Here is a 114963-nt window from a genome sequence, read left to right on the forward strand (position 1 = left end):
CGCAGCAATGGCCTGTACATCCTGCCCGCCTGAAATTAACCTCTACCCCAAGGAGTTCTCCATGCGCTATTTGATTCTGACCGCTGCCCTGCTGTTGCCTCTCGCCTCTGCCCAGATGTCTGTGTCCGATATTCCCGCCCTGCCGCCGGGGACGGTGGCCCAGGCCACACCTGCCGCTCCCGCACAGGCTGGCCCCGTCGCCAAAGTGGAGATTCAGGATGTGGAGATCACGGCCCCGGTCAGTACCAGTGCCACCCCCACCGTGGCCAGCGACGACGTAGGAGAGGTCATGATTCCCGTTCTCGCCACCGACAAGGACGGCAACCCGGTGACGGGCGTGGCCGTGACCTGGGAGGTCAAGAACACCGGCAAGAATCCGGTCTATGTGATTTCCGTGGCCGTGGACGGCAAGGCGACAGACATTGCCGCGACGGTTGCCCCGGATGAGACGGTCAAGTACGAAACTATGACCGGGGCAGACGGCACAGTTACGCTGCTGCTGAACGCCACCGCCAGCACCGCCGCCGCGTTGAAGCTGACTGCATCTACTGGAGAGGTCAAAAACCTGCGTGACGCGGCACAGACGATTGACTGGATCGGTCAGTAAACGCGGGTAGAGAGGACTGCCAGTTGCTTTCCAGAATCTAGAAAAAGAAGCCCCAGCAAACGCCGGGGCTTTCTTATTCCTGTTCCAACTCTGTTCAATCCGTCGCCTGTGCGTTCCCCTGGCCTGCGCTCTTCACGCTATTGACCTCAACTGTGTGCGTTTGCCGTCCCAGCAGTGGGCGTTCGGGCAGTAGCAGGGCGGCCACGAAGGCCAGTGCTACCAGAATGGCCGACACCAGGAACACCTCGTCAATCGCGCCCACCATGACGTTTCTCAGGGCCGCCGTGATCTGGGCCAGCAGTTCGGGCTGTCCGAGTTTCGCCAAAGCTCCGCCCAGTTGTGCACTGGCTTCCGGGCTGGTCAGCAGGTTGGGGCTGGCGATGGCGTCCTGCAAGGGGGCGGGCAGGGTTCTGGCGGCGGCGGGGAGCTGTGCGCCCAGCTTGTCGGCCAGTTGCGCGTTGACCAGCGCCCCGAACAGACTGACCGCCAGCGTGCCGCCGATCTGCCGGAAAAACTGGTTGCCGCTGGTGGCGCTGCCCAGTTTCTCGCGCGGCGAGGCGTTCTGCACGGCCAGGGTAAGCTGGCTGTTGACCGGCCCCAGGCCGATGCCCAGCAGGATCATGGTGCCCACCGCCAGCCACATTGGGGTGGTCAGGCTCAGGGTGGAGGCCAGCACGAGGGCGGCGGCGGCCACAAACGCTCCAGCGACGATCAGTTTCTTGTAGCGCCCGGTGCGGCTCACGAGCTGGCCTGACAGCGTGCTGGTCAGGATCATGCCGCCCATCAGCGGGGCCAGGGCCAGACCGCTGCCCGAGGCCGAGCTACCGCGCACGCCCTGCATGTACAGCGGCAGGTACAGAATCGCGGCGTACATGCCCGCGCTCACCAGAAATCCGGCCAACGAGGCGATGGCGATGCCCCGGTCTTTCAGGAGATGCAGGTCCAGGATGGGCCGCGCCTGACGGTTGCTGTGGAAGGCGTAGCCCATGCCCAGTGCCAGCGCTCCGGCCAGCAGGCCCAGAATGGGGGCGCTGATCCAGGGGTAGGTGCCGCCGCCCCAGGACATCGCCAGCGTCAGCGTGGTGACCGAACCGGCCAGCAGCGTTGCGCCCAGTGCGTCAAAGCTGCCGCCCGTGCCGGGGGCGATCACGGGCTTGGGCAGACGGAAAAAGCGCCAGATAAAGTACGCCGCCAGCAGTGCGAAGGGCAAGTTGACGAAGAACACGCTGCGCCAGCCCAGATGATCGGTCAGGAAGCCGCCCACCAGTGGCCCCACCACGCTTGAAACGCCCCAGACCGCCCCGGTGTACCCCTGGTAGCGCCCGCGTTCAATCGGGGTGAACAGATCGGCAATCGCGGTGAAGCTCATCGCCATCAGTGCGCCGCCGCCGATGCCCTGCACCGCGCGCAGGATGATCAGTTGCTCCATGTTCTGCGCGAAGCCCAGGCCCACGCTGCCCAGCGCGAACACTGCGATGCCCAGCAGGATCAGCGGGCGGCGGCCCACCCGGTCACTGATCGTGCCCACTACCGGAATGGTGATGGTGGTGGCCAGCGAATACGCCGTGAACGCCCAGGCGTACAGGTGAAAACCGCCCAGGTCGCTGATCACGCGCGGCATGGCGCTGCCCACCACCGTCAGGTTCAGGCTGGACAGAAACAGCACGGTCAGGATGCCGACAAAGGCCATGATCTTGTCGCGTTCGCCCAGGCTGGAATGGGCCTGGACGGCTGGACTGACTGGGATACTCATACGTGGACCTCTTCGGGAGTGGGCATGGGGGCGCTCAGGGCGTCGTGGAGGGCCTGCATGGCATTGAGCGCCGCCTGGACACGCTGCGGTGGCAGGTGGCCGAAGTGCGAGACGACGATGGTCTGCCCGGTCTCGCGGGTGCGGGCGCGGGTGGCCTCGCCCTGTGGGGTCAGGTGCAGGTGAAAGCAGCGCAGGTCGGCGGGGTTACTGATCCGCGCTACCAGACCCGCCGCCACCAGCTTGGACACGATGCGCGTCACCGTGGGGGCGGGCAGACTCTGCTTGCTGGCAATGCGTCCTGGTGTTTGCGCGCCGTCCATGATGGCGGCCAGCACCAGCAGTTCCTTGGTGTTCAGGCCCAGTGCGGTTTCCAATGGCTCATCCAGCGCCTGCCGGAAGCGGCGCGACAGCCGCAGCGTCAGCCGCATCAGGTCATACAGCTCATCGGTCTGCGTTGCGGGTGGGGGAGAGGAAGGTAAACTCATTTCATCTGGAAGTATTTCAGATGAAAGTGAATGAGGCAAGTCTGGGCTGTGCCTGACTGGGGAACATGATGGAAGGCCCAAGGCTGGAGTTCAGGAGGAAAGAATCTGCACTCCAGCCACGCTGTCCAGTTGCTCGGTCAGCCATGCACCGCGCTTCAGGTGGGCGTCCAGCACGCTGGTCAGCCAGGGCAGGCAGTCGTCCGGCAGGGCGTCAGGGGCAAACCAGCCGACTTCAGCGGTCTTGTCCAGTGGCGTTGGTTCCCCATCCCACTGGCGGGTCAGGAACAGGAAATCGGTCCCCTGCATGCCGTCAATATCAAAGCGTGACACGCCCAGGGCTTTCAGCGAGGCCAGTTCAACTTTCAACCCCACTTCTTCCTCGGCCTCGCGCACTGCAGCGGCCATCAGCGCCTCGCCGAGTTCCACCCGTCCGCCCGGCAGTCCCCACAGGCCATTCATATAGCTCGTGCCGTCGCGGCGGCCCAGCAGCACACGCCCGGAAACGTCTTGCACGACAAGCCAGGCGATCAGATAGAAGGGGGAGGTCATGGGGCAGTTTAGCCGCGTGGCAAGGCGGCAAAGTCCCCTGGTGGCTCGCCACCTTCGTCCTTGAGTGCAATGCCGCTGAGTTCCCGGTGTAAGGCTTGCCGGATCAGGTGCGCCAGCCGCCACGCCGCCGCCCGCACCTTTAGCCCCGCCGGGCGGATGTTGGACACGCAGTTGCGGGCCGAATCGCGGGTCAGCGGCTGTGGGGCGTAAGTCAGGTACGCTCCCAGGCTGTCCGGGCTGCTCAGGCCGGGGCGTTCGCCGATCAGGACGAGGACGAGTTTTGCGCCTACGGCCAGGGCCACGCCGTCGCCCAGCGCCACCCGCGCCTGCCGTGCCAGGACGATGGGGCCAACGCCCAGACCCGCCCCGCGCAATTCGGGCAGCAGCACCGCCAGCAACGGTTCCACATGCGCCAGCGCCCCCGCTGAGAGGCCATCTGCCACGACGATCACGACATCGGACGGGGGCTGGCCCTCCAATTCCGCCAAGGATTCAGGTGCCAGCGTGCGTCCCAGGTCTGGGCGACGCAGATATTCAGCACGGTCTGCGGCGTGGCTGTGGACGTGCAGGACCACCTCTCCAGTCCCTTCCAGCGTCTCGGCCAGCGCTTCAAAATTGGCAGCAACATGCACGGCGTCCCGTGCCACCGCGTGCGCCGCGTTGAACTTCAGTAGCTCCCGCGTCGGCAGCGAGGTTCCCGCCCGTCCCAGCGCGATCCGGGCGTCGGTAAATTCTTTCAGGGAGGCCCAGGGGGTCAGATCGTTGGTCATCCGCCTGCCGCTCCCATCAACTCCCGAAGTTGCGCCCGGCCCGGCAGCGTCAAGCCTCCATCCCGGCTCAGCCCTACTTTTTCCAGCCACGCGGCAAATTCTGGCGCGGGGGGGCGGTCAAACATGCGGCGCACGTACCACGTGTCATGAAAACTGGTGCTTTGATAATTCAGCATGATGTCGTCCGCCCCTGGCACACCCATGATGAAGGTCACCCCTGCCGCGCCCAGCAGGGTCAACAGGGTGTCGGTGTCGTCTCCATCGGCCTCCGCGTGGTTGGTGTAGCAGATGTCGCAGCCCATCGGCAGGCCCAGCAACTTGCCGCAAAAGTGATCCTCCAGCCCCGCGCGGATGATCTGCTTGCCGTCATACAGGTACTCCGGGCCGATAAACCCCACCACGGTATTGACCAGCAGCGGGCGGTAGCGTCGCGCCACCGCATAGGCGCGGGCCTCCAGCGTTCCCTGATCCACGCCGTGGTGGGCGTTGGCCGACAGGGCGCTGCCCTGCCCGGTTTCAAAGTACATCACGTTGTCGCCGTAGCCCCCGACTAAATCTGCCCCGCGCCGCAGCTCCAGCCCCGCCGCATGCGCCTCGTCCAGCAGGGCCAGATCAATACCAAAGCCGCTGTTGGCGTCCTGCGTTCCCGCCACGCTCTGAAACACCAGATCCACCGGAGCGCCGCGCGCCATTGCTTCCAGCGTGTTGGTGACGTGCGTCAGCACGCAGCTCTGCGTCGGCATTCCGGTCTGCTGGCGGAAATCGTCCAGCAGCCGCAGTAAACCCACGCAACTTTCAACACTGTCCAGCGCAGGATTGATCCCGATCACTGCGTCGCCGCAGCCGAACATCAACCCGTCCAGCGTGCTGGCCAGGATGCCGCGCGGATCGTCGGTGGGGTGGTTGGGCTGCAAGCGCGTGCTGAAGCGCCCCCGCAACCCCAGCGTGGTGCGAAAGCGTGTGATCACCTCCACCTTGGAGGCCACCAGAATTAAATCCTGCACGCGCATGAGCTTGCTTACGGCGGCCACCATTTCGGGGGTCAGGCCGGGGGCCAGGGCCGCCAGCGCTTCCGGTGTGGCCTCATCGCCCAGCAGCCAGTCGCGGAATTCGCCCACGCTCAGGCCAGACACGGGCGCAAAGGCCGCCGCGTCGTGGCTGTCCACGATCAGGCGCGTGACTTCGTCGGTCTCATAGGGAACCAGCAGGTCTTCTAAAAACAGGCTCAGGGGCAAGTCGGCCAGAATCTGCCGCGCGGCCTCGCGTTCCTGGGAACTGCCCGCCGCGATTCCCGCCAGCTCGTCGCCGGACTTGAGCGGGCTGGCGCAGGCCATCACCCGCCGCAAATCGGGGAAGGTGAAATGGCGGTGGCCCAGGGTCAGGTGGTACGTGGGCGGCTCCGGCAAACATCAAGGGGCATGGATCAGTGTAATACCAATCACCGAAAATTCGGCTCTTTAAAGCCGGATTTTCCGAGCGGAGCGAGTAGTGAAAATACCAGTCACCAAAGATGGAAAAGGCGCTCTTGGCGCTTTCCCAAGAGTGCATCTGTAATTTTTGGTGACTGGTATAAGTGAGCAGGGGACAGGAGAGAAGAGTCGGGTTCAGGAAGCCAATTCCCGCTGCCCCCGTCCTGCCGCCACCCCCGTCACCAGCACCAGACCCGTCATCGCCAGCAAGAAGATCAGTGGCACCTCCCAGTCGCCCGTGAGATCGTGCAGTGCCCCGAAGATGAAGGGACCAGTCGCCGCCAGCGCGTAGCCGAAGCCCTGCGCCATCGCCGAGAGCTGCGGCACCTGTGCCAGATTGGCGGCCCGCACGGCAATAAACATCAGCGCCAGCGGAAAGGTGCTGCCCGCGCCGATGCCCATCAGCAGCAGCCAGGGCAAGGGCGTCAGCGGAGCGAGGAGCAGACCCGTGATGCCCGCCGTACTGACCAGTGCCGTCGCCACCGCCAGCGGGACCAAAAGTTTGGGCCGTGCCGCCAGCACCGGAACCGCCAGAGTGAAGGGCAGTTGCACCACGTTGGCAAATGCCAGCAGCAGCCCCGCCTGCGCCGCCGTGAAGCCGTTGTCCTGCAAGACCCTGGGTACCCAGGTCAGCCACGTAAAAAAGACCAGAGACTGAAAGCCCATATACAGCGTCACCGATAGCGCGTAGGGGTTCTGCCACACCGACGGCCCCCCCTTGACTGGTGCGCGGGCATGAGTCTGCCGTCCGAAGACGGTGGGCAGCCACGCCACCACGCCGATCACGGCCAGCCCGATCCACACGCCCATAGACGAGCGCCACGCGCCGCCCAGCACGGTCATCAGCGGTACGGCCACCCCGGAGGCCAGCGCCGCGCCGCCCACCACCGCCAGCGTGTACAGCCCGGTCATCGGCCCCACCCGCGTGGGATAGTCGCGCCGGATCAGGCTGGGCAGCAGCACGTTGTTCAGGGCGATGCCCGCCCCCACCAGTACCGTGCCGATGAGGATAACGGGCAGCGTCGCGCCGATCCGCAGCACACTTCCTACGCCAATCACGGCGGTGGCAAACAGGATGATGGTCTCGTTGCTGTAGCGGCGGCTGAGCAGCGGCGCAAGCGGAGCCAGCACGCCCCAGCACAGCAGCGGCAGCGTGGTCAGCAGGCTCAGGGTGGCCGCGCTGACCCCCAACTCGGCCTGCACCTGTGACAGCAGCGGCCCGAACCCGGCGATGGGCGGGCGCAGGTTCAGCGCCACCAGAATCAGCCCCAGGATGAGCAGGGGGGCGGCGGTGGGCTTGCGGCGTTGCTGGACTGACTCCGCTGCCGCAGGCGATTCAGGGGCGGCGAGGTCAGAACGGCTCATTCGCGCAGGTTAGCGCCTCCAATCCTCTGTTCGCCCTGATACATGGAATGGGGCTGCCGATTCGCATTCGCCACCCAATTGCTTTTCTTGCTGCAATTCAACGGTACAGATTAACGCACATCTCACGCACACACGGGCTTACGCTGACCGCGTCAGGGAACTGATGAATTGCGGCTCTGGTATGCGTCCGCCCCATTTTCCGTGCCTCTCTGGCGCGGCTTTTACAACAGGAGTTGTTATGAGACAACGTTTGACCCCGTTCACCTGGATCATCGCCACCCTGGCCGTGCTGCTAAGCACCGCACTAGCACAGTCGCAAAACGCTCCAGTGGAGGCGGCCAAGCTCTCGCTGAGCTACGGGCAGTTCGGTCTGGTCTACCAGATCTTCTCGATTACCATTGCCTCGATGGGTGCAGGCTTTATCTTTTTCGTGCTGGCCCAGCAAAACCTGTCGCCCAAGTACCGCCCGGCCATGGTGGTCTCGGCGCTGGTGGTGGCGATTGCCTGCTACCACTACTTCCGCATCTTTAACTCCTGGAACGAGTCCTATGCCCTGACCGCTGGAGCTTACGTCGCCACGGCTGTCCCCTTCAACGACGCCTACCGTTATGCCGACTGGATACTGACGGTGCCGCTGCTGCTCGTGGAGGCTGTCGCAGTTCTGGCGCTTGCCACCAACGTCGCCTCGGGCATGATCTGGCGCTTGGCCCTGGCCGCCTTCGTGATGATCGCCACGGGATATCCCGGTGAAATCTCCGGCGACACCACCACCCGCCTGATCTGGGGCACCATCAGCACCATTCCGTTTATCTACATCGTGTACACGCTGTTTGTCGAACTGGGCAAGTCGATAGACCGTCAGCCGCCACGGGTGCAGGTGCTGACCCGCAATCTGCGGCTGCTGTTGTTCGCGTCATGGGGCTTCTACCCCATTGCGTACCTGCTCCCTATCTTCCTGGGGGGCGGCGGCCTGAGCGCCAGCGGCGTGGTTGGCTTGCAGGTGGGCTACAGCATCGCCGATATTCTGGCAAAAGTTGGTTTCGGCACCCTGATTTACTTTATTGCGCTGGAAAAAACCGCACATGACCGCAGTATGGGCGTCACCGAAGACAGCACCACTCCGCCAGCCACTGAACTGCCTACCCGGCCCGTTTAACCCGCCCGACGCTGCCCGTCACTGGAGACCCCATGACCAGGACCGAGATCAGAACCGAGACCACCCCGGAAGCCCGTCCTCTGTTTATCCTTGTGCGCCGCCATCAGGGTCTTGTGGCGCTGGGACTGATGTTGATTGCTGCCTCGGCGATGGCGCTCGACTTCTTCCGCAGTGACCTGCTGGGGCCGCACCTGATCGGCTTGCGCCTGATCTACGCGGGGATTGCGCTGCTGACCATCACCTATATCTGGATCGTGAGTACCCAGGACGCCGAGCGCGCCGCCTAGCTGCGCTGGTCAGTGCCGCTCCATCTACAACGCCGCTTGGAGACCCAGCAAGCGGCGTTGTCGTTAGTTGGCGCTGTGGTGTAGGTGGCGCTGTCGTCACTTCGGGCCGTGTAGAGGAATTGCAGGTTGCACGGGCCACTGGCGAGTCCTGATGGACAGAGCAAAAAACAGGAGTTTCAGCATTTCCTCAATCCTGTGCTCCTCCTGATCTGGCCGCCGGGCGAAACCTCAATACCCTTTCTGATCACCGGAACACCAGTCCTGACCAGACTCCCTGCGTCCCGTCCCATGTTCCAGCGCTCTTCCCCTCCCCTGGCCTGTCATCAGAGGTACGCCGTGACCCACTTCCAGCCCTCCAAACCCCTTCTGACCCCGGCCACACCGCAGATTGCTCGCCAGCGGCCTGCGTTCCTGCTCCTGTTCGCCGTTCCCTGGGCGGCCATGCTCGGCCTGCTGGGGCTGCACGGCCTGTTTCCGGCGGTGCTGGAGCGTTACGCCCTCGTGCCGCTGCTGCTGAGCGCCGTGTTGTTCGGTCTGCCGCACGGGGCGCTGGACCATCTGGTGCCGCTGCGACAGGGCTGGCGGCTGACGAGAAGCTGGACCGGACTGGGACTGTTTCTGCTGGCTTATCTGGGCGTGGTGCTGCTGTATCTGGGCGTCTGGACCGTGTGGCCGATGGTGGCGTACTGGGGGTTTCTGCTCACTTCGGCGCTGCACTGGGGGCACGGCGATCTGGACTTTCTGGAGCGGCGGCTGGGCCGTGCCCGGGCCTGGCACAGCGGCGCAACATTGCTGCTGCGTGGCAGCTTGCCCATCGTCGTTCCGTTTCTGGCCTTCCCCGACGCCTACGAACGGCTGGCGCGCGGCGCTGCACAGGCATTCCACGCGTCCCTTCCCGCCGGGCCGCTGTGGAGTGCCAGCTTTTCCCAGGGGCTGACCGTGATTTTCGTGGCCGTGCTGCTGCTGTCGGTGGCCGACACCCTGCGCTGTGCCGCCAGTGACCGGGCCGCCGTGACCGAACTGGCCGAGGTTGCGCTGCTGCTGCTGGTGTTCACTCAGGTCCCCGCCGAGCTGTCCATCGGCCTGTATTTCACGCTGTGGCACGCCTGGCGGCATCTAGGCCGACTTCTGGAACTCAACTCCAGGCCACTCAAGCTACGGCCTGTCAGCCTGCGCGGGTTGCGACGGCTGGCGCTGGACCTGACGCCGATCACCCTGATTGCGCTGGGGATGCTCGGTGGCCTGTTCCTGTGGAGTGCGCCGCGCCTGCACAGCGCCGAGGACTTGACGGCGCTGTACCTGGCCCTGATCGCCGCCCTGACCCTGCCCCACGCCCTGCTCGTCGGCGTGATGGACCCCGCCTTTGCCCGTATGGTGGGGCGGTCCCGCCGGGACGCAAATTCCTGAGCCTGGGGGAGAGGCTGCGCCGGACCAGCAGTGCGGGTGGGTAAAACAGCACGCAGATGTGCCCCCGGATTCAAGACCCGGTCTCTGGCGCTGGCCTGACTGAGGCATGCGGGCCTTCAGGGGTCAATCTGACAAGGACTCTTACGGATTCCGTCTGTAACGCGGTAGAGATCGGGAAAGCGTAGGTCTCCACACTCCACACTCCACGCCCAGGACCCGTTTTTCTCCTGCTCACTGTCCTGTCCAGAGCAGCGCCCATGACTGGTACGGCTCGCAGGGGGACGCTTGAACGCCGGATCGGATTTCCAGGTATTTTCAGCACCTTCCAATCGGGGTCTGTCTTATTTCGCCCGCGTTCCTGTACCAATCACAGCGGTTCAACAGAAGAGGCCAGATGCCCCCAGGCGGCGTTGGATGTGGGTGCCAGTTGGGACCGCTTTTTTCCCGTGTCCCCACTCACCACTGCAACTGCACAGATTGACCAACTTTAAAGACGAAAAATGCCTGTCGGGCACGCTTCTTACCCATTCCTTCTGCTAACTTGGCCGTGCGTCACCGGGGGTGCCTGTCCTTTTAGAACGGGCTGAGAAACACCCCAACGAACCTGATCCGGGTCATACCGGCGGAGGGAGCGTGACCGGCCAGCCCCGAAGACTTCGGCGGTTGGCCCCGCTTCCCCTCGTGACGCGAGGGGGCTTTTTTATGTTTGGAAACAGTATGCGTATACAAGGTATTTTGACGGCGGCTTTACTTCTGGCGGGTGCGGCCAGCGCCCAGACCACCTTGACGGTGATCACCCACGATTCCTTTGACGTGGATAAGAAACTGGTGGCGTCCTTTGAAAACGCGAACAACGCGAAGGTGCGTTTCGTGAAGGGCGGCGACGCCGGGGAACTTCTCAACCGCCTGATCCTAACCCGCCGCGCCCCGCTGGCCGACGTGGTCTACGGCCTGGACAACAGCCTGATCAGCCGCGCAAAGCAGTTTGACCTGCTCGAGCCTTACAAGTCGCCTGAACTGGCGAAGGTTCCCGCTGCCTACCGTCTGGACGACGCGGGTCTGCTGAACACAGTGGATTACGGCTACGTGGCCCTCAACTATGACCGCGAGTACTTCCAGAAGGCGGGTCTGGCCCTGCCCAAGTCGCTGGATGACCTGAAAACCCCGCAGTACGCCAAATTGACCGTGGTGGCAAGTCCGGCCACCAGCAGCCCCGGTCTGGCTTTCATGCTTGCCACCGTCAACCATTACGGCGAGGCGGGCGCATGGGCGTGGTGGCGCGACGCCCGCCTCAACGGCCTCAAGGTCACGCGCGGCTGGAGCGACGCCTACAACAAGGAATTTAGCCGCAACGGGGGCCGCTACCCTATCGTGCTGTCGTATGCCAGCAGCCCAGCCGCCGAGGTCTTCTATGCCGACAACTATGACGCGAAGAAGCTGCCCGCGCAGGCCCCCACTGCCAATCTGTTCCTCCCTGGCAGCACCTGGCTGCAACTGGAAGGCGTGGGCATCCTGAAGGGCGCGAAGCAGCCCGCGCTGGCCCGCAAATTCGTGGACTTCATGCTGGGCAAGGGCGTGCAGGCCGACATCCCCACCCGCATGTGGATTTACCCGGCGGTGGGCGGCACACCGCTTGATCCGGTTTTCAAGTTCGCCACCGAGCCGGAACTCTCAGCCGTTAAACCCGGTCTGACGGCCAATCCGCAGCGGTTGGTGGACACCTGGGTCACTCAGGTTCTGCGGGCGCGGTAGGGGAGACCTCTCTTCAAGACCCTCTGCGTGGAGTACCTCATTGAGCAGCCACGCAGAGGGCTTTTCATTTCGACTTTCAGCCGGGGAGAAAATGCCGTCCTATGCTGTAAGGCAGCCCTGCACTACCGCCGTCCGCGCGCCCGCACCTTCTGCCCCGGCACCGTCGCCTGCTTGAACTCCTTGCCCTGCAACTTGGCCTCAATGGCCCGGATCTGATCGCGCAAGGACGCGGCCTTCTCGAAGTCCAGATCCTCGGACGCCTGCCACATGTCCAGTTCCAGATCGGTGAGCTGGGCGGTCAGGGCATCGCGGTCACCCCCGACATTCGCGCTGCCGATCTCTTCGGGCTGTTCCTCACCGCGAATGACGTTCCGTACGCCCTTGATAATCGTGGTGGGCGTGATGCCGTGTTCCACGTTGTAGGCGGTCTGCTTCTCGCGGCGGCGGGCGGTTTCGTCGATGGCACTTCGCATGGCGGGCGTGACCGAATCGCCGTACAGGATCACCTCACCGTTCAGATTGCGCGCCGCGCGGCCAATGGTCTGGATCAGCGCACGTTCCGAACGCAGAAAGCCGGGCTTGTCGGCGTCCAGAATGGCCACCAGCGAAACTTCGGGCAAATCCAGCCCCTCGCGCAGCAGATTGATGCCCACCAGCACGTCGTAATGGCCCAGCCGCAAGTCGCGGATGATGACCTGACGCTCCACGCTGTCGATGTCGCTGTGCATATAGCGCGCCTTGACGCCCTTTTCCAGCATGTACTCGGTTAGGTCCTCGGACATGCGTTTGGTCAGGGTGGTGACCAGGGTGCGCTCGCCCGCTGCCGTCTTCGCGCGAATGCGCCCCAGCAGATCGTCGATCTGGCCGGTAATGGGCTGCACGCTCACGGGCGGGTCCACCAGTCCGGTGGGGCGGATGATCTGGTCGGCAATGCTGTCGCTGACCTCGCGCTCGAAGGGGCCGGGCGTGGCCGACACGTAGATGGTCTGTCCGGTCTTGGACATGAATTCCTCGGCGTTCAGTGGGCGATTGTCCATCGCGCTGGGTAGGCGGAAACCGTAGTCCACCAGCGTTTGCTTCCTGGCCCGGTCCCCATTAGCCATCCCGCCGATCTGTGGCACGGTCACATGCGACTCGTCAATGAAGGTGATGAAGTCGTCCGGGAAGTAGTCCAGCATGGTGTACGGCGTCATACCGGGTACGCGCCCGTCGATGTGGCGCGAGTAATTCTCGATGCCGGAGCAGTAGCCCAGCACCTTGAGCATCTCCAGATCGTAGAGGGTGCGCTCCTTGATGCGCTGCGCCTCCAGCAGCTTGCCGGTGGACTTGAAGTATTCCAGCCTTTGCTCCAGCTCCTCCTGAATGGTCACGATGGCCCGCTCGATATTCCCCGCGCTGGACACGTAATGCTTGGCTGGGTAGACCACTGTGGCGTCCAGTTCGGCCAGCCGGTCCCCGGTCAGCGGATGTACCACCGCAATGCGCTCCACATCGTCGCCCCACAGCTCAATGCGGAGGGGCTGCTCGTCGTACGCGGGCCAGACCTCGATCATCTCACCCTTGACCCGAAAACGGCCCGGCATCATCTCGATGTCGTTGCGCTCGTACTGCATGCCGATCAAGCGGCCCAGAATCTCGTCGCGGCTCACCGAGTCGCCCTTCTTGAGAATCAGATTGAGGGCGGTGTACTCCTTGGGATCGCCCAACCCGTAGATACACGAGACGGAGGCGACGACGATGGTGTCGCGCCGCGTCAACAGACTGCGGGTGGTGGAGTGGCGCAACCGCTCGATTTCCTGGTTGATCGCCGCGTCCTTCTCGATAAACAGGTCCTTGCCCGGCACGTAGGCTTCGGGCTGGTAGTAATCGTAGTAGCTGATGAAGAACTCGACGGCGGCGGTGGGGAAAAACTCGCGGAACTCGGAGGCAAGTTGCGCGGTCAGAATCTTGTTGGGGGCCATGATCAGGGCGGGGCGGCCCGTTTCCTCAATCACTTTCGCCACGGAGTACGTTTTTCCTGTGCCCGTCGCCCCCAGGAGCGTCTGGTATCGCAGTCCTGATTCCAGCCCGTCCACCAGGGAGCGAATGGCGGTGGGCTGATCGCCGGACGGCGTGAACTCGGATGTAATGTTGAGCATCGGGGAAACCTCCAGAAGCAAAGAAAGTGAGAGCAGTGGCAAACGCCGAACGTATCCCCACAGTTTACGCCCCCAGCGTAAGCGGATGGTAGGCCAGATGGCGGATTGGGGAGGTGGTTTAAGCGCTAGCTGAAGGTGTCCATTTCGAGCGCGAAGATGGCCGCCTGCTGCACTTCTTGAAGTCGAAACGAGGAGAGAGAAGAGATCAACTCGCCCAAATCTTCCTTGGGAATCGTTTGAAGATTGTCCAGGCTGACCGCGCAATGTTCCGGCACGCCATCGAACGGCTCCAGAATCACTTGCGAAGGAATGCCGCGCACCCGTGTCGTCAGCGGCGCAACCGTAACGCTGTTCAGATGTCCTATCAAAGCGTCTCGCGTCAGGATCACCACGGGACGCCGTTTGTCCAGCTCACACCAGCAGATGTCGCCGCGCCGCCAGGCACGCGCCATCACTCGCCCCAGGCGCGGCGGGCAGGCTGCCAGGCATCGTCATCGGGCTGCGCCTGAAAGCTCTGACGGTGAGCTTCTTCCATCGCGGCGTTCTGGCGGCGTTTGAGTTCGGCCTGCAAGGCAACTCGGATAAACGCACTCCGGGTCTCCTGGCTCTGGCCTGCCGCATGATCAACCGCAGAGAGCAGGGCGTCGTCTATGGTCATCTGCACGGTTTTCATGTGTGTAAGTTACCACATGATAATGTGGATAAAAGGCAGGTGGCGGAGATGCTTAATCCTCTCTCCGCCACCTGCTTAGATTTATACCTCGGTATTCAGACAGTCAGTGCATGCGTCCAGCGCGGTAGACCGTTGTTGACCAGGAAGCCCACAAGATCGGTACTGCCGTAAAACTTCAGTCGGCCATGTTCGGTGAATGCCAGAGCAGATTTGTCTACCCGAAGATTCTTGGCGCGGGCTGCGGCGACGAGTTGAGCAAGCAGGACGCTGCGGGCGTTGTCGTTGTGGTTTGGGGATTCAGCGTCGCAGATGAGGCAGCTCTGTCCCTGAATGTTGATGTGAGCGATGTTGATTTGCATATTTTCTCCTTGATTGAATGATGGATGTAATCTGACCGCAATAACCGTTTACGACGTGCCAGACATGTCTTGATTGAATTAAGTTGGATGGGCCGAGCATCGGACTTCAGCCCATCCTGACAGTGTGTTTAGTCGGCGGCTGACTCGTCCAGCCCCATGCAGCGGCGGTAGTGATCGCACCAATTACAGTGCGTCCCGGTGTGCTTGGGCCACTCGGTTTCCACAAAATGATGCTGGCCGAGTGTCACCAGCTTGCCCAGATCGGCGTCCACATTGTCGGTGTCGTATTCCAGCAGCAAATCGCCCGCCGGATACAATTCGTAGGCGCGAACGGTCTGGCCGGGATACTTGTCACGCACGGCGGTCACGTACAGCGCCAGCGCCAGCGGACTGGTCACGTCGTAGCTTTCTGGGGCTTTGCCTGTTTTGATGTCCACCACGCAGATTTCACCGTCTACGCGAACCACCAAGTCAATCCGGCCCGTGGCCCGCACCTTGCCCAACGGGTGATCCAGGTCAAGGCGCACCCACTCCTCGGCGCTGATGAGGCCACCGGATTCCACCTTGCCCTCGGCGAACAGCAGAAATCCGCCCAGGCAGAGCAGCAGTTCATCTTGCCAGCGGTTGACGCGCTGCTCCAGCGTTTCGCTGTGGCCTTGCTGGACTTCACCAGCGGGCAGCTTGAGCAGGTGTTCGCGGAGCATCGGCACCAGCTCGTCCATGTCGGGCCAGTTGCTGCCCACCTGAAACTTACGGGTCGCGTCGCGCACAGTGCTGTGGAATGCCTGGCCCTTGTGCAGATTTTCGTTGAACTCGCTTTCCACGTAGAAGTGGTTCAGCATTTCTTTGTGGGGGCAAAGCTGATACGTCTCGGCCACCGAAGGACTCATGGGCGCAAACGGCGCGGCCACCAGCATGGGCAGGGCGCTCACAGTGAACGGCCTTCCAGCGCAGTCACGTTGGCGTAAATCGCGTTGCGGTAGGCACGGTGAGAGATGGTGGCACGCACGCGGCGGCCTCGCAGACCCATCAGGCGTTCGGGGGTCAGGTCACGCAGGTTCAGCACAAATTCTTCCAGGGCGGTCAGTGCGCCCACGATGCCTCCCTTGAACTCCGGCGTCATGCTGCTGGCGGTCAGGCCGTTGTCGGCGGCGTAGGTCAGGTGCAGCGCCGCGTACTTGTCGCCAAAGCGGTTGCGCTGAAGTTTGAGATCGGCGCGAACAATAGTCAATTCATGAATGCCTTCGGGAAGGCGAGTGGTGCGGTCATCCGGTGCGGGGCTGATTGTGATGATGGAAATAGTAGGGCTGCTACTCATATGAAACTCCTGTAGGATGAGCGCAGACAATTGTGCCTGCGCCCTTGAAGTTCCATCTGCACATCCGTTAGACTTGATACCGCCAAGTAGTCATGTCTTTCAGATATGCAGATGAAGTCCGGGGGTAAATGCCGTCGGGCTTTTTCATTGTTACCGGGAACGCCGAGTTTATTGGCCCTGCTGGACGCTCCCCACCTCTCTTCTGAGCATTTGATCCTCCTGCCTCCGGGGCTTCCGAAGACCCCTATAGCTTATCTTTACAGTGTGAAGCGAATATGTGGATTTGATTAAGATTCATTCATGGATAGGATACCTGAATAGATACGTTACTTCAGATGCAATACGATCTCTACTCATGATAGGATTCTGCCATGTCCAATCCGCGTAAGAGTCTAGCACAGTGCCGGGGCTGCGGATGAACACCGTCCTACTCGGCGAACTGGGGCAATTGATGCAGGGGTTGCCGCACCGATTTGTGCCATCAAAAAAGACAGTTGACGGGGAAGAGCGCAAAAAAACCAAACCCGATGGCCCGGTGTTTTATCTGCTGAACATCGGCGACATTGCGGGGCTGGCGCTCAGGCCACCGGAAAGTCAGCCTGTGCCTTTGCCCTACGGCACGCCGTTTGACAAATACAGGCTGCAAGAGGGCGACGTGCTGATGACCATTCGCACCCGGCCTCTTAGGGCGGCGGTGGTGCTGGACGCTGAAACGCCAATGATGCCCACGCAGAATCTGGCGGTGTTGCGGCCCCGTTCGGGCAAGGTGCTGGGCGCGTATCTGGCGGCGTACCTGAACACACCCGAAGCGCAGGTGGTACTGAACGAGGAATATACCCAGAGCGCCGCCACGCCGCTGCTCAAGCTGTCGGCGCTGAGTGGGATTGATATACCTTTGCCGCCGCTGGAGTTGCAAAGACAAATTGCTGATCTGGCGCTGAGCTTTGAAAACGAGGAACGTGCCGCCCGGTCTGCGCTAGACGAGCGGCGTGTGCTGGTGCAGCAAAGCATCTCGCAGGCCATTCACCAATCCACATCTAAAGCCCTAGAACCCCAAACCCCACTACCCCAGAGGCTTCCATGACCAAATCCAGCGCCATCAATAAAACCAATACGGATACCCCACGCCAGCTTGACCGCGAGACATTGGAGCGGGAGCTATGGAAAGCCGCCGACATTCTGCGCGGCAGCATTGACAGCAGCGATTACAAGAATTACATCTTCGCGCTGCTGTTTCTCAAGCGGCTGAGTGACCGTTTTGAGGAAGAGGCGCAAAGTATTCTGAAGAAAACTGGCGATCTCGTTCTCGCTTATGATGATGAGGACGAACACCGTTTTTACGTACCGAAAGTTGCCCGCTGGGACTATCTCATGAGTATCAGCGAGGATATAGGTCAAGCGTTAAACATAGCCAATCGCACGCTTGCCAATACAAATAAATCACTGCTCGGCGTGCTGGACATTATTGATTTCAACGATGAAAGGCGTTTGGGCGGCAAAGCTAATCTTCAAAACATTCTACAAAAGCTGGTACAGCACTTTGACCGAATTCCGTTAGGCAATGACAGTTTCCCAAAAACCGAACCCGATTTGCTGGGCCGCGCCTACGAATTCCTGATTGAAAAGTTTGCCGACGACGCGGGCAAAAAAGGCGGTGAGTTCTACACGCCCAAAACAGTCGTGGAACTGCTGGTCACGCTGCTGGAGCCGCAGCAGGGCATGCGCGTTAGTGATCCAGCGTGTGGCAGCGGCGGAATATTGATTGAAGCGGCGCAGTACGTGGAGAGCGAAGTGTATGGCGAGGAAGGACGCCCCCGTGACCAGCCCCTGAATCTGGCGCTGTACGGCCAGGAAAAGAACGTGAACACCTGGGCCATTGCCAAGATGAACATGCTGCTGCACGATTACCCCGACGCCGAGATTCGCCACGGCGACACCTTTGCTGACCCGATGCCCGACGCCGACGGCAAAAAAGCCCTGATGCTGTTTGACATCGTGGCGGCCAATCCGCCGTTTAGCCTCAAGCAGTGGACGCCGGATGGCTGGGGCGGGGGCGATCCGTTTCGGCGGTTCACGCACGGCACGCCGCCCGCCAGCAAGGGCGATTACGCTTTTATTCAGCACATGCTGGCAACCTTGCAACAGGGTGGCCGCGCCGGGATTATCACCGCGCATGGCGTACTCTTTCGCGGCGGCGAGGAAGAACGCATTCGGCGCAGCATTCTGGAAGATGACCAGTTAGAGGCCGTGATTGGCCTGCCCGCCAACCTGTTTTACGGCACGGGCATTCCCGCCGCCATTTTGCTGTTTAACCGCGCCAAGCCCGCCGAGCGCCAGCGCCGCGTGCTGTTTATGGACGCCAGCAAGGACTTTTTGCCGGGCAAGAAGCAGAACAAATTGCAGGCCGAGCATATTGCCCGCACGGTGGCCGCCTTCAAAGCCTATGAAGATGTGGAGGGCTACAGCCGCGTGGTGACGCTGGACGAGATTGAACAGAACGACTGGAACCTGAACCTGAGCCGTTACGTGTCTGCCGCCGCCGTGACCGAGGCCATAGATTTGCACGCCACCCTGAAGCGCTTGCAGGAGCTAGAGGAACAACGCGACGAGGCGCGGGCAAAAGTGAATGGGTATCTGAAAGCGTTGGGGATTGAGGTATGAGCAAAAAGCCGACTCAACCGTTGCCGCAAGGTTGGGAGTGGCGGCTATTTTCAGATGTTGTTCTGAGCATTTCTGGCGGTGGCACACCTAGCAAAGCAAATCCTGATTTTTACACGGGTGATATTCCGTGGGTCACGGTCAAAGACCTTACAGCAAGGATTATCACCGACTCAAAAGAAAAAATCACAGCAGAAGCGATTGAGCAGAGTGCAAGCCGACTCATCAAAAAGGGCAGCATTCTGCTTGCTACTCGGATGGCTGTTGGACGTGCCGCGATTGCGGGCGTAGATGTGGCAATCAATCAAGACCTGAAGGCAATAACACCAAATGAAGATATTGATTCTATTTATCTCTACTACTGTTTGCTGAGCATTCAATCTGATTTAGATCACCTAGCCAGCGGCTCAACTGTAAAAGGTATATCACTAGAGACTTTGCGAGATCAACTTATCCCCCTCCCGCCTTTGCCTGTGCAACGCTGGATTGCCGACGCCTTAGCGAGTGTGGACGAGTGGTTGGAGGTGAGCGCGGAGGCGTTGAAAGTCTCAGACGCTTTGACTTCCAAAATCGCAGACAATCTCATGGAAGGCAGTGAAAACGCCGAAACCTGCGTGCTTAATGAATGTTGTACCCGTATCAAAGTCGGAATCGCTACTTCCACGACTAAGCATTATGCTTCAGAATCTGACGGCATAGCAATGATCTTAAATCGCAGCATTAAGTCAAATTCAATTGATCGCAATTCGGTGGAATACATCTCCAAAGCATTTGATCTAGAAAATCACCGTAAACGTCTGATGGCGGGAGACGTAGTAGTGACACGGACAGGACAACCTGGCCTAGCTGCGGTTGTGCCGCCTGAAATGGAAGGCTGGCAAGCATTCACGACGCTCATTTTGACTCCTAAGCCCAAAATGATTCATTCGGAGTACCTGTCAGAATGGATCAATTCAGTACATGGGCGGATTTTCGTTGAGCAGGGGCAAGCGGGCGGCGCTCAGAAAAATCTTAACGCAGGAGAGATTGAGAAAATGCCTGTTCGTCTTCCTGACTTAGAGCAGCAGGATTCAATCATCAATGCAGTCTCTGAATCTCGTGTTTATAAGAAGATTCTTGGCAGCGAGATACAGCAGTCCATACGATTAAAAAATGCCCTCCTCCATCAACTGCTCTCCGGTTCTCTTCAACCTCAAGGCGGGTGGGCGTCCGTCATTCCGGCGGCGGCTCCATGACCTTTCCCGACGCGCCGGGGCGGGGCAAGCCGGAGAAGCAGTATGTGGAAGACCCGGCCATTGCCACGCTGGAAACGCTGGGCTGGCGGCTCACGCCCGTCTCAGAGGTGCAGCGGGTGGGGCCGCGCAGCGCTATCCTGCGCGACAGGTTGCACGCGGCATTGTTGCGCCTGAATCCGGGGCTGTCGGCAGAAGCGCTGGAACTGGCGGTGCGGCGGGTGTCGGCCCGCGAACGGCTGGGGCTGGTGGAGGGCAACCGCGAGGTACACGGCGTCCTCACACACGGCTTCAGCGTGCGCCTGGACGATGACCCCGGCGGCCTGCCCAGCCGGACGGTGCAACTGGCCGATTTTGTGGACGTGTCGCGCAACGAATACACCCTGATCCGGCAATTTCCGGTGGTGGGCGAGGGCGGACGGCGCATTGAGTTTGACCTGAGCCTGTTCGTGAATGGCGTGCTGTGGGCCGTGCTGGAGTGCAAATATGCGCGGGGCGATCTGGGCGCGGCGCTGGCCGAGGGACACGCACAACTCTCGCGCTATCAGGCTTTGGGCGATTACGTGGGGCGGGGTGCGCCGTCGGTGTTCGCGTCGGTGCAGGTGCTGGGCGTGCTGTGCGGCTCGGAAGCGGTGTCGCTGGGCGTGTATGGGGCGGTGGGGGCGTCTGAGCGGGCCTTTGCGCCGTTTCCCGAAGCCTATCCGCAGGGCGCGGCGTGGCTGGCCGACGCGCTGGGATTGCCGCCGGGTGGACAGCCCAACCCGCAGCAGATTTTGCTGTATAGCGTGTTTGCCCCCGAAAACCTGCTGGAATTTGCCCGCAGTTTTACCGTGTATGAGGTCAAAGAAGGGCGGCTGATTCGCAAGCTGGCCCGGCATCAGCAGCGCGTGGCGGTAGACCGGGTGGCGCGGCGGGTGCTGGGGCTGCTGCCGGTGGGGCCGGAGGATGACCCTGCTATGCCTGCCGAGGACATTGGCAAGGGCGGCGTGATCTGGCACACCCAGGGCAGCGGCAAGAGCTTAACGATGGTCTGGCTGGCGCAAAAGCTGCGGCAAACTGAGTTGCGCCAGGAAAACCCCAATATCGTGGTGGTCACAGATCGCGTGAGCCTGGACTCGCAGATCACGGGCGTCTTCGGCGAGGCGGGCTTGACCCTGCCGGAACGCGCCCGCACGACGGCGGAACTCCGCAAGCTGCTGGGCGCAACCGGGGGCGTGACGGTCATGACCACCGTGCAAAAATTCGCCGACTTCATGAGCAAACCGGGCCGCACGTCGGGCCGCAAGGTCTTTGTGCTGGTGGACGAGGCGCACCGTACCCAGTACGGCGACATGGCGCAGGAAATGCGGAAGGCGCTGCCGGGCGCAACCTTTATTGCCTTCACGGGTACGCCGATAGAAAAGCGCAGCCGCAGCACCATGCGGGTGTTCGGGCCGTACATTCACCGCTACACCATGCTGGAAGCGGTGCGCGACAAGGCCACCGTGCCGATCTATTACGAGAGCCGCGACGTGGGCGGCATGTTCCTTGCCAACCGCGACATTGACGAGGCGATGGAACGTTTTTTCCCCGAACCCGATGAGCGCGAGGCGGCCAAGCGCAAGCACGCGACGCTGGAGGCGGTGGCCGGGGCCTCGTCGCGGGTGTCGGCCATTGCCGAGGACATCATCAAGCACTTCACGCGCTTTATTGAGCCAAACGGCTTTAAGGGGCAGGTGGTGGCAGCCTCGCGGGAAAACGCGGTGCGCTACTGGAAGGCCATCCGCGATTTGCAGGGGCCGGAATGCACCGTGGTCATCACGACAAAGGCCAACGACGAGGACAGCTTCGCGCAGTTCTCGCGCACGGCCAAGGAGCTAGAAAAACTTACCGACGACTTCGCCAACAATCCCGCCGATTCCCTCAAATTGCTGATCGTGGTGGACATGCTGCTAACGGGCTTTGACGCGCCGCTGGAACAGGTGATGTATTTGGATCGCCCGCTGTCGCAGCACACCTTGCTTCAGGCGATTGCCCGCGTCAACCGCACGTATGAGGGCAAGGAAGCCGGATTCATCATGGATTACTGGGGCATCACCCAAGACCTCAAGGAAGCCCTGAAAGTTTTTGACGAGGCCGACGTGCAGGGGGTCATGAAGCCGCGTGAAGACCTGCGCCGCGAGCTGGAGTTGCGCCACCGCCGCGTCATGCGCCTGTTTGGCACAACCCGCCCCCCGCTGGACGACGCGCTGCTGATGCTGGACGACGCCCCCACCCGCCAGGAATTTGAGGTGGCGTACAGGCAACTGGCCCAGACCTACAACGCGCTGCTGCCGGAGGTGGAGAATGAGGGCATAGAGGCGGATTTCAGGTGGCTAAGTATGCTGCGTCACCGCGCCGCCCAGCGCATTGACCGCGCCGAGGCGGCGGATTACCGCGACATGGGCCAGAAAGTGCGCCGCCTGATTGACGATGTGGTGGTGGCCGACAGCGTGGAGCAGGTCTTGCCGCCCGTAGACATCCTGGCCCCTGACTTTATCCAGCAGGCCAACCGGGAAGCCGAGGACGCTGACTCAGAAGAGAAGTTGCAGGCGCTTGCCAGCGAAATCGCCCACCAGGCCCGCCACGAGATCATGCTGAAGTTTCCGCAGAATCCGGCAGCTTACAAAACGTTGCGCGAACGGCTGGAAGAAATTCTGGAACAGCAGCGGCTACGGCGCATAGATGCCCGGCAGGCGGTGGGCCAGCTTAAAGACGTGATTTCATCGTTGCAACAAGTCACTTTTGGCCGCGCCCACTCCCGCCTGAGTGCCGACGCCGAGGCGGTGTATGGGCAACTTAGCCTTCAAGGCGTGGCAGACGAAGCGCTTGCCACTACGCTTGAGCAGACCATCAAGAAACTGACAGTGGTGGACTGGTCACATAAGGAAGATGTACAGCGAGAAATGCGGCGGCAGATCAAGCGTGAACTGCGGGCCGCCAAAGTCAGCGCCGAGGTGCTGGAAGCCCTGACCGCCGCAATCGTGGACGTGGCCCGTGCCAGATTCGGTTAAAGCCTTTGAGACGCTGGAACTGCTCCACGGGGGCGAGGTCATCACCTTTGCCGTTGTACGGAGTGCCCGCCGCAAGTCGTGCAGCGTCGTGATAGATGCGCGGGGCGTGCATATTGCCGCGCCAGCAAGCCTGAATCTGGAGAGCATCCGCGAGGCCCTGATTCCCAAACTGCCCCTGCTGCTGGAGCGCAATGCGCTGTATCAGGAGATGCTGGGGCCACCCCGGCGCAAACGGCAGTTCGTCAGCGGCGAGAGCCTGCGACTGGTGGGGCGGCCTTACCTCTTGCGGGTAGTAGCTGGGCAGGACCACCCGGTAGAAATGCACGGCATCCATATTTTTGTGAGCGCTGCCGACGCTGTGGGCGTGCGAGAAACTTTGGAGGCGTGGTACAGCCAGGAAGCCGCGTCCGTGTTCGCTGAGCGCGTCCCACTCTGGGCCAGGCGGCTGGGCGTGACACCGGGGCGCATTCTGATCCGCCCGCAAAAGCAGCGCTGGGGCAGTTGCGACGCCTGGGGCAACCTGCGTCTCAACTGGCGGCTGGTGATGGCCCCGATGTCCCTGATTGATTACGTGATTGCCCACGAGCTGACTCACCTGCGAAGTGCCGATCACAGCCCACAGTTCTGGACGCACCTGCGGGCGGTGATGCCAGATTACCTGGAACGCAAAGCGCAACTGGCGCAGGTTGGCTCTATGTATGACTGGTAGAACTCTCCTGACTGTCCTTCCCCGCCCCCAGCATCTCCTCGGCCACGCTTAAAAACGCCCGAACCACCGGATTCTTGCCCTCATCGCGCCGCCAGACGGCCACGATGTCCACCAGCGGGGCGTCCTCGACGGGTCGGTAAACCACGCCTGGCAACTGCAAGCGGTTAAAGAACTCGATGGGGAGAAAGACGCCCACGCCCGCCGCCACCAGCGACAGCAGCGTGGGAATCTCGATGGCCTCCTGCACGACGTTGGGGGTGAAGTCGGCCCCGGCACACCAGCGCATCACCTGATCGAAATAGGTGGCGCGTAACTGGCGCGGAAAGAACACGAAGGGTTCGGGGGCCAGATCAGAGATTTTGAGCTTGCGCTTGCGGGCCAGCGGGTGTCCGGCAGGCAGGGCCGCCACCAGCGGTTGCCGCCACAGCGCCCGCGAATCCAGGGTGGCGGCGCGCACCGGCAGCAGCATCAGGCCCACGTCCAGCACCCCGCCACGCAGCCCGGCCTCTTGCTCGTGCGCGGTCAGCTCACGCAGATTGACGCTGACATTCGGATACAACTCGCGGAAGCGGCGCACGATTTCGGGCAAGCCGCCGAAGGCCAGCCCACTGACGAAACCTATGGTCAGGCGGCCCACCTCACCCCGTGCAGCGCGGCGGGCGCGTTCCACGGTCTGCCCGGCCAGTGCCAGCGTCTCGCGTGCGCCCACCAGGAATTCCTGCCCGGCGGGCGTGAGCTGCACGCGGCGGGTGGTTCGCAGCACCAGTGGCACGCCCACCTCTTCCTCCAGATTGCGGACGCTGTTGCTCAGGGCCTGCTGCACCACGAAGACACGCTCGGCGGCCCGCCCGAAGTGTTCTTCCTCGGCCAGCGCGACGAAATGGCGCAGGTGACGCAGTTCCATGTCTACTCAGCTTGCCACATCGGGCGGGCGGAATGTCAAAGGCCCTGTCTCTGGCCTGCCCTCAGACCTCTAGCGCCAGCTTGTCCACATCGTTCAGCAACGGCGTTCCTGCCGGATACTCGCCGTTGAAGCACGCCAGACACAGGCCGGGGCCGCCCACTGCCTCGCGGATGCCCCGTTCGCTGATGAAGGCCAGGGTGTCCGCGCCGATCAGTTGCCGGATTTCCTCCTGCGTGTGCGTGCTGGCCACCAGTTCCTTGCGGGCGGCGGTGTCGATGCCGTAAAAGCACGGGTGCGTGATCGGTGGGCTGGAGACCCGGAAATGCACCTCGGTGGCCCCCGCGTCGCGCAGCAGGTTGACGATCTGGCGCGAGGTGGTGCCGCGCACGATGGAGTCGTCTACCAGAATTACCCGGCGGCCCGCGACGGCGCTGGTGGGCGAGAGTTTCATCTTGACCTTCAGCTCGCGCGCCTCCTGCGTTGGGGCAATAAAGGTGCGGCCTGCATACGGATTCTTGTACAGCCCGTAATCGAAGGGAATCCCGCTCTGGCGCGCGTACCCGATGGCCGCGCCGATGCCGCTGTCGGGAACCGGGACCACGATGTCGGCCTCCACCGGAAATTCGCGGGCCAGTTGCTCGCCCATGCGGATGCGGCTGGCGTGGGTGTCGATGCCGTCGAGCTGACTATCGCTGCGGGCGAAGTAAATCCACTCGAAGGCGCAGGGCGTGGGCGCACGCGGCTCCACCATCAGGCTGTGGAGACCGTCTCTGTCCACCCAGACCAGTTCGCCGGGCTGCACGTCGCGCAGCAGCTTTGCGCCCACCGCGTACAGGGCGCAGGGTTCGCTGGCCATCGCGTATGCGCCGTCGTCCCGCTGCCCGATCACCAGAGGCCGGACGCCGTGCGGGTCACGGAAACCGATCAGGGCGTGGCGGTTCATCAGCACGCAGGCGTAGCCGCCCTTCAATCGTTTCATAGCGGCGGCGGTGGCCTCCACCAGATCCATGTGGCTCTCGCGGGCGATCAGGTTCAGCATCACTTCACTGTCGTTGGTGGTCTGGAAGAGTGCGCCCTCCAGCAGCATTTCCTGACGAACCTCCAGCGCGTTCACAAAGTTGCCGTTGTGCGCCATGCCCAGAATGCCCTTGTTGGTGCGGGTGGTCAGCGGCTGGGCGTTGAAGCGCAGGTTGCTGCCGGTGGTGCTGTAGCGCACATGCCCGATGCTGACGCGGGCGTTGGCCAGCCGTACACTGTCCAGGCGGCGCTCGTCAAAGACCTGCGTGACCAGTCCCAGATCCTTTTCCACATGGAATTTCTCGCCGTCGCTGACGCACATGCCCGCCGCTTCCTGGCCCCGGTGTTGCAGGGCGAACATGCCCAGGTAGGTCAGCCACGCCAGATCGTTGGGCACGGGCGAGTACAGGCCAAAGACGCCGCACTCCTCGCGGGGTTTGTCGTTGCCGAAGTCGTTCTCGGAGAGGGTTTGCAGGAAGGAATCGGGGAGGGGGAAATCAGGGTGCATGGGTGGCTCCGGCAGAAGGATTGGGCGGGGGCAATTGGTGGGTGGCCCCCCCTCCCAGCCTCCCCCACGAGGGGGGAGGGGCTAAAAGATAGATTGGGGCATGTCGTATCGTCCGCCACCCACGCATGTGAGTACAGAGCTGGCTCGTACCCTGCGGCGCAACATGACGCCGGAAGAACGGCTGCTCTGGAGGCAACTGCGGAGCGCACAGCTCGGCGTTAGCTTTCGGCGTCAGGAAGTGATTGGGCGCTACGTGGTGGATTTTGTCTGCTATCCAGCCCGCCTGATTGTGGAGCTTGATGGCAGCCAACATTTGAACAGTGAGACAGACCGAGTGAGGGACACGGCCTTGCAAGCGGACGGTTTCCATATCTTGCGCTTCTGGAATAACGAGGTTAAAAGCAATCTGAACGGCGTTCTGGAAAGGATTCAGGCTAAATTGAAATAGCGCGCCTGTCTCCCTCCCTCCTTGTGGGGGAGGGTTGGGAAGGGGGGGCCACGGAGTGACCGTCCCCGCCCCACTCATCCCAGAATCCCAATCAGCGGGGATTCGTAAGCCAGGGTCAGCGCCGCGAGGTTCACGCTCAAGTGTAGGCCACGAGCCGGAGCGGCAATGGTGAGCGCATCGCCCCCGCTTTCACCGAGGCGCACAAACGGTACGCCCAGTTCACGCAGATGGTTTTCGGTGGCCTCGGTATCCTGCACGGCCACGATCACGCGGCTGTGGGCTTCCCCGAACAGCAGGGCGTCGGTGCGAACATCTGTGGGCGCGTTCAACGTCACGCTGAGACCGATGCTTCCGGCCATTGCCATTTCAGCCAGAGCCACAGCCAGGCCACCCTCGGCGCAGTCGTGGGCAGTGTCAGTCAGACCAGAGCGGATCAGGGCCAGCGTGCCGTCAATGACTTTCTGCTCCAGACCCAGATCCAGCGGCGGCACGCGCCCGGCCTCTAAACCATGCAGGCTCTCCAGATACTGCGAGGCCCCGATGCTGTCCGCATGTTCGCCCAGCAGATACAGCGTCTGGCCTGCCGCCTTCAGCCCCAGCGTCGCCCGCTTGGCAATGTCGGGCAGCACGCCCACCATGCCAATCGTCGGGGTGGGATGGATTGCCACGCGCTCGTCGCCCTGGGTGTACTGGTTGTACAGGCTGACGTTGCCGCCCGTGACCGGCGTGTTCAACGCGCGGCAGGCGTCCGCGATGCCCTGCACCGACTGCTGAAGCTGGTAATAGACCTCCGGACGGTGCGGGTTGCCGAAGTTGAGGTTATCCGTGATCGCCAGCGGCGTGGCCCCCACGCAGGCCAGATTTCGCGCGGCCTCGGCGACGGCGGCGGCGGCTCCGGTGTACGGGTCAAGCTGTACGAAGCGCGGGTTGCAATCCGAAGTCGCGGCCACGCCCATGCCGCTGCCCTTGACGCGCATCACGGCGGCGTCAGCGGCTCCCGGCACCACAACGGTATTCGTCATCACCTGATGGTCAAAGCGCTGGAAGATCGGGCGCTTGCTGGCAATGGTGGGGTGAGACAGCAGTTCCAGCAGCACCGCGCCACAGTCGCCCGGCTGGGGCACGCCGCTCAGGTCACGCTCGCGGGCCGCTTTAATGTCTGAGGATTCCACGCCCTCGCGGGTGTATTTGGGAGCCTCGTTCAGCAGAGCGACGGGCAGGTCACAGACCACCTCACCCTTCCAGGTCAGGCGGTAGTTGTTGTGTTCCTCCACCTGTCCGATGTTCACCACGTCCAGTTCCCACTTGTCCAGCAGGTCATACAGTTCCTGCTCGCGCCCCGGAATCGGTACCAGGATCATGCGCTCCTGCGATTCGGACAGGCACAGTTCCATCGGCACCATGCCCGATTCGCGGGTCGGCACCCTATCCAGATCCATCGTGATGCCCAGACCCGCGCGGTAGGCCATCTCGCAGGTTGAACTGACCAGACCCGCCGCGCCCATATCCTGCACGCCCGCCACCACGCCGGATTCAATGGCCTCCAGCGTGGCTTCCAGCAGCAGTTTTTCCATAAAGGGATCGCCCACCTGCACGGCGGGGCGGTCTGCCTGACTGGCATTGCTCAGATCAGCGGAAGCAAACACCGCGCCGCCCAGCCCATCGCGTCCGGTCTTGGAACCGACGTAGATGATCTGGTTGCCCACCTCGCCCATCGTGCCTGTCGCCAGATCCTCGTGGCGCAGCAGGCCTAGCGCCATCACGTTGACCAGCGGGTTTTCCTGGTAGCTGGGATGAAATGTCACCTCGCCGCCCACAGTTGGAACACCAATCGCGTTGCCGTAGTGGGCGATCCCCTCCACCACGCCGTTCACCAGAAAGCGGGTGCGGGGGCTGTCGGGGTTGCCGAAGCGCAGGCTGTCCAGCAGGGCGAAAGGCCGCGCGCCCATCGCAAAGATATCGCGCAGGATGCCGCCCACGCCCGTCGCCGCGCCCTGCACGGGTTCCACCGCCGACGGGTGGTTGTGCGATTCCATCTTGAAGGCCACGCCCCAGCCCTCGCCAATGTCCACCACGCCCGCGTTTTCGCCGGGGCCTTGCAGCACCTGTGGCCCGGTGGTGGGAAAGGCGCTGAACAGCGGGCGCGAGTTCTTATAGCCGCAGTGTTCAGACCACATCGCACCCACGATGGCGGCTTCCAGCGCGTTGGGTTCGCGGTTGATACTGGAGACGAGCAGATCGTATTCGCCTTCTGAGAGGCCGAAGGTGGCGGCTTGAGAGCGGAGGGATTGGGTTTGGGGGGTGGGTTGGGTCATGGGTTCACCTTGGGAGGGCATTAGTTTCTGGCTGGATATTTGAGCTTGAGAAGTGTTGGGCTGACGATCTCAATTTCAACCACATCCATAACTCGGTAGTGCTTCTGGAACCAAGCCTTCAAACCTTTGGCCCTGATACGAGCTGTGCCATTAGTGTTGTTGCTTCTATTTACGTTGCCGATAAATGTCGTGTCTTCGGTGTCAAGGATAAGTTTGATCTCTCCTTCATCAGCACGGATGAGATAGTCATATTCGCGGATGACATTGAAAAACCCCTTTTCATAGTAAGTTTCTTGCAGCTTCAATCTGAAGATCATGCTTGCCCCTTTCCATCCAGAGCTTCTAGCATCAGCTCTCCCGCCACATCCTGAAGCCGCCGATCAAAGCTGAGAAATTTTATCGGCGCGGACTGGCGCAATGCCAATGCCGAGGCGAGGTGAAAGGCGTCCATGCCACGCATACCAGAACGGGCCTTAACTAAGCCTTCTGCCCCAGTACCACTTGGCCCCGGTGGTAGGCCACATGCCGCAGATGCAGCCCCACGGCGGCCAGACGCGGGCGTTCGCCATTCGGGGCGCTGGGCGAGAAAGTCATGCCGTCCATATCGGCGTCGCTGGCATTTTTCAGGTAAGCCACGGCCTGCTCGCTCACCATGTCCAGCCGCGCCAGAATGTCCGCTTTGGCGGCATCCTCGTCTAAAGGAGCAGACGCGGTTCCCAGTCCAGCCACCCAAGACGCATCCTCCCAGCCCAGGTAGTGGTAATTGGGGGTTTTGTCGCCCAGTACGGTTAACCGCAACCAGTCGGCAATGTGTAGCGCGTGCCACGCAGGGCTGTGGCCCAGGCGTGCGGTGGCGAACGAGTCTGCTGGAATTCCTTCCAAAACAGTATGGAAAGCAGAAAGCTCAATGTGGTAGTTGTCGGCCAGAAACTCCTGAAGACCCATCATTTGACCAGCGCTCCTTGCAGGCTCTCAAACACGCCGCGTCCGTCCTCGCCGCCCAGCACTGCTTCCACCGCACGTTCCGGGTGAGGCATCATGCCCAACACGTTGCCGCCCGTGTTGACGATTCCGGCGATGTCGTTGAGGCTGCCGTTGGGATTGTCCAGATAGCGGAAGACCACGCGGCCCTCGCCCTCCAGCCGCGCCACAGTTTCGGCGTCGGCGTAGTAGTTGCCTTCACCGTGCGCGATGGGGATTTCAATAGTCTGGCCCTGCTGATAGGCGGAGGTAAACGCCGTCCGGTTGTTTTCCACGCGCAGATGCACGGGTTTACAGGTGAAGTGCAGGTCACGGTTGCGGCCCAGTGCGCCGGGCAGCAGGCCGGATTCGGTCAGCACCTGAAAGCCGTTGCATACGCCCAGCACGAAGCCGCCGCGCTCGGCGTGTGCCTTGATGGCCCCCATGATCGGACTACGGGCGGCAATCGCGCCGCTGCGGAGGTGATCGCCGTAGGAAAAGCCGCCGGGGACGAACACCAATTCGGTGCCACTGGGCAGTCCCGCCTCGGTGTGCCACACGAACTGCGCGTCCGGGTCCAGGGTCAGGCGGGCGGCGTGCAGGGCGTCGCCGTCGCAGTTGGAGCCGGGGAATTGGATGACTACGGTTTTCATACGTGTTCCAACTGAGTCACGGTGCGCTCATTCGTGACATTGCCCGTGTTCAGGGTGCTGGCAGGCTCAAACATCATGATCCAGGTTTCGTCTGTTTCGGCAATGGGCAGATGTTCCACACCGCGCGGCACGACGATCAACTCGCCCTCGTTGACTACGGACTCACCATCCCGAAATTTCAGGCGCAGCTTGCCCCGAATCACCATGAACAGTTCGTCTTCCTGCTCGTGGGCGTGCCATTCAAACTCACCAGCAATGCGGGCGATTTTGACCTGCTGACCGTTCAACTCGCCCACCACTTTCGGGGACCATTGATCGGTAAACAGGCCGAACTTCTCCTGCAAATTCACCGTCTGCGGGACGCTCACGCTAGCTCCAACTCCACTTCTTCCAGTTCCCAGCGGGCATCTTCCATCACAGGGTTGCTCAGCACGTTCCCGGCGATGTCGCGCAACTGGGCTTCCACGTCGGCACGTTCGCCGCTCAGACGCAATTCTATAAATTTGCCCACGCGCACGCCGCTGACATTGGCGTGTTCCAGATGCGACAGGGCGCGTTCCACGGTGCGCCCCTGCGGGTCAAGAATGCTGGGCTTGAGGGTCACGTAAACGCGGGCATGGTAGTGGGGCATGTGGCTCCTTCGGAGGTCCAAGAGTCAAGAGTCTGAGGGTCTAAAAAGAGAGATCAGAGAAGCGGTCAGGAGGCTGGGAATGTTTTGCCCCCAGACCCTCTGACCCTCAGACCTCGCGTTCCACTCGCGAAAGCATCTCCGCATAAGCGTCCTCAACGCCACCCAGATCGCGCCTGAAGCGGTCCTTGTCCATCTTCTCTCCCGTCTCGGCGTCCCAGAAGCGGCAGGTGTCGGGGCTGATCTCGTCGGCCAGGATCACGGTTCCATCCGGGAGTTTGCCGAATTCCAGCTTGAAATCAATGAGTTTCACGCCGCGTTCCAGAAAAAACGGGGTCAGAAAGTCATTCACCTTTAAGGCCAGCTCACGCACGCGCGTCAGCTCGGTTTCGGTGGCCCAGTCCAGGGCGATGGCCGTGTCGGTGTTGATCAGGGGATCGCCCAGTGCATCGGATTTGTAGCAGTACTCCACGACGGGACGGGACAGGGCCGTACCTTCCTCCAGCCCCAGCTTCTTGGCAAAACTACCTGCCGCCACATTCCGCACGATCACTTCTACCGGGATGATGGTCACGGCCTTCACGCGCTGCTCGGTGTCAGACAGCTTTTCTATGAAGTGGGTGGGGATGCCCGCCGCCTCCAATCTGGGGTACAGGTGGGCGGTGATGGCGTTGTTGGTGGCCCCCTTGCCCGCCCACTCGCCGCGTTTCTGGGCGTTGAAAGCGGTGGCCTCATCCTTGTATTCCACGATGTACTCGGCAGGGTTAGAGGAAGCGTACACGCGCTTGGCCTTGCCCTCGTACTTCAGTTCGCCTCTGGTCATGTGTTCGCCTCTAAACAGAAAAGTAGAAAGAGCGTCCCCCGCAGTAATTCGGAAGGGCGCTCGGCAGTCGCGGCACTTGGCATGTCTTTGCTCCATCTCCGCCTCTCTGGACGGACTTCAGCGGCGCTGTTGGGGGCCGGGGCGTCTCACGGGACGCGCTTAGAGGGTAGGTGTGCCGCCGAAAACTGGAGGCCAACGCACAGCGTAACACCCCCGGCTGTGATGGGCGCGGGGATGTTCAGGCGAATCGGACGGAGGAAAGTTGTCCCCCGGATCAGTGGCTGTGGCTTGCCCCGCCGCCGCGCTTGCCCGCCACTTCCTCACGGACCTCGGCCACCAGGAAGGTGCAGGCTTCGGCACAGGGAATTGCGCCCGGCACACCATCAAAGAAGGTCTGGGGTAACTTTTCCCCGGCCCATAGACGGGTCCGCAGGCAACCGCCGCATACGTCTGTCGCCACTTCATCCAATTGTTCTGGGGTGGCCTTCTGCACGCGGGCGTAGATGCCGGTCTGACGGCGGGCGGTGGTGGCCCAGGGGGTGGGGCGCAGGGTGTGGCAGCTCTGGGCGTAGGTTTCTTCAATCACGGCGGGGTACAGGTACTGCACGGCGCGCACCAGATCGGCCTGGCCCATCACGGCCCGCCAGCCACGCGGCATGTTGCGAAGGGTATGTACTGGGCGGTGGTGGCCGCCCTCGTCGCGGCGGGTGAAATCGCGCACGCCCTCGGGCGTGACCAGGGTCTGCAACTCGTGACCCGGCTTGCCCTCATCCAGCGCGTGGCGCAGTTCAAACATGCCGCTCTCGGGCTGCACCAGCACCTCGCCGAAGCGCAGGCCTTGGCGCGCGCGGTCCATGAAGGTATTCCAGGCCGCGTCGTGGACACGTTCGGTGTCGCCGTCGCTGGTGCTGGACCCCGCCGCTTCCTCGGCCAGATGCAGGATCACGTCGGCCACGGCGCTGTGGGTGCCCACTGGTTTGGCGTAATAGACGGTCTGCTGGCCGTGGGGATTGTCGGTAAATGTCGTGACGGCTCCCTCCAGACCCATGTCCTCGGGAATGGTTTCCAGCGTGTGCCAGCCTTCAGAGGCGAAGAATGGCACCACCACCACGCGCGGAGCCTTGACCACTTCTGGCCATGTCCCCACCTTGGGGTCTTCATCCAGGAACAGGGCGTTGACGGACGCGAATTGCCCGGACTGTCGCAACACCTCGGCGTTCTGGTACACGATCTTGTTGCTGTTCTCGTTGCGGGTGGTGCCGTGGCCCAGCACGATCAAGGCGGTGTCTTCCGGGCTGGAATCCGGTAACGCTTCGTGGGCGCGGGCCAGGATCACGTCAGACATGCTGGGATGCACGCCGTAGGGCAGGGTGTAACGCACAGTGCGTCCGCCCAGCACGCGCGCCACGCCTTCGGGCGGCACCGGTCCCTGGTGGCCCAGGCCCATTTCACGCGGAATGACCGTCTCGGTGAAGTACCCCTCGGAGATGAACATGGGAATCACCGTGACATCCGTGCTGGCCGTGGTTTTCAGCACCTGCCGTAGCGAGGGTTCTTCCTTCCAGTAGCCCTCCACCACCTCGTCATAGATGCCGCGTGCGCGAATCATCTCGGCGTAGCGGTAGACCGCCGCCGCCGATTCGCCGTTGAGGTGGGAGCCGTGACCGATCAGAACCAGAGAACGCATAGCATGCACTGTAGTACCGCGTCCGGCACGGAAATGTCCCGTTTGTTGCTGGCTGACCCCGCTGGAGATAAGTGAACCTGAATTCAGCCCTCATGCCCGCCTGATCCCAAACGCCTAGCGTAAGAGGCGACACAAATCCAGTTCAACTCAGGAGGTTCAACTATGTTTTTTGACCAGAAAGAGCGTCACGAGCAGATGGCCAAACTCGATCCCCGCGACACCAACGGCGACGGCGTGGTCAGCCCGCAGGAAGCCGCCGCGTACATTCAGGATTACATGAAGAACGCTTCCCCAGAGGAGCGGCAGCAGATCCTGAAGGACTACATCGGCGGCATGTCGCCTGACCAGCGCCAGCAGATGGGCGACGCCATCGTACAAAGCCCGGCCAACCCGGTGCAGCGCGTCAACCACGAGGACCCCAACGATCTGGCCGACGCCTATGCCCGCACCGCGCAGGCCCCGGCGCAGGACGGCAAAAGCCCGCTGGAAGCTGCTTTCGGCGCGGGTGGCATGCTGAGTAATCCGATGGTCAAGGCCGGTCTGGTGGGTCTGGCCGGGATGATCGGCAGCAAGCTCCTGCGTGGCCGAAACTAACTTCCAGCTTGTTGAAGACCCCACCATTGCGTGGGGTTTTTGCTGTTTATTCCAGCACCACGCCAAGCTCTGCCCGCAGCCGCTCGATGATGGCGCGGCGCACCTCAGCAGGCACAGCGACTTTGTGCCATTCAAACGGTTCCCCAAAGGTTGGATCGTCAAAGATCATGCCGCCGAAGTGGACGGGCTGGGCGTAACGCGGCGTGATGTGCCAGTGGACGTGTGGGTTGGGTTGACCGTCCCTGAAGGGCGGGTCCGGCTCGGCTTCCCGGTAGGCCCAGTTGCGCCCATAGGCCATGTTGATTAGGGCCGCCCCAAACGCCCGCTCCAGCGCAGGTTCCAGTGCGCTGATGACTGCCTGAAAATCCTGCCATTCGGTTGGGGTCAGGTCTGCCATGCGGGGAACATGGCGGCGGGTCGCCAGCAGCACGTTGCCCAATCCGCACTGCGAGGGGTGCAGGACCACCTTCCAACCGTCCGTGAAGAACACGGTCTCCGGGTCATGCTGGGGCGGCGTACAGGTGATGCACTCGGGGTTGAGGGCGGCAGCAGGCGCAACAGCCAGCGTCCGAAACACCGCCTTACCTTCCCCCATAGTTCGGCGATTCCTTGGTGATGGTGACGCCGTGCGGGTGGCTTTCAATCAGGCTGGCCCCGGTGATTCGCACGAACTGGGCGGTGTCGCGCAGGGTCTGGAGGTCCGGTGCGCCGCAGTAGCCCATGCTGCTCTTGAGGCCGCCGACGAACTGGTAAATGACCTCGCCCGCCGTTCCCCGGTAGGCGATGATGCCCTCAATGCCCTCGGGGACGAACTTGCGGCTGCCGCTCTGGAAGTAGCGGTCACTGCTGCCCTGGTCCATTGCGCCCAGGGAACCCATGCCCCGGTAGCTCTTATAGCGCCGCCCGTCGCGCAGGATGGACTCGCCGGGGGCCTCGTCGGTCCCGGCCAGCATGCTGCCCATCATGACCACGCTCGCGCCCGCCGCTATGGCCTTGGGCACGTCCCCGGTCTGCTTGATGCCGCCATCAGCGATCACGGGAATTCCGGCTTCCATCGCGGCGGCGCTGGCTTCAAAGATGGCGGTGATCTGGGGAACGCCGACGCCGGTGACGATGCGGGTGGTGCAGATCGACCCGGGTCCAATGCCAATTTTTATTGCGTCTGCACCGGCTAAAATCAAATCTCGCGCACCAGAACGTGTGGCAACGTTCCCCGCGATCACGTCCACATCAAACTGCTCTTTCACCCGCGACAGCGCGTTCAGGATGCCCTGGCTGTGGCCGTGGGCACTGTCCAGCACCAGCACGTCCACCCCGGCCGCCACCAGCGCCGCGCTTCGGTCCATCAGGTCCGCGCTGACGCCGATGGCCGCCGCGACGCGCAACCGGCCCAGATCGTCCTTGGCGGCGTTGGGATACTTGACGCGCTTGGTCAGGTCTTTAATGGTGATCAGGCCGCGCAGCATGTTGTCGCCGTCCACCACCAACAACTTTTCTATGCGGTGGCGTTTGAAGATCTCCTGCGCCTGCTCCAGTGTGGTGCCCACCGGGACGGTAATCAGGCCCTCGCGGGTCATCACGTCCTGAATGGGGGTGGACAGGTCATCGATAAAGCGCATGTCGCGGTTGGTGATGATGCCCAGCAGCCGCCCCGCCGGATCGGTGATCGGCACGCCGCTGATGCGGTACTCGCCCATCATGCGGTCTGCCTCGCCCACGGTGGCGTGCGGCGGCAGCGTGATGGGATCGACGATCATGCCGCTCTCTGACCGCTTGACCTTGCGGACCATTTCCGCCTGCGCGTCAATCTCCATATTCTTGTGGATCACGCCGATGCCCCCCTCGCGGGCCATCGCCACGGCCATGCCCATTTCGGTCACGGTGTCCATTGCTGCGCTGACAAAGGGGATGTTCAGGCGCACGCGGCGAGTGAGCTGGGCCGAGACATCAACCTCGTGCGGCAACACGGTGGAATGGCGCGGCTGGAGCAGCACGTCATCGAAGGTGATGCCCTCCTGTCCGAATTTGTAGGCGAAACGGTCCTCTTGTTCGTTGTTGGCGAAATCGGGGATCGCCGGGGCAGAAGTGGGCGCACTCATGCTTTAGAAGTGTAAGCACTTGGCGGGCCGCGTGCAGCGGCGGGGTCTACACGGATGGGACAGGCCGCGCCTCTGCCATCATGTCTCCATGAGTGATCTGGACGGACGCATGGGCGGCCTCACGGCGGGCTACGACATCAAGGCCAAATGGGACGGCGAACGCCTGCGCGGACGCGTCGGCGGACGCTTTAACGGCAAGGACATTGACCTGACCCTTAAGGGTGGCGAGGTGGACGGGCGAATTGGCGGCGTGTTCGGTGGTTTCGACGCGAATGGCAAGGTCAGCGGCGAGCAGGTGGAGGTCCGTCTGGGCGGGCATATCAATGGCGACAATGTAGAGTTGAAGGTCAGCGCCGACACCATCACAGGCCGTTTCTCGGGGCGGATTGACGGCAAGGATGTGGACCTGCGGCGGGACGGCCCCACCCTGCGCGGACGCATCGGCGGCCATCTGGACGGCAAGGATGTGGAGCTGGAATTTGGTTTGATTCCCCCGGCCCTGGCTGCCCTGGCCGCCGTCTGCGCGTTCAAGGCGCTGGAGGACGAGCAGAACGACGCGGCGGCCAGTTCCAGTTCGTCCTGAAGCCCCGCCTTCCCCAAGACCTCATTCTTCAGCAAGCCGCACATTCCGAATTTAGACCGCGTGCTACGTTTTTTTGGATATGACCGCTGCAAAGATGACCGCGAATAAGGCCAGAACGCTGGGTGAGCTGCTGGACACGCCCGGTTACGCTGGACGCACCCCCTTTGATGGAAAGATCCGGCTGGTGCAGGACGAGGTCCGTGAGAACCTGACCCGCAAACTGCGCAGCGGCGAGGAACTGTTTCCCGGCGTGGTGGGCTATGACGATACCGTGATTCCGCAACTGGTCAACGCCTTGCTGGCGCGGCAGAACTTTATCCTGCTGGGGCTGCGTGGCCAGGCCAAGAGCCGTATCCTGCGTGCCATCACCGAACTGCTGGATGACGTGGTGCCCGTGATTGAGGGCGTGGACATGCCCGACGATCCCATCAACCCCATTGGTGCGGAAGGCAAGCACCTACTGGAAGTCCACGGCATGGATCTGCCGATCCGCTGGCTGCCCCGCGCAGACCGTTATGTGGAAAAGCTGGCGACGCCCGACGTGACCGTGGCGGATTTGATCGGTGACGTGGACCCTATTAAGGCCGCCCGTCTGGGCACCTCGCTGGGCGACACCCGCAGCATGCACTTCGGGCTGCTACCACGCGCCAACCGGGGGATCTTCGCCATCAACGAACTGGCCGATCTTGCGCCCAAGGTGCAGGTGGCGATGTTCAACATCCTTCAGGAAGGCGACGTGCAGATCAAGGGTTACCCGATCCGTCTGGAACTGGACGTGATGCTGGTCTTCAGCGCCAACCCCGAGGACTACACTGCACGTGGCAAGATCGTCACGCCGCTCAAGGACCGCATCGGCTCCGAGATTCGCACGCATTACCCCACCGATGTGAAGCTGGGCATGGGCATCACCGCGCAGGAAGCCGTCAAGGACGACGCTGTGACCGTGCCCGCCTTCATGGCCGAGCTGATTGAAGAAATCGCCTTCCAGGCCCGCGAGGATGGCCGCGTGGACAAGATGTCAGGCGTCTCACAGCGCCTGCCGATTTCCCTGCTGGAAGTCGCCGCCGCCAACGCCGAGCGCCGCAGCCTGATCGGTGGCGACGAGGCCGTGGTGCGCGTCAGCGACGTGTACGCGGGCCTGCCCGCCATTACCGGCAAGATGGAACTGGAGTACGAGGGCGAGCTGAAGGGCGCGGACAACGTGGCCAAGGAAGTGATTCGCAAGGCGGCGGGCGCGGTCTACGGACGCCTGTGCGGCAGCATGGACACCCAGGCACTGGAAAAGTGGTTTGAGGACGGCAACGTCTTCCGCTTCCCGCAGTCCGGCGATTCCGGCGCGGCCATGAAGGCAACGAAGGAAGTGCCCGGCCTGAGCGATATTGCCAAGGAAGTCGCGGACAGCAACAGCGACGCCGTGCGCGTCAGCGCCGCCGAGTTCGTGCTGGAAGGGTTGTACGGGCGCAAGAAGCTCTCGCGTGCCGAGGAGCTGTACGCCGCCCCCGAAGCCGAAACCCGTCAGCAGCGCGGCGGACGCTGGAACTGAATTCAGCAAGCAGGACAGAAAGTGGAGCCACTGGATTTTCCCCGGTGGCTCCACTTTCTGTCCCGGCTAGAATCGCCCCCATGCCCTACATCAATGTTCGCCTGACCCGCAAGGACATCACCACCGAGCAGAAGGCCCAGATCGTCCGGGAAATCACCGCCACCATGCAGAGCGTGCTGGGCAAGAAGCCGGAGAGCGTGCATGTCGTCATTGACGAGATTGACCCGGAGAACTGGGGCTACGCGGGCGAGTTGACTTCCGTTCACCGTGACAGGCAGGGCTAGGCTTTCAGCGCTGTGCTGCCCCCAGTCCTCTCCGAACTGACCGACTATTTCGGGCCTCTCTCCACCTTTCAGCGGGAGGAGGGCGGCGCACTCACGTTACTGACCCCCGGCGTGAACGTGCTGGGTCTGAACGCGACATATCTGCCAGAAGTTGTGCCGGACCTGCGCTCTGCCCTGGCGTGGCATACGGCGCACGAGCTTCCGCCGCTGCTGGCCTCGCTCTCGCCCATTGCGGGGGTGCGTGAGGTGGCGGCGCTGGAGGTGGGAACCTTCACGCCCACCGAAGTGCAGGACTCCGGCATCGTGGTGGAGCAGATCAGCCGCCTGCACATGCAGAAGTGGGCTGATGTCCTGACTGCCGCACACAGCACGCCGGAATGGGCCACGCCACTGGCCCGACATCTGGCGGCGCGGCTGGATGGGCAGCGCGAGTATCTGCCGTTTCTGGCCTACGACAGCGCGGGCGCAGAGATAGGGGCGTTGCTGTGGCATGGCGTCGATGGAAAAGGTGCAGCGCATTTGTGGGGTGTAACCGACGAAATGGCCCGCCTGCCGCTGCTGAATGCCGCCTGGGCACTGGCGGAGGGTCTGCGCGTATCGGTCCTTCCCGGCGACATACCCATCACGGAGGTCACGGGGGTGGCCTTCGGGGTGATGGCTGAGGAATAAATTCCAATCGCCCGCGCCCATTCCCGCTTTAATGGGGGCGAGATGCGCTTTCTTCCCTTCATCGTCCTGAGTTTGAGCGCCCTGACCCTCTCAGCCTGCGCCCCCCGCACGGCCCGATCCACCGTGATTCCTGGGCCAGTCCAGGCCGAGGTGCGGCCCATGCGTCTGGGTGTGGGCCAGAACATCCAGCTTGAGGTGACGCTGAATGGACGCAACGTGCCGCCGAACGAGCTGAACTGGACCAGCAGCGATCCGCGCGTCGTGTCGGTCTCGGCAGGTGGGCTGGCACGGGCGGGCCATGAGGGTCAGGCGTCGGTGCGGGCCATCCAGACTGGATCAGGCCGGACCCTGGCCGAGTTCCGTGTGCAGGTCGCGGCCCCGTCGCCCACCACCCCACAGCGCCTGGACACGATGACCGGGCAGGTGCTGACATTGTCCAACGCCGCGCGGGCCAGGGGCCAGACATGTGGCACGCAGCACTTTCCGCCCGCACCCCCGCTGAACTCCGAGGCCCGGCTGGGTGCAGCGGCCCAGGCCCACGCCGCCGATATGGCCGCCCTGAATTATTTCAGCCACACCAGCCAAAATGGGCGCACGCTGAAAGACCGTATCGACGCTGCCGGGTATGGCTGGCGCGCGATTGCCGAGAACATCGCCGCCGGGCAGACCAGCGCGCAGGAAGTGGTGACCGGCTGGCTGAACAGCGAGGGCCACTGCCGCAACCTGATGAATGCCGAGTACCGTGAGCTGGGCCTCGGTCTGGCCCGGAACGCGGGCGGCAAGCTCTACTGGGTGCAGGATTTCGGCACCCGCTGAATGGGCAAAAAACAGAAATAAGAAAGGCGAGCCACCGTGGACTCGCCCCATCTTTGTCGCTGCCCCAGCTCTAGCTGAACATCTGCTTGTATTCGCCGTACCCTTCAGCCTCCAGTTTCTCAGCTGGAACGAAACGCAGTGACGCCGAGTTGATGCAGTAGCGCAGGCCACCCTGCTCCTGCGGGCCATCGGGGAAGACGTGACCCAGGTGCGAATCCACACTGCCGGAGCGGACCTCGGTGCGGGCGTAGCCGATCTTGTAGTCGGTGTTCTCGGTCAACTGGGTGTTCTGGATCGGGCGGGTAAAGCTGGGCCAGCCGCAGCCCGCGTCGTACTTGTCAGCGCTGGAAAACAGCGGTTCGCCGGAGACCACATCCACGTAAATGCCGTCGCCATCCGTATCCCAGTACTCGCCGGAAAAGGCCCGTTCGGTGCCCTCGTGCTGGGTCACGCGGTACTGCTCGGGGGTCAGGCGCTCGCGCAGTTCGGCGTCGCTGGGCTTGCTGTACTGGGGGGCTTTTATCGTGTCGGTCATCTTCAGAGTCTAGAAGCAGGAGGCGTGTGCAACCGTGGTGGGCCAAACGCTGGGGGCTTCAGGCATTCTTGGGACTTCCTGCCCGGACCTCTTGAACGCTTCTTGGCCTGCACTTCAGCTAGCCTTCAGAGGAAGTGCTGTATCACACGCGCTAGAGGCGATGCCGCCTACGATGCCGGATGAACATTCGCTTCTTTCCCCGGAGGTTTTCCATGACCCAGAACGCCAGCTCCGCCATTTCCCGCATGTTGCAGACCCACCCCCAGATCAGCAAGTCTCCCTTTGAGATGGAAGCCCTGACGGAATGCATCGACGCCTGTTTCGAGTGCGCGCAGATCTGCATGTCCTGCGCCGACGCCTGCCTGGGCGAGACCGAACACGCCGGGCACCTGACGCACTGCATTCGCCTGAACTCTGACTGCGCCGATATCTGCACCACCACTGGGCGCGTACTGGTGCGCCAGACCCAGCCCGAAATGGCCGTGATCCGTGCCCAGCTTCAGGCCTGCTTGGCGGCCTGCAAAGCCTGCGGCGACGAATGCCAGCAGCACGCCGAGAAGATGGACATGGAGCACTGCGCCGTGTGTGCCGAGTCCTGCCGCCGCTGTGAGCAGGCGTGCCAGAAAATGCTGGACAGCCTGAGCGCCTGAGCTTTTGCAAGCAGTTTCCGTCGCCTGCCCGCACCCGTCTTGCGGCAGGCGATGTTTTATTGGGAGCATTGCATGAACGAATCTACAGAGCGTCCACCCACCTCCCCAGGCCAGAGCGGGAAACCGATGGGCAAGATGGGCGGCAGCTAGAGCCGATTTGAGGCCATAATCGCCACCTCCACCACCGTCATGTTCGGCCTGATGCACCTGAACACCTCCGAGCTGGACCACATCTATTTCAGTCAGACGCGCATGTGGATGGCGCTGTACATGGGCGCGACGATGGCCGTGATCATGCTGGGCTTCACGCTGAAGATGTACAGGAGCCGCCGCGTGAATATGGGCAGCATCGCCGTGTTCGCCGCATCGCTGTGGCTATTGCGCTCACAGGCCACCGTGGGCGATGTGGCGTGGATGAAGGCCATCATCCTGCACCATTCCATTGCCATCCTGACCAGTGAACGGGCGCAGATCAAAGCCCCCCGCGTACGCGAGCTGGCCGACGGGATCATCAAAACCCAGAGCCGCGAGATCGGGGAGATGAAGGCGTCGATTGCGGACCTCGAGAACAAACGCCAGCTCAACCCAGCGTTCCGAAGTTGTCCAGTAACGCGCCGCCCAGCGTCGTCCAGGCGTTCCGTAGCTCGTCTGGCCCGCATGCGTCCAGATGCAGCGTATCGCCCAAGACCGGATGACTCAGGACACCCTGTATATCCGCTAACAGGGCAGCCGTGTCACATCATCGGGGAGCGCCCCAGGCGTGTTTTTCATGTTGCCCTCCCTTTCGCTTTGAGCGCCCTGAACGGATATTCGAGCAGTCGGTATGGCCTCTTGACAGTTCAGCCCAGTACGTTATATATTCACCTGCGGCCAACCAGGATGGGTTAGGCAGGAGTGAATTGGTAATTTCCAGTTTTCAAAATTAACGCCCAATGACAGGAACGCAGCCGAGGAGGTTGCGAGTCCTGACTGCGCCGTTTCTGACGTTCGCCAACTCCACTTTCCCAAGCTTGATTACAGTTCGATTCTACAGTACCAAGGGTTACAAAGGTCTTTTTCTGCCCCGAGAAGGCCGTGAGCAACAAACAGCAGGGTGCGTGCGAGGTGTGCATGAGTTTTATCGGTAAAGATTCCCGCATTGAACGGTTCGGCGAGATCACTGAGGTCATCCCGCTTCCCAACCTGACCGAGATTCAGGTCAACTCCTTCCGCGCGTTTTTGCAGGCCGACCGCGCGCCGGACAAGCGCGACAACGTGGGCCTCCAGAGCGCCTTCAAGGAAGTCTTCCCCATCGACGAAACTGAGAAGGGCCGCAGCACGGGCCTGGTGCTGGATTACCTGGAATACCGTCTGGGTGACCCGCCCTACACCCCCGAAGAGTGCCGCGAGAAGGACCTGACCTATCAGGCCCCGATGTACGCCAAGCTGCAACTGATCCACAAGGACAGCGGCCTGATCAAGGAAGACCAGGTGTTCCTGGGCGATCTGCCCCTGATGACCGGCGACGGCTCGTTCGTCATCAACGGCGCAGACCGCGTGGTGATCTCACAGATCCACCGCAGCCCCGGCGTGTACTTCACGTCCAGCTACAAGGGCATCAAGAAGCTGTACACCGGCGCGATCATCCCCATGCCCAAGCGCGGTCCCTGGATTGAGCTGGAAGTCGTGGGCGGCGTGATGGAAATGAAGGTCAACAAGCGCAAGTTCCCCGTGGCGATGCTGCTGCGCGTGCTGGGCTATGACGACGCCTCTCTGAAGGCGCTGTTCAGCGAATTCGACACCAACCCCGAACCCGCCGAGGACAAGAGCGCGGGCATGGGCGCGGATGAGGCGCTGCTGCGTCTGTTTACCGTGCTGCGTCCGGGCGATCCGCCCAAGCGCGACAAGGCCACCCAGTACCTGTACGGACTGCTGGCCGATCCGCGCCGCTACGATCTGGGCAAGCCGGGCCGTTTCAAGATGAACCGCAAACTGGGCCTGGACCGCCAGGAATACACCTTGCTGACCTTCGCGGACGGCAAGTTCAGCGACGCCGGGCTGGTGGACACCATTCGCTACCTGATGGCGCTGCACCACGGCCACGCCACCGTCTCCATGATGGGGCCGGAAGGCAAGATGCACGACGTTCCCGTGGGCGAGGACGACATCGATCACCTGGGCAACCGCCGCGTGCGGACCGTGGGCGAACTGCTGGCCGATCAGCTCCGCGTGGGCATGGGCCGCATGGCGCGTGGTGTGCGTGAGCGCATGCTGCTGGGCAACCCGGACGCCGCGACCCCCACCAAGCTGGTCAACAACCGCCCCATCGTGGCGGCCATGCGCGAGTTCTTTGGGCGCAGCCAACTGTCACAGTTCAAGGACCAGACCAACCCACTGTCGGATTTGCGCCACAAGCGCCGCATCTCCGCACTGGGGCCAGGCGGGTTGACGCGTGAACGCGCGGGCTTCGACGTGCGAGACGTCCACCGCACGCACTACGGGCGCATCTGCCCCATCGAAACACCAGAAGGCGCGAACATCGGCCTGATTTCCTCGCTGGCCTCCTATGCCAAGGTCAACCCGCTGGGCTTTATCGAGGCTCCGTACCGCCGCGTGAAAGACGGCAACGTCAGCGAGACGGTGGAGTACATGACCGCCGACATCGAAGACAGGTACACGGTGGCGCAGGCCAACAGCCCTCTGAATGCCGACAACACCTTTGCCGACGAGCGCGTGCTGGCCCGCCGCAAGGGCGATCCCCTCTGGTACACCCCCGACGAAGTCGACTACATGGACGTCAGTCCCAAGCAGATCGTCTCCATCAATACCAGCCTTATTCCCTTCCTGGAACACGATGACGCCAACCGCGCGCTGATGGGTTCCAACATGCAGTCGCAGGCGGTGCCCCTCGTTCGCGCCGACAGCCCCGCCGTGGGCACGGGTGTGGAACGCCGCGTGGTCACCGATTCCGGCACCAGCGTCGTCAGCGACGTGACGGGCCGCGTGACCTACGTGGACGCCCGCGCCATCCAGATCACCCTGGCCGAGGATTCCGCCGCCGCTGGCATGGTCACGGGCAACGTCCGCACCTTCGAGCTGGTGCGTTTCACCCGCAGCAACCAGGGCACCAACCTCGATCAGCACCCCATTGTCAGCCTGGGTGACGAGATCAAGGCGGGCCAGGTCATCGCCGACGGCCCGGCCAGTGACCGGGGCCGCCTGGCGCTGGGGCAGAACATCACCATCGCCATCATGCCCTTCGACGGCTACAACTTCGAGGATGCCATCTGCATCAACGAGGGTCTGATCCGCAAGGACTTCTACACCTCCGTCCATATCGAGAAGGACGAGGTCGACGCCCGCGACACCAAGCTGGGGCCAGAGAAGATCACCCGCGACATCCCCGGTCTGTCCGAGGCTGCTCTGCGCGATCTGGACGAGGACGGCATCGTGCGCGTGGGCGCGGAAGTCAAGCCCGGCGACATTCTGGTGGGCAAAACCTCGTTCAAAGGTGAAAGCGAACCCACCCCCGAAGAACGCCTGCTGCGCTCGATCTTCGGTGAAAAGGCCCGCGAAGTGAAGGACACCTCCCTGCGTGTGCAGTCCGGTCAGGGCGGCATCGTCGTCAAGACCGTGCGCTTCCGCCGGGGCGACGAGGGCGTGGACCTCAAGCCCGGCGTGCGCGAGATGGTACGCGTGTACGTGGCGCAGAAGCGTCAGTTGCAGGTGGGCGATAAGGTGGCGAACCGCCACGGGAACAAGGGCGTCGTGTCCAAGATCATGGCCCCCGAAGACATGCCCTACCTGGAAGACGGTACCCCCGTCGATCTGGTGTTCAACCCACTGGGCGTGCCCTCGCGCATGAACCTGGGCCAGATTCTGGAAACGCACCTGGGTGAAGTCGCGCGCCTGACGGGTCAGAAGTTCGAGACCCCGGTGTTCGACTCGGTCACCGAAGCCACCATCAAGGAAATGCTGGAAGTCGCTGCCGCCGAGAGGTTGCAGGCCCGCAAGGACGACGGCTTCGAGCTGGACAAGCGCGAGCAGGAAGTGCTGGACCGCGCCGGGAAACTGGGCGTCATCAACAAGGCCAGCGTCGATTACGAGGCCGCGCAGATGAGTCTGGCCCGCACTGGCAAGAGCATTCTGTTCGACGGACGCAGCGGCGAGCCGATCAGCGGCCCCGTCGTGGTGGGCACCATGTACGTCATGAAGCTCTACCACATGGTGGAAGACAAGCTGCACGCCCGCTCCACCGGCCCCTACAGCCTGATCACCCAGCAGCCGCTGGGCGGCAAGGCGCAGTTCGGCGGCCAGCGCTTCGGCGAGATGGAAGTGTGGGCGCTCGAAGCCTACGGCGCGGCGCATACCCTCCAGGAAATGCTGACCATCAAGTCCGACGACATCGACGGACGCGACGCCGCGTACCAGAGCATCGTCAAGGGCGAGGAAGTCTCGGGCAGCACCATCCCCGAATCCTTCAAGGTGCTGGTCAAGGAACTCCACTCGCTGGGCCTGAACGTGGAAGTGCTGGACGCCGGAGATAGGCCCGTGGACATCTTCGAAGGGATGATGCCCAAGCGCTGAGCACTGCTCAAAATGTTTAAGGGTCTAACTGTCAAAAAGCATAACCATTCAAGCCTTTTGCGGTTAGACCGTCCGGCAGTCCAACGGTCTAACAAAACTCCAAAGGAGTTTCAATGAAAGATTTCAGCAAAGTCCGTATCGCCATTGCCAGCCCGGAAAAAGTCCGTGAGTGGAGCTTTGGCGAGGTTGAAAAGCCCGAAACCATCAATTACCGCACGCTAAAGCCTGAGCGCGAAGGCTTGTTCGACGAGCGTATCTTCGGGCCACAGAAGGACTACGAGTGCGCCTGTGGCAAGTACAAGCGCCAGCGCTACGAAGGTAAAGTCTGCGAGCGTTGCGGCGTGGAAGTCACGTCCAGCAAGGTGCGCCGCTACCGTATGGGCCACATCGATCTGGCGACGCCTGCCGCGCACATCTGGTATGTCAAGGACAGTCCCAGCAAGATCGGCACGCTGCTGGACCTGAGTGCCGGGCAACTGGAAAAGGTGCTGTACTTCAGCTCTTTCCTGGTCACCGATCCGCGCAACGCCCAGAAAGACGGGCGGCCCCTTAAGCGCGGCGAGCTGCTGACCGACGACGAGTACCGCGAACTGCGCTTCGGGCGGCAGGAAACCTACACCATCCCCAACGGTCAGGAAACCGTCGTGGGTGACGGCGAGTACGTCACGCGCGGCCAGACCCTGGGCGGCAACGTGGTGGCCAAGATGGACGGCCTGGCCCAGTACCGTTTCCCCCGCCGCGCCGAGATCGCCTACCGCGAGGAAGTGGAGGCCACCCTGCCCCTGCCGAGCGACGTGCTGGTGGATCAGGAAACCTTCCGCGCCGGGGAAATCCTGGCCGAGTTGGAAGCCGACGTGAGCATCACCGCCCCCGTCGCCGGGACCGCCTTCCTGAGCGAGATGGGCGAGGACTCCGTGATGGTGGTTATCCGCGAAAGCGTGGACGCCGCCCCTGCCGAGCAGGACGAGAACGGCGAGGACATTGAAGTCGAAACTCCGCTGGGCGAAGTCCTGGCCCGCATCTACGTGCCGCAGGGCATGGAAGTCGCGGTGGCGCACGGCGAGATCATCGACGCCGGAGCAGAACTGGCCTCGGCCAAGTCCGGCCAGCGCCTGCGCGTCAGCCGCGACAGCCGCCTGAGCGCTGTCAAGCTGCCCAAGAAGGGTGACCCCACTGTCACCGCCCACTGGACCCGCCGCGCCGAGTACCCGATCAACCCCACCATGCACGTTCTGGTCGGCGACGGCAGCGAGGTCGAGGCCGGTCAGCGCGTTGTGGGAGCCATCGACACCGCCGAGGAAATTACCGCCGAGGCCAACGGCACCATCACGCTGCACGCTCCTGCCAGCGTCATCGTGTCCAAGGCCAAGGTCTACCCCTACGAGGACGAACCTCTCGTCGTGATCGGTGACCGCGTGGAACCCGGCGACGAGCTGGCCGATGGCGGCAACCTGCGCTCGGAAATCTCGGGCCGCATCGAGATCGATCTGGTCCGCAAGCAGGTCCGCGTCATCGAGTCCTACGATTTCGAGGCCAAGATGGGCGCGGAAGCCGTCAAGGAACTCCTCGACGATATCGATCTGGACGTGCTGGAAGCCGAGCTGAACGAGGCGATGAAGGATTCCTCGCGCCACAAGCGCGCCAAGTCTCGCAAGCGGCTGGAAGTCACGCGCGCCTTCAAGCGCAGCGGCAACCACCCCTCGTGGATGATCCTCAACACCGTTCCGGTCATGCCGCCCGACTTACGCCCGATGGTGCAGGTGGACGGCGGACGCTTCGCCACGTCGGACCTCAACGATCTGTACCGCCGCCTGATCAACCGCAACAACCGCCTCAAGAAGCTGATCGGCCAGGGTGCGCCCGACATGATCATCCGCAACGAGAAGCGCATGTTGCAGGAAGCCGTGGACGCCCTGATCGACAACGGACGGCGCGGCAGCCCCGTGACCAATCCCGGCTCTGACCGCAGCCTGCGCTCATTGACCGATCTGCTGGGCGGCAAGCAGGGGCGTTTCCGTCAGAACCTGCTGGGCAAGCGCGTAGATTACTCTGGGCGCTCGGTGATCGTCGTCGGCCCGCAGCTCAAGCTGCACCAGTGCGGTGTGCCCAAGCGCATGGCCCTGGAACTGTTCAAGCCTTTCCTGTTCAAAGTGCTGGAGGAAAAGGGCGAAGTCACCAACATCAAGCAGGCCCGCAAGATGCTCGAGCGCTACCGCGATACCCGCGACAGCGTGTGGGACGCCCTGGAAGAGGTGATCGAGGACAAGGTCGTGCTGCTCAACCGCGCCCCCACCCTGCACCGCCTCGGCATCCAGGCCTTTGAGCCGGTCCTCGTGGAAGGCCAGTCCATCCAGTTGCACCCCCTCGTCTGTGAAGCCTTCAACGCCGACTTCGACGGCGATCAGATGGCTATCCACGTCCCCCTCAGCGCGCAGGCGCAGGCCGAAGCCCGCATTCAGATGCTGGCTTCACACAACCTGCTGTCCCCGGCCAACGGCGAGCCGAACGTCAAGCCCAGCCGCGACATCATTCTGGGCATCTTCACGCTGACCCAACTGCGCCACGACAACCTGGGCGCAGGCACGGACTTTGCCGACGAGAACGCCGCCTTGCAGGCGCTGGAAGCCGAGACGGTCAGTCTCAACAGCCCGATCACGGTGCGTGGCGTGGCCACCAGCCCTGGCCGTCTGAAGTACAACTTCTCCAGCCCCGACGAGGCCATCATGGCTGTCGAGCGCGGTGGCCTGGATTACCAGGATCACGTCCGTATCCGCCTGAACGGCACCATCTACGAGACCAGCGCCGGGCGCGTGATGTTCCGCCGTCTGGTGCAGGAAGCCCTGGGCACGCAGGCCGCCCTGGTGGATACCCTGGTCAACCTGGACACCGCCTACGAGAAGGATCACCTGAAAGACATGGTGATGGCCTGCTTCAAGCACCTCGGGATCGAGGCCACCGCCGGACTGCTGGATGCCCTTAAGGACAGCGGGTTCAAACTGTCCACCTCTTCCGGCATCACCATCGGCATCGACGACGTCGTGATTCCGCCCAGCAAGGGCGAGATCCTGGCCCGCGCCGAGGAGCAGGTCGCGGAGATTGAGCAGAACTACGAGTTCGGCTTTATGACCAACGAGGAGCGCTACAAGCAGGTGGTGCAGCTCTGGAACGAAACCAAGGATGAGGTCAAGAACGCCATGTTCGACAACTTCAGCCAGAACTACCCGTTCAACCCGCTGTGGATCATGAGTCAGTCCGGCGCGCGTGGTAACGCCCAGCAGATCACACAGCTCGCCGGGATGCGCGGCCTGATGGCCCGCCCCGACGGATCGACGATTGAGGTGCCGATCAAGGCCAGCTTCCGCGAGGGCCTGACCGTGCTGGAATACTTCATCAGCACGCACGGCGCGCGTAAGGGCGGGGCCGATACCGCGCTGCGCACCGCCGACTCCGGCTACCTGACCCGCAAGCTGGTGGACGTGGCCCATGAAGTCGTTGTGCGCGACGTGGACTGTGGTACCACCGACTACAGCACCATCAGCCTGGGTGCCACCGACGAGCGCAGCGGCGAGTGGCGTGCCCGTAAGGCCAGCGAGATCGAAACCAGCATCTATGGCCGCACCCTGACCGCAGACATCGAACTGTCCGATGGCAGCACCATCCGTGAGGGCGAGATGCTGTCTCTGGAGCATGTCAAGGCGATTACCAAGGATGCCAAGATCCTGCTTGACATCTTCGTCCGCACCCCGCTGAACTGCCGGGTCAAGAGCGGCGTGTGCCAGAAGTGCTACGGCTACGATCTGTCGCAGGCCAAGCCGGTCAGCATGGGCGAGGCCGTGGGCGTGGTGGCCGCAGAAAGCATCGGTGAACCCGGCACGCAGCTCACCATGCGCACCTTCCACACCGGCGGCGTGGCCGGCAGCGGCGGCGGCGACATCACCATGGGTCTGCCCCGCGTGATCGAGCTGTTCGAGGCCCGCAAGCCCAAGGTTCCGGCCCTGATCGCCGACACCACCGGCGTCATCCACATCACTGAGGAAGACGAGCGCTACCTGATCAAGGTGGAGGCCGACGACGCCCAGTTCAGCGGCAAACTGCACAAGGTCTCGCGCGCCACCCGCCTGCTGCCCGAAATCAAGGACGGCTCGCACGTCGAGGCCGGTCAGCAACTGACGCGCGGGGCTGTCAATCCTCACGATCTGCTGGAGTACAAGGACAACGAGTCCGCCCAGAAGTATCTGGTGGACGAAGTGCAGCGCGTGTACCGCAGTCAGGGCGTGAAGGTCCATGACAAGCACATCGAAGTGATCATTCGCCAGATGCTGCGCTACGTGGAAATCGTGGACGGTGGCAGCACCGATCTGCTGGAAGGCCAGACCGTCGAGCGCTGGGAAGTGGACGGGGCCAACAACGCCCTGCCCGAGGACGCCACGCCGTCGAGCTGGAAGCCCGTTCTGTTGGGCATTACCAAGAGCAGCCTGACCACCAAGAGCTGGCTGAGCGCGGCGTCGTTCCAGCACACCACCCACGTCCTGACCGAGGCCAGCATGAAGGGCCAGGTCGACGATCTGATCGGCCTGAAGGAAAACGTCATCCTGGGCAAGCTGATTCCCGCTGGCACCGGCCTGCTGACCGTCCGCGACATGCAGGTGGCCGATGACCGCACGCTGGAGAAGTACGGCGAGAGCAATAACAGCAGCGACTCCGTGACTGGAGATCGCAGCTACGACGACACCCGCCCCGGCGTGGTCAACGAGAACGTGACCTACACCAACTGAACTGAGCGCGGAAGCTTCAAGCTGAATCGCTGAGAGGTTAAACGAAAGCCCCCACCTGGGAACGGGTGGGGGCTTTCCTGTCGTGTGTCCATCTCATTTCCATTCTGCCTAGCCACATATTCTGCACGGCGTTGAGCTGGAGCATATTCTGCTTTCCTAGTCCAGTGACGAACGAGATCGCATTTTGGGGCTACAGAACTTTAGGGATACAGACCAAAAAAATCAACTCCTGCTGTGCGGAAGTTGTTGGCGATGGAATGAATTGGGAGGAGAAGAGTTGTGCTCTCCAGGAGAACCTCAGCCCAGGGGAAAGGTGGGTTGCTGGTGAAACGGTAAAACGCGGTACGCGAAAATCTGAATCAGGCGCGGATCGAAAGCCATGCCCGAATGTTGCAGCAGATACGTGGCGGCCTCGTCGGCAGTCCAGGCGGCACGGTACGGGCGGTCTGAGACCAGCGCGTCGTAGACATCGGTGATCTTGAGGAGGCGGGCCAGCAGCGGGATGGATTCGCCGATCAGGCCCATCGGGTAGCCCTCACCGTCCCAGCGTTCGTGGTGGTGGAGGATGCCCCCCAATGTTTCGCTGTCAATCTGTGGGGCGGTGCGCGCCAAGCGGTACCCCAGGCTGGGATGCTGCTGAACGGCCTCGAACTCTGTGGGAGTCAAGGGGCCGGGTTTGTTCAGGATGCGTGGGTCGATGGCCACCTTGCCGATGTCGTGAAGCAGTCCAGCCCACACGATCTGCCGGACATCTCGTTCACTGTGGATCAGGTCTGCGGCGGTGGCGAGGTGCAGGGTCAGCTCTGCCACTCGGCGCTCATGCCCTTCGCAGGGGCGGTCCGCAAGTGCCGTCACCCAGGCGCTAGCCTCCCGGAAATTGATTTCAACCGTCAGATCATGGGTATTCGCATCGGCTTTCCAGGCTCCGCTGTCGGGGTTGTTCCAGGGAAGCCGTCTGGGACTCATTCCAGACCAGCACAGGACAGGCGACCCATCCGGAAAGACAGGCTGTCTATGCGGTTGGTCAGCAGTGAGGCGCTGGCCGGGCGCACGTTGGAGGTCTCCGTGGCCTGCTGACGCACCTGTTTGGCAGCAGTGGTGTCAAAGGCTTCACGGACCTGCTGCGTTTTTCGGGGGTAGGATACCGTCATGTCAGTCGCCCTATTTCCCGTTGGTGCTGGACTGCGTAATGGGAGCGGCGCTTTCGGTACCAACCAAAGTCTTTACCGCTGCGTTCGCAGTGCCAATGCACATGCTGAACGTTAGAACGATTCCGAGTAGGGAGCGCAAGGTCTTTTTCATGAAGGTATCATAGGTGGCAGAGTGTGAAAAAGCGTTTTGTGCCTTCTACACAGCTTCAAAGCGAGTTTGATGCTGGTAACTACGATGCTATTTTAACAACCCTGACGGCGCGAAGTGACTTGGAGTCGAGAGAATTGGCTTGGCTCGGTATCTCACTCCTCCGCACGAACCAATTTGCTGCCGCTGAGGAGCCGTTGGAGCTGGCGATGGCACTGGGTGATGTTGAAGCCAAAGTGGAATACGGGAATCTTTTGCGCGTTCTCGGTCATGAGAGAAAAGCGGACGCACATTTTGAGGAGATCACCTCCAGCTTGTCTGGCGAGTTGCTTTTCAGGACGCTGCGCTGGCACGGCGTAGTTCTACAGAGCTTGGGGCGTGCTGATGCTGTTAAAAAAATAGAGGAATCCCGACGAGGCTACCTCTCTTTAGGAGATAAAAAGATAGCGGCTCGCATATCGCACACGCTTGCATTCGCCCATATGATTCGTGGAGAAGTTCCTGCTGCACTCAGATACATCAATAGCGCGCTTCCCGCGTTAGAGAAAGATATAAACAAGAGACCCTTGCTCTCTGCAATGTATACCCTGCTTGATATTCAATCTGAAGCTGGATATGTTGACGAGGCCTTTAATACAATAGATCGACTTCAGAATTTAGTCAATTCGATGGAAGACGAACATTATTCGCTTCAGCTAGATGCTCGAAGAACAGAACTAATGCTGATAACAGGAGATTATGCAGGTTTTTGTGAAAGTCTGCTAAGTCTAGCGAACCGAGCAGAAAAGATGCAAGAAGTCCAGATCACCGATTACGCCCTTTCCCATCTTGCCAACCATTACAGCCGGATTGGGGAGCATACCGAGGCTGTTCGCACGATTGCCCGGTTGCGTGCCCTAAATCCTGATCTGTCGCTGTACGCGCGGGTGGTGCTGGCGATGATGGCCCTGCGGCGCGGCGACAGTGCCTCGGCGCTGCGGATGCATCTGGAAGTGCGCGAGGAAGCCCTGCGACGCGGCGCACAGATCGATGCCACGCGCGCGCTGCTGCTGGCAGCGTTCAGCGCTTACCGCATGAACGATCTGCTGCGCTGCACTGGGCTGCTCTCGGAGGCGCTGCTGGAACTGGCAGGGCAGCCGCACTCGCAGTCGCAGGCGGCCATCGCGCCGGATCTGCGGGAAATTGAGGAAATGCTGGCCTACGCCCGCCTGCAACCCAATCTGGCCCCCTTGCTGGAGGCCGCGCTGGAAGACGCCTCCTTGCTGGGCGGGACCATGCGCGATGACCTGTTCACCAGCGGTATGCGCCTGGAGATCATGACGCTGGGGCAGGAACTGGTGTTGCGCGACGGGATTCCCTGTGCCATGCGGGTGCGCGGCAGCGTGGCAGTGCTGGCTTATCTGGCACTGCACCCGCGCAGCACCCGCCAGGACGTGGTGACGCAACTGTGGCCGGACCGCGATCCAAAAAAGGCTGCCACGTATTTCCGGCAGTGTGTCACCGATATCCGTGAGGCGATGGGTGCGGACGTGATCTTGGTGGAGGGCGCGCATCAGGCCCCTGAATACCGCCTGAGCAGCAAGGCCAGCATCACGCTTGACAGCCAGCGGGTACTGCAACTGGTCGCAGGTGGCCAGCTTCCTGCCGCCGTGGCCGCCTACAAGGGTGAATTCCTGCCCAGTCTTCAGGAAAGCGAGTGGGCCGGGGAACAGCGCATGACCATTCAGCGGGCACTGGTGGGATCGCTGCGGGCAGAGCTGCGGGCCTCGCAGATCGAGCGGGGGCAGGAGCGGCGGGTGGTGCTGCTGGCCACCGCCATCCTGGGCATCGATCCCAACGACACCGAGACCGAGGACCTGCGCCTGTCGGTGGCGCGGCAGGTCTCCAGTCCCTCGGAAGTCGCCCGCTTCGAGGCCGAGCGACACAGAAAGATGAACTGAGCGCCAGAGAGAAGCTCAGGCGTCTGGTCATCACCGGATATTCGTGGGATGAGGTCCAGATGACCGCCCAGTGGCACCTCCCTTCTGATTCTGGTCCGCTTGGGCGGTCCTTTGGGCCTTGCTACCCCTCGTTTCAACCTGCGTATGGCCGGTGCCGACGCGGCCCACTGGCTATCTGTCTGGGCTTTCAGCCCTCGGTGGACGCGCCGGGGCGGGTGGTCCACTGGGGGTCTGGCTCGATGGCCTCGGCGGGGGCCTTGCCGGGTTCCAGGCTGGTGCTGGCCGCCGTTTGCAGCGCGGTCAGGCGCATGCCCGGCGCGCACTCGATCTGGCAGGACAGCCGGGCCTGCCCCAGCAACTCCTTTTCCGTCAGTTTGTCGTACTCGGCCAGCGTCATGGCGTCGGGTTCGCCCTCCTGAAAGCTGACACGGCAGGTGGTGCAGCGGGCCACGCCGCCGCAGCGGTGCAGGATGTCTACGCCGCCGCGCTCCAGCGCCAGCACCAGCCGCTCGCCTGAACGCGCCGTGATGTCTGGGAAGCCTTCTACCTGCACCGTGATGACCTGCGCTGTAACGCTCTGGGGGATGTTCTGTGTCATGCGAAACAGCATGGCATGGCCTGGGGGATGTGGGGCCTCAAGAGGAAGATTGCGCCTTCTGCTGGGAGTCGGGAAGGCCTCTAGGGAACGACGTGCGGCACTCCTTAGACACCTGCATAGCGGCCATAGCAATGGGGTGCTGCCTGGTCAGTCGCCCGCGAATCTGACGAAAAGATGACAAACAGATCAACGTCCGCCCCACAAAAACGTGAACTAAAATCAGGGCTACGGAGAGTGTTTTCACTGTTGCAGTCGAACTTTGCAGCGTTAACGCCATTTGCGAAGGTTTAACGTTCTGCGGACTAATCTCACCTGTCTCAACGTTGCCGTGGGGTGCCAGTTCACTTCAGTACAGCCCCCGCCAGAGCGTCAAATCTGTCGCGAACATCCCCGAATACCCGAATATCCCCGATGAAAGGAACCTGCCTGTGATGTCTAAAACTTCTGCCCGTTCGCTGCTGTCCCCGTCCCGCCTGCCTGTGCTGGGGCTTGTTCTGACTGGCCTGCTGGCCGCCTGTAACCCTGATCCCGCGCCCAAGCCTATGCCAGACACCGCCGTGACTGGCGTGAGCGTTACGCCTGTCAGCGTTGCCCTGAAAGTGGGCAGCCAGCAACAACTGACGGCCACCGTGACCGGCACCGGCACCTTCAGTAAGGACGTGACCTGGACCTCCACCAAGAAAGAGGTGGCGACGGTGGACGCCAGCGGTCTGGTCAGGGCCGTGACCGCCGGGCAGGCCAGCATCATCGCCACGTCCAAGGCCAACACTGGCAAGACCGGGACCTCGGTGGTCACGGTCACGACAACGACCATCCCAACCAATCCGCCGACACCCTTTCCTGCCGACGGTCTGAAGATCAACTTCCAGCCTGCTGCGTCGGCTGTGCCGGCGGGCTACACCGCCGACACGGGCGCGAAGTATGACGACGCGCGCGGGTACGGCTGGGTTACGCAGGCCGCCGCGCACACGCCGTTGGATGTGAGTGCCAACGCCCGTGAACGTAACCTGAGTGGTGTGGAAGCTCGGCTGAACACCTTTATTCACATGCAGTACGACACCAACACTAATGCCGACCCTGCTGCTGAACGGACCCCTGCCGCCTGGGAGTACAAGGTTGCCGACGGTATTTACACCGTGACCGTTAGTACCGGCGACGCCGCCAACAACTTTGACAGTACCCATGCCCTGAACATTGAGGGCCAGCAGGCCATCCTGCCCTACCTGCCTGCCGACACCAACAAGTTCAGAACTGTGACCAAACGTGTGCAGGTCAGCGACGGCAAGTTGACCATCGACGCCATCCGCGGCACCAACACCAAGATCGATTACGTGATCATCGCGCCCGGCACTGTGCCCAGCGCGCTCGACATCAGCCCCGAAGATGGGCAGACGATGGTTAATCTCAACGCGGCGGTGACGGTAGACATGAACCTGCCTGGCGGGTCGATCAAGCTGGCCTCGGTGTCGGCTGCCGCCGCCTACCTGACCGAGCGGGGCAGCTCGGCCAAGATCCCGGCCACCGTGACCGCATCGGGCGGCGGAGATACGCTGAGTATCAAGCCGCTCACGGCGCTTAAGCCGCTCACGGCCTATACCTTCCAGCTTACCAGCGCCCTTAAGGATGAAGCGGGCAACAGCTTCCTGCCCGCGCATGCTGGCTTCGTGACTGGTTCTGCCTCCACGGGCGGCGGTACAGTGGCCTTTACCCAGGTGCCGCAGAGCAACGTGCCCAGCTACCCGTATACCTCCGTAGAAATCGGCCCGGACAACATGCTGTACGCCGCCACCCTGACCGGTGAAATCCTGCGTTTTGGCATGCAGGCCGACGGTACGCTGAACAAGCCGCAGATCATTAAATCCGTGCAGACTGCCAACAATGGCCCGCGTACCATCATCGGCCTGAAGTTTGATCCGGCCAGCACGGCGGAAAATCTGATTCTGTGGATCAGCAACAATTACTTCTGGCCTGGAAGTGGTGAGGCCCCGGAGTGGAGCGGCAAGATCACGCGTCTGAGCGGCCCGGACCTGGCTACGGTGCAGGACTACGTGACGGGCCTGCCCCGCTCGATCCGCGACCACGAGACCAACTCGATTTCCTTCAAGCCTAACCCGGATGGCACATTACAAACTGGCGCGCTGTATGTGTTGCAGGGCAGCGACAGCTCGACAGGCGAGAAAGACAGCGTGTGGGGCAACCGCCCAGAAAAAATGCTGAACGCGGCGATGTTGCGGATCGATTATTCCAGGATTGCTGCACAGTCGCCGTCACCTGCCAGCATCACGCCCGTGGATGTCAGGACGGCGGGAACGGGGGGCGGGACCTACGACCCCTACGCGCTCGGTGCGCCTGTCACGCTGTACGCCACCGGTATTCGCAACGCCTACGACATGGTCTGGGCCAAGAACGGCTTCCTGTATGCGCCCACCAACGGCGCGGCAGCTACGGGCAATACGCCCAGCACGCCCGCCATCCTGCCCGCCAGTTGTACAAACCGGCCCGACGGCCCCTACACCGGCCCAGCAGTGGTCGGTAAAACCGGCCCAGGCGGTGATGGCAGTGGCGTCGGCACGCAAAATGATTACCTGTTCCGCGTTCAGGAGGGCAAGTATTACGGCCACCCCAACCCAGAACGCTGCGAATGGGTGCTAAATGGCGGCAACCCCACGGCAGGGGCGGACCCCGCCGAGGTGCCCGAATACGCCGTGGGCACCCAGCCAGACCGCAACTGGGGCGGGTTCGCTTACGACTTCGGCCAGCATGCCTCGCCCAACGGCGTGATTGAGGAATACAGGACGGCGGGCAACTCTTTGCTCAAGAACCGCCTGCTGGTGGTGCGCTACGCCGCAGGCAGTACGGGGGGCAAGGACATCGTCGTGCTGACGCCGGGCGCGGACGGCAACATTGTGAACGCACAGATAGGTATCTCCGGCCTGACCAACTTCAATCCCAGCCCGCTGGACCTGACCGAAGACCGTAGCAACGGCAACCTGTACGTGGCCCAGCTCGACGAGAACACCGGTAAGGGAACCATCCTGCTGGTCAGCCCCAAGTAAGCCGCTTCAGACACAGTTCGTTGTAGATCTCCCTTCCCACCCAGTCCTGATTAAAGGCGGCGCGTGGAGGTCCGGTTCAGTCCGGCCTCTCGCGCCTTTTTTCTATTCCCGTCTTCCCAGACTCTGTCCTTTTCAGAACCCGCCCCTTTCCAGAATTTGCCCCGGAGGTCCACATGAACCGTCCTGCCCTGTTGACCCTGGCCCTCCTGTGTGGTCCCAGCCTGTTCCCCACGTCTGCCACTGCCATCCAGACTCAAACGTTGGCGAGGCAGACTGTCCAGCCCCAGGCTGCCCAGACTCAGGCCACCCAGACTCAGGCCCCCGAACTGCGCCCCAGCCGCAGCCTCCCCGTCAGCGCCGTGTACGCTGGGGCGCTGGCCTTCAGCCCGGATGGCAGGTGGCTGGTCACGGGCGGCGGCGAGGGCCTGATCCAGTGGTGGCCTGTGGGCGGCCAATCTGTGGAAGGTCAGTCGGGGCGTGGCCCCAGCCTGCGCCAGCCGGGGGCAGTCACGGCGCTGGCCTTCAGCCCGGATGGAAGCAGGCTGGCGGCGATCAGCGGCGACGGAAGCGTGCGGGTGTGGGCTGTGCAGGACCGCGCCCTGCTGCTCACGCTGGACCCGGAAACCTATTACGTCACGGCGCTGGCCTTCAGCCCCGACGGGTTGATGCTGGCGACGGCGGGCGGCGACAACAGCGCCCAGGCGAGCGCGGCCAACAGCGTCAAACTGTGGAACCTCGCCAGCGGACGGGTGCAGGGCAGCCTGCGCGGGCACGGCGACGTGGTCACCTCGCTGGCCTTTTCGCCGGACGGCAAAACATTGGCCAGCGGCAGCCGGGACCGCACGGTGCGGCTGTGGGACGTGGCCGGGCGTCTGCCCCTGCGGACGCTGGGTGGGACACTGGGCGGCCACGCGGATTACGTCAGCGCGGTGGCCTTCAGCCCGGACGGTGCGGCCCTGGCCAGTGGAAGCTGGGATGGCACGGCGCGGCTGTGGAATGTTCAGGATGGAAGGTTGCAACGCGAACTGCGTGCCCCCGGCGGTCCGGTGGAAGCCGTGGCCTTCTCGCCGGATGGTCAGCGTCTGCTGACAGGCGCACAGGACGGGCGGGCACGGCTGTGGAACGCCCAGAGCGGCGCACCCATCGCCGTCCTGGGGGGCCACAGCGACGGCGTGAAGGCGCTGGCCTTTAGCCCGGACGGAAGAACCGCCGCCGCCGCTGGGGGCCGGGACCGCCGCGCGCTGCTGTGGTCTTTGCCCGCTAGCCTGCGCTGAGTGCCTCTTGCTGATCCGTGAAGGTTGCGGGGGTGGCCCTCAGACCCCGCATCTTCTTGCGTTAACGTTGCTGTATCGCCCCCCGCGTCACCATCTGATGACAAGGCCCGATCTTAAGGGCGGGGCTTAAAGGCGGGGCGTGAGAAGGCCAGCGTGCGCCAGAAAGCCAAACCGACGAGGTTGACACCAGTGAAGAAACGACAGACCGCCGCAAAATTGACCCTGATTTCCGCCCTGCTGGCCCTGTGCGGTTGCTCGTCGCTGCCGCCCGGCGGGGCGCAGGCCGTCAAGCCTGACCAGACCCAGCAGGCCCCGACTCAGCAGGCTCCACGGGCGCAGCAGCCTATTCGCCCTGCCTTCGCGGCGCGTGATACGGCGGCGCAGGCCGATGGGCGCATCGTGGTTCTTGGCGTTAGCGGCGCGAACTATGTCTTTGCGCGCTACGGCGCAGGCGGCCAGCCCGATCCCAGTTTCGGCGTGGCGGGCGAGGTCCGGCTGCCCCGCACGGCTCAGACCGGTGCGGACGTTCTGCGGCTGACCGTGCAGGCTGACGGCAAGCTGCTGGCGCTGGGTGGAAGCGAGGTGCTGCGACTGCTGCCGGACGGTCAGATCGACTCTGCCTTCGGGCAAAATGGACGGGTTGCCGCAGGGTTGCCTGCTGCTCCGCAGGCGCTGGCCACCCTGCCCGATGGACGCGTGCTGGTGGCGGGCGGCAGTCACGAACTGTCGGCGGACCCGGCGGCCCCAGCCTCGACGCTGGTGCTGACGCGACTGCTGCCGAACGGCCAGCCGGATTCCAGTTTCGGAACTGGCGGACAGGTGGTCACGGCTATCGATGACTCGGCCTCGGCCTACAGCCTGTGGCCGCTGGCAGGTGGCGGCGCGCTGGTGGGCGGCACGGCGCTGTCGTTTGAAGGCGGCACTTCCAGCCGCTGGGTGGTGGCGCGGCTAACCGCTGGCGGCATGCTGGATTCCGCTTTCGGGGATCAGGGTGTGGCGACGGTGCGGCAGGACCGCTTCGCAGCCACCCGGCCCAGCGATCTGGCCGTGGACGCCTCGGGTCGGGTGCTGGCTGCCGGATATCTGGGCAGCGGGGTCTGTACGGCGGCGCGGCTGCTTCCCACGGGCGTGATTGATCCTGCCTGGGCCTACGAGAACCCCACCGCCCTGCGCGTTCTGCCAGACGGCAATGCCTCTGGCAGCGGCGGCACGAAAACTGGAATTTCCGGGGTCTCGCTGGCGCTTCTGCCCGGCAATGGGGCGGCACTGGGCGGCTGCGCGCAGTTCGCCCCCGATGCCTCGGGGCAAAACCAGATCAAACCGGTCCTGGCCCGTCTGGGGATGAACGGCGGCCCGGACCGCGCTTATGGCGACGAGGGTTTCCAGCCCGTCTCCGACAGCGCCCAGGTCAGGACTACCCCGCAGGGACAACTGCTGGTGGGCCTAGACCCGATCACCGAAATCGAGCCGTGAGGACCAGTCAGGGTTCTGGACCTGTCTCCTGGTATCAAGCAATACACCAGTGACCAGATCAGAGTTTGGAAAGCCAGCGAGGACACCTCTCCAGAGAGGGCCAGCTCAATGTGGCGGAATCGACTCAGGAGTGAACAATGAATGAACCGACGAATTTTTCTGTGCTGCGGGGCAAGCGCCGCTGGCATCCGGGCCGTTGGACCCTGGCTGCCCTGCTGGCACTGACCACGGGTTGCGCGCAGCCTCAGACAGAGGTCAAGCCTCCCAGCGAGGTCAAGCCGCCCGTGGAGCAGCCGATTGCCCCGCCCATGCTGCCCGCTGACGTCCTGCTCAGTGCCGATCCGGGTCTGCTGGTCTTCAGCGGCACCAGGGACGGCACCGGGGCCGGGGCCAGTGCCGTGCAGACCGTCACCTTCGAGAACAGCAGCGGCGCGGCGGTGAAGCTCACGGGCCTGACTTTCCTGGGAAACGCAGGGACCTTTGAGCTGGTGTCGCCGCCCGCCTTTCCGCAGACGCTGGCATCCGGGGCCAGCCTGAACCTGAAGGTAAAGCTGCTGCCGGGGGCCGCGACAGGCGTGCTGCGCTCCACCCTACGTGCCGTGGGAGACAGCGCGCCCATCGGGGAAGTGAACCTTTCCGGCCTGCGTGCCGCCGGTCTGGAAGGCAGCAACGAGCCACCGCTGGCCCAGATCGTGGACGCCCTGAATTACGGGACGAACGTGGGCGGCAGCGCCCTCATTCTGGGCACCAGCGCTGCACCCATCGGCGACGAGGTGGCGGCCCCGATGTTTGAACGCGCCTCGGCAGGTCCGGTCACCCTGCGCCCGGTGGCCCGTTACTCTCCGGATGGCCCCTCGGCCTACGGCAGCTTCGTGCTGGACGGCGGCGCGGTTCGCACCCAGGAACGTGGGGCAATGGCTCCCAGCGGGCACAACCAGACCCTCAATCCACCGCCTGGCCAGACCACGTTTGATCCGGGCAGCGCCCCGTTCGGCATCTATCTGGCCGCCAACAGCTACGCCAAACAGGGCACCTTCACCCTGGACCGCCTGAACACTGGCCCCACCCGCCATGCCGTGCGCGTCTATCCCCTCAAGGACCGCGCCGGAAAGGCCATGCCGAACAGTTATCTGCTGGCCTTCGAGCCGTCTGAGAATGGCGATTACCAGGATGTGGTGTTCGTGCTGGAAAATGTCCGCCCGGTGGCCGCGCAGTAGCCGAACAGTAAAGGAGAGAGGGGCCAGCAGCGGCGAACGCTCTGGCCCCTCTCTTTAGCTCCGGCTCACCAGGCCGCGATGTGCCCGTCCGTGCGGCTTTCGGTGCCGCCTTCCAGCACGCCCGTGTCGGGATTGCGCCAGATGATCTGGCCGCGCCCGAAGGCACTGCCCTCCAGTTGCACGCTGACGCGGTGGCCGCGCGCCGCCAGCTTGCGGGCCAGATCCGCGCCCAGGCCAGCTTCCACCTCTACCCCCAGCCCGGCCAGCCACTGCCAGCGCGGGGCGTCCAGCGCCTGCTGGGGGTTCATGCCGTAGCGCAGGGTGTTCAGGACCACTTGCAGGTGCCCCTGCGGCTGCATAAAGCCGCCCATCACGCCGAAGGGGCCGACGGGCGTGCCGTCGTTGCGGGTCAGGAAGCCGGGGATGATGGTGTGGTAGGGGCGTTTGCCGGGGGCCAGGACGTTGGGGTGGCCGGGTTCCAGGTTGAAGTTGTGGCCCCGGTTGTGCAGCCCGATGCCCGTGCCCGGCACCACCACGCCGCTGCCGAAGCCCATGTAGTTGCTCTGGATCAGGCTGACCATGTTGCCCTCGTTGTCCGCTGTCGCCAGATACACCGTGCCGCCGCTGCTGGGGGCATGGGTGGCGGGATCATGGGCGGTCTCCGAGAGAAAGCCGCGGTGCGCGTGCGTGTTCGCCTCCGAGAGCAGATGTTCAACGTCTACTTTGCTGTGGCGCATATCGGCCACGAACTGGTGCGCGTCGTGGAAACCGCGTTTCATGGCCTCAATCTGGAGGTGCAGCCCGTCCGGGTCGTCGCGGCGGTCCGGCAGAGGCTGGCCCTCCAGAATGTTCAGCGCGATCAGCGCGGCGATGCCCTGGCCGCTGGGCGGAATCTCGTGGACGCGGTGGCCGCCGTACTGTGCGGAGATGGGCGTGACCCATTCACTCTGGTGGGCGGCAAGGTCCTCGGCGCGCAGCAGACCGCCCGTGGCCCGCGCGTGGGCGTCGATCTGCGCGGCCAGATCACCCGTGTAAAAGGACTCGCCGTAGCTGGCAGCGATCTGTTCCAGCGTGCGGGCCTGATTCTCGCTGCGCCACAGCGCGCCGGGCGCGGGCGCAAAGCCGTCCGGGGCAAAGGTGCGGAACCATTCGTCCATGATTGGCAGCTTCAGCCCCCGGTAAATCTGGATGGCCCGCGCCCAGCCTGCCGACGCCATGGGCGACAGCGGATAGCCCTCCCGCGCGTAACGGATCGCGGGGGCCAGCACCTGCGCGAAGTCCAGCCGTCCGTGCGCCTTATGCAGATCGGCCCAGCCGCGCACGCCGCCGGGCACGGTGACGGGGGTCCAGCCGTGGCGGGGCATCTCGCCGCCGTGCCGTTCCTGCAAGGCGTCCAGCGTCAGCGCGGCAGGCGCTGCGCCGCTGGCGTTCAGGCCGTGCAGCTTGCCCCCGGCCCACACCAGCGCGAACAGATCGCCGCCGATGCCGTTGGCGGTGGGTTCCAGCACAGTCAGCGCGGCAGCGGTAGCCAGCGCAGCGTCCACGGCGTTGCCACCCGCCTGCAAGACGCTCAGGCCCGCCTGCGCGGCCAGCGGCTGACCGGTGGCCACCATGCCACGTGAGGCGTAGACCGGGCGGCGCACCACCGGAGATTCAGTTTGATAGGACATATGGCCTCAAGGGTAGCAGGGTAGGAGGCAGAGGAACGGGTTAATCAATGCCAGACGTGTGACCTGGGATTCGTGAGCTGATCTGCGGGCACTGTCCCCAGCGACTCCACCAGCGCCGCCGTGAAGGCCCGGATCAGTGGCAATCCGGCCCGGTGCGGCAGTGCGGCCACCACCAGAGGGCGGGTCAGCGGTTCGGGCAGGGGCAGGGTGACCAGTCCGTCTGGCACGGGCAGCAGCGCCAGCCTGGGCATCAACGTGATGCCCAGACCGTGGCGCACCATGCCCAGCGTCACACTGTCCTGCTCGAAGGTGGTGGCCCCGGAGGTGTTGACGCCCAGGCGGCCCAGATATGTCTCGATGCGCTGGAAACATGCGTCCCCCCTGGGGGAGAGCAGCAGCGGCGAATCCACCAGTTCCTGCACTGTCACCGGCTGCGTGCCACGCGACGCCGGGGCGATGAACAGGTAGTCGTCCAGGAGCAGCGGTGTCAGGCGCAGGTCTGCCGCCGAGTCGCCCTCGATCAGGGCCAGGTCGGCCTGCCCGCCCCGGACCAGATGTTCCCCGGTCCCGGCCCGGTCCCCGTCCAGCAGCCTGACCGTCACCGCCGGGTGCTGCTGCCGGAAGGCCACCAGCACGGGCGGCAGCAGGTGCGTGGCTGCCGAGCGGAAAGAAGAAACCCGCAACATGCCCGACAGTTCGCCGTCGTCCTGCGCGGCCAGCAGCACATCTCCGGCGGCCTGCACGGCGGTGCGGGCGTGGGTCACGGCGCGCAGTCCGGCAGGGGTGGGCACGGTGCCTCTGGCGCTGCGGCGCAGCAGCGGACGGTTCGTCAGGTCTTCCAGTTTGCCCACCGCCTCGCTCAGCGACGACTGCGAGACGTTCAGTTCCGCTGCCGCCTCTCCAAAGCCGCCCGCATCCACCACGGCAATCAGCGCCCGGAGCTGCGCCAGCGTGGGCTGCGCGTGCGTGGATGGGGACTTGGACCGGGTCATGTTTCATTGTAGTCCACGGGTCAGTTCCCGCCCCTTATCGGGAAAACCGATGCCCCATACCTTTCCTGTGGCGCGGAACCGATGTCCAAAAATGGCGGCAAGGAGCAGGCTGGGTGCAGGAGAACCAGACATGACACTCAACACCCATTCCGCGCCCACCTTCCGCCACTCCCAGACGCACGCTCCCCAGCCCACGCGTCCGGCCACCCCGTCCAGCGTCCTGCTGCTGGAAGCGGTCATGCCCGTGGCAGAACAGACCCTGCCCACCCTGCCCGGCTGGGAACTGCACATGTGGCCCGTGGCGCGGCTGGGCGACGTGACCCTGGAAGCGCGGCCCCTGCGCCCTGAACTCGGCCCGGATGACCTGCGTGCTGCCCTCCAGAACGTGGGCTGGACACCGCTGGGACGCATGTGGGCGCAGCGCAATTGAGTCTGGAAGCCTTGGTCCCGACTGGCCCTCTCCACCGGAGAGGGCTTTTTCATTGATCCTCCGCGTGGCGGTGAGCCTCCCAGCTATCCCCTCCAGTCGGCAAAGAACGCGGGACGCAGCTTTCTTCACTGCGTCCCGCGTTTTATCCCTGGCCTAGAAAATCCGGGGATTCGGTTCGATGTCCAGCGTGTTCTCAAAGTCCGTCTCGTCGGCCCAGACCTTCATGTGGGTCAGGGTGGCGCTGCCGAAGGTGGTGGAAAAGGCCACGTCGCTGGCGTCGCGGCCCTGCGCAATCAGCACGCGGCCCGCACGCGGTTTGTTGTGGCGGGCGTCGAAGGTGCGCCACTGGCCGTCCAGGTACGCCTCGAACCACGCGTGGAAGTCCATCGGCACGGGGTCCGGCACGATGTCGATGTCGGGCATGTAGCCGCAGACGTAGCGGGCGGGGATGTTCAGCGCCCGGCAGAAGGCCACGCCCATGTGGGCAAAATCCCGGCAGACGGCCTTGCGGCTGTCCAGCGCCTGTTTGGCTGTGGTGGAGCTGTTGGAGCCATAGCCGTAGGCGCACTCGTCGAACAGAAAGTCGCTGATGGCCTGCACCTGCGCCCAGCCCCCGGCGATATGCCCGAAACGGTCCCACGCCTCGGCGCTGATCAGATCGCTGTCCACGTAACGGCTGGGCAGCAGGTACTGGATGGTTTCGTCGGGCAGGTTCTCCACCATCATCTTTTTCAGGTGCGGCAGCACGGGGTCCGCATTGCGCGTGATCTCCGCGATCAGGTCGTGCCCGATGGTGAAGGTGCCCGGCTGTGCCACCGTGCGCCAGACGGTGTTGCCGTGGCTGTCTACGTAGGTATGGATACCTGAAGCAGCGCCCAGGGGCCGCGAGTCGATGATGCGTTGGCGGGTGCCGGTGGCGTCCAGGCGGTCACCAGGCTGCACCACGAAGAGCATGGGGGTGGGGTACGGCACTTCGAAAGTTAATGAGAACCCGGCCCGCACCCGGACGGGGCGGTCAAAGGCGGTTTCCTCTGCGGTGGGAGTGCTGTTGGCCTGTGTCATTCACCGTAGTCTGAGGCTTTTTTGAAAGTCGAATGTGTGAAGTCTACGCAGTGGGGCGCAAATCCCGCAGATGCCCGGGGCGCGTTAGCCTGAGCGGCATGAACCGCCTTGCCACCGAATCCAGCCCCTATCTGCGCCAGCACGCCGACAACCCGGTGGACTGGCAGCCCTGGGGCGCAGAAGCCTTCGCCGAGGCGCGTGAGCGGGGTGTGCCGCTGCTGCTGTCGGTGGGCTATTCCACCTGCCACTGGTGCCACGTCATGGCCCACGAGAGCTTTGAGGACACGGCGACGGCGGCCTTCATGAATGAGCATTTTGTGAACGTGAAGGTGGACCGTGAAGAACGCCCCGACGTGGACGCCGTGTATATGGCCGCCACCCAGGCCATGACCGGGCAGGGCGGCTGGCCCATGACCGTCTTCCTGACCCCCGAGGCCGAGCCGTTCTACGCCGGGACCTATTTTCCGCCGCGCGACGGTCAGGGCATGCCCAGTTTCATGCGGGTGATGACCAGCGTGGTTAATGCCTGGACTGGGGACCGCGACAAGATAGTCGCCAATGCCCAGGCCCTTAGCGCCCACGTCCGCGAGGCCAGCCAGCCGCGCCCGGCGGAGGGAGACCTGCCCGCCGACTTTCTGGAACGGGGAGTCTCCAACATGCGCCGGGTGTACGACGCCGTACAGGGCGGCTTCGGCGGCGCGCCCAAGTTCCCCGCGCCCACCACCCTCGATTTCCTGCTCACCCGCGCCGATGGCCGCAGCATGGCGCTGAATACCCTGCGCCAGATGGGCCACGGCGGCATCTCCGATCAACTGGGCGGCGGCTTTCACCGCTACAGCGTGGACGCCGGGTGGCGCGTGCCGCACTTCGAGAAGATGCTGTACGACAATGCCCAACTGGCCCGCACGTTGCTGCGCGCGTATGGGGTCAGCGGCGACGCCGAATTCGCCCGGCTGGCCCGCGAAACCCTGGCGTATCTGGAACGCGAGATGCTGCACGAGGGCGGGGGCTTTTACAGCGCGCAGGACGCCGATACGAACGGCGTGGAGGGCCTGACCTTCACCTGGACTCCCGATGAGGTCCGTACCGTGCTGGGCGAGGGTGAGGATGCCACGCTGGCGATGCAGAACCTGGGCATCAGCGACGAGGGCAACTTCCTGGACCCCCACCGCCCCGAATTTGGGCGGCGTTCGGTGCCGTTCGTGGCGACTTCGGTGGCCGATCTGGCCGCCCTGCACGGCGACAGCGAGGAACGCATCGGCATGCGCCTGGAAGGCTTGAAAAACCGGCTGCACGCTGCCCGCCAGACCCGCGATCAGCCCGGCACCGACGACAAGGTCCTGACCTCCTGGAATGGCCTGGCGCTGGCCGCTTTCGCGGACGCGGCGCGCATCTTGCAAGAGCCGCACTATTTAGAGATCGCTCGCCGCAACGCCGACTTTATCCATACCGAATTGCGCCTGCCCGACGGCACGTTGCGCCACACCTGGGGCGGCGGTCAGGCGAAGGTGGAGGGGCTACTGGAAGACCATGCGCTGTACGGTCTGGGCCTCGTCTCACTCTTCCAGGCGGGCGGCGACATCGCCCATCTGGAATGGGCGCGTGAGCTATGGGACATCGTTCGGCGCGATTTCTGGAACGAGGAGGCGGGTGTGTTCATGGCCTCTGGCGGACGGGCGGAGACCTTGCTGACCCGGCAGGCTCCCGGTTTCGACAGTGCGGTTTTAAGCGACAACGCGGCGGCGGCGCTGCTGGCGCTGTGGATGGACCGCTATTTCGCCCTGCTTGGCGCGGAGGAACTGGCCCGCCGCACCGTCCAGAGTTTCCGCACCGACATGCTGGCCGCCAGTGGGGGCTTCGGTGGGTTGTGGCAGGCGGCGGCGTTTCTGGCCGCCCCGCATTCCGAAGTCGCCATCATTGGCACGCCGGAAGAAAGGCGGGCGATGGAAGCGGTGGCTGCCGGGATTTCGTTGCCCTTCACGGCGCTGGCGTTCACGGAGGCGGGTGGGGACTTGCCCGTCTTACAGAACCGTCCGGGTGGCGGGCTGGGGTATGTCTGCCGCAACCGGAGCTGTGAGTTGCCCACACGGGATGCGGCGCAGTTCAGGCGGCAACTGGAGGAACTGGCGAACCAGACCTCCGCCCAGAACTCGGTCTAGAAGCCGCCGTAGCCGCCGTCTTCCTCCTCGCTCTTCGTGCCGTCGCTGGGATTGCCCGTTTCTTGCAAAGTAATCAGCTCGTTCTGGCGCACAAAGGCTTCCATGAAGCGGCGCATGACCATCATCTGGGTGCGGTGGGCTTTCAGGGCGTTCAGTTTCTGGTCCTCGTCCTGCTGGCTCAGATCGGCGCGCTGCCAGGGCAGGTGAAAGCCGCGCGGCGAGATCAGCAGCGGAAACCCCTCGTGCAGCCCCTTGGGCACCGGCCATTCCAGCCCGCCGTGAACGATCCAGTAGCGGGCGCGCGAGGTCCAGCCGCGCTGTTTCAGCAGTTGCTGCGTGAATAGGCTGGTGGCGATGTGGTCTTTGTGAAAGTCGCTGGTGGACGGAAGCAGCACCACATCGGGTTTGACCCTGTCCAGGACGCTGCCCAGATCGCGGCGCAGGTTGGCCGCTTTGTAGACCGTGCCGGGTGACAGGGCGCGCTCGTAGGGAACGCGCAGCGCCCCCGTGTGCGGCGAACGCACCGGACCAGGACTGTTCCACATCCTCAGCAGCGCTCCGTCCGGGTAGCCCAGAAAGGTGATGTGGCTGGCGGGCACGCCCAGCGCGGCGGCGGCGGCGGCGGCCTCGTCCATGCGGCGGCGGCCCAGTTTCTCGGTGGCCACCAGACGCGGGCGGAAGGTGCGGTCCAGCAAAGCGCCGTCCAGCTCGAAGCCGTCGCCGCTGGTGACCCACACGATGTACACCTGCGCCCCGGCCCGCACCGCCCCGGCGATCATGCCGCCGCAGCACAAACTTTCGTCGTCCGGGTGCGGACTGACCATCAGCACGGTCTGTCCGGCGCGGATGGGCGGCAGTTCGGGCAGGGCGCGCACAGCGGAGACGGCGCGTGGGTACAGCACCACCAGCGCCGAACCCGCGTTGATGGCGTAGGCCAGCGCGAGTGCGATCAGCAGCAGCGCGCCCAGCACCCAGTCGCGGGGGCGACTGCCGAAGCGCCGCCGCCCCATGCCCCGTCCGATCAGCTGCCGCATGGTTCCAGCTTAGCGGCTCAGTTCCCTGACTCCGTCCGGCGAGGCCACGAAGGCCCGCTCGGCCATGCCCAGGAACAGGCCGGTCTCCACCACACCCAGCGTGCCCTTGAGTTGCCGTTCCAGCGCGGCGATATCACCGCCCACCGCCAGTTGCGCGTCGTAGATGTAATTGCCGTTGTCGGTCACGTAGGGCTGTGCGCCGGGTTGCCGCAGCCTTCCGCCGGGAACGATCTGCCGCAGCCGCTCGATGGTACTCAGGAAGCCGAAGCGGGCAATTTCGATGGGCAGCGGAGATTTTTCGCCAATCTGCTCAACGATCTTGCTGTGGTCCGCGATGATGATCAGCCGCCGCGCCTGCACCTCGGTCAGCTTCTCGCGCAGCAGTGCGCCGCCCAGCCCCTTGATCAGATCGAGGTTGGGGGCGATCTCGTCCGCGCCGTCGATGGCGATGTCCAGCGGGCGGGGATCGAGGGCTTCCACGGTGATGCCCACCTCGCGGGCCAGAAGGTCGCTCGCCTCGCTGGTGGCCACCCCCACGATGCCCGTCAATTCCCCGTTCTGCACCCTGCGCCCGATTTCCTCGATGGCGTATTTGGCGGTGCTGCCCGTGCCCAGGCCCACGCGCATCCCGCTCTCGATCAGGGCGACGGCACGCAAGGCCGCCTCCTTCTTCAGCGGCTCCAGGTCCACCGTGCGGGGGTCAGGCATTCTTGCTCTGGTCCTTTTCAATCGCCGCCGCCACCGCGTCCGCGTGGCCGTCCACCGATACGGCCAGCCAGCTTTTCACCAGTTTGCCGTCCGGGCCGATCAGAAAGGTCTGGCGCTTGATGCCCTCGGTGACCTTGCCGTACATGTTCTTGGGGCCGTAGGAGCCGATGCTTTTCAGATACGCGGCGTCCGGGTCACTGAGCAGCGGAAAGGGGAGGCTGTGCTTCTCGGCAAACTGGGTGTGGCTGCTCGCGTCGTCCGCGCTGACGCCCACGATGGCCGCGCCCAGCGCTTTAAGCGGCGCGCTGTCACGGAAATCGCACGCCTCTTTGGTGCAGCCGGGGGTGTCGTCCTTGGGGTACACGTACAGCACCAGATACTTGCCTGCGTAGTCGTTCAGGCCGTGCGACTGGCCGGAGGCGTCGTCGAGGGTGAAAGCCGGGAAGGGCTGGCCAGATTGAGGAACGCCGGATTGAGGGACGGAAGCGGAGTCTGTCATGCGCCCAGGGTAACGCGGGGGCGGTTCCGACTGCGCCCGATGGCTGGACGCCGGGTTCTCTCGGCCTGTTTCGGAGGGGATGGGTAATTCTCTCTGCTTCCCCGCAGGCGCAGCGCCCCGCCGATTGCCACCGTTTCCCGCACTTCTCAGCCCCATCACTCGTATGCTGGGGGGGTGAAGCTCGCTCCCTACATTGACCACACCCTGCTGAAAGCCACCGCGACACCCGCCGACATCACCAGGTTGTGCCAGGAGGCCCGTGCCAACGCCTTCTACGCCGTGTGCGTCAATCCGGTGTACGTGGCCCAGGCCCGCGTCGAGCTGGAAGGCAGCGCCGTGAAAATCGCCACCGTCTGCGGCTTTCCACTGGGAGCCGTCACCTCCGGCCAGAAGGCCGTGGAGGCCCGCCTGAGCGTGGAGGAGGGCGCGGACGAGGTGGACATGGTCATCCACATCGGCGCGGCGCTGGCCGGGGACTGGGACACCGTACAGGCCGATGTGAAGGCGGTGCGGCAGGCCATCCCTGACCACGTTCTGAAGGTGATTATCGAAACCTGTTACCTGAACGACGAGCAGAAGCGCGGCGCGACGGAAGCGGCTGTGCAGGGCGGTGCGGATTTCGTCAAGACCAGCACCGGCTTCGGCACCGGCGGCGCGATGTTGGAGGATGTGAAGCTGATGCGCGACGTGATCGCGGGCCGTGCCAAGATCAAGGCGGCGGGCGGGGTTCGCAGCGCGGAGGACGCCCACGCCATGATCGAGGCCGGGGCAGACCGTCTGGGCACGTCGGGCGGCGTGGCCCTGATGGCAGGCGAGCAGAGCGGCGAGGGCTATTGATGGCAGCTCAATTCCCTGAAGTTGTCCTCGCATCTGGCAGCCCAAGACGGCGCGAACTGCTGACCCTGTTGGGCGTGGAATTCCGCGTGCAGGTCAGCGGCGAGGACGAGGACAGCTTGGAGACGGACCCGCATAAGTTGGCTGCCGAACTGGCTGCCCTCAAGGGCCGCAGTGTGGCTGCCCTCAACCCAAAGGCACTGGTGATCGCCGCCGATACGGTGGTGGCCGTGGACGGTGTGCTGCTCGCCAAGCCCGCCGACGCCGCTGAGAACGCCGACTTCCTGCGCCAGCTCTCGGGCCGCACGCATCAGGTCTTCACCGGGGTTTCTGTATTCATGGGCGGCAACGAGCGCACAGAAGTGGGCCGCACCGACGTCACCTTCCGTACCCTGAATGATGCCGAGATGGAGTTCTACTCCCAGTCCGGTGAGGGGCTGGACAAGGCGGGCGGCTACGGCGTACAGGGGCTGGGGCAGGCGCTGGTGTCGCGCATCGAGGGCGAATTCTCCAACGTGGTGGGCTTTCCGATGTCGGTGGTCATCGGGCTGCTGCGCGCTCATGGCGTCCCCGTCTGGGGCGCGCTGGCACAGGAGGCTGCTCCGGCGTGACGGGCGCGCGTCCGTTGTCGCTGGTCTTTGCTGGGCTGCTGCTGCTGAGCATGGTCCTGACCCGCTTTCAGGTGGTGCCGCCCACGGCGCTGCGTTCGTTCACCGCGCCCGTGTCGCAGGTGGGCATCGTGGTGGCCAACAACCTGCGCCGCGCCGTGACCACGGTGACCCAGCAACGTGACCTGCGCGCCGAGGTGACCCGGTTGCAACAGCAAAACGACGTGCTGCGCCAGCGCAACGAGCTGCTGACCCGCGAGGCCAGCCGCCTGAAACAACTGGACATCATCACCCGCACACAGGCCCCGAACGCGGTGGGCATCGCGCAGGTGATCGCGGTGGACCCCAGCCCGCTGCTGTCACGCCTGACCCTCAACCGGGGCACGCGCGACGGCGTGCGGGTGCGGATGCCAGTCACGGTGCCAGGGGGGCTGGTGGGGCAGATCACTGGGGTCAGCGCGCGGCAGGCCACGGTGGTCTCGCTGGTGGACCCTGAAAGCACCGTGGGCGTGACCTTGCAGGGGGGCGGTGGCGGGCGCGGGCTGGCCCACGGCGTTCCCCCGGACCGCCTGCGCGCCGAATTCTCGCGGGGCGTGCCGATCAAGGCTGGAGACGTGCTGGTGACCTCCAGTCTGGGCGGCGTCTACCCGGTGGGCGTGCGGGTGGGCAAGGTGGAAAGGGTGCTGCCGCTGGGGCCGAACGACGTGAACCGCTCGGTGATCGTCAAGCCCGCCGTGGATCTGGGCGTGGTGGAAGACGTGACTATTCTGGAGGGGCTGTGATGTCTGGAGCGGCTGTGATGTCTGGTCTGAGATGCTGAGTCGGCGCGGATTGGGCAGGCGGACTAGCGGACGCCTGGGCAGCGGTGGCCTGGGCCGGGGTGGTCTCGGCCCCCGCGCCAGCCTGCCGCAACGCGGGCCAGCGCGGGTGCTGCGGGCCGTGGTCTATGTCGCGCTGCTGATCGCCGTGCAGGGTCTGCTGTCACGGCTGGCGGATTCGGCAGGGATCGCTGCCCCGGACCTGTTTCTGCTGACCGCCGTAGCGCTGGCGTGGCGCATGGTTCCGGTGTGGGCTTTGCCAGCCGCCTACGGTGTTGGGCTGGGCCAGGACCTGCTGGGCGGCGGCGTGCTGGGCCTGCATGCGGCGGGGCTGGCCGGGGCCGTGCTGCTGGTGCTGCTGATTCGCCGCTACGTCGCTGATTCCGGCCCGGTGCAGATCGTGCTGAGCGTGATCGTCGCGGTGGCGGGCGAGTGGCTGACCTTTGCGGCGCTGGCGTACTGGCTGCGCTCCGATCTGATCACGGTGAATCTGCTGCTGACCACGATTCCCAGTTTGCTGCTGGGTACACTGCTGGCGTATCCACTCTGGGAATGGGCCGTGAGCTGGGGCATCGGCCCCCGTCCCGGCCCGCAGGAGAAGCTGGCGTGAGGGGAGGAATTGTGGGAAACGCGTTCAAATTGAGGCGAGACCGCTTGGCGGCGGCAGCGTCCCTATGAGCCGCGCCGAGAATCCCCTGCACCGTCCTGACCGGCAGCACGAGCGATTAAAGCGTGAGCGCAAGCGGGCCGCACCGAAGGCCGACAAATCTGGCGGCAGCAAGTCTGAGGCCATCGGCAACGGAGCCGGACGGGTGGGCTGGGTGGCCCTGGCCTTCAGCGTGGGGCTGCTGGGGTTGGGCGCGCGGCTCTATACCTTGCAGGTCACGCAGCACAGCCAGTACGCGGTGCAGTCGGCCAGCAACTTCCAGCGCGACGAGGTCATCCGTGCCCTGCGTGGCGAGATCCGTACCCGCGACGGCGTGCTGCTGGCCACCAACCGCCTGGCCGTCGATCTGGTCTACACCGGGCGCAAGGCGGCTGCGCGCGGCGAGGCCATCCCCGCCTGGGACAAGATCGTCTATCTGGCCGGAATCAAGCCCGACGCCCTCAAGGACGGTAATCCCCGCGAACCGGATTTCAGGAAGGAAACCGAGACTGTCCTGGCCCGCAACGTGTCGCAGGACCGACTGGCCGCCCTGTACGAGTACACCGTCCTGATCCCCAGCCTGGAACTGCGTGAGCGCGTCGAGCGCATCTACCCCGAGGGCAAGATGGCCGCGCACCTGCTGGGTTATGTGCAGGAGGCCAATGACCGTCAGGTGAAGGAGGACGGCTACACCGTGGGCGATCTGGTGGGGCGTTCCGGCCTGGAATACAGTCTGCAAAAGACGCTGGAGGGCAAGAACGGCGTGCTGCGGCGCGAGGTCACGGCGACGGGCCGCCCCCTGACCGAGCGTGTAATCGATCCGGGCCAGCGCGGCCAGGACGTCGTGCTGACCATCGACTCCCGTCTGCAACGCGCTGCCGAGGACGCCCTGCGCGCGGGGCTGGCCGACGTGAACGCGGGCCGCAAGAAGTACGGCAAGCCCCCCGAACCCTTTACGCGCGGGGCGGTCATCGCCATCGACCCGCGCACCAATCAGGTGCTGGCGATGGCCTCCAGCCCGTCCTACGATCCCAACTGGTTCTCACGGGTGCCCAGCCCGGACCCGGCAGCCAAGAACTGGGCGATTGACCCCAACCGCCCGGACGCCGCGCTGGACGCCGTAACCAGCAACCGCGCCGTGCAGGCGTACAACCCCGGCAGCGTCTTCAAGATTGCCACCACGCTCATGTACGTGGAGCGCTGGGGCAATTTCTCGCTGTCCTGCGCGCCCACGTATTACTTCGGGCGGGCGCGCTTCAACAACTGGTCCCACACCAATCTGGGCGTGGTGGACGGGCGTAAGGCGATTGCCTTCTCGTGCAACCCGTGGTACTACGACTCGGCGGTGCGCGCCACGCCGGGGGTGTACTCGCGCCAGCTCAAGTCCCGCCTGACCGAACTGGGCTACAACCGCCCCACGGGTCTGGAAATCGTGGGCGAGAAGACGGGCACGCTCACCGATATCGACGATTACAACACCCCCCAGCACCCGTGGTATCCCGGCTCGGGCCTGAACATGAGTATCGGCCAGGGCGACGTGCTGGTCACGCCCGCGCAACTGATCAAGGTGCTGTCCACCGTCATCAACGAGGGCCAGGAACGCCCGCTGACGGTGATTCAGGCGGAAGGCGGCAAGGCCCCCGTGCGTCCCGCGCCTGACAGCGTGATCCGAAACGGCAACAGGGATGTGTTCAGGTTTGTCAAGGAGGGCATGGACTGGACCGTGGGCATCCGGGGCGGCACGGCCAGCACCAAGCTGGGGGCCAACCTCTTTCCCGTGGTCACGGCGGGCAAGACCGGCACCGCCGAGAACGGCATCAGCGCCCGCCCCGATAAGGGCTACGCCTACACCCACGCATGGTACGAGGGTTACGGCCCGGTGAATGATCCCACCTTTGCGGTGGTGTCCTTTTTCCAGAACGGCGGCGAGGGCTACGACGCCGGGATCAACGCCGTCAAGCGTATGTTTGCCGCGCGCTGGTGCGTTAATCTGGACGAGCGGGCCAGCGCCCTGCCCCTGGACACCCAGCAGCCGTGCATGGGCGAACTGGACCACATGCGCGAGGTCTATAAGGTGCGCGCCGAGCGGGTGGCGGCGGGCGGGGCGGAGCAGCCGTAGGCAAGGGCAGCCGTAACCGGATCAGCCGCCAGAAGACTAACCGCGCAGCAGTTTCACGGCCCGCACCACGTCCTGCGGCGTCACCGTCTCGCCGGGGTGGGCGCGGCAACCCAGCGCGTACTGTTCGAGCATCTGCTCGCCCGCTGCGTCCAGAGCGCTACGGACGCCTGAAATCTGGGTCAGGATGTCGTGGCAGTCGCGTCCTTCCTCGATCATGCGTTGCAGGCCGCGTACCTGGCCCTCGATGCGGCGCAGCCTCTTGAGAATTTTGTGGTCCGTCTCGGTCACGGCGACTGTGGGGAGGCTGGGTTCAGTGATGACGGGCTGGATTTTTGCGGTGGACCGGGTCATGGAACTCCTTTGAATCGCTTGACTTTATACCCCCCATGGGTATAGCGTCAAGTCTCTAAGGGAGGTCCGTCATGTACTTCAAGCGCTTCTACGACACCGATCTGGCGCAGGCGTCCTACCTGCTGGGCTGCCAGAAAACCGGCGAATGTCTGGTCATCAATCCGGTACGCGACATCCAGATTTATCTGGACGAGGCCAGGGCGCAGCGCCTGAGCATCACCCACGTCACCGAAACACACATCCACGCTGATTACCTGAGCGGGAGCCGCGAACTGACCGCTGCGACGGGCGCACGGCTGCTGCTCTCGGCGGAAGGCGGGGCCGACTGGCAGTACGGATTTGACCACCATCCCCTGGACCACGGCGACGTGTTCAAGATCGGCAACATTAAAATCGAGGTCCGGCACACACCCGGCCACACCCCCGAAAGCCTCTCGTTCGTAGTCACGGACCTGCCGCGCGGCGACTTGCCCGTCATGCTGCTGAGCGGCGATTTTGTTTTCGTGGGTGACGTGGGCCGCCCCGATCTGCTGGACGAGGCGGCGGGCGGCACCGACACCCGGTTTGAGGGCGCGCGGCAGATGTTCGCCTCGCTGCGGGATGTGTTTCTGAGCCTGCCGGACCACGTTCAGGTGTGGCCCGCGCACAGCTCTGGCAGCGCGTGTGGCAAGGCGCTGGGCGCGGTTCCGGGGACCACGGTGGGGTACGAGCGGGCGCTGGCGTGGTGGTCCCCCCTCGTCCAGGGCGGCGACGAGCAGGCTTTTACCGATGAACTGCTGAGCGGCCAGCCTGACGCACCCGCGTACTACGCCCGCATGAAGCGGCAGAACAAAGGCGGTCCGGCAGTGTTAGGGATGGTGGAGCCTCTGCCAGAGCTGAGCGTGACCGAAGTTCGTTCACAGCTCAAAGGTGGCGCACGCCTGATCGACACCCGCCCACGTGCCGAGTACCAGCGGGCCGCGCCCACGAACAGCATTCATCTGCCGGAGGGCAACACCCTGGAAACCTGGGCGGGCTGGCTGCTGGACCCGGAGCGCGAGTACGTGCTGCTGGCCCCCGCCGAACGCACCGAGGCGCTGCGCCGCCGCCTGTGGATGGTGGGTGTGGACCGGGTGACCGGCTTTCTTGGGGCTGCCGACGGTCTGCCTGCCGAACCGGCCCAGCCCTTCCCCGCCGCCGAACTGCCCCAGCACGCCGACGCCCTGATTCTGGATGTCCGCAGCAGGAATGAACACGCGCAGGGGGCCATTCCCGGCAGCCGCCAGCTCCACGCGGGCCGCCTGCCCGTTGCTCTGGCTGAGTTGCCGCGTGACCGCGAGATCGTCGTCCACTGCCAGAGTGGAGCGCGCAGCGCCGCCGCCGCCAGCCTGCTGCGCGCCGAGGGCTTTAGCGTGTCCGAACTGGCCGGAGGCTACGAGGCGTGGGCGGCGGCCCAGTAGCTCCTGCTCTCAATCCGTTTTTGCTGTACCCGAGAGCATTTCCGGCTCGCCCATGAACAGGTTGTTGATCGACTCGCACAGCGTCGGGTGGGCCAGCGTGGCGTTGCGGAGGTCCGCGCTACTCAGGCCGCCCATCATGGCCAGTTGCAGGGCGCCCATGACCTCGCCGCCCTCGGAACCCAGCACGGTGGCCCCCAGCAGCAGATCGGTGGCCTCGTCCACCACGCAGCGCATCAGGCCCGCCGTCTCGCCGGTCTCGATGGCGCGGGCCACGCTGGACATGGGCAGGGTGTAAATGCGGGTGGGGCGGCCCAGTGTCCGCGCGCCCTGAAGGTCCAGCCCCACACGCCCCAGTTGCGGATCGGTGAACAGCGTGTACGGCACGGGCCGCTCGCTGATCTCGCGCCCCTTGCCGTGAAGCAGGGCGTCGCGCACGATGCGGTAATCGTCGTAGGAGATGTGGGTGAAGGCGGGCCCGCCCTTGATGTCGCCCAATGCATACACGTTCTCGGCGGCCCGCAGGTGCTGATCCACCACGATCTCGCCGTGTTTTCCCAGCCGCGCGCCCGTCGCCTCCACGTTCAGCCCGTCGGTGTTGGGGGTGCGCCCCACCGCCACCAGCAAATGTGAGCCGCTCAGCGTCTGTGCCTCGCTGCCCTGACGAATCTCCAGCTTGATATCGTCGCCCTCACGCCGGGTTTGAATGGCCTCCGCGCCCAGCAGGAAGGTCACGCCCTCGTCCTCCAGCACCTTTTGCAGCGCGGCGGCCACATCCTCGTCCTCGCGGGGCATCAGGCGCTCGCCGGTTTCTACCACGGTCACGCGGCTGCCCAGGCGGGCGTACAGTTGCGCGAATTCCAGGCTGATGTAGCCGCCGCCCAGGATCAGCAGGTGCGCGGGCAACTCGCGCAGCAGCAGGATGTCGCGGGAGGTCATCGCGCCCACATTCCGCACCCCTGGCAGCTCCGGCCAGCGCGGACTGGCCCCGGCGTTGATGAACACGTAGTCGGCGTTCAGCTCCCGCGTGCCGCCGCCGTTCAGCGTGACCTCCACCTGCCGCACGCCCGTGAACCGCGCCTGACCGTCCAGCAGCTTCACGCCCGCCTTCAGCACGCCTGCGCGGCTGCCCTCGCGGAAGTCCTTGACGATGCCCTGCACGCGGTCCACGATCCCGTTCAGGTCCACCCGCACGTTGTTGGCACTCACGCCCAGCGCCCCGGAGGTGCGGGCCACATGCGCGGCGCGGGCGCTGGCGATCATGGCCTTGGTGGGCGTGCAGCCCTCGTTGACGCAGGTGCCGCCCACATGTTCGCGCTCGATCAGCGTGACCTGCCAGCCCGCCTTGGCCAGTGCCCCGGCCAGCGGTCCGCCCGCCTGCCCCGCGCCGATGACCAGCGCCGTGGTGGCTGGGGAGGAAGGATCGGAAGACTTGTTGCTGTGGGTCATGGAAGCTCCTTGTGGGCCGTTGCGAGGTGATGCCGGACCAGTAGGCTTACGTCAGCGGGCCTGAAAGCGTTCAAAGTGCTTGCATGGGAAGGGCGTGGTGCGTCTGGAATGTTTCCCACCTCACAGGCTGACGTGGCAAAGGCGCAGGGCACTTGCGTCTCCGCGCCAGTCTGATTTTCCCTGGCTCAGCGGACGCTACAGGTAAATTCCGGTGCGGCGCGGCAGACGATATTGGTGTCCTCGTAGGCGTTGACGCGCACCAGCAGGGTTTCGGTGCGGGCGGTGGGGTCCAGCGGCACCACGTTGACATTGATCACGCCGGGGCGCACGCGGACGCGCAGAGGTGTGTTGCCTGCGCCCTGCCCCTCAATCAGCACACTGGCAGGAACGTCGCTGTCCACCCGCAAGCCGCCCGTTTCGCGGTTCAGGCTGGCGCTCACCTGCGTGGTGGCGTCTGGCCGGACGGTCACGCTCTGCGACACGCTGTCGTAGCCGCCCCGCGACACCTCCACCGTGACGCGGCCCTCGGGCACGTCGCGCAGGGTCAGGGGTGTGTTGCCCACCCGGCGGCCATCCACCCGTACCTCCGAGCCGGACGGAGAGGCGCTGACCGCCACGCTGCCAAAGTTGACCACACGGTAGACCGTGGTGGCCACCGTGTAACTTCCGGTGGGCATGGGGGCTGCCACCTGCCCCACCACGCGGGCCACCTCGTCCACGGAACGCGCGCCCGCCGCCGCGCCCAGATCAAGCGGGGCCAGACTGGTCACGGTAAACACCTGTGTGAAGCCGCGCGTGCCCGGCAGTGTAACCAGAATGGGCGTATTCGCCTCTACCGCGCCCACCGGAAAGACCTGTGCGCCGCCGGACTGCGGCACCACCACCGCCGTGACGAAGGCGGGCCGGTCCGTGCGAAGTTGCAGAGCCGATGGACCGGGGAAGCGGTACAGGCCGCCCTCGCCAGTCACGGTCTGCACAGGCGCGGGGGTCAGGGCGGTTTGAACCTGCACCTGGGCATTGGGCTGTGCGCGGAGTGGGGCAGGCACGCAGGCGCCCAGCAGACCGGTCAGGAGCGCCCCCACCGAGAACAGACGAACGACGCGGCGATTCATGGTGACAGGATAGGAGAGAATTTGTCATGTAATTCAGCAGCAGGACACTAAAAAACTGACTCTAGGCGAACCCGGAGTCAGTCTCATTGCCTTTAAAATTAAGGCAGACGCTTCATGATGGACTGGAGGCTGGCGCTGTCGGCCCAGGCCATGCCTTTTTCCACGTACATGCGGGTCATGTCGGTGTCGCCGCGCTGCAGGGCCAGATAGGCCAGCTTGGCGGCGCTCAGGGACGCCCACTGCTTTTCGGTGTCGTTCAGGTCGCCCAGGCGGTCCCAGGCGTTGTAGGCGTTGATCCACCACTGAGTCTTGGTGTAGAGCTGCGCGAGGTACGCGTTGTAGTCGCGGTTGGTGGCTTCCATACTGGCGGCGTAGTACGAGTGGTCCACGGCGGCCTTCCAGAGCGTACGGTCATAGAACGAAACCGGGTAGGCAACGTCGGCCTGCACGGCGAATTCCTGCGCCTTGGCGTAGTTCTCGGACGCGCTCATGGAAGCTGGTCCCATCATCGGCATGGTTTCCATGGTTGCGGGGGCGGGGGTGGTGTCCTGCGCGGCGGCTAGGCCAGTCAACGCGAACGCGGTCAGCATGAGAATTTTCTTCATAACGTCAATCATCTTAGGCCGTACCCTGGCAGGCGTCCACGCCCCTCCCCACCTATTCACCATTGCGTAAAGGCAATGTAAAGGAGCTTACCTTTAGATGAGGAACTTTCTTGACCACCCTGCCCGGAAATCTGCCGTCCTGAGCGCCCGCCTGCTGGCCGTGCTGTGCGCTGCCGCCGTGCTTTATCCTGCCCAGGCACAGACTTCAGCCCCGACTTCAACCACACAGGCCACGCCCACACCCACCCTCTCCGTGCCGCAGTTCAAGCCTCCCAAAGTTGACTGGACCAGAGAATTGCGGGTGATCTCGGGGGTGTCGGTGGCCCCAAACGGTGATCTGGTCTTTATCGGCAGTGATGCGCGCATCCACCGCACCGACGCCGGGGGCACAGAGCTGTGGAATTACGCGGCGGGTGATCTGGGCCGCGCCTACCCGGTCATTACCCCGCAGGGAAACGTGATCGCGGCCAGTTACGACGATTCTCTGTATGCGCTGGACCCGGCAGGCAAACTGCTGTGGAAACTGCGGCTGGACGGCGACATCTTTGCCACGCCTGCGCTGCGTGCCGATGGGAGTGTGATCGCGGCCACGGCGGGCGGCACGGTCCATGCCCTGAGTGCGGAGGGCAAGACCCTGTGGACCTTCAAGGCCGGTGCGCCCGTGTTCAGTAGCCCGGCCATCGCCGCCGATGGGACCATTTATCTGGGCACCCAGGGCAGCCAGCTTCTGGCGCTGACCCCGGAGGGCAAACTGAAATGGAGTTTTCGGGCCGGATCGCTGGTGTTCAGCAGCCCGGCCATCGACGCGGCGGGCAACATCTATTTCGGCTCCAGTGACCGCAAGCTGTATGCGCTGGACCCGGCAGGGGGGCTGCGCTGGACCCGCCAGACCGGCCTGTTCGTGAATGCCAGCCCCATCGTGACCAGCAGCGGGCTGGTGGTGGTGGGCAGTTACGACGGCAAGGTCTACGCGGTGGGAACCGACGGTCAGGACGCCTGGATCTACGCCACCGGTTCGCCTGTGGCGGCCCCCGCCGCCGAACTCAGCGACGGCACAGTGGTGGTGCCGGACTTGAGCGGCACCATTCACGCCATCAGCGCCGGAGGGCAGGCGCTGTGGCAGCTGCGGACGGGCAAGAAGATGGACCTAGGCGTGACCGTCAGCGACGCGGGAACGCTGTACTTCGTCACCGAGGGCGGCGGCCTGAACGCCGTGCGGGGCCTGCGTCCGCTGGCGGTGGGGCCGTGGACCACCTTCCACGCCCTGCCTAGCGCCGTGGGCCGCGCGCCCAGCGCCGGGGAACAGGCTGCTGCTGGCCAGGCCCGCAAGGGGGCTGCCAGCGCCGCACTGACTGCCCTGACGCCGCTTGCGCCTGTGGCTGCCGCACCCACCGCCACCACACCCACGGCCACGCCGCTGCCCGCCCCCGCTCCCACCGCGCAGGTGCCGTCCCCCACCCCCCCAGCCGCGCCTGCCCCCGCTCCAGCCCAGCCCGTGCCGGTGCTGACGCCGCAGCAGCAGGCCCTCGTCGCTGCCGGTGTGGCCCGTGCCGATGGCGGTCAGGTCTACCTGCCGCTGGCCGCCAGTGCCGGGGCGCTGGGCCTGAGCGTGGGCAGCGTGACGCCACGCACCGCCAACCTGCTGGTGGACGGCACCCTGCTGTCCGTGGCCGTGCGGGTCTTTAACAACGTTCCCTTTGTGCCGCTCTCGGCGCTGGCCGGACTGCCCGGTACGGCGGCCCGACTGGTTCTGGCCCCTGCTCCCGCCGTGACCTTGACCCGCGCGGAACAGGACATCACCTTCCCGATCAGTCTGGTGCAACTGGTGCCGCTGCGCGAGAAGCCCGAATTTCCGGGCGTGCTGCCGAAGTAGAGGCTGAGAGCAAAGCCCCCCGAAAGAGGCCCCTGCCGTTGCTGGCGGGTGCCTCTTTTTTCTGTGCTGGAGACAGACAGGATCGAACTCCTGAAGAGAGAATAAGGCTCTGCGTCTTTTCCGCTTTCAAGTTCAGTCGGCCGCCCGGCCCAGCGGCGACAGTTCGCTGCGGTATCCCAGAGCGCGGGACAACTGACGCGCAGCGTTCACCACCAGATGAATAAAGTCACGGCGCTTTGTGGAGTCCAGCCGCATCAGGGGGCCGGCGACGCTCAGCGCCGCAATCACTTGGCCCTGATGGTCGAAGACGGGCGCGGCGATTGAGAAGGTGTCCTCTTCGAGGTCGGCGAGGGCGAGATGGTAGCCGTCGGTCCGAATCCGCTGGAGAATGTCCTCCAGATCATCGGCGTTGCTGACTGTGGTGCCGGTGAACTGGTCCAGACTGGAGTGCAGGACCTTGTGAACCACGTCTTCAGGCGCGTAGGCCAGCAGAACTTTGGGCGTGCCGCCTGCATGCAGCGGCCCGATGCGGCCCACCTGGGCATACATGCGGATGGGCTGGGGAGAGATGCGGACGTCCAGAACCAGCGAGTGTAGCCCTTCCCGAACGACCAGATGAACATTCTCCAGGGTCAGGGCCGCCAACTCGTCCAGAACAGGTGTGGCCGCCCGCGACAGGGACCACTGCTGTTCGGCGCGCTTGCCCAGCAGATACGCGCTGCGTCCCAGGACACTGGCGTGATCCGCGTCCAGATCCACGTAGCCCAGGTGTTCAAGGGTCCGAATGATGCGGAAGACCTTGCTCTTGGTCAAACCAGTCAGTTCGGCCAGTTGCCGGGCTTTCAGACCAGGATGCTCGCCCACGGCCTCCAGCACCTGGAGGGCGGATTCAAGAGCGGTAATGCCGTATTCCGGCTCGGCTGTCTGGGATGGGGTTGCCTGGATGACTTCGCTTGACTTTTTCATGCGCTTCCCACAGACTAGCGGCTTAACCGGATCATTTAGTGAATCGCTGATTCATACAGTGAACCGATTGAGGGGGAACCATGATCAGCTCCGCAGAGCAGGCCATCCTGGACGCCGTCAACCTCGACACTCCGTGGGAACTGATCGAACGGTTCACCACCCTCAAGCGAGAAGATCCCGAAGACGTGAAGCAGGCCGCGTCGCTGATCGCTGAACGCCTGGGCCAGCACGGCGTTCCGGTGGACATTCACCGCCCCGAACTGTTCCTGAGCATTCCACGCTCGGCCAGCGTCACCATCGGCGACATAACGCTGTTTGCCAAGGCGATGGCGATGAGTGCCATCTTTCCGCAGGGCCTGAGTGCGCCGCTGGTGTATCAACCTAGCGGCTACGCGCTGGACGCCGACGAGTTGTTCTCGCGCCAGGCCCCGGTGGACGAGCTGGACGTGCGGGGCAAGATCGTGGTCAGCGAGGGCTTCGGCATGCCCGGCAAGGTGAGTGATCTGGAACGGCGCGGCGCGCTGGGCATTATCGCCATCAACCCTGGCAAGCGCGCCCACTGGGGCGTCTGCACCACCATCTGGGGCAGCCCGGACCTGTACGACCTGCCGCGCAAGCCGGGCGTGGCGGTGGTCAACGTGAACGCTGAGGACGGCCAGCGCCTGATCGAGTGGGCGCGCGCTGGCGGCGAGGCGACCCTGAAGACCGATCTCAACGAGGGCTGGTTCGAGTCCCCGGTGCCCGTCGTGACCATCCCCGGCACGGAAGAACCCGACAAGTTCGTGCTGCTCCACGGCCACTATGATTCCTGGGACTACGGCATCGGCGACAACGCGGTGGGCGACGCCACGCTGCTGGAAATCGCGCGGGTGCTGTGGACCCACCGCGACAAACTGCGGCGCAGCGTCAAGATCGCGTGGTGGCCGGGGCATTCCACCGGACGCTACGCGGGCAGCACCTGGTATTCCGACGCCTTCGGGCTGGAACTCGACGAGAACTGCATCGCGCAGATCAACTGCGATTCCCCCGGCTGCCGCTGGGCCACCGAATATCAGGACGTGAGCCTGATGCCTGAAACCGAGCGCTTCGCCGCCGAACTGATCCGCGACGTGACCGGCAAGGAACTGCGCGCCGAGCGGCCCCACCAGGCCGGGGACTACTCGTTCAACAACATCGGTCTCAGCGGGTATTTCATGCTGCTGTCCACCATGCCCGACGACCTGCGCGCCGAGAAGGACTACTACGCCGTGGGGGGCTGCGGCGGCAACATCGCTTGGCACACAGAAGATGATCTGCTGGAAATCGCAGACTGCGACATCCTGCTCAAGGACATCAAAATCTATCTGCTGGCTGCCATGCGAACGGCGAACAGCACAGTAATCCCCTTCGATTTCACGCTCACGCTGGATGATTTCAGCGCCACCGTCGAGCGCTACCAGGCGGCGGCGGGTGACCACTTCAGCTTTGAGCCGTTGCGCGCGGAAATCGCCCGCCTGCGTTCCGCCGTGCAGTACCTCGGCGCGCTAGCCGCCAGCCTGAAAGATCAGCCGCTCACCTCGCCCGGAACGCGCGCAGTCAACGACGCACAGATCTGCCTGGCCCGCCAACTCGTGCGGGTGAATTTCACGCGCGAGGCCGCGTTTTTCCATGACCCCGCCGAGTCGATTCCGCCGCTGCCCGATCTGGCCGTGGCCGAGGATTTACCTCACGCCTCCCCGGAACGCATCGGCTTTTACCGCACCCACCTGATGCGTGGACAGAACCGGGTAATGGCGGCGTTGCGTGAAGCGCACACCTCGGTGGAGCGCGCGCTGGCTGTACCAGTCCCGAGCTAAAGAGCCACACCCCCGCACAGCCGAAGAGCAAGTTCCTCCTCGCCCCTCACCGGTACGGAAAGGAGAACCCCATGCCCAAGCGCCTGTTCAGCGTCGGCCTTCTCACGCTCGGTCTCACTCTCACGCTCGGCACGGCCCAGGCCCAGAGCGGCATCCTGAAACTGCCCCTGATCAACGACCCGATCATGAATCCGGTGATCGCTCCTGATCTGGGATCGGTGTTGATCAACAAGGTCATCTTCCCCGGGTTGGTGCGGCCCAACGAGGACCTGCTGCCCGAGCCTGACCTTGCCAAATCGTGGACCATCACCAACGCTGGACTGGTCTACACCTTCATTCTGCGCAATGACGTGAAGTGGCACGACGGCAAGCCCTTCACCGCCGATGACGTGGTGTTCACGTTCAAGGCGGCCACCGATCCCAAGTCCGGATCCCGGCTGGTGTCCGACTTCTCGTCGATCAAGGACGTGGTGGCGGTCAATCCCACCACCGTCCGGTTCACGCTGTCGCGTCCCTTCGCGCCGTTTCTGACACTGCTGGGCCACAACGCGGGTATCCTGCCCAAACACCTACTGGAAGGCAAACCGCTGAACGACGCCACTGCCTTCAACCGCTCGACGCCCATCGGCACCGGGCCGTTCAAGGTGACGCGGGTGGTCCCCGGCGCCAGCATCACGCTGGAAGTCAACAAGGACTATTACGGCACCAAGCCCAAGCTAGCGGGCATGGTCTTCAAAGTTGTCCCAGATATTAATGCGCAGGTGGCCCAACTCCGATCTGGCGAACTCGACTGGGTGAACGTCGAGCCGAATAACCTGGCCAGCCTGCAAAACGATCCCAACATCACGTTGAAGCAGGCCAACGCGGTGCAGCACTTCCTGGTGTTCTTCAACCAGAAAAATCCGCTGTTTGCCCCGGCCAAGGTCCGCGAGTCCATGCAGTACGCGGTTAACCGCAAGGCCATCATCGACGGTGTCCTCAAGGGGTACGCCGACTACCCCACCGGCACCCTGCCCACTGCGCTGAAAAAGTATTACGACAAGTCCATCAAGCCGGTCCAATACGATCCGGCGCGCGCCAAGGCGCTGCTGGCCCAGGCGGGCTGGAAGCCAGACGCCAAGGGGCAACTGGTCAACGCCAAGGGCGAGCCGTTCAAGTTCACCCTGATCGTGGATCGGGGCAACCCCAGCCGCGAGCAGGCGGCGCTGGCGGTGCAGCAGGACCTGAAGAAGATCGGCATGGACGTGACGCTCCAGCCGCTTGAATTTGCCACGCTGGTGCGCGACTACCTGTTGCCGGGCAAATACGACGCCAACCTGATCTGGTGGACCACGCCGCCCGATCCGGACCAGTATTCCTTCTACGCCACCGGCCAGGACAACAACAACGCCTTTTTCTCTAACCCCAAAGCCGATGAACTGCTCAAGCGCGGGCGCGAGACGGCGGACGTGGCGCAGCGACAGAAGATCTACAACGAGTTCCAGCGCCTGGAGATGACCAATCCGCCCGTGCTGGTGCTGTACTACCCCAAGGAGTTGCAGGCCATCCGCAAGAACCTGAGCGGCGTGCCAGACCTGGGCATCCGCGACGCGCTGCGCCACAGCGAGGATTTCCAGTTGAAGTAGGGGAGAGCCTTGATTTCAGGCGGGAGACTTGACGTCTTGCACAAGGAGGAAAGATGACGCTTTCATACCTGCTCAAACGGGTGTTCCACGCCCTGATCGTGCTGGTCATGGTCGGCATCATCACCTTCTTTGTGGTGCGGCTGGCTCCCGGTGGGCCATCGTTGCTGGCAGATCCCAAACTGTCCGCCGTGGAGCGTCAGGCCATCGAGGAGCGGCTGGGTCTCAGCGATCCGCTTCCCGTCCAGTTTGCCAAGTGGGCGGGTCAGACGGCGCGTGGCAACCTGGGCAACAGCTTTCTGTACGGCGCTCCCACGGTGCAGATCATCATGACCCGGCTGCCCAACACGCTGATTCTGGCGGGAACCTCGCTGCTGCTGACGCTGGCGGTGGCGCTGCCACTGGGCCTGGCAAGCGGGCTGCGGCCTGGCACTGCCTTTGACCGGATCACGAGCACGGTCAGTCTGGTCTTTGTGGCTGTGCCGGTGTTCTGGTTCGGGCTGCTGCTGATCATCCTGTTTGCCGTGACCTGGCGCATTCTGCCTGCGGGCGGCATGAACACAGCCGGTCTGGAGGGCAGCCTGCCCGATCTGCTGCGGCACCTGATCCTGCCTGCCGTGGTGCTGTCGGCGGCCAGCATCGCCGAGATCATGCGCTACACCCGCTCCAGCACGCGTACGGTCAGCACGCTGGACTATGTGCGAACGGCCCGTGCCAAGGGGGTGGGCGACTTGGCGCTGCGTTACCGTCACATCCTGCGGAACGCCGCCATCCCGATCCTGACGGCGGTGGGCCTGCAACTGCCGCGCCTGATCGGGGGCGCGGCCATTACCGAGACTATTTTCGGCTGGCCGGGCATGGGCCGCCTGAGCGTGGAGGCCGCGCTGGGCCGCGATTACCCGCTCATCATGGGCATCACGCTGTTCGTGGCGCTGGCGGTGGTGGCCTTCAACCTGCTGATCGATCTGCTGTACCCCTGGCTCGATCCGCGTGTGCGGGCGGAGGCTTAGCGGTGCAGCAGACTGTGCAGCAACCCGCACCGCAATCCGTGGCCCTTTCGCCCGTGCGCCGCAGCGCCCAGAAACTGCGGCGCAATCCGTCCGCCGTGTGGTCCCTGGCCGCGCTGCTGCTGATCGTGGCCTTCGCGCTGCTGGGGCCGCTGGTGTACCGCGTCTCGCCGGAAACCATCGACTTTTCCCAGCAGTTCGCCGGGCCAAGCTGGGCGCATCCGCTGGGAGCCGACGAAAACGGGCGCGACGTGCTGATCCGCCTGATGCTGGGCGGGCGCGTGTCGCTGGCGGTGGGCTTTTTCGCGGTGGCCGTCTCGCTGGTCTTCGGCGTGCTGATCGGCGGCCTGTCCGGGTTCTTTCGGGGCGTCACCGACTCGGTGCTGATGCGCTTTACCGACGGGATGCTGGCGATTCCGGGCTTTTTCATCAGCCTGCTGGCGTTGACCTTTTTCGGCGCGGGGCTGACCCAACTGGTGCTGGTGATAGGGCTGACCTCGTGGATGGGCCTGGCGCGGCTGGTACGCGGCGAGGTGCTGCGCGAGCGCGAGGAACTGAGCGTGGAGGCCGCCCGCGCGCTGGGCGCGTCCGAACTGCGGGTGCTGTGGCGGCATGTGCTGCCGCAGGTGTACCCCACCATGATCGTCAACGCCACCATCGGCATCTCGTTCGCCATCCTGACCGAATCGGCGCTGTCCTTTCTGGGTGTGGGCATTCAGCCGCCGGACGCCAGTTGGGGAAACATGCTGACCGGCGCACAGAACTACATGTACTCGTCGCCGTGGCTGGCGGTCTATCCCGGTGCCCTGATCCTGATCACCGTCGTCGCCTTCAACCTGCTGGGCGACGGCCTGCGCGACGCCACCGATCCCAAAGCCCTGTGAGGAGGAAGATGAACGTTGAAGCCATTCACGACGATTTGAAACAGCATTTCGACGAGGACCTGGAAAATATCCGCCAGTTTCTGCGGCAGCCCAGCATCAGTTATACCGGTGAGGGCATCGCCGAGACCGCGCAGGCGGTGGCCGACTTGATCGCCGGGCTGGGCGGCGAGGCCGGGGTAGTGCAGATGCCGGGACACCCCATCGTGTACGGGGAGTTGTGGCAGGACGCTCCCAAAACGCTGTTGATTTATGGCATGTACGACGTGATGCCCACCGACGAGGACGGCTGGATGGCCGAGCCGTTCGGGGCCGAGATCCACGACCTGCCGGGGCTGGGGCCGAGCGTGATCTGCCGGGGCGCGGTCAACACCAAGGGGCCGCTGGCCGCCTTCTTTACTGCCATGCAGTCCATCAGACGTGTCGAGGGAAAACTGCCTGTCAACCTGCTGTTCGCCATCGAGGGCGAGGAGGAGATGGGCAGCCGCTCGTTTCCCGCCTTCGCCCAGGAGTACGCGGAAAAGCTCAAGCGTGCCGACGCCGTACTATTTCCCTTCTTCGAGCAGGACGAGGCCGGGATGCCCAGTCTGGTGCTGGGAACCAAGGGCATGCTGTACGTCGAGCTGATCTGCACCGGCGGCGAGTGGGGCGGCCCTACCGATCGCGGCATTCACGGCAGCTACAACGCCTGGGTCAAAAGCCCGGTGTGGCGGCTGACCCGTGCCCTCGCCAGTTTTGTGGACGACGACGAGAACATTCTGGTGGACGGGTTTTTCGACGACGTCCGCCCACTCCCGGCAAGAGAGGCAGCTCTGCTTGACGAGCAGATCGACGCTGGCCGCTTTGACGCCGGGGCGTTCCGCGAGGCCTACGCCGTGCGGCAGCTCAAGGACAGCGATGACCGCCGGGCCTGGCACCGCCTGTTCTCGCAGCCGCAGCTCAACATCGACGGTTTGTTCGCGGGGTACACCGGGCCGGAAACCAAGACCGTGCTGCCGCATCAGGCGACGGCCAAGGTGGACGTGCGGATGGTGCCGGACATGGACCCCGACAGGGTGCTGGCCGGACTGCGCGCCCACCTGGACAAAGGAGGTTTCACTGACATCGAGATCAAGGTCTACAACAAGTATCCCTGGTCCAAACTCAGCCTGGATGAACCCGCCGTGCAGGCCATGATCCGCACCTACCAGGGGTTGCACGGCGAACTGGAACTGTGGCCGATCAATCCCGGCAGCGCGCCGTATTACGTCTTCGAGCGCCTGCTGGGCCTGCCGTATGTCACGGGTGGGCTGGGCCACGGCTCGCGGCAGCACTCCAGCAACGAGTACTGCACGGTGGCGGGCATCCTGGAGTTCGAGCGTTCGATGGTCACTTTTCTGGACGAATTCACGCGGGGGCCAGCGGCCCCACAAGGAGAAGAACATGAATAAGACGAATACACGCAAATGGCTTCTGGCAGGACTCCTGATGGCCGGTGGCGCGTCCGCAAAAACTATCGTGTTCGGGCTGAGCGGTGAACCCATCAGCCTCGATCCCAGCGTGACCGCCGACGGCAACACCGCCTACGTGACCACCCAGATCTACAACAGCCTGATCAGCTTCAAGCCCGGCACCGTGGACCTGCAACCGGATCTGGCGCTGCGCTGGACGGTCAGCAGCGACAGCCTGACCTGGACCTTTTACCTGCGTCAGAACGTCAAATTTCATGATGGTACACCGCTGAATGCTGAGGCCGTGCGTTTCAACTTCATGCGCTGGTGGGACCCCAGCAACGAATTCGGTGCAAAAAAGCCGTTCCTGGGCTGGAAGAACAATCTGGGCGGCTTCAAGGGCGAGGACGGCTCTCTGGTCAAGGACATCAAGGTTCGCAATCAGTACGCCATCGACATCATTCTGGACAAGCCGTATCCCGCGCTGGGTTCGATCCTGGCGGATTCCGGGCTGTTTGGCATCGCTTCTCCCACAGCCATCAAGAAGAATCCAGCGCAGTACGGCACACCTGCGGGCATCGCTGTGGGTACTGGCCCCTTCATGTTGAAGAAGTGGACCAGCGGCGTCAACGTCGATCTCGTTCGCAACCCCAACTACTTCCGCGCCGGTTTGCCGAAGTCCGAGGCGCTGCTCTTCCGCTTCGTCAAGGATCCCAGCAGCCGTCTCAACGAGCTGTTGACCGGTGGGGTGGACATTGCCGCCGAACTGCTGCCCGATCAGCTCAAGGCGATCCAGAGCAACGTCAAGCTGAACGCGGTGCTGCGCCCGGCCCTGAATCTGGGTTACCTGGGCCTGAACACCAGTTACAAGCCGCTGGCCGACGTGCGCGTCCGAACCGCCATCGCCAGCGCCCTGAACAAGAAAGCCATCGTGGAGACCTTCTGGACCGGTCTGGGCATCACCGACGGCCACCTGTTGCCGCCGCCACTCGCCAAGAACTATGCCAAGAGCGTGACCGACTACAAATTTGACCCAGCAGCCGCCAAGAAGATGCTGGCCGACGCGGGTTACCCGAACGGTTTCGCGCTGGACCTGTGGTACATGCCCGTCAGCCGTCCGTACTACCCCACGCCCAAGCCGATCGCCGAGGCAATGGCCGCCGACCTGAGCGCCATCGGCATCAAGGTCAACCTCAAGACCGAGGACTGGGCCAAGTACCTGCAAGACCGCCAGGACGGCAAATTCCAGGCGTTTATGCTCGGCTTCGTGTACGTCACCGATCCCGACAGCGCCTACACCTACCTGATCGCGCCCGGGTCCACCACCGACATCACCTGGAACAGCCCGGAAGCCAACACCGCGCTGGAAAGTGCGCGCAAGCTGTCCAATCCCGCCCAGCGCCTGCCCCTGTACCAGAAGGTGGACGAGATCATGTTCAGGGAAGCCGTGCGCATTCCCATCGTCCATTCGCGCCTGCTCGTCGCCAGCGGCGTCGGCGTCAAGGGCTGGATCCCCAGTCCGACGGGGTCCGAGAAGCTCGACACCGTGGAGAAGTAAGTCACCGCGCAAGCACGTTTCTCTCTTGCTTTCACAGTCAGGAGTCAACATGACCGATCTCAAAGATGTCCAGACCACACAGGCTCCCATGCAACAGAAGAACTACAGCGGCTACAAATCCTTTTCGTACCTGGAGGCGGGCAAGGATTACCCCGATTGGCCGCTGACGCCGGAGTTGAACCGCGTGCCCAGCCGCGCGCCCGAAGTCACGCCAGAGCAGGAAGCGCGGGTGCGGCGGCTGTTTCAGGAAGAGCTGATGATCTCGCTGCACGATCACTGCTTTGTGGCCCCGCAGGACCTGTCGCGGTTTCTGGAGTTTCGCCGCTGGGGCCGGGACTTCACCGGCTACGAGGGCCTGAGCGTCTCCGGACTCGACGCCGTGTTCGACAACCTGATGAACGGCACGGCCATGATCACCTCGCGCGGCGGCTGGAAGTGGGACGACACCATCTTTGATCTGGGGATGCGGCTGTCCGACATCGCCCACCAGGAGATGGTGGTGCATTGCAAGACCACCGAAGACATCGTGAGCGCTAAGAAGAACGGCCAGATCGCCTTCATCGTTTCGCTGGAAGGATCGGCGATGATCGAGAACGAGCTGGACCGACTGGACATCCTGTACGGGCTAGGCGTGCGCTGCATGGGCATTGCATACAGCGAGGGCAACGCGCTGGGGGCAGGGCTTAAGGAACCGCGCGACGGCGGCCTGACGGTGTTCGGGCGGCAGGCGGTGCGGCGCATGAATCAGCTCGGCATCGCCATCGACGTGAGCCACAGCGGCGATCAGACTGCGCTGGACACCATTGAGGTCAGCGACAAGCCCATCTTCATCACGCACGCCGGAGCCAGGGCGCTGTGGAACTCCAACCGCCTCAAGCCCGACGACGTGATTCGTGCCTGCGCCGACAAGGGCGGCGTGATCGGTATCGAGGCCGCGCCGCACACCACCCTGACCGAGAAGCACCCGCGCCACAGCCTCGAATCGTTCATGGAGCATTTCGAGTACTGCGTGGATCTGGTGGGCATCGACCATGTGGCGTTTGGGCCGGATGTGCTGTTTGGCGACCACGTGGGCCTGCACCACGCGCTGTCGGAGGCACTGTCCATCGGCGCGTCTCGCGGCCACCTGCAATACGAGGAAGTCGAATACGTGGACGGTATCGAAAGTCCCGCCGAGGCATTTCCCAACATCGTGCGCTGGCTGGTCAAGCACGACTACAGCGACGGCGACATTGCCAAGGCGGTGGGCGGCAACGTGATGCGAGTGCTGAAAGAGGCGTGGTGCCGGTGAGTCAAACTATCGAAGTGAATGGCGTCAAGCTTGTCTATGACGACTCCGGGGCCAGCGCAAACCAGAAGGCCACCATCGTCACCCTGCACGGTGGGCCGGGCATGAGCAGCCGCAACGGGGACTGGGCCGCCTTTCAGCCGCTGACCGACGAATTCCGCCTGATTTCCTATGATCAGCGTGGCAACGGCCAGTCGCAGGGCGGCGAGCCGTACTCGCACGCGCAGTTCGTGGCTGATCTGGAGGCGCTACGCGTTCAGTTGGATTTGGGGAAAATCATCGTGCTGGGCGGCAGTTACGGCGGTTTCCTGGCGCTGGAGTACGCGCTGGCGCACCCGCAGAACCTCCAGGCCGTGATTCTGCGCGACACGGCGGCCAGCAACCGATTTCAGGACACCAGCAAGAAGCGGGCGATGGACAGCGAGTTTCCGATGGACGAGGATTCGTTAGACCGGATGTTTTCCGGCCAGATGCGCGACGATGACGACTTCCGGGCCAGCTTCGCGCAGATTCAGCCGCTGTACACCGTGGAGCGTGATCCTGCGGCAGAAGCCGAGCGCCTGTCGAAAATTCCCTTTCGCTACCAGACACACAACTGGGCCTTTTCGCGCAACCAGCCGAATTACGACGTGGTGGACAGACTCAAAGAAATCGGGGTGCCGGTGCTGGTGACGGTGGGCCGCCACGACTGGATCACGCCGCTGGAGGCCAGCGAGGAACTGGCCGCACACCTGCCAAACGGTGAACTGGTGGTCTTCGATCACAGCGGGCATTCGCCGCAGTTGGAAGAACAGCCCCTCTACCTTCAGACCGTGCGCGAGTTCTTGGTCCGTCACCTGTCGGCGGTGAACGCATGACCGCCCAGCCGATCAGCCGCGAGGAACGTGCTGGGCGAGCAAAGACCGTTTTCGATCATCTTGAATCGCCGCAAGACGCCCTGGTGCTGTTCGACGATCAGTTCATTTTCTACTACTGTGGTTTTGCTTTCTTCCCCACTGAGCGGCCTGTCGCCCTGATCATCACGCGGGAGGGCGAGCGCATTCTGTTCGTTCCGCGCCTGGAACGCGAACACGCCCAGCAGATGGGCGAGACCGAGCGCGTGGCCGATTACCCGGAATTTCCCGGCCAGCGTCATCCGTTGCGGCAACTGGCCGATCTGCTGACCGAACTGGGGCTGGATAAAGCTGCCATCGGCGTTGATCACGACGGCTATCCGCCCGTCATGGGTTACGACGGCCCGGCGCTGAGCGAGGCGCTGCCAGGAGCCACCGTCAGTCGGGTGTCGCGCGCCCTGGACCACCAGATGGCGCTCAAATCGCCCGCCGAGGTGGAGCTGATCCGCGAAAGCGCCCGCTGGGGCGCACACGCCCATCACCTGCTCCAGGATTACACCCGCGTCGGCGAGAACGAAACCGAAGTCGAGGCCCGCGCCACAAAGGAGGCCACCGCCGCCATGATCGCCGCGCTGGGCGACACCTACCGGGGCCAGAATCGCTGGATGAGCGGCGCGGTGGCACTGTACCGGGGGCAGATCGGCGTCCATAGCGCCCTGCCGCACGCCATGACCACCGGGGCGACGTTCCAGCACGGCGATACCCTCGTTACCGGGGCCGGGGCCGCCGTCTGGGGCTACATCAGCGAGCTGGAGCGCACCATGTTCGTCGGAGAGGCCAGCGCCCAGCAAAAGGTCTTTTTTCAGCACATGCTGAACGTGCAGGACATCGCCTTCGACGCGTTGCGGCCTGGCCGAACCTGTGCGGACGTGGATATGGCGGTGCGGGCGTATTACGAGCGTGAGGGTCTCTGGGACCACTGGCGGCACCACGTCGGCCACAGCCTGGGCCAGCGCATCCACGAAAGTCCTTTTCTGGACATCGGCGACATGCGCCCTCTGGAACCGGGTCTGGTGCTGAGCGTCGAGCCGGGGCTGTACGTGCCGGGGCTGGGTGGCTTCCGGCACTCCGACACCATTCTGATCACGGATACGGGCATGGAGCTGCTGACCGATTACCCGCGCGATCTGGACAGTCTCACTTTGCCTGCCTGACCTTGCCTGCCTGAGTGCTGTCTGTCCTGCCGTCAAAGCGCCATAGTGAAAGCCGCAAACAAAGGAGGACGCATGGAACGGCTCACCATGAGCGAGAGTGTCAACGTCGGAGAATTCGCCGCCCTGTCTGCCCGCATCGGCCAGCTCAGTTTTCCCGCAGGAACGGTGCTGCCCCCGAACAGCCATGAGCAGGACGAGATCTCGTTTATTCACAGCGGCGTGCTGCGGGCGGTCAGCGGTGGCCAGAGCTATACCCTGCGCGGCGGCGACGTGACCCTGATCCCGGCGGGGGAAGTTCATGAGGCCGAGGTGCTGGAAGACGTGACCCTCAGCTACGTGCTGCTGGAAAAACCTTGACCGGAGGCTGGCTGGTCCGGCGCGTGCTGCTGGCCCTGCTGGCTGCCTTCGGTGTCGGGGTGCTGGTCTTTACCCTGCTGCGGCTGATCCCCGGCGACGTGGTCACGCAACTGATCGGCCTGGAAGGCAACGTCAGCGCCGCGCAGCAGGCCGAGATGCGCCGCCTGTTCGGCCTGGATCAACCGATCTGGGTCCAGTTCCTGAGCTGGTTCGGGGCGCTGCTGCGTGGCGATTTTGGCGTCAGTCTCCGCACAGACCGCCCCGTCTTCGCTGATTTGCTGCTGCGCTTCCCGGTCACGCTCCAGCTCTCAGCGATGGCCCTGCTGTTCGCCCTGCTGGTGGGCCTGCCGCTGGGCATCCTGGCCGCGCTCAAGCGGGGCAAGGCTGCCGACCTGATCTCCAGCTCCTTTGTCCTTGTCGGCCTGGCCGCGCCGGAGTTCTGGCTGGCGATCCTGCTGATCCTGCTGTTCAGTCTCAACCTGGGCTGGTTCCCGCCCAACGGCTACGTTTCGCCCGGCGAGTCACTGATCGGCAACCTCAAGAGCCTCTTTCTCCCCGCGCTGGCGCTGAGCTTCGGGCTGGCCGCCGCCACCACCCGGATCGTGCGGGCCAGCTTGCTGGACGTGCTGTCACAGGACTACATCCGCACCGCCCACGCCAAGGGACTCAGTGGCGGCTCTGTGGTGATCCGCCACGCGCTGCGCAACGCCCTGATTCCGGTGATTACGGTGATCGGCCTTCAGGTGGGCAACCTGCTGGGCGGGGCCGTGATCATCGAGCAACTGTTTGGCCTCCCTGGAATCGGACGCTTCGCGCTGGAGGGCATCAACCTGCGTGACTACCCGGTGGTGCAGGGCGCGGTGCTGTGGATCGCCGTGAGCTACGTGCTGGTCAACGTGGTGGTAGACGTGCTGTACGGCGTGATCGACAGCCGGGTGCGCTACTCGTGAGCGCTGCCTCTCAGCCCGAATTCGCTGTTCCGCGTTCGCCCGTCCGCCGCGCCGCGCAACTCTTTTTCCGCACGCCCAGCGGTGTGGTGGGGCTGGCCCTGGTGCTGCTGGTGATCATCTGCGCCATCTTCGCCGCCCAGATTTCCCCGTATGACCCGGTAAAATACCTGCCCGCCGACCGGATGCAGGGACCATCGGCCCGGCACTGGCTGGGGACCGATCTGTACGGGCGTGACCTGCTGTCGCGGGTGATCTATGGCAGCCGCATCAGCCTGTCGGTCAGTGTGCTGAGCGTGTCGTTCGCGCTGATCGTCGGCGGGCTGCTGGGCGCACTGGCGGGCTTTTACCTGAAATGGGTGGACACCCTGATCATGCGTCTGACCGACGTGCTGCTGGCATTCCCGGCCATTTTGCTGGCCATCGCCCTGCTGGCCTTCCTGGGCGGCGGCTTCTGGAACCTGACGCTGGCCATCGCGGTGGCCTTCACCGCGCCGTTCGCGCGGGTGGTGCGGGCCGCAGTTCTGCGCAGCCGCGACACCATGTTCGTGGAGGCCAGCACCGCCCTGGGCGCGTCCGACACCCGGCTGCTGTGGCGACACGTCCTGCCCAACTCGCTGGGGCCGATTCTGGTGGAGGTCACGCTGCGGCTGGCCTACGCCATTCTCGGCGAGGCGGCCCTCAGTTTTCTGGGCCTGGGCACGCAGCCGCCCGCCCCCGCCTGGGGCCAGATGATCGCCGATGGACGGCCTTTCCTGGAACTCAACGCCTGGATCTCGGTGGCCCCGGGGCTGGCGATCATGGTCACGGTGCTGGGCTTCAACCTGCTGGGGGACGCCCTGCGCGACGCCCTTGATCCCCGGCTGGGCCGCTAAACTCTCTTCACATCCACTGCACGTCCCCCACAGGAGGACCCATGTTCAACAATAAGCACACCGTTCGCACCCTCGGCCTCAGCACCCTGCTCCTGCTCACTGGCGCGGCCACCACCGCCCAGGCCCAGACCGCCGGGGGCATCCTGCGCGCGGGGATGCAGGCCGATCCTGTGGGCCTCGATCCTCATGTCACGCAGGCGACGTCCACGCGCAACCAACTGGAAAACGTCTACGACACCCTGGTGGCCTTCGATCCCAGCGGCAAGATCGGGCCGTCGCTGGCCACCAAATGGACCACCAGCAAGGACGGGCTGACCTGGACCTTCACGCTGCGAAATGATGTGAAGTTCCACAACGGACGGGCCTTTGAGGCCAGTGACGTGGTGTATTCCATCAACCGCATCAAGGACCCCGCCACCAAATCCCCGCGCAGCGGCGACTTTGAGCTGATCAAGAGCGTGACCGCGCCGAACAAGACCACCGCCGTGATCACCCTGAGCAAACCGTTCTCGCCGCTGCTGAGCAAGCTGGCCTTCTCGCTGAACGTGATCGTGCCCAAAGAGGCGGCGGCCACCCTCAACACTAAGCCTGTCGGCACCGGCCCCTTCTCTTTTGTCGAATACGTGCCGCAGACCCGCATGGTGCTCAAGAAGAATCCCAACTTCTGGGGCAAGGACGCCAAGGGCAACAAGCTGCCGTACCTCGATGGCATTACCTACTCGTACCTGCCCGACGCCACGGCGCGCGTGACCGCCCTGCGGACCGGCAACGTGGACTGGATCGAGTACGTGCCGTCCACCTCGATCCAGACGCTTAAATCAGATGCCAACGTGAATGTGCTGGGTGGCCCCGCCGCCAATTACCGGGCAATCTTCTTCAACGTGGCGCAAAAACCGCTGGACAATCCCAAGGTGCGCCGCGCCATCGCCTACGCCATCAACAACCAGGAAATCGTGGACGTGGCGCTGCTGGGCGTGGGCGGAATCGCCTCGCCTGGCACGGTGTTCCCGGACGGCAGCTACTACGCCGCGCCAGACGCCAGCTACGGCAAACCCAATCTCGATAAGGCCCGCGCCCTGCTCAAGGAGGCGGGTTACCCGAACGGCTTCACGCTGGACCTCAAGGTGACCAGCACCTACGACTTCCTGCGCGTTCCCGCCGAAATCATCCAGGCCCAGCTCGCTCCCATCGGGATCAAGGTCAACATCAATGCACTGGAATGGAGCGTGTTCCTGCCCGATATCCTGGCGAAGAAATACACCGCCACGATCCTGGGCGAGAGCGGCCAGGGCGACCCGGACGACTACCTGTACACGCCGTTTGCCTCCGACAGTGGCGGCAACCTGACCAACTTCAAGGACGCCACCATCGACAAGTGGCTGGACCAGGGCCGTCAGGTGGCCGATCCGGCGGCCCGCAAGAAGCTGTACGTGGACGTGCAAAAACGTCTGGTGGACCTCTCGCCGATGGTGTTCCTTTACTCCAGTACCCAGTACGAGGCCGCGCGCAAGGCCGTTCAGGGGTACGCGCACTTCCCGAACACCAGCTATATCGGGCTGCGGACCGCCTGGCTCAAACGCTGAAGCCTGATGAGGAGAGAGCGGTAGCCATGACCAAACAGTAACGGTCTGAACTTTTGCAGGTGGGCGCGAACATCTTGATGTTCGCGCCCACCTGCTTGACCTGATACGGACTCCGATTGAATCGTTTGCAAAACGATGGAAATCCGAGCGGACGCGACAGGGAGAAGGACGGGTTCCGGGCGTGGAGTGTGGAGACCTACGCTTTCCCGATCTCTACACGAAACAAACGGAATCTGTATGAGTCGCGGCCCAGACTGCTGCCGTTGACCCGCTCGCATGGCAAATCCACCGACGACAGAGCTGGCACTTGCGGAAGAATCTCTTCTGGTAGTCGCACGGCCTGACGGCCCATTTCCTGCCGAGGAATGCGGGAGTGTGCCCAGCCCCCTGGCAGCTCCGCGCCGAAAACAGGGTCGCCCAGCAAGGCGAAGCCGAAGTCTGCGGAGCTGTGTAGCCCAAGACGGGCCGCCGCCAGCCCTACGGATTCTGTGCATGGCTGGCGGCCAGCATCTCATACGGATTCCGTTTTTCTCCTTCTCGCTCCGCTCGGATCACAGGTGTTTACAACACTTTTTAATCGGAGTCCGTATCACGCGGCGTCAGCTTGGGATGGCGTGCCATGAAGTTCAGGCTGGGGGTTCGGCCAGCACGTTTTCCAGGGGAACTGCGCTCATCTGGCCAGGAAAACTAGGTGCGCCCAGGTTCGTTGTGCCTGCCCACAACCTGGCAAACGCTTCGACTCTGCTGTCTTCAGAGCTTCATGAATTTTTTCTCAGTGCTGATATGAAAGTTGTCAGGGGCTGGCGGGCAGACTCGAGGAGCCTTAAGACTGTCCCAACCCCTCTTTTCCAGGAGTCCCGCCATGAAGAATAAATTTGTCCCCCTCAGTCTGCTGACCCTTGGTCTGCTATCCGCATGTTCCGGCACAGCTCCCACCGCCGCCTTGCCCGCTCCCCAGGAACGTTTTGCCCGTGTGGCTCTGGTCCCGCTGGAAGCTGGCGACACGCCGCAGAGTCTGGCCCAGGCGGTGGGCGGCGAAGTGCTGAGCTGGAACGATGCCGGGTGCGCTTCCGGCGACGAGGCCAACTGCACGGCCATGATCGGCGTGAACGAGAAGCTCAGCGCTCAGAACCTCCATGCCCTGGGCGGACGGACGGTCTATGTCGAGCCGAACAAGGATGTCTTCAGCGGCGGCGGCACCATGACGGCCACGATGGGCGGCAGGATCAGTATGTGGTCTGGTGGGCAGTTTTCCCAACTTCCCGAAAATACTGCGCTGTGGCAGAAGATTCGTCTCGAAGAAGCGCAGCAGTTGGCACCCAAACTGGGACAGGGAGTGACTGTGGCCGTGATCGACACTGGCTTGGACCTCCAGCATCCGGCCTTCGACGGCGCTCTCACAGATCCCTCTGACTGGTACGACTTCTACTCCGATGATGCGATCCCGCAGGACGAGGGAACCTCTGGTGACAAGGGGTACGGTCACGGTACCAACGTGGCGGGCATCGTCTTGCAGGTGGCCCCGGAAGCAAAGATTATGCCTCTGCGCGTGCTGGGTCCAGACGGGTCCGGTGACGTGGTGATGGTGGCAAAGGCCATTTTCTGGGCCGCTGCCCATGGGGCCGACGTGATTAATCTGAGCCTGGGTAGCAGCGAGAATTCCAAAAGCGTGCAGTTCGCTATCGATTGGGTCACGCTTAAGGGGGTGCTGGTGGTGTCATCGGCGGGCAACAGCAACCTGAACACGATCACCTATCCGGCAGCCAATGCCAGTAATGGTTACCACAGCGGCAATTACAGCCTGAGCGTGGGCAGCGTCGCTCTGAACGATGTCAAGTCCAGCTTCTCGAACTATTCTTCCAGCCTGAAGATGGTGGCCCCTGGCGAGAATGTCTACGCCCCGGCCCCGGACGGACGCATGACGTCCTGGAGCGGCACCTCGATGGCCGCGCCGATGGCGAGCGGCGGTCTGGCGCTGGCGCTGGGTCAGCAGGGATCGTCAGCGCGACTGGTCGAGAATATGGCCGGGAATGCAGCGGACATTTACAAGATCAGCGCCAACGGGCTGTACAAGGACAAGCTGGGACAGAAGGGCCGTCTGGATCTGGTGCAGTTCCTCGGCCACGCCAGCGATTAAGGACCACTGGTCATGACCGTCAATCGCCGTCCGCCGTCTGCGCTGCTTTCTGGAGCGATCCAGACCCAGATTCAGGCCTTGCACTGTGCCATCCCTGAACTGCTGGGTGTTGATCCGGCCCAGGCACTGACCCTGGCCCAGACCTGCTGCTTGCTGACGGCGGATTACGATTCCAGTGAGGCTGCCGAGAGCCGGGTGCTGCTGGGCCGGGCGCTCCAGGCCAATGGACAGCGGACAGAGGCATTGGAGGAATTCCGCCGCGCCGCCGACAGTTTCGCTCATCTGGGACAGCCCACTGCTGAGGCCGAGGCCCAGGGGTTCGCGGGCAAGTTACAGCTTGATCTGGGACATTTTGACGAGGCGGCGGAGCATCTGGAACGGGCCATAGGGCTTTCCCAGGAGCAGGCGGATGGACAGGGCATTCAGGCGACGGCACTCAACCACCTCGCCATCGTCAACCACCATCAGGGCAAAGTGGCTGAAGCTCTGGGACTGCTTCACCGCGCCCTCGGACTGCGTGAACTGGAGGGGAACGCCACGGGCCAGATCAACTGTCTGACTAACATCGGCAACATTCAGATGTGGTTCGGGCAGTATGGGGATGCCGTCAAATCACTGACGCAGGCCTACACCCTCTACAAGACGCAGCCTGCCGACCTTAAATTAGAAACCCCGATTCTGCACAATCTGGCCCACGTCCACAGCATGCGGGGGGACAACGGGCTGGCAATTGAGATCATGGAGGCGGCCTACAAGTCGGCAGTGGGGTCCAGGGACCAGCAGATTCAGGCCGCTGCCAGTCTCAATCTCGGTATGTGTTGCCTGGATGCCCGGCAGTTTGACCGCGCGCGCGAGTATCTGCAACTGGCCCTGGATCTCAGCCGCGCACTGAAATATCAGGTGGGCGAACTGCACGCGCTGGACAGCCTGGGCAATCTGTATCAGCAGACCGAGGAACCGGCGCGGGCGGTGCAGACCATCGGGGAAGCGCTGGGGATCGCGCTGGAAATTGGCTCGAAGCAGGGCGAGCTGGAGGCCCGGCTGCAACTGGGACGGCTCTACCTGCGACAAGGGGTGCTGGACGCCGCCCAGCAGGAACTTGAGACGGGCCTGAGCCTGGCCATCGGCATCCAGTCGGCCAAAGAGCAATCCGAGGCGCACGAAGCGCTGGCCGAATATTTCGAGCGACGCGGCGATCTGGGGCAGGCGCTGGCCCACAGCCGCGAACTGACCCGCATTGAGCGCGAGTTATTTAATGCCGAGCGGGACCGTCAGACCCGCAACCTCAGCATCCAGTTCGAAGTCGAGCGTGCCCGCCACGACGCCGAGATTTACCGCGTGCGGACTGACGTGGAGCATGAGGGCCGGCAGCGCGCCGAAGAGCAGGTGCGGGTGCGGACTGCCGAACTGGCCCGCGCCCAGCAGGAGGTGGTCACGCGCCTGGCGATGGCCGCCGAATACCGCGACGACACCACCGGGGAACATACCCGGCGGGTGGGGCGGACCTCGGCCCGGATTGCGCTGGCGCTGGGCTGGCCGGAGAGCCAGGCCAACGTGCTGGGCGTCGCAGCGCGGCTGCACGATGTGGGCAAGATTGGGATTCCAGACAGCGTGCTGCTCAAGCCAGGCAAGCTCGATGCCGCCGAATTCAACCAGATGCAGACCCATACCCTGATCGGCGCGCGCATCCTGTCGGGGGGGCGCTCCGAGTTGCTGCGCATGGCCGAGGAGATCGCCCTGACGCACCACGAGCGCTGGGACGGCAGCGGCTACCCGCGTGGTCTGTGTGGCGGCCAGATTCCACTGTCGGGCCGCATTGTGGCGCTGGCTGACGTGTTCGATGCCCTGACCCAGGCGCGGCCCTACAAGCGGGCCTGGAGCGCGCAGGAGGCCCTGGATGAAATCCGCAAGCAGACGGGCGTGCATTTCGATCCGCAACTGGTGGAGCTTGCCCTGGAAGTCCTGACCCAACCGGACGCGCACGGGGCGGACGGGGGCGAGGAGCTTCTCCCGCTGGAGCAGGAGGACGCCAGCCACATGCTGACCGTGTTTGAGCAATTGCTGGTGGAACGCACCCGTGAACTGGACCAGGCACGCGCGGAGACCGAGCGGCTGGCCCTGACCGACAGCCTGACCGGACTGGGCAACCGCCGGGCGCTGGAGCAGGGGCTGGAACGCACCCTGAACGAGGCGGCCAGAGACGGCAAAAGCTTTACCGTCATTTCGTTTGCTCTCGATAGATTGGAAGGCGTCAACGACCTTCATGGGCACGCCCATGGGGACGACTTTCTTCATAGCTTTGCGCTTGCGCTGGCCGAGAATTTTGCCGATGTGGGGCCAGCTTACCGGATTGGCGGTGATGAATTCGCCATCGTGTCCACGTTAGTGCTGGAAACGGAAGCCCTTCACCACCGGCTGCTTCAGACCCAGTCTCAGATGCAACGTTGCGACTTCGAGGCGGCCACGGCCAGCATGGGAACCGCCCAGTACCCGCAGGACGCCCAGACTGCCGGGGATCTGCTGCGGCTCAGCGATCAGCGCATGGATCAGGCCAAACTGTCGCGGCGGCGTGGCCTGCACTGAACTGGGCCTCACGTTCTCACCGTCAGGGTGTCTGCCATCGCTCAGAGACCGTGGACAGACGAAGTTCGGGTAGGGATTCGGGAGCGTCTGATCGACGGGTGCGGCCAGTGCGTCTGCCAGTGCGTCTGCCAGGGACAGGCAAGCCCGCCCATGCTCCAGCGGCGGCAAAAGCCCCAAAGTCACCAGGAAGTCGTAGTCGTGGGCGCAAGCCGCCCCGCGCGTCACACTGCTGAACAGATTGAGGCGCTGGACCCCGTAATCACGGGCCAGCTCGCGCAGCTTCTTCAGGTACAGGCCCGTGGGTAGGGTGGGCGGCATGTCCACAGTCCAGGCCAACGATCTTCCTCAGTGGGCCTGGACTGAAGGGCGGTGATCAGGCCGGATTGAGTTTCCCTGGAGACACAGGACGACCTGTTCATCTTCCCTGAGCAGGTTGCGAGGAGACGGCGGCCCCAACAGGCCGCACCCGCACCCGCGTGTTGTGGAAGGTGCTGCCCCCACCCAGGTCCGTGAGGGTCTGGGCGGTCAGGGTATTGATGCTCTGGCCGTCCGGCGCTGACAGGCCCCACCACGTGCCCTCCACGATCACCACGCCCGGCTGCGTGGCCCCGGACACCCGCACGCGGCGCTGCACCCGGCCCACCTCAGATTCCAGCGTGGCGTGCTCGCCGTCGGTCAGCCCAGCCGCCTGCGCGTCGTCGGGGTGGATCAGGAGCTGAGGCTCGCCGCCCTCGGCGCGGGTGAGGTTGGGCAGGTTGCCGTAGGTGCTGTTCAGGAAGTGATGCGCCGGCGGGGTGAGCAGCCGCAGGGGATAGACGTCGTTCAGGGCGGCCTGCGCCTCGCGGTGAACCGGTGCGGGTGCAAGCTGCACCCGGCCACTGGGGGTCTCCGCGCCGTGGGCATACGGCAAGAAAGGCGTGGGCAGGTTCAGGCGCACGGTGCCCTCGGCTTTCAACCTTTCCGGGGTTATTCCTTCCAGATACGGGTGGTCACTGTCCAGCACGACCCTCAGCAGTTCATCCACACTCCAGTAGACGCTCGGCTCGGTTACGCTCAGGCGGCGGGCCAGTTGCTGAAAGACCCAGGAGTTGGGCCGCGCCTCGCCGGGGGCCTCTAGTTCGGCGGGGTTGTAGCCCAGCCAGTGGTGGCCGTAACTCGTGTACACGTCGGCGTGTTCGGCAAAGGTCGTGGCGGGCAGCACGTAATCGGCCAGCCGGGCCGTCTCGGTCATGGCCTGCTCCAGCACCACCACCAGCAGGTCGGGGCGCTGAAGGCCGGCGCGCACACCGCCCGAATCTGGGGCCACCACCGCCGGGTTGCAGTTGTAGATCAGCGTGGCCCCCAGTCCGGCGGCGGGCTTCAGGGCGTCCGAGAAGGCGTTCATGTTGATGTGCGGCGTGTCCTCCCGGATCAGGTGGGCCGCGCCCAGTTGCGTGCGGTTGAGTTTGAAGGCCCCGCTGGCGCTCAGGACGCAGCCACCCCCCGGCACGCGCCAGTCGCCGGTCAGCGCGGAGATCAGGGTGACGGCCCGCAGGTTGGTTCCGCCGTATTCGTGGCGGGTCATGCCGTAGCCCACCCGGATGTAGGTGGGCCGGGTGGTCCCGATGGCGCGGGCGAGGTCCTGCACGTCCTGCACGCTCAGGCCGGTCGTGGTGGCCGTGCGCTGCGGCGTCCACTCGCGCGCCGCCTCACGCAGCTCCTCGATGCCCTGGGTGGCCTCGGCGATGTAGGCGTCGTCGGTCCAGCCGTGGGCAAACAGCTCGTGCATCACGCCCAGCGCCAGCGCGGTGTCGCTGCCAGGCCGGATACTGAGGTGCGTGTCGGCATAGGCGGCGGTGCGGTTGCGGTACGGGTCCACGCAGATGATCCTGGCCCCGGCCTTGCGGGCCGCCGTCAGCTCGGGCGTCAGGTGGCTGTGGGTGCTCAGGCTGTTGATCCCCCACAGCACGATCAGTCGGGCGTGGCGCACGTCCGCCGGATCAACCGCGTAGCGCGCGCCGTAGCCCATGGCCCAGGCCTCGGTACCGGCGGTGGCGCAGATCGTCTCGTCCAGTTCCGGGGTGCCCAGGGCGCGGAACAGCGCATGTACGTGCGCGCCTTCCATCAGGCCCATGGTCCCGGCGTAGTTGTAGCGCAGGATGCTCTGCGGACCGCGCGTGTCCAGCAGCGTTCTCAGGCGGGCGGCGATGTCGTCAAGCGCCGCGTCCCAGCTCACGCGCTCGAACACCGGCTCGGCGTCGGTCTTAGGGTTTATGCGCCGCAGCGGATACAGGGGACGGTCTGGGTGGTTGGCCCGCGCCGGGTAATGCACCGTCTTGGCACAGGCAAAGCCGCGCGTGTAGGGATGTTCAGCGTCTCCCGTGACCTTCAGCATACGTTCCTGTCCGTCCTCGCCGCGCCCGAGCGTGACCCGCAGGCGGCAGGCATCGGGGCAGTCCAGCGGGCAGGTGAGCAGCACGTCGCGCGTGGGCACAGAGGCGGTCATGCCGGAAGTCTACGCGGCAGGACTGCAAGTTGAGCGGGGGTCCATCCTGATCCCGGAACGCTGGGATGCCGAACGCTCCTTCGCGTAGGTCTTGAGGTTCCGCTGGCTGGAACGAGATCTGGAACGGTGGCTATCGACGCTGGTCAGATTCCATGTCCTGGCAGCTGTGGACTGGCATCCACTGGGCCAGTCGGTTTGCAGGAGCCACTGCGTTAGCGAGACGGGGCGTTCTGATCGTCGCCAAAATGCACGCGGCGGCGGTGCAACTTTTCCTTCCCGCACAGGGGGGCCTTTTCGTGGTGGAATCCGTTTCCCTCCTCCTCAGATTTCCATCGTTTTTGCAAACGATTCAATCAGAGTCTGTATTCACCCTGCTTCTGATCCCAACTCCTTGGAACTCAGGATGAACTAAAAGAAAAAGTCCGTCATAGACGGACTTTCTGTGGTGGAGCCAAGCAGGATCGAACTGCTGACCTCGTCATTGCGAACGACGCGCTCTCCCAGCTGAGCTATGGCCCCGGACCTCTGGTCTTGCACTGCGTGCGGCCCGGCGCAACACGGGCGAAAGGGACTCTAGCATGTGCCTCACAGGCTTGCAATATGGACAGACACATGAGCTGGGGGCTGGTTTGAACGTCTATGTGCGTTTGTGGCACAGGAGGCGGGGACGGGAAGGAGTCATGGCTCTGCCCAGGCTTACCTGCCTGCCCCCAGCAGCGACAGCAGCAGCGCAGGCATGGCCCCGCGCACGCCCAGCGGCGAATCGGTGCCGCGCGACAGCAGCGCCACCACTGCACCGGACTGGACATTCAATCCCAACCCGCTGCGGGTGCCGCGTGCCAGACCGTCGTGCCATCGCATCTCGCCGTCTGGGCCGGAGACCATCCAGCCGGGGGCCACGCCGCGCAGGTGGCGGGGCAGGCCCGGCGGGTTCAGGAGCGGTGGGGGCGGCGCAGCCAGCCGGGATTCGCCAAAAGTCAGCAGGTCCGCCGCCGTGCCGAATAGACCGCCTGCTCCGGCCAGTGGGCCAAACCCTGTCAAAGTGCTCCCCCCTAAAAAACCCGAGGGCCGTACCACTGCGCCCGCTGGAGTGAGGCTCACGCCCAGCCCCAGTGGTCCAGTCACCCAGTCCGTCAACGCCCGTCCATACCCTGTCGCGCTGGCTTCCTCGCCCGCCGCGTGGGCCAGGGCCAACGCCAGCAGCCCCACGCCCAGGTTGGAATACGCGAACCGGGGCTGGCGGGAAGGCTGGCTCCAGCGCCGCGCACTGGCGATCACGTCGGAGGCGCTCATGCCGCCGTAGGGATCATAGAAACGCGTGAACACGGTCACCGCCGCCCGCGCCGGGTGCATCGGCAGGCCCGCCGTGTGGGTGGCGAGAGAGAGTGGAGTCAGGTGGGCGGGCAGACGGCGAAATGGGCCGCCCAGACTGGACGGCGGCGCATTCCAGTCCAGCCGTCCCGCGTCCACCAGCGCCCCAGCCAACGCGGAGGTAAACGGTTTGGTCACGCTGGCGAGTTCAAAAACGCCGCCCACCTCCACACCACCTAGCGGCACCAGCACCCGCTTCCCCCCGCGCGAGACCGCCAGCATGCCGCCGCGCCGGAAGACCATTCGCGTCAGCCCCAGCAGGGGCCGGGCGTCCACCTCCAGCACCTCCGAGACGCGCGCCAGGGCCAGTCTCACGGGATCGCGGCGGAACATGGGCGCAGGCTACCCTCCGCCTGCCCCCTGCACTGTTACCCTCTACCCATGCCTGATCCTTCAGAGAGTCGGCCCACCACCACCCAGCCGCCCAGCGCAGACCGCGAACCGGTTACCCACAGCATTCATGGCGAGGTCCGCCCGGATGATTACCACTGGCTCAAGACGCGCGGCAGGGCCGACGCCGGGGTACTGGGGTATCTGAACGCCGAGAATGCCCACCTGGACGTGGTGATGTCGCCGCTGCGGGGGACGCAGGAGACGATTTACAAAGAACTCCTCTCGCACGTTCAGGAAGACGACGAGCAGCCCCCCGTGCAGGACGGCGAGTGGCACTACTTCACGCGCACCCTGGAAGGCAAAGCACATCCGGTCTTTCTGCGCCGCCCGATTGGTGGAGGCGATGAGCAGACCCTGCTGAACCTGAACGCCCTGAAAGAGCGTGAGGGCCTGGACAACGTGTGGGTCTACCTGACCCGCCCCAGCCCGGACGGGCGCTACTGGGCCTACCTGATGGATAAGACGGGCCAGGAGGTCTGGGAACTGCGCGTGCTGGACACCCAGACCGGAGAACTGGCCGAGGCCGCGCTGACGGGGATCAGTGGCTGGACGCTGGCGTGGCACGCCGACAGTTCGGCGCTGCTGTATGCCACTGAGGACGACACCCAGCGCGCCGATAAGATCTGGCGGCACACGCTGCGCCAGCCGCAGAGCGCCGACGAACTGCTGTTTCAGGAAGACGATTCCACCTTCCGCGTGGGCGCGTCACTCTCGGAGAATGGGGAAACGCTGCTGCTGGTCAGCGAGGCCAACATGGCGCAAGAATGGCTGGCTCTGGATGCGCGCGACGTCAGCGCCCGTCCGCAGATGCTACTGCCTCGCGTGCGAGGAACAGAAGTGATGCTGGCCGACGGCGGGGATCACTGGCTGGCCCTGACAAATGCGGGCGGCGCGGAGGAATTCAAGCTGGCGCGGCTGCCCAAAGCGGCGGGGATGGACCTCAAGAACGCAGACGAGGTTGTGCCCTACACCGCCGAGCGCCACCTGACTGGCATGCACCTCTTCAAAACCCATCTGCTGCTCTCCGGGCGTGAGGGCGGATTCGCACGGTTGTGGGTGCTGCCGCGCACCGCAGACGGCTACGGCGCGGCCCGCCGGGTGGAATTCCCCGAAGACAGCTACACCGTCCGCATCGGTGGCAACCGGGTCTACGAAACCGACACGGCGCGCATTCTCTACAGCAGCCTGACCCGGCCCACCGAACATCTGGATCTAGACCTAAATACTCTGGAAACGGTGTTTGTCAAGGCCACCCCCGTCCCCGGCTATGACGCCTCCCAGTACGTCTCAGAGATGGTCTGGGCCACCGCTCCCGATGGCGAGGGGGTGCCCGTGAGCGTGGTGCGCCGCCGTGACACCGCGCTGCCCGCCCCAACACTGCTGTACGGCTACGGCAGCTATGGAATCCCGATGGACCCTGTCTTTTCCATGACCCGGCTGCCGCTGCTAGACCGGGGCTGGGTCTGGGCCATCGCCCACATCCGGGGCGGCTCCGAGCGTGGGCGCAACTGGTACGACTCGGGGCGGCTGCAACACAAGATGAATACCTTCACTGACTTTGTGGCAGCGGGCGAACACCTCAAAGCGGCTGGCATGGCGGGCGATCTGGTGGCGATGGGCCGCAGCGCCGGCGGCCTGCTGATGGGCGCGGTGGTCAACCTGCGCCCGGACCTGTGGAAGGCGGCCTTCGTGGGTGTGCCGTTCGTGGACGTGCTGAGTACCATGCTGGACGCCAGCATCCCGCTGACCACCGGGGAATATGACGAGTGGGGCAACCCCAATGACGCGGGGGCCTATGCCGACATGCGCGCCTACAGTCCTTACGACAACTTGAAGGCGGGCGTCTACCCGCACCTGTTCGTGTCCACCGGCCTCAACGATCCGCGCGTGGCGTACTGGGAACCGGCCAAATACGTGGCGCGGCTGCGAACGCTGGAGGAGTCTGGCAGCGGCATGCTGGTCCTCAAGACCAACATGGGCGCGGGCCACGGCGGCAGCAGCGGGCGCTACGACGCCCTGAACGAGGCGGCAGAGGAATACGCCTTCGCGCTGGCAGCGGTGGCAGGAGAATTGCAGAGCGATTGAAGCCGGGGCCGGGACTGTGTGAGGGAGCTGCGGCGCTAGTCTGGCCCATGCCCTCCCCCAGAAATATTCAGACCATCCGGGTTCAATCGGGAAGCCGCAGCCTGCCTGCCTATCTGGCCCGCCCTGCCCTGATGGATAGGGACGCCCCCGGCGTGCTGGTCATCCACGAAGCGTTTGGCCTGAACGACGATATCCGGGGCATCGCGGACCGTTTCGCGCAGGCGGGTTATGTGGCGCTGGCGGTGGACCTCTTTGCCGAGCAGAACCGCGCGGTCTGCATGACCCGCATGATGTCGGGCATTTTTCTGAACTCGCTGGAGCATGCGGGGGTGCAGGACACGAAGCAGGCGCTGACCGCGCTGGGTGAGCTGGAGGGCGTGGACGCCTCGCGGCTGGGCGCGGTGGGCTTTTGCATGGGCGGCAGTCTGGCGGTGGCGATGGCCTGCACGGATGACCGCGTCAAGGCCATCGCGCCGTATTACGGCTTCAACCCGCACCCGCTGGAGGCCGTGCGGCGGGGTTGCCCGGTGGTGGGCAGCTACCCCGGCCAGGACGTGACCCGCAAGCAGGGCGAGGCGCTGCGGGACGAACTGACGGCGGCGGGCGTCCCCAACGACATCAAGATCTATGAGGGCGCGAAGCATTCGTTCGCCAATCAGGGTCCCAACTTTGACGCGGTGGCGAGTGTGGACGCCTGGAACCGCGTGATGGCGTTTTTTGACGAGCATGTGGTGGGTGGGCACGTCTGATGTTTCACACTTCCTGCGCCGCTTCAAAGGGAAGACGCTTGGCCGCTGCCGCTGACACACCTGCTCCAGGCTCTTTGACGTGACCCCCCGCCCCGTCCCCACCTTGCCCAGTCCAGCCGCCGCCACGCTGGCCCCGCTGCTGTTCGTCTTTCTGTGGAGTACCGGGTTCATCGGCACCAAGGGCGCGGCGCTGAATGCCGATCCCTTCGCCTTCTTGAGCGTGCGCTTCGTGCTGGCGGCGCTGCTGATGGCCGGGCTGACGCTGGCGCTGCGCGCCCCGTGGCCGCGAGGGCGCGCACAATGGACGCAGGCGGCAGTGAGCGGGTTATTGCTGCACGCCGGGTATCTGGGGGCCGTGACCTACGGCATCGCGCAGCATCTGCCCGCCGGGGTGATGTCGGTGATCGTGGGGCTGCAACCGCTGCTGACGGGCCTGTTGTCGGGGCCACTGCTGGGCGAGTCGGTCAGCACCCGGCAGTGGGCGGGCCTGGGCCTGGGCTTCGTGGGCGTGGTGCTGGTGGTTCTGGGGCGCGCACCGGGGGGAGGCGCGTACACGACTCCGGCCCTGCTGGCGGCGCTGTTTGCCTTGCTGGCCACCACGCTGGGCACGCTGTATCAGCGGCGTTCGGGGGCGGACGTTCCATTGCTGGGCGGCACGGCGGGGCAGTACGCGGCCAGTGCCGTCGCCATGCTGACCCTAACGGCCCTTCACGGCGGCGCATATATCCACTGGAACACGGAATTTATCGTCTCGCTGGTCTGGCTCACGCTGGCGCTATCGGTTGGGGCGATCCTGCTGCTGCTCACCCTGATTCGCCGGATGCCCGCCGCCCGCGTGAGCAGCCTGTTCTATCTGGTACCGCCGCTGGTGGTCATCGAAGCGTATTTCCTGTACGGCGAACGCCTGAGTGCTCTGGCGCTGGTGGGCCTGCTGGGCTGCGTGGGCGGCGTGCTGCTGGCCAGTGTGACGCCGGGGGCAAAGGGGGCTTTCGCACGGAGGCGGGTAGGGTACAAGTAAACGTTAAGGAGTCGAAGAGCTTTCCTGACTTGCTCGGCAGGCTGGATGATGCACACAAACCTCTGCCCCCCGTACTTGATATTGAGGGAATTCAAACTGTCATGTGGAGCCCCGACAGCTTCAACCAAGCAGCAACCGAAGGCCGTCGGGCGCGCAGCGGACGGGCCGCATTCAGCGTGCCGGAGCCGAGCATCAGACCCGGATATCGCCGTCCACTCCCGCCGCCCATATCCGAGAACTCATGCCCAGTGCAACGTTGGCTCCCCCTGCCCCCTGGGGTAGGGGGCTGGGGGGCGGGGCTGCCCGAAAGACATCCTGGTCCAAAATCTCCCCGCCAGCATCCAGCGCTTCGGAGGGAGGGTGCGTATCACCGTCCCCGCCCCTTTACCTCGGGCGTAGTCTCTTACCGCTTTGTGGGTACCCGCAGGCAGATGTAGTAAATCCCGAACAGCCCCACCAGCACCCAGCCCACCTGCCCCACCAGCACCGGAATGCGGCCCAAGCTGAAGCTGACCGCCACGGCGATGCAGGTGCAGGCGATCCACTTGGCACGCAGGGGCATACCCAGGCCGTCGCGGTAATCCTGAACCAGTTGCCCGATCACCGGGCGCGACAGCAGCCACGCCTCCCAGCGCGGATCGCCCCGCGCGAAACTGGCGGCGGCCAGCACGAACCACACCGTTCCCGGAAAACCGGGCAGCACCAGCCCCACGAAACCAACTGCGCACAGCACGAAGCCCAGCGCCACCCACAACGGCTTGACCGGGCGAGAGGGAGTCTCGGCCTGCGACAGGGATGTGGAGGAGGGCGGCGTCATCACCTTCAGATTAGTCTATCCGGCAGTATTTTTCCGGGCCTATCGTTACTTCCCTGTGGTTTCGCGGCCTGCCGCCATCGGGTATGCCATGCTTTGCTGGCGAATGGGTCTTCCCTCAGCGCCCTGCCCATGTCTGCCGATCCTGCCCTCTATTTCACGCGCCATGGCCTGGGCCTTGCGGGCCTGTGCCGCGCCGAAACGGGCTTTTCCAACGAGGTCTGGTTGACCGAGACGGCAGCGCTGCGCTTCAGCCCCAGTGCGGATCACACGCGGGAGGCGGGAGTGGCGCTGGGCGCGTTGGCGGCGGGAGTTCGCACAGCCAGACCGCTGTTCTGGGGACCAAATTACAGCCTATGGAAGCGCCTGCACGGCGGGATACCCACGCCCGCACAACTCACGCCGCATTTCTGGAATGCCGTGCTGGACGATCTGGAACGGTTGCATGCCACGCCTCCCGAACCGTACTCGACCCGTCCGTCGGAGGCATGGGTGGGCGAGCCGGGGGTGGCAGAGGGCGCGGACTGGACGGCTGCCGAGCGGGCCGCGCTGCGACGCGTGCTGTCCACGCCGTATCCGCTCACCGCGCCCGTGTTCGTCCACGGAGACGTGTACCGCCACAACCTGCTGGCCGACGCGCGGGGCCAGTACGCCGGACTGCTGGACTGGGGCAACGCGGGCTGGGCCACCCTGGAACACGAATGTGCCGTACTGGATGGGCTGGAGACTGCGCTGCACCGCTGGGGCACGCGGCTGGATGTGGGCCTGCTGTGGCGGCTGCGTCTGGAACTGCTGCTCAAGGTGGCGGGCGCGGGCCGAATTCTGCCCAATGCGGTGCGGGAGGCGCTGGCCTATTGCGGGTAATCGCATGACGGTATGAACGTGCCTTGACATTGTGAAGGCAGCGTGGGACCGCGTCCTTCTGCCCCGGCCCGCTCATGACGGCGCGGGGGCGAAACCGCTAAGCTGGCTCTCCATCACAATCATTTCGCCTCTTTCCCCTGTTCACACGGAGTCCCATGACCATGAAGTTTCTGAAAGGCGGCGCGCTGCTCCTTAGCCTGACCGCGCTGCTCTCTGCGTGTAACCCGCCTGATAATGTCAACCCGCCTGTCGTTGAGCCACCAGTCGTCGTTGAGCCACCAGTCGTCGTTGAGCCACCAGTCGTCGTTGAGCCGCCTGTCGGTCCACCGCCTCCCACTTATACCTGTCCGGTGGGGACCACGGTCACGCCCATTTCCACCGTTCAGGGGACCGGGGCAGCCAGTCTCCTGGCCGACAAGGTGGTGACCATTCGCGGTGTGGTCACGCAGGACGCGCAGGCGGGCCTGAACGGCTTTTTCGTGCAGGACGTGACGCCCGACAGTGACCCACAAACCAGCGAGGGCCTGTTCGTGTACACCGCTGACGTGCCTAAGCCTGTCAAGCCAGGCGAGGTGCTGGAAATCAGTGGCACGGTCAAGGAATTCTTTGGAACCACCCAGCTCGACAACGTGACCACCGTGACCTCCTGCGGCACCACGACGCTGCCCGCGCCCACGAAACTGACCTACCCGCTGTCTGCGCCGGACGCGCTGGAAAACGTGGAAGGCATGCTGGTCACGGTCACCAACACCATGACCGTGACCAACACCTTCACGCTGGGCCGTTACGGCGAACTGGGCCTGTCCAGCGACGGGCGGCTGTTCAATCCCACCAACGGACAGGGCGGCAGTCTGGAATCCAACGCGCTGCGGACCCTGGTGCTGGATGACGGCGTCAGCAAGCAGAACCCGCCCATCATTCCTTACCTGAACGCGGACAACACGCGCCGTTCCGGGGACACCGTGACCGGGTTGGAAGGCGTGATGCACTACGCCAACAACGCCTACAAGCTGGAACCCACCAAAGCGCCCGTGTTCGTGAACAGCAATCCCCGCACTGCCGCGCCCAAATCTGTGGGCGACAGCACCCTGAAGGTGGCGGGCGCGAACGTCCTGAACTACTTCACCACTCTAGGTGACGTCGATTCCAATGCGCGCGGCGCGGACAACGCTCTGGAGTTCACGCGCCAGAAAACCAAGATCGTGGCCGAACTTCGCGCTCTGGACGCCGACGTGATTACCCTGATGGAGATCGAGAACAACGGCGAGACGGCCCTGAACGATCTGGTGGCCGGCCTGAACACTGCCGCTGACAAGACCGAATATGCCAGCGTCATGACTGGCACGGTGGGCACCGACGCCATCCGTGTGGCGATCATCTACCGCCCCGGCAAGGTGGAAACGGTGGGGGGCGCGCGCATCGACAACAACCCCGTCTACTCGCGCCCGCCCGTGGCCCAGACCTTCCGCGATCTGGCCGGGAAGGGCGTGTTCACGGTGGTGGCCAACCACTTCAAGAGCAAGGGCAGTTGCCCCACGACCGGCGACGTGGACACTGGCGAAGGCTGCTGGAATATGCAGCGCGTGCAGCAGGCCGGAGCCGTGCTGGCCTTCGCGGACAAGCTGAAATTGACCGATCCAGACGTGCTGTTGATGGGCGATCTGAACGCCTACGGCGAGGAAAAGCCGATCAAGGCGCTGGAGGCAGGCGGCTTCGAGAGCCTGAACAAGAAGATTCCCCTGGCAGACCGTTATTCCTACCAGTTCGACGGCCAGTTCGGCTATCTGGACCACGCCCTGGCCAGCGCGGGCCTGGGGGGACAGATCACCGGGATTACCGAGTGGCACATCAACTCCGATGAGCCGGTGGTGCTGGACTACAACACGGAGTTTAAGACCCCCGCCCAGATCACTGGTCTGTACACCCCCAACGCCTACCGCAGCAGTGACCACGATCCCGTAGTGGTGGGCCTGAAGCTCAAGGCAGACGGCGCGACCACTATTCCAGTGACGGTCAGCGCCACGGGACCC

98 protein-coding genes, 1 tRNA gene and 1 riboswitch (2 of these 100 running past the window's edge) are annotated in these 114963 nt (G+C 64.0%); of the genes, 56 read left to right on the forward strand and 43 right to left on the reverse strand.

Going from position 1 to position 114963, the window contains the following annotated elements; translation table 11 throughout:
* Together DAAJ005_RS04380 and DAAJ005_RS04385 are read left to right on the forward strand one after the other, a co-directional pair.
* Positions 1 to 33: the end of an ABC transporter ATP-binding protein gene (locus tag DAAJ005_RS04380; protein WP_151846045.1), read on the forward strand. 1029 nt of this gene lie to the left of the window's left edge; only the last 33 of its 1062 coding nucleotides appear in the window; its start codon lies off the left edge, out of view; its stop codon occupies positions 31 to 33.
* A gap of 28 nt (positions 34 to 61) precedes the next feature.
* Complete coding sequence (locus DAAJ005_RS04385) at positions 62 to 607, forward strand: hypothetical protein (RefSeq protein WP_151846046.1); 546 nt, start codon at positions 62 to 64, stop codon at positions 605 to 607.
* A gap of 94 nt (positions 608 to 701) precedes the next feature.
* Here the strand turns inward: DAAJ005_RS04385 and DAAJ005_RS04390 are convergent, their stop codons facing one another.
* The 6 genes from DAAJ005_RS04390 to DAAJ005_RS04415 form a co-directional block, all read right to left on the reverse strand.
* Positions 702 to 2360, reverse strand: coding sequence for an MDR family MFS transporter (locus DAAJ005_RS04390; protein WP_151846047.1), 1659 nt, complete (start codon positions 2358 to 2360; stop codon positions 702 to 704).
* Positions 2357 to 2845, reverse strand: a complete 489-nt coding sequence (locus DAAJ005_RS04395) for a MarR family winged helix-turn-helix transcriptional regulator (RefSeq protein WP_226342569.1) — start codon at positions 2843 to 2845, stop codon at positions 2357 to 2359. The genes DAAJ005_RS04390 and DAAJ005_RS04395 overlap by 4 nt, the downstream gene beginning before the upstream one ends.
* 90 nt (positions 2846 to 2935) lie before the next feature.
* Positions 2936 to 3394 (reverse strand): NUDIX domain-containing protein, encoded by a 459-nt coding sequence (locus DAAJ005_RS04400; protein ID WP_151846048.1) that lies wholly within the window; start codon positions 3392 to 3394, stop codon positions 2936 to 2938.
* A gap of 8 nt (positions 3395 to 3402) precedes the next feature.
* Positions 3403 to 4164, reverse strand: coding sequence for an ethanolamine ammonia-lyase subunit EutC (gene eutC / locus DAAJ005_RS04405; RefSeq protein WP_151846049.1), 762 nt, complete (start codon positions 4162 to 4164; stop codon positions 3403 to 3405).
* The gene (locus DAAJ005_RS04410; protein ID WP_151846050.1) at positions 4161 to 5570 is read right to left on the reverse strand and encodes an ethanolamine ammonia-lyase subunit EutB; all 1410 of its coding nucleotides are present in this window, start codon (positions 5568 to 5570) and stop codon (positions 4161 to 4163) included. The genes eutC and DAAJ005_RS04410 overlap by 4 nt, the downstream gene beginning before the upstream one ends.
* 198 nt (positions 5571 to 5768) lie before the next feature.
* Entirely contained in the window at positions 5769 to 6998 is a 1230-nt protein-coding gene (locus DAAJ005_RS04415; protein WP_151846051.1) for an MFS transporter, read from the reverse strand.
* A 238-nt stretch (positions 6999 to 7236) separates the two neighbouring features.
* On the opposite strand from DAAJ005_RS04415, the gene DAAJ005_RS04420 reads away from it, so the two are divergent.
* The 4 genes from DAAJ005_RS04420 (at position 7237) to DAAJ005_RS04435 (ending at position 11600) form a co-directional block, all read left to right on the forward strand.
* A complete protein-coding gene (locus DAAJ005_RS04420; RefSeq protein ID WP_151846052.1) occupies positions 7237 to 8154 on the forward strand; it encodes a bacteriorhodopsin-like in 918 nt (305 codons plus the stop codon).
* Between the two features lie 32 nt (positions 8155 to 8186).
* Positions 8187 to 8441 carry a hypothetical protein gene (locus DAAJ005_RS04425; RefSeq protein WP_151846053.1) on the forward strand — a complete coding sequence of 85 codons (255 nt, stop codon included), beginning with the start codon at positions 8187 to 8189 and terminating at the stop codon, positions 8439 to 8441.
* A gap of 336 nt (positions 8442 to 8777) precedes the next feature.
* Positions 8778 to 9848, forward strand: a complete 1071-nt coding sequence (locus DAAJ005_RS04430; protein ID WP_192930864.1) for a Brp/Blh family beta-carotene 15,15'-dioxygenase — start codon at positions 8778 to 8780, stop codon at positions 9846 to 9848.
* 547 nt (positions 9849 to 10395) lie between these two features.
* A riboswitch (TPP riboswitch) is annotated at positions 10396 to 10497 on the forward strand.
* A gap of 53 nt (positions 10498 to 10550) precedes the next feature.
* On the forward strand, positions 10551 to 11600 hold the full coding sequence (locus DAAJ005_RS04435; protein WP_226342570.1) for a thiamine ABC transporter substrate-binding protein: 1050 nt from the start codon (positions 10551 to 10553) through the stop codon (positions 11598 to 11600).
* A gap of 122 nt (positions 11601 to 11722) precedes the next feature.
* On the opposite strand, the gene uvrB is transcribed toward DAAJ005_RS04435, so the two are convergent.
* The 6 genes from uvrB to DAAJ005_RS04465 all read right to left on the reverse strand — a co-directional run bounded on the left by uvrB (position 11723) and on the right by DAAJ005_RS04465 (position 16088).
* The gene (gene uvrB, locus DAAJ005_RS04440; protein WP_151846055.1) at positions 11723 to 13738 is read right to left on the reverse strand and encodes an excinuclease ABC subunit UvrB; all 2016 of its coding nucleotides are present in this window, start codon (positions 13736 to 13738) and stop codon (positions 11723 to 11725) included.
* A gap of 125 nt (positions 13739 to 13863) precedes the next feature.
* Complete coding sequence (locus DAAJ005_RS04445; protein ID WP_151846056.1) at positions 13864 to 14190, reverse strand: type II toxin-antitoxin system PemK/MazF family toxin; 327 nt, start codon at positions 14188 to 14190, stop codon at positions 13864 to 13866.
* On the reverse strand, positions 14190 to 14411 hold the full coding sequence (locus tag DAAJ005_RS04450; protein WP_151846057.1) for a CopG family transcriptional regulator: 222 nt from the start codon (positions 14409 to 14411) through the stop codon (positions 14190 to 14192). The genes DAAJ005_RS04445 and DAAJ005_RS04450 overlap by 1 nt, the downstream gene beginning before the upstream one ends.
* Before the next feature lie 95 nt (positions 14412 to 14506).
* Positions 14507 to 14770: a hypothetical protein gene (locus tag DAAJ005_RS04455; protein ID WP_151846058.1), complete on the reverse strand. Its 264-nt coding sequence runs from the start codon at positions 14768 to 14770 to the stop codon at positions 14507 to 14509.
* Positions 14771 to 14898: 128 nt separating this feature from the next.
* Positions 14899 to 15702, reverse strand: a complete 804-nt coding sequence (locus DAAJ005_RS04460) for a PD-(D/E)XK nuclease family protein (RefSeq protein ID WP_151846059.1) — start codon at positions 15700 to 15702, stop codon at positions 14899 to 14901.
* A complete protein-coding gene (locus tag DAAJ005_RS04465) occupies positions 15699 to 16088 on the reverse strand; it encodes a hypothetical protein (protein ID WP_151846060.1) in 390 nt (129 codons plus the stop codon). The genes DAAJ005_RS04460 and DAAJ005_RS04465 overlap by 4 nt, the downstream gene beginning before the upstream one ends.
* Positions 16089 to 16503: 415 nt before the next feature.
* On the opposite strand from DAAJ005_RS04465, the gene DAAJ005_RS04470 reads away from it, so the two are divergent.
* From DAAJ005_RS04470 to DAAJ005_RS04490, 5 genes are read left to right on the forward strand one after another with little or no spacing between them, the layout of a single operon-like run.
* Complete coding sequence (locus tag DAAJ005_RS04470; protein WP_151846061.1) at positions 16504 to 17172, forward strand: restriction endonuclease subunit S; 669 nt, start codon at positions 16504 to 16506, stop codon at positions 17170 to 17172.
* Complete coding sequence (locus tag DAAJ005_RS04475) at positions 17169 to 18749, forward strand: class I SAM-dependent DNA methyltransferase (protein WP_151846062.1); 1581 nt, start codon at positions 17169 to 17171, stop codon at positions 18747 to 18749. The genes DAAJ005_RS04470 and DAAJ005_RS04475 overlap by 4 nt, the downstream gene beginning before the upstream one ends.
* A complete protein-coding gene (locus DAAJ005_RS04480; RefSeq protein WP_151846063.1) occupies positions 18746 to 19981 on the forward strand; it encodes a restriction endonuclease subunit S in 1236 nt (411 codons plus the stop codon). The genes DAAJ005_RS04475 and DAAJ005_RS04480 overlap by 4 nt, the downstream gene beginning before the upstream one ends.
* Positions 19978 to 23010, forward strand: coding sequence for a type I restriction endonuclease subunit R (locus DAAJ005_RS04485; RefSeq protein ID WP_151846064.1), 3033 nt, complete (start codon positions 19978 to 19980; stop codon positions 23008 to 23010). The genes DAAJ005_RS04480 and DAAJ005_RS04485 overlap by 4 nt, the downstream gene beginning before the upstream one ends.
* Positions 22994 to 23719, forward strand: a complete 726-nt coding sequence (locus DAAJ005_RS04490; protein WP_151846065.1) for a M48 family metallopeptidase — start codon at positions 22994 to 22996, stop codon at positions 23717 to 23719. Before DAAJ005_RS04485 ends, DAAJ005_RS04490 begins: the two co-directional genes overlap by 17 nt.
* Here the strand turns inward: DAAJ005_RS04490 and DAAJ005_RS04495 are convergent.
* Both DAAJ005_RS04495 and purF read right to left on the reverse strand, forming a co-directional pair.
* Complete coding sequence (locus DAAJ005_RS04495; RefSeq protein WP_151846066.1) at positions 23703 to 24623, reverse strand: LysR family transcriptional regulator; 921 nt, start codon at positions 24621 to 24623, stop codon at positions 23703 to 23705. The two genes, DAAJ005_RS04490 and DAAJ005_RS04495, sit on opposite strands and share 17 nt — an antisense overlap.
* A gap of 61 nt (positions 24624 to 24684) precedes the next feature.
* Positions 24685 to 26148: an amidophosphoribosyltransferase gene (purF, locus tag DAAJ005_RS04500; protein ID WP_151846067.1), complete on the reverse strand. Its 1464-nt coding sequence runs from the start codon at positions 26146 to 26148 to the stop codon at positions 24685 to 24687.
* A 100-nt stretch (positions 26149 to 26248) separates the two neighbouring features.
* Between purF and DAAJ005_RS04505 the strand changes: the two genes are divergently transcribed.
* A complete protein-coding gene (locus DAAJ005_RS04505) occupies positions 26249 to 26596 on the forward strand; it encodes an endonuclease domain-containing protein (RefSeq protein WP_151846068.1) in 348 nt (115 codons plus the stop codon).
* A gap of 74 nt (positions 26597 to 26670) precedes the next feature.
* On the opposite strand, the gene purL is transcribed toward DAAJ005_RS04505, so the two are convergent.
* The 8 genes from purL to DAAJ005_RS04545 all read right to left on the reverse strand — a co-directional run bounded on the left by purL (position 26671) and on the right by DAAJ005_RS04545 (position 33662).
* Positions 26671 to 28911: a phosphoribosylformylglycinamidine synthase subunit PurL gene (gene purL, locus DAAJ005_RS04510; protein ID WP_151846069.1), complete on the reverse strand. Its 2241-nt coding sequence runs from the start codon at positions 28909 to 28911 to the stop codon at positions 26671 to 26673.
* Between the two features lie 20 nt (positions 28912 to 28931).
* The gene (locus DAAJ005_RS04515; RefSeq protein WP_151846070.1) at positions 28932 to 29216 is read right to left on the reverse strand and encodes a hypothetical protein; all 285 of its coding nucleotides are present in this window, start codon (positions 29214 to 29216) and stop codon (positions 28932 to 28934) included.
* Between the two features lie 172 nt (positions 29217 to 29388).
* On the reverse strand, positions 29389 to 29859 hold the full coding sequence (locus DAAJ005_RS04520; protein WP_151846071.1) for a DinB family protein: 471 nt from the start codon (positions 29857 to 29859) through the stop codon (positions 29389 to 29391).
* Positions 29856 to 30524, reverse strand: a complete 669-nt coding sequence (purQ, locus tag DAAJ005_RS04525) for a phosphoribosylformylglycinamidine synthase subunit PurQ (RefSeq protein WP_151846072.1) — start codon at positions 30522 to 30524, stop codon at positions 29856 to 29858. Before purQ ends, DAAJ005_RS04520 begins: the two co-directional genes overlap by 4 nt.
* A complete protein-coding gene (locus DAAJ005_RS04530; RefSeq protein WP_151846073.1) occupies positions 30521 to 30892 on the reverse strand; it encodes a cupin domain-containing protein in 372 nt (123 codons plus the stop codon). The genes purQ and DAAJ005_RS04530 overlap by 4 nt, the downstream gene beginning before the upstream one ends.
* Positions 30889 to 31155 carry a phosphoribosylformylglycinamidine synthase subunit PurS gene (gene purS / locus DAAJ005_RS04535; protein WP_151846074.1) on the reverse strand — a complete coding sequence of 89 codons (267 nt, stop codon included), beginning with the start codon at positions 31153 to 31155 and terminating at the stop codon, positions 30889 to 30891. The genes DAAJ005_RS04530 and purS overlap by 4 nt, the downstream gene beginning before the upstream one ends.
* A gap of 106 nt (positions 31156 to 31261) precedes the next feature.
* Positions 31262 to 31975 (reverse strand): phosphoribosylaminoimidazolesuccinocarboxamide synthase, encoded by a 714-nt coding sequence (gene purC, locus DAAJ005_RS04540; RefSeq protein WP_192930865.1) that lies wholly within the window; start codon positions 31973 to 31975, stop codon positions 31262 to 31264.
* A 274-nt stretch (positions 31976 to 32249) separates the two neighbouring features.
* Complete coding sequence (locus DAAJ005_RS04545; protein WP_151846076.1) at positions 32250 to 33662, reverse strand: DR2241 family protein; 1413 nt, start codon at positions 33660 to 33662, stop codon at positions 32250 to 32252.
* A 162-nt stretch (positions 33663 to 33824) separates the two neighbouring features.
* Here DAAJ005_RS04545 and DAAJ005_RS04550 point away from each other — a divergent pair, with 162 nt between their 5' ends.
* The gene (locus DAAJ005_RS04550; RefSeq protein WP_151846077.1) at positions 33825 to 34256 is read left to right on the forward strand and encodes a hypothetical protein; all 432 of its coding nucleotides are present in this window, start codon (positions 33825 to 33827) and stop codon (positions 34254 to 34256) included.
* A 46-nt stretch (positions 34257 to 34302) separates the two neighbouring features.
* On the opposite strand, the gene DAAJ005_RS04555 is transcribed toward DAAJ005_RS04550, so the two are convergent.
* Both DAAJ005_RS04555 and guaB read right to left on the reverse strand, forming a co-directional pair.
* Positions 34303 to 34851: an HIT family protein gene (locus DAAJ005_RS04555; protein WP_151846078.1), complete on the reverse strand. Its 549-nt coding sequence runs from the start codon at positions 34849 to 34851 to the stop codon at positions 34303 to 34305.
* Positions 34838 to 36355 (reverse strand): IMP dehydrogenase, encoded by a 1518-nt coding sequence (gene guaB, locus DAAJ005_RS04560; protein WP_151846079.1) that lies wholly within the window; start codon positions 36353 to 36355, stop codon positions 34838 to 34840. Before guaB ends, DAAJ005_RS04555 begins: the two co-directional genes overlap by 14 nt.
* A gap of 88 nt (positions 36356 to 36443) precedes the next feature.
* Here guaB and DAAJ005_RS04565 point away from each other — a divergent pair, with 88 nt between their 5' ends.
* The 5 genes from DAAJ005_RS04565 (at position 36444) to DAAJ005_RS04585 (ending at position 40250) form a co-directional block, all read left to right on the forward strand.
* Positions 36444 to 36938, forward strand: a complete 495-nt coding sequence (locus DAAJ005_RS04565; RefSeq protein WP_151846080.1) for a hypothetical protein — start codon at positions 36444 to 36446, stop codon at positions 36936 to 36938.
* Positions 36939 to 37017: 79 nt separating this feature from the next.
* A complete protein-coding gene (locus tag DAAJ005_RS04570; protein WP_151846081.1) occupies positions 37018 to 38481 on the forward strand; it encodes an ATP-binding protein in 1464 nt (487 codons plus the stop codon).
* A gap of 80 nt (positions 38482 to 38561) precedes the next feature.
* Positions 38562 to 38765: a 4-oxalocrotonate tautomerase family protein gene (locus tag DAAJ005_RS04575; RefSeq protein WP_151846082.1), complete on the forward strand. Its 204-nt coding sequence runs from the start codon at positions 38562 to 38564 to the stop codon at positions 38763 to 38765.
* A gap of 12 nt (positions 38766 to 38777) precedes the next feature.
* Positions 38778 to 39434, forward strand: coding sequence for a hypothetical protein (locus tag DAAJ005_RS04580; protein WP_151846083.1), 657 nt, complete (start codon positions 38778 to 38780; stop codon positions 39432 to 39434).
* A gap of 42 nt (positions 39435 to 39476) precedes the next feature.
* Entirely contained in the window at positions 39477 to 40250 is a 774-nt protein-coding gene (locus DAAJ005_RS04585; protein WP_151846084.1) for a CAP domain-containing protein, read from the forward strand.
* Between the two features lie 70 nt (positions 40251 to 40320).
* Here the strand turns inward: DAAJ005_RS04585 and msrB are convergent, their stop codons facing one another.
* Entirely contained in the window at positions 40321 to 40785 is a 465-nt protein-coding gene (gene msrB / locus DAAJ005_RS04590) for a peptide-methionine (R)-S-oxide reductase MsrB (RefSeq protein ID WP_151846085.1), read from the reverse strand.
* A 212-nt stretch (positions 40786 to 40997) separates the two neighbouring features.
* Here msrB and DAAJ005_RS04595 point away from each other — a divergent pair, with 212 nt between their 5' ends.
* The 4 genes from DAAJ005_RS04595 (at position 40998) to rpoC (ending at position 50776) form a co-directional block, all read left to right on the forward strand.
* Positions 40998 to 41435, forward strand: coding sequence for a four-helix bundle copper-binding protein (locus DAAJ005_RS04595; protein ID WP_151846086.1), 438 nt, complete (start codon positions 40998 to 41000; stop codon positions 41433 to 41435).
* A 189-nt stretch (positions 41436 to 41624) separates the two neighbouring features.
* Positions 41625 to 42323, forward strand: a complete 699-nt coding sequence (locus DAAJ005_RS04600) for a DUF305 domain-containing protein (protein WP_151846087.1) — start codon at positions 41625 to 41627, stop codon at positions 42321 to 42323.
* Between the two features lie 222 nt (positions 42324 to 42545).
* Positions 42546 to 46001 carry a DNA-directed RNA polymerase subunit beta gene (locus DAAJ005_RS04605; RefSeq protein WP_151848388.1) on the forward strand — a complete coding sequence of 1152 codons (3456 nt, stop codon included), beginning with the start codon at positions 42546 to 42548 and terminating at the stop codon, positions 45999 to 46001.
* 113 nt (positions 46002 to 46114) lie between these two features.
* Entirely contained in the window at positions 46115 to 50776 is a 4662-nt protein-coding gene (gene rpoC, locus DAAJ005_RS04610) for a DNA-directed RNA polymerase subunit beta' (RefSeq protein ID WP_151846088.1), read from the forward strand.
* A gap of 297 nt (positions 50777 to 51073) precedes the next feature.
* Here rpoC and DAAJ005_RS04615 read toward each other — a convergent pair whose 3' ends face one another.
* Both DAAJ005_RS04615 and DAAJ005_RS04620 read right to left on the reverse strand, forming a co-directional pair.
* The gene (locus DAAJ005_RS04615) at positions 51074 to 51742 is read right to left on the reverse strand and encodes an HD-GYP domain-containing protein (RefSeq protein ID WP_151846089.1); all 669 of its coding nucleotides are present in this window, start codon (positions 51740 to 51742) and stop codon (positions 51074 to 51076) included.
* Positions 51739 to 51927: a hypothetical protein gene (locus DAAJ005_RS04620; protein WP_151846090.1), complete on the reverse strand. Its 189-nt coding sequence runs from the start codon at positions 51925 to 51927 to the stop codon at positions 51739 to 51741. Before DAAJ005_RS04620 ends, DAAJ005_RS04615 begins: the two co-directional genes overlap by 4 nt.
* A 936-nt stretch (positions 51928 to 52863) precedes the next feature.
* Between DAAJ005_RS04620 and DAAJ005_RS04625 the strand changes: the two genes are divergently transcribed.
* Entirely contained in the window at positions 52864 to 54015 is a 1152-nt protein-coding gene (locus DAAJ005_RS04625) for a hypothetical protein (RefSeq protein ID WP_151846091.1), read from the forward strand.
* 187 nt (positions 54016 to 54202) lie between these two features.
* Here DAAJ005_RS04625 and DAAJ005_RS04630 read toward each other — a convergent pair whose 3' ends face one another.
* Positions 54203 to 54613 carry a 2Fe-2S iron-sulfur cluster-binding protein gene (locus DAAJ005_RS04630; RefSeq protein ID WP_151846092.1) on the reverse strand — a complete coding sequence of 137 codons (411 nt, stop codon included), beginning with the start codon at positions 54611 to 54613 and terminating at the stop codon, positions 54203 to 54205.
* Positions 54614 to 55044: 431 nt separating this feature from the next.
* On the opposite strand from DAAJ005_RS04630, the gene DAAJ005_RS04635 reads away from it, so the two are divergent.
* The 4 genes from DAAJ005_RS04635 (at position 55045) to DAAJ005_RS04650 (ending at position 61633) form a co-directional block, all read left to right on the forward strand.
* Positions 55045 to 57669, forward strand: a complete 2625-nt coding sequence (locus DAAJ005_RS04635; protein WP_151846093.1) for an Ig-like domain-containing protein — start codon at positions 55045 to 55047, stop codon at positions 57667 to 57669.
* 173 nt (positions 57670 to 57842) lie between these two features.
* Complete coding sequence (locus tag DAAJ005_RS04640; protein ID WP_151846094.1) at positions 57843 to 58943, forward strand: WD40 repeat domain-containing protein; 1101 nt, start codon at positions 57843 to 57845, stop codon at positions 58941 to 58943.
* Between the two features lie 189 nt (positions 58944 to 59132).
* Positions 59133 to 60416 (forward strand): hypothetical protein, encoded by a 1284-nt coding sequence (locus DAAJ005_RS04645; protein ID WP_192930866.1) that lies wholly within the window; start codon positions 59133 to 59135, stop codon positions 60414 to 60416.
* A 137-nt stretch (positions 60417 to 60553) separates the two neighbouring features.
* Positions 60554 to 61633, forward strand: coding sequence for a hypothetical protein (locus DAAJ005_RS04650; RefSeq protein ID WP_151846096.1), 1080 nt, complete (start codon positions 60554 to 60556; stop codon positions 61631 to 61633).
* Positions 61634 to 61698: 65 nt separating this feature from the next.
* On the opposite strand, the gene DAAJ005_RS04655 is transcribed toward DAAJ005_RS04650, so the two are convergent.
* The gene (locus DAAJ005_RS04655; protein ID WP_151846097.1) at positions 61699 to 63303 is read right to left on the reverse strand and encodes a gamma-glutamyltransferase family protein; all 1605 of its coding nucleotides are present in this window, start codon (positions 63301 to 63303) and stop codon (positions 61699 to 61701) included.
* A gap of 44 nt (positions 63304 to 63347) precedes the next feature.
* Positions 63348 to 64295, reverse strand: coding sequence for a LysR family transcriptional regulator (locus DAAJ005_RS04660; RefSeq protein WP_151846098.1), 948 nt, complete (start codon positions 64293 to 64295; stop codon positions 63348 to 63350).
* A gap of 130 nt (positions 64296 to 64425) precedes the next feature.
* Here DAAJ005_RS04660 and DAAJ005_RS04665 point away from each other — a divergent pair, with 130 nt between their 5' ends.
* Positions 64426 to 64725, forward strand: a complete 300-nt coding sequence (locus tag DAAJ005_RS04665) for a hypothetical protein (RefSeq protein ID WP_151846099.1) — start codon at positions 64426 to 64428, stop codon at positions 64723 to 64725.
* A gap of 153 nt (positions 64726 to 64878) precedes the next feature.
* Here DAAJ005_RS04665 and DAAJ005_RS04670 read toward each other — a convergent pair whose 3' ends face one another.
* Complete coding sequence (locus tag DAAJ005_RS04670; RefSeq protein WP_151846100.1) at positions 64879 to 65787, reverse strand: transglutaminase family protein; 909 nt, start codon at positions 65785 to 65787, stop codon at positions 64879 to 64881.
* A gap of 98 nt (positions 65788 to 65885) precedes the next feature.
* Between DAAJ005_RS04670 and DAAJ005_RS04675 the strand changes: the two genes are divergently transcribed.
* Positions 65886 to 67946, forward strand: a complete 2061-nt coding sequence (locus DAAJ005_RS04675) for a thioredoxin domain-containing protein (protein ID WP_151846101.1) — start codon at positions 65886 to 65888, stop codon at positions 67944 to 67946.
* Here DAAJ005_RS04675 and DAAJ005_RS04680 read toward each other — a convergent pair.
* From DAAJ005_RS04680 to DAAJ005_RS04690, 3 genes are read right to left on the reverse strand one after another with little or no spacing between them, the layout of a single operon-like run.
* Entirely contained in the window at positions 67943 to 68980 is a 1038-nt protein-coding gene (locus DAAJ005_RS04680) for a PIG-L deacetylase family protein (RefSeq protein ID WP_226342571.1), read from the reverse strand. The genes DAAJ005_RS04675 and DAAJ005_RS04680 overlap by 4 nt on opposite strands.
* 9 nt (positions 68981 to 68989) lie before the next feature.
* Positions 68990 to 69688, reverse strand: coding sequence for a ribose 5-phosphate isomerase A (gene rpiA / locus DAAJ005_RS04685; RefSeq protein WP_192930867.1), 699 nt, complete (start codon positions 69686 to 69688; stop codon positions 68990 to 68992).
* Positions 69681 to 70187, reverse strand: a complete 507-nt coding sequence (locus DAAJ005_RS04690; protein WP_151846102.1) for a peroxiredoxin — start codon at positions 70185 to 70187, stop codon at positions 69681 to 69683. Before DAAJ005_RS04690 ends, rpiA begins: the two co-directional genes overlap by 8 nt.
* A gap of 174 nt (positions 70188 to 70361) precedes the next feature.
* Between DAAJ005_RS04690 and deoC the strand changes: the two genes are divergently transcribed.
* The 5 genes from deoC to DAAJ005_RS04715 all read left to right on the forward strand — a co-directional run bounded on the left by deoC (position 70362) and on the right by DAAJ005_RS04715 (position 75212).
* Complete coding sequence (gene deoC / locus DAAJ005_RS04695; protein ID WP_151846103.1) at positions 70362 to 71024, forward strand: deoxyribose-phosphate aldolase; 663 nt, start codon at positions 70362 to 70364, stop codon at positions 71022 to 71024.
* Positions 71024 to 71632, forward strand: coding sequence for a Maf family nucleotide pyrophosphatase (locus DAAJ005_RS04700; RefSeq protein ID WP_151846104.1), 609 nt, complete (start codon positions 71024 to 71026; stop codon positions 71630 to 71632). The genes deoC and DAAJ005_RS04700 overlap by 1 nt, the downstream gene beginning before the upstream one ends.
* Positions 71629 to 72411: a rod shape-determining protein MreC gene (gene mreC / locus DAAJ005_RS04705; protein WP_151846105.1), complete on the forward strand. Its 783-nt coding sequence runs from the start codon at positions 71629 to 71631 to the stop codon at positions 72409 to 72411. The genes DAAJ005_RS04700 and mreC overlap by 4 nt, the downstream gene beginning before the upstream one ends.
* Positions 72412 to 72460: 49 nt before the next feature.
* Positions 72461 to 73057, forward strand: coding sequence for a Rod shape-determining protein MreD (locus tag DAAJ005_RS04710; protein ID WP_226342572.1), 597 nt, complete (start codon positions 72461 to 72463; stop codon positions 73055 to 73057).
* 64 nt (positions 73058 to 73121) lie between these two features.
* Positions 73122 to 75212 carry a penicillin-binding protein 2 gene (locus DAAJ005_RS04715; RefSeq protein WP_151846106.1) on the forward strand — a complete coding sequence of 697 codons (2091 nt, stop codon included), beginning with the start codon at positions 73122 to 73124 and terminating at the stop codon, positions 75210 to 75212.
* A gap of 36 nt (positions 75213 to 75248) precedes the next feature.
* Here DAAJ005_RS04715 and DAAJ005_RS04720 read toward each other — a convergent pair whose 3' ends face one another.
* The gene (locus tag DAAJ005_RS04720; protein WP_151846107.1) at positions 75249 to 75563 is read right to left on the reverse strand and encodes a metal-sensitive transcriptional regulator; all 315 of its coding nucleotides are present in this window, start codon (positions 75561 to 75563) and stop codon (positions 75249 to 75251) included.
* A 71-nt stretch (positions 75564 to 75634) separates the two neighbouring features.
* Here DAAJ005_RS04720 and DAAJ005_RS04725 point away from each other — a divergent pair, with 71 nt between their 5' ends.
* Positions 75635 to 77002, forward strand: a complete 1368-nt coding sequence (locus DAAJ005_RS04725; RefSeq protein ID WP_151846108.1) for a rhodanese-like domain-containing protein — start codon at positions 75635 to 75637, stop codon at positions 77000 to 77002.
* Between the two features lie 9 nt (positions 77003 to 77011).
* Here the strand turns inward: DAAJ005_RS04725 and DAAJ005_RS04730 are convergent, their stop codons facing one another.
* The 3 genes from DAAJ005_RS04730 to DAAJ005_RS04740 form a co-directional block, all read right to left on the reverse strand.
* Positions 77012 to 78448 (reverse strand): mercuric reductase, encoded by a 1437-nt coding sequence (locus DAAJ005_RS04730; protein WP_151846109.1) that lies wholly within the window; start codon positions 78446 to 78448, stop codon positions 77012 to 77014.
* 185 nt (positions 78449 to 78633) lie between these two features.
* Positions 78634 to 79560 carry a PEGA domain-containing protein gene (locus DAAJ005_RS04735; protein ID WP_151846110.1) on the reverse strand — a complete coding sequence of 309 codons (927 nt, stop codon included), beginning with the start codon at positions 79558 to 79560 and terminating at the stop codon, positions 78634 to 78636.
* 98 nt (positions 79561 to 79658) lie between these two features.
* A complete protein-coding gene (locus DAAJ005_RS04740) occupies positions 79659 to 80165 on the reverse strand; it encodes a hypothetical protein (protein ID WP_226342573.1) in 507 nt (168 codons plus the stop codon).
* Between the two features lie 97 nt (positions 80166 to 80262).
* On the opposite strand from DAAJ005_RS04740, the gene DAAJ005_RS04745 reads away from it, so the two are divergent.
* Positions 80263 to 82038: a PQQ-binding-like beta-propeller repeat protein gene (locus tag DAAJ005_RS04745; RefSeq protein ID WP_151846111.1), complete on the forward strand. Its 1776-nt coding sequence runs from the start codon at positions 80263 to 80265 to the stop codon at positions 82036 to 82038.
* A 132-nt stretch (positions 82039 to 82170) separates the two neighbouring features.
* On the opposite strand, the gene DAAJ005_RS04750 is transcribed toward DAAJ005_RS04745, so the two are convergent.
* Positions 82171 to 83004, reverse strand: a complete 834-nt coding sequence (locus tag DAAJ005_RS04750) for an IclR family transcriptional regulator (RefSeq protein ID WP_151846112.1) — start codon at positions 83002 to 83004, stop codon at positions 82171 to 82173.
* Positions 83005 to 83084: 80 nt separating this feature from the next.
* On the opposite strand from DAAJ005_RS04750, the gene DAAJ005_RS04755 reads away from it, so the two are divergent.
* The 15 genes from DAAJ005_RS04755 to DAAJ005_RS04825 all read left to right on the forward strand — a co-directional run bounded on the left by DAAJ005_RS04755 (position 83085) and on the right by DAAJ005_RS04825 (position 103154).
* Positions 83085 to 84839: a M28 family peptidase gene (locus DAAJ005_RS04755; protein WP_151846113.1), complete on the forward strand. Its 1755-nt coding sequence runs from the start codon at positions 83085 to 83087 to the stop codon at positions 84837 to 84839.
* 71 nt (positions 84840 to 84910) lie between these two features.
* On the forward strand, positions 84911 to 86464 hold the full coding sequence (locus DAAJ005_RS04760) for an ABC transporter substrate-binding protein (RefSeq protein ID WP_151846114.1): 1554 nt from the start codon (positions 84911 to 84913) through the stop codon (positions 86462 to 86464).
* Positions 86465 to 86517: 53 nt separating this feature from the next.
* Positions 86518 to 87471 (forward strand): ABC transporter permease, encoded by a 954-nt coding sequence (locus DAAJ005_RS04765; RefSeq protein ID WP_151846115.1) that lies wholly within the window; start codon positions 86518 to 86520, stop codon positions 87469 to 87471.
* A gap of 2 nt (positions 87472 to 87473) precedes the next feature.
* Positions 87474 to 88352: an ABC transporter permease gene (locus DAAJ005_RS04770; protein WP_226342574.1), complete on the forward strand. Its 879-nt coding sequence runs from the start codon at positions 87474 to 87476 to the stop codon at positions 88350 to 88352.
* Between the two features lie 8 nt (positions 88353 to 88360).
* Positions 88361 to 89779, forward strand: a complete 1419-nt coding sequence (locus DAAJ005_RS04775; protein ID WP_151846116.1) for a M20/M25/M40 family metallo-hydrolase — start codon at positions 88361 to 88363, stop codon at positions 89777 to 89779.
* A complete protein-coding gene (locus DAAJ005_RS04780; protein ID WP_192930868.1) occupies positions 89772 to 91337 on the forward strand; it encodes an ABC transporter substrate-binding protein in 1566 nt (521 codons plus the stop codon). Before DAAJ005_RS04775 ends, DAAJ005_RS04780 begins: the two co-directional genes overlap by 8 nt.
* A gap of 49 nt (positions 91338 to 91386) precedes the next feature.
* Positions 91387 to 92628: a dipeptidase gene (locus DAAJ005_RS04785; RefSeq protein WP_151846117.1), complete on the forward strand. Its 1242-nt coding sequence runs from the start codon at positions 91387 to 91389 to the stop codon at positions 92626 to 92628.
* A gap of 14 nt (positions 92629 to 92642) precedes the next feature.
* The gene (locus DAAJ005_RS04790) at positions 92643 to 93482 is read left to right on the forward strand and encodes an alpha/beta fold hydrolase (RefSeq protein WP_226342575.1); all 840 of its coding nucleotides are present in this window, start codon (positions 92643 to 92645) and stop codon (positions 93480 to 93482) included.
* Positions 93479 to 94672, forward strand: coding sequence for a Xaa-Pro peptidase family protein (locus tag DAAJ005_RS04795; protein WP_151846119.1), 1194 nt, complete (start codon positions 93479 to 93481; stop codon positions 94670 to 94672). Before DAAJ005_RS04790 ends, DAAJ005_RS04795 begins: the two co-directional genes overlap by 4 nt.
* A 72-nt stretch (positions 94673 to 94744) precedes the next feature.
* Entirely contained in the window at positions 94745 to 95029 is a 285-nt protein-coding gene (locus DAAJ005_RS04800; protein WP_151846120.1) for a cupin domain-containing protein, read from the forward strand.
* Positions 95026 to 95979 (forward strand): ABC transporter permease, encoded by a 954-nt coding sequence (locus DAAJ005_RS04805; RefSeq protein WP_151846121.1) that lies wholly within the window; start codon positions 95026 to 95028, stop codon positions 95977 to 95979. Before DAAJ005_RS04800 ends, DAAJ005_RS04805 begins: the two co-directional genes overlap by 4 nt.
* Positions 95976 to 96851 (forward strand): ABC transporter permease, encoded by an 876-nt coding sequence (locus DAAJ005_RS04810; RefSeq protein WP_151846122.1) that lies wholly within the window; start codon positions 95976 to 95978, stop codon positions 96849 to 96851. The genes DAAJ005_RS04805 and DAAJ005_RS04810 overlap by 4 nt, the downstream gene beginning before the upstream one ends.
* Before the next feature lie 41 nt (positions 96852 to 96892).
* On the forward strand, positions 96893 to 98434 hold the full coding sequence (locus DAAJ005_RS04815; RefSeq protein ID WP_151846123.1) for an ABC transporter substrate-binding protein: 1542 nt from the start codon (positions 96893 to 96895) through the stop codon (positions 98432 to 98434).
* A gap of 862 nt (positions 98435 to 99296) precedes the next feature.
* Complete coding sequence (locus DAAJ005_RS04820) at positions 99297 to 100571, forward strand: S8 family serine peptidase (protein WP_151846124.1); 1275 nt, start codon at positions 99297 to 99299, stop codon at positions 100569 to 100571.
* 12 nt (positions 100572 to 100583) lie between these two features.
* Positions 100584 to 103154, forward strand: a complete 2571-nt coding sequence (locus tag DAAJ005_RS04825) for an HD domain-containing phosphohydrolase (RefSeq protein WP_151846125.1) — start codon at positions 100584 to 100586, stop codon at positions 103152 to 103154.
* A 415-nt stretch (positions 103155 to 103569) separates the two neighbouring features.
* Here the strand turns inward: DAAJ005_RS04825 and DAAJ005_RS04830 are convergent, their stop codons facing one another.
* From DAAJ005_RS04830 to DAAJ005_RS04840, 3 genes are all read right to left on the reverse strand, one after another.
* The gene (locus tag DAAJ005_RS04830) at positions 103570 to 105639 is read right to left on the reverse strand and encodes a molybdopterin oxidoreductase family protein (RefSeq protein WP_151846126.1); all 2070 of its coding nucleotides are present in this window, start codon (positions 105637 to 105639) and stop codon (positions 103570 to 103572) included.
* Between the two features lie 443 nt (positions 105640 to 106082).
* Positions 106083 to 106158: transfer RNA gene (locus DAAJ005_RS04835), tRNA-Ala, on the reverse strand.
* Between the two features lie 177 nt (positions 106159 to 106335).
* Positions 106336 to 107343 carry a serine hydrolase gene (locus DAAJ005_RS04840; RefSeq protein ID WP_151846127.1) on the reverse strand — a complete coding sequence of 336 codons (1008 nt, stop codon included), beginning with the start codon at positions 107341 to 107343 and terminating at the stop codon, positions 106336 to 106338.
* A gap of 48 nt (positions 107344 to 107391) precedes the next feature.
* On the opposite strand from DAAJ005_RS04840, the gene DAAJ005_RS04845 reads away from it, so the two are divergent.
* The 3 genes from DAAJ005_RS04845 to DAAJ005_RS04855 all read left to right on the forward strand — a co-directional run bounded on the left by DAAJ005_RS04845 (position 107392) and on the right by DAAJ005_RS04855 (position 111255).
* Positions 107392 to 109488, forward strand: coding sequence for a S9 family peptidase (locus tag DAAJ005_RS04845; protein WP_151846128.1), 2097 nt, complete (start codon positions 107392 to 107394; stop codon positions 109486 to 109488).
* A gap of 47 nt (positions 109489 to 109535) precedes the next feature.
* Positions 109536 to 110237 (forward strand): dienelactone hydrolase family protein, encoded by a 702-nt coding sequence (locus tag DAAJ005_RS04850; protein ID WP_151846129.1) that lies wholly within the window; start codon positions 109536 to 109538, stop codon positions 110235 to 110237.
* A gap of 79 nt (positions 110238 to 110316) precedes the next feature.
* Positions 110317 to 111255 carry a DMT family transporter gene (locus tag DAAJ005_RS04855; protein WP_226342576.1) on the forward strand — a complete coding sequence of 313 codons (939 nt, stop codon included), beginning with the start codon at positions 110317 to 110319 and terminating at the stop codon, positions 111253 to 111255.
* Between the two features lie 403 nt (positions 111256 to 111658).
* Here DAAJ005_RS04855 and DAAJ005_RS04860 read toward each other — a convergent pair whose 3' ends face one another.
* Entirely contained in the window at positions 111659 to 112072 is a 414-nt protein-coding gene (locus DAAJ005_RS04860) for a YbaN family protein (protein ID WP_151846130.1), read from the reverse strand.
* Positions 112073 to 112201: 129 nt separating this feature from the next.
* On the opposite strand from DAAJ005_RS04860, the gene DAAJ005_RS04865 reads away from it, so the two are divergent.
* Together DAAJ005_RS04865 and DAAJ005_RS04875 are read left to right on the forward strand one after the other, a co-directional pair.
* Positions 112202 to 112933 carry a phosphotransferase gene (locus DAAJ005_RS04865; protein WP_151846131.1) on the forward strand — a complete coding sequence of 244 codons (732 nt, stop codon included), beginning with the start codon at positions 112202 to 112204 and terminating at the stop codon, positions 112931 to 112933.
* Between the two features lie 155 nt (positions 112934 to 113088).
* Positions 113089 to 114963, forward strand: the 5' portion of a protein-coding gene (locus DAAJ005_RS04875) for an ExeM/NucH family extracellular endonuclease (RefSeq protein ID WP_226342577.1). Its footprint extends 807 nt past the window's final position; only the first 1875 of its 2682 coding nucleotides appear in the window; its start codon is at positions 113089 to 113091; its stop codon lies off the right edge, out of view.

This window comes from Deinococcus sp. AJ005, assembly GCF_009017495.1.
GTDB lineage: Bacteria > Deinococcota > Deinococci > Deinococcales > Deinococcaceae > Deinococcus.

Excerpts from the sequence above, each read along its gene's own strand:
- DAAJ005_RS04630 (WP_151846092.1), bottom strand. The coding sequence starts at position 54,613 with ATGACACAGAACATCCCCCAGAGCGTTACAGCGCAGGTCATCACGGTG.
- DAAJ005_RS04850 (WP_151846129.1), top strand. The coding sequence starts at position 109,536 with ATGCCCTCCCCCAGAAATATTCAGACCATCCGGGTTCAATCGGGAAGC.
- DAAJ005_RS04640 (WP_151846094.1), top strand. The coding sequence starts at position 57,843 with ATGAACCGTCCTGCCCTGTTGACCCTGGCCCTCCTGTGTGGTCCCAGC.
- DAAJ005_RS04655 (WP_151846097.1), bottom strand. The coding sequence starts at position 63,303 with ATGTCCTATCAAACTGAATCTCCGGTGGTGCGCCGCCCGGTCTACGCC.
- DAAJ005_RS04700 (WP_151846104.1), top strand. The coding sequence starts at position 71,024 with ATGGCAGCTCAATTCCCTGAAGTTGTCCTCGCATCTGGCAGCCCAAGA.
- DAAJ005_RS04485 (WP_151846064.1), top strand. The coding sequence starts at position 19,978 with ATGACCTTTCCCGACGCGCCGGGGCGGGGCAAGCCGGAGAAGCAGTAT.
- DAAJ005_RS04475 (WP_151846062.1), top strand. The coding sequence starts at position 17,169 with ATGACCAAATCCAGCGCCATCAATAAAACCAATACGGATACCCCACGC.
- DAAJ005_RS04455 (WP_151846058.1), bottom strand. The coding sequence starts at position 14,770 with ATGCAAATCAACATCGCTCACATCAACATTCAGGGACAGAGCTGCCTC.
- DAAJ005_RS04545 (WP_151846076.1), bottom strand. The coding sequence starts at position 33,662 with ATGCGTTCTCTGGTTCTGATCGGTCACGGCTCCCACCTCAACGGCGAA.
- DAAJ005_RS04635 (WP_151846093.1), top strand. The coding sequence starts at position 55,045 with ATGTCTAAAACTTCTGCCCGTTCGCTGCTGTCCCCGTCCCGCCTGCCT.
- DAAJ005_RS04390 (WP_151846047.1), bottom strand. The coding sequence starts at position 2,360 with ATGAGTATCCCAGTCAGTCCAGCCGTCCAGGCCCATTCCAGCCTGGGC.
- DAAJ005_RS04585 (WP_151846084.1), top strand. The coding sequence starts at position 39,477 with ATGCGCTTTCTTCCCTTCATCGTCCTGAGTTTGAGCGCCCTGACCCTC.
- DAAJ005_RS04675 (WP_151846101.1), top strand. The coding sequence starts at position 65,886 with ATGAACCGCCTTGCCACCGAATCCAGCCCCTATCTGCGCCAGCACGCC.
- DAAJ005_RS04520 (WP_151846071.1), bottom strand. The coding sequence starts at position 29,859 with ATGATGGGTCTTCAGGAGTTTCTGGCCGACAACTACCACATTGAGCTT.
- DAAJ005_RS04680 (WP_226342571.1), bottom strand. The coding sequence starts at position 68,980 with ATGCGGCAGCTGATCGGACGGGGCATGGGGCGGCGGCGCTTCGGCAGT.
- DAAJ005_RS04755 (WP_151846113.1), top strand. The coding sequence starts at position 83,085 with ATGATCAGCTCCGCAGAGCAGGCCATCCTGGACGCCGTCAACCTCGAC.
- DAAJ005_RS04505 (WP_151846068.1), top strand. The coding sequence starts at position 26,249 with ATGTCGTATCGTCCGCCACCCACGCATGTGAGTACAGAGCTGGCTCGT.
- purQ (WP_151846072.1), bottom strand. The coding sequence starts at position 30,524 with ATGAAAACCGTAGTCATCCAATTCCCCGGCTCCAACTGCGACGGCGAC.
- DAAJ005_RS04750 (WP_151846112.1), bottom strand. The coding sequence starts at position 83,004 with ATGAAAAAGTCAAGCGAAGTCATCCAGGCAACCCCATCCCAGACAGCC.
- DAAJ005_RS04825 (WP_151846125.1), top strand. The coding sequence starts at position 100,584 with ATGACCGTCAATCGCCGTCCGCCGTCTGCGCTGCTTTCTGGAGCGATC.
- DAAJ005_RS04795 (WP_151846119.1), top strand. The coding sequence starts at position 93,479 with ATGACCGCCCAGCCGATCAGCCGCGAGGAACGTGCTGGGCGAGCAAAG.
- DAAJ005_RS04840 (WP_151846127.1), bottom strand. The coding sequence starts at position 107,343 with ATGTTCCGCCGCGATCCCGTGAGACTGGCCCTGGCGCGCGTCTCGGAG.
- DAAJ005_RS04385 (WP_151846046.1), top strand. The coding sequence starts at position 62 with ATGCGCTATTTGATTCTGACCGCTGCCCTGCTGTTGCCTCTCGCCTCT.
- eutC (WP_151846049.1), bottom strand. The coding sequence starts at position 4,164 with ATGACCAACGATCTGACCCCCTGGGCCTCCCTGAAAGAATTTACCGAC.
- DAAJ005_RS04445 (WP_151846056.1), bottom strand. The coding sequence starts at position 14,190 with ATGGCGCGTGCCTGGCGGCGCGGCGACATCTGCTGGTGTGAGCTGGAC.
- rpiA (WP_192930867.1), bottom strand. The coding sequence starts at position 69,688 with ATGCCTGACCCCCGCACGGTGGACCTGGAGCCGCTGAAGAAGGAGGCG.
- DAAJ005_RS04565 (WP_151846080.1), top strand. The coding sequence starts at position 36,444 with ATGAGTGATCTGGACGGACGCATGGGCGGCCTCACGGCGGGCTACGAC.
- DAAJ005_RS04495 (WP_151846066.1), bottom strand. The coding sequence starts at position 24,623 with ATGGAACTGCGTCACCTGCGCCATTTCGTCGCGCTGGCCGAGGAAGAA.
- DAAJ005_RS04730 (WP_151846109.1), bottom strand. The coding sequence starts at position 78,448 with ATGACCCACAGCAACAAGTCTTCCGATCCTTCCTCCCCAGCCACCACG.
- DAAJ005_RS04725 (WP_151846108.1), top strand. The coding sequence starts at position 75,635 with ATGTACTTCAAGCGCTTCTACGACACCGATCTGGCGCAGGCGTCCTAC.
- DAAJ005_RS04765 (WP_151846115.1), top strand. The coding sequence starts at position 86,518 with ATGACGCTTTCATACCTGCTCAAACGGGTGTTCCACGCCCTGATCGTG.
- DAAJ005_RS04450 (WP_151846057.1), bottom strand. The coding sequence starts at position 14,411 with ATGAAAACCGTGCAGATGACCATAGACGACGCCCTGCTCTCTGCGGTT.
- DAAJ005_RS04815 (WP_151846123.1), top strand. The coding sequence starts at position 96,893 with ATGTTCAACAATAAGCACACCGTTCGCACCCTCGGCCTCAGCACCCTG.
- msrB (WP_151846085.1), bottom strand. The coding sequence starts at position 40,785 with ATGACCGACACGATAAAAGCCCCCCAGTACAGCAAGCCCAGCGACGCC.
- uvrB (WP_151846055.1), bottom strand. The coding sequence starts at position 13,738 with ATGCTCAACATTACATCCGAGTTCACGCCGTCCGGCGATCAGCCCACC.
- DAAJ005_RS04425 (WP_151846053.1), top strand. The coding sequence starts at position 8,187 with ATGACCAGGACCGAGATCAGAACCGAGACCACCCCGGAAGCCCGTCCT.
- guaB (WP_151846079.1), bottom strand. The coding sequence starts at position 36,355 with ATGAGTGCGCCCACTTCTGCCCCGGCGATCCCCGATTTCGCCAACAAC.
- DAAJ005_RS04470 (WP_151846061.1), top strand. The coding sequence starts at position 16,504 with ATGAACACCGTCCTACTCGGCGAACTGGGGCAATTGATGCAGGGGTTG.
- DAAJ005_RS04865 (WP_151846131.1), top strand. The coding sequence starts at position 112,202 with ATGTCTGCCGATCCTGCCCTCTATTTCACGCGCCATGGCCTGGGCCTT.
- DAAJ005_RS04800 (WP_151846120.1), top strand. The coding sequence starts at position 94,745 with ATGGAACGGCTCACCATGAGCGAGAGTGTCAACGTCGGAGAATTCGCC.
- DAAJ005_RS04435 (WP_226342570.1), top strand. The coding sequence starts at position 10,551 with ATGTTTGGAAACAGTATGCGTATACAAGGTATTTTGACGGCGGCTTTA.
- DAAJ005_RS04740 (WP_226342573.1), bottom strand. The coding sequence starts at position 80,165 with ATGAAGAAAATTCTCATGCTGACCGCGTTCGCGTTGACTGGCCTAGCC.
- DAAJ005_RS04480 (WP_151846063.1), top strand. The coding sequence starts at position 18,746 with ATGAGCAAAAAGCCGACTCAACCGTTGCCGCAAGGTTGGGAGTGGCGG.
- DAAJ005_RS04830 (WP_151846126.1), bottom strand. The coding sequence starts at position 105,639 with ATGACCGCCTCTGTGCCCACGCGCGACGTGCTGCTCACCTGCCCGCTG.
- DAAJ005_RS04715 (WP_151846106.1), top strand. The coding sequence starts at position 73,122 with ATGAGCCGCGCCGAGAATCCCCTGCACCGTCCTGACCGGCAGCACGAG.
- DAAJ005_RS04665 (WP_151846099.1), top strand. The coding sequence starts at position 64,426 with ATGACACTCAACACCCATTCCGCGCCCACCTTCCGCCACTCCCAGACG.
- DAAJ005_RS04720 (WP_151846107.1), bottom strand. The coding sequence starts at position 75,563 with ATGACCCGGTCCACCGCAAAAATCCAGCCCGTCATCACTGAACCCAGC.
- DAAJ005_RS04600 (WP_151846087.1), top strand. The coding sequence starts at position 41,625 with ATGTTCGGCCTGATGCACCTGAACACCTCCGAGCTGGACCACATCTAT.
- DAAJ005_RS04625 (WP_151846091.1), top strand. The coding sequence starts at position 52,864 with ATGCAAGAAGTCCAGATCACCGATTACGCCCTTTCCCATCTTGCCAAC.
- DAAJ005_RS04415 (WP_151846051.1), bottom strand. The coding sequence starts at position 6,998 with ATGAGCCGTTCTGACCTCGCCGCCCCTGAATCGCCTGCGGCAGCGGAG.
- DAAJ005_RS04775 (WP_151846116.1), top strand. The coding sequence starts at position 88,361 with ATGAACGTTGAAGCCATTCACGACGATTTGAAACAGCATTTCGACGAG.
- DAAJ005_RS04465 (WP_151846060.1), bottom strand. The coding sequence starts at position 16,088 with ATGAGTAGCAGCCCTACTATTTCCATCATCACAATCAGCCCCGCACCG.
- DAAJ005_RS04780 (WP_192930868.1), top strand. The coding sequence starts at position 89,772 with ATGAATAAGACGAATACACGCAAATGGCTTCTGGCAGGACTCCTGATG.
- DAAJ005_RS04605 (WP_151848388.1), top strand. The coding sequence starts at position 42,546 with ATGAGTTTTATCGGTAAAGATTCCCGCATTGAACGGTTCGGCGAGATC.
- DAAJ005_RS04745 (WP_151846111.1), top strand. The coding sequence starts at position 80,263 with ATGAGGAACTTTCTTGACCACCCTGCCCGGAAATCTGCCGTCCTGAGC.
- DAAJ005_RS04595 (WP_151846086.1), top strand. The coding sequence starts at position 40,998 with ATGACCCAGAACGCCAGCTCCGCCATTTCCCGCATGTTGCAGACCCAC.
- DAAJ005_RS04555 (WP_151846078.1), bottom strand. The coding sequence starts at position 34,851 with ATGGGGGAAGGTAAGGCGGTGTTTCGGACGCTGGCTGTTGCGCCTGCT.
- DAAJ005_RS04860 (WP_151846130.1), bottom strand. The coding sequence starts at position 112,072 with ATGACGCCGCCCTCCTCCACATCCCTGTCGCAGGCCGAGACTCCCTCT.
- DAAJ005_RS04570 (WP_151846081.1), top strand. The coding sequence starts at position 37,018 with ATGACCGCTGCAAAGATGACCGCGAATAAGGCCAGAACGCTGGGTGAG.
- DAAJ005_RS04660 (WP_151846098.1), bottom strand. The coding sequence starts at position 64,295 with ATGACCCGGTCCAAGTCCCCATCCACGCACGCGCAGCCCACGCTGGCG.
- rpoC (WP_151846088.1), top strand. The coding sequence starts at position 46,115 with ATGAAAGATTTCAGCAAAGTCCGTATCGCCATTGCCAGCCCGGAAAAA.
- purC (WP_192930865.1), bottom strand. The coding sequence starts at position 31,975 with ATGACCAGAGGCGAACTGAAGTACGAGGGCAAGGCCAAGCGCGTGTAC.
- purF (WP_151846067.1), bottom strand. The coding sequence starts at position 26,148 with ATGCACCCTGATTTCCCCCTCCCCGATTCCTTCCTGCAAACCCTCTCC.
- DAAJ005_RS04615 (WP_151846089.1), bottom strand. The coding sequence starts at position 51,742 with ATGAGTCCCAGACGGCTTCCCTGGAACAACCCCGACAGCGGAGCCTGG.
- DAAJ005_RS04670 (WP_151846100.1), bottom strand. The coding sequence starts at position 65,787 with ATGACACAGGCCAACAGCACTCCCACCGCAGAGGAAACCGCCTTTGAC.
- DAAJ005_RS04400 (WP_151846048.1), bottom strand. The coding sequence starts at position 3,394 with ATGACCTCCCCCTTCTATCTGATCGCCTGGCTTGTCGTGCAAGACGTT.
- DAAJ005_RS04820 (WP_151846124.1), top strand. The coding sequence starts at position 99,297 with ATGAAGAATAAATTTGTCCCCCTCAGTCTGCTGACCCTTGGTCTGCTA.
- DAAJ005_RS04620 (WP_151846090.1), bottom strand. The coding sequence starts at position 51,927 with ATGACGGTATCCTACCCCCGAAAAACGCAGCAGGTCCGTGAAGCCTTT.
- purS (WP_151846074.1), bottom strand. The coding sequence starts at position 31,155 with ATGCCCCACTACCATGCCCGCGTTTACGTGACCCTCAAGCCCAGCATT.
- DAAJ005_RS04420 (WP_151846052.1), top strand. The coding sequence starts at position 7,237 with ATGAGACAACGTTTGACCCCGTTCACCTGGATCATCGCCACCCTGGCC.
- purL (WP_151846069.1), bottom strand. The coding sequence starts at position 28,911 with ATGACCCAACCCACCCCCCAAACCCAATCCCTCCGCTCTCAAGCCGCC.
- DAAJ005_RS04650 (WP_151846096.1), top strand. The coding sequence starts at position 60,554 with ATGAATGAACCGACGAATTTTTCTGTGCTGCGGGGCAAGCGCCGCTGG.
- DAAJ005_RS04690 (WP_151846102.1), bottom strand. The coding sequence starts at position 70,187 with ATGACAGACTCCGCTTCCGTCCCTCAATCCGGCGTTCCTCAATCTGGC.
- DAAJ005_RS04735 (WP_151846110.1), bottom strand. The coding sequence starts at position 79,560 with ATGAATCGCCGCGTCGTTCGTCTGTTCTCGGTGGGGGCGCTCCTGACC.
- DAAJ005_RS04550 (WP_151846077.1), top strand. The coding sequence starts at position 33,825 with ATGTTTTTTGACCAGAAAGAGCGTCACGAGCAGATGGCCAAACTCGAT.
- DAAJ005_RS04575 (WP_151846082.1), top strand. The coding sequence starts at position 38,562 with ATGCCCTACATCAATGTTCGCCTGACCCGCAAGGACATCACCACCGAG.
- DAAJ005_RS04845 (WP_151846128.1), top strand. The coding sequence starts at position 107,392 with ATGCCTGATCCTTCAGAGAGTCGGCCCACCACCACCCAGCCGCCCAGC.
- DAAJ005_RS04785 (WP_151846117.1), top strand. The coding sequence starts at position 91,387 with ATGACCGATCTCAAAGATGTCCAGACCACACAGGCTCCCATGCAACAG.
- DAAJ005_RS04760 (WP_151846114.1), top strand. The coding sequence starts at position 84,911 with ATGCCCAAGCGCCTGTTCAGCGTCGGCCTTCTCACGCTCGGTCTCACT.
- DAAJ005_RS04395 (WP_226342569.1), bottom strand. The coding sequence starts at position 2,845 with ATGAGTTTACCTTCCTCTCCCCCACCCGCAACGCAGACCGATGAGCTG.